106 protein-coding genes and 2 pseudogenes (2 of these 108 only partly in view) are annotated in these 115,343 nt (G+C 60.8%); 66 read left to right on the top strand and 42 right to left on the bottom strand.

Features of this window, described 5'->3' with window-relative positions; all coding sequences use genetic code 11:
• The 3 genes and pseudogenes from dnaK to C5748_RS06795 all read left to right on the top strand — a co-directional run.
• A protein-coding gene (gene dnaK, locus C5748_RS06805; RefSeq protein ID WP_105741180.1) for a molecular chaperone DnaK crosses the window boundary here: on the top strand, positions 1–1,087 show its 3' portion. The gene continues 824 nt to the left of window position 1, outside the view; the window shows 1,087 of its 1,911 coding nt (coding positions 825–1,911); the start codon falls outside the window, past its left edge; it ends in the stop codon at positions 1,085–1,087.
• A 152-nt stretch (positions 1,088–1,239) separates the two neighbouring features.
• A complete protein-coding gene (locus tag C5748_RS06800; RefSeq protein ID WP_105741179.1) occupies positions 1,240–2,337 on the top strand; it encodes an acyltransferase family protein in 1,098 nt (365 codons plus the stop codon).
• An 88-nt stretch (positions 2,338–2,425) separates the two neighbouring features.
• A pseudogene (locus C5748_RS06795) lies at positions 2,426–3,440 on the top strand (zinc-binding alcohol dehydrogenase family protein).
• Positions 3,441–3,519: 79 nt separating this feature from the next.
• Here the strand turns inward: C5748_RS06795 and C5748_RS06790 are convergent.
• The 3 genes from C5748_RS06790 to C5748_RS28155 form a co-directional block, all read right to left on the bottom strand.
• Positions 3,520–4,947 (bottom strand): alanine/glycine:cation symporter family protein, encoded by a 1,428-nt coding sequence (locus C5748_RS06790; protein ID WP_105741178.1) that lies wholly within the window; start codon positions 4,945–4,947, stop codon positions 3,520–3,522.
• 448 nt (positions 4,948–5,395) lie between these two features.
• Complete coding sequence (locus C5748_RS06780; protein WP_105741380.1) at positions 5,396–6,055, bottom strand: glutathione S-transferase family protein; 660 nt, start codon at positions 6,053–6,055, stop codon at positions 5,396–5,398.
• A gap of 10 nt (positions 6,056–6,065) precedes the next feature.
• On the bottom strand, positions 6,066–6,221 hold the full coding sequence (locus C5748_RS28155) for a dihydrofolate reductase family protein (RefSeq protein WP_158259820.1): 156 nt from the start codon (positions 6,219–6,221) through the stop codon (positions 6,066–6,068).
• 100 nt (positions 6,222–6,321) lie between these two features.
• On the opposite strand from C5748_RS28155, the gene C5748_RS06775 reads away from it, so the two are divergent.
• Positions 6,322–6,819, top strand: coding sequence for a winged helix-turn-helix transcriptional regulator (locus C5748_RS06775; protein ID WP_105741177.1), 498 nt, complete (start codon positions 6,322–6,324; stop codon positions 6,817–6,819).
• A 113-nt stretch (positions 6,820–6,932) separates the two neighbouring features.
• Here the strand turns inward: C5748_RS06775 and xylA are convergent, their stop codons facing one another.
• Entirely contained in the window at positions 6,933–8,243 is a 1,311-nt protein-coding gene (gene xylA, locus C5748_RS06770) for a xylose isomerase (protein WP_105741176.1), read from the bottom strand.
• A gap of 73 nt (positions 8,244–8,316) precedes the next feature.
• Entirely contained in the window at positions 8,317–9,561 is a 1,245-nt protein-coding gene (locus C5748_RS06765) for an ROK family transcriptional regulator (RefSeq protein ID WP_105741175.1), read from the bottom strand.
• 216 nt (positions 9,562–9,777) lie between these two features.
• Here C5748_RS06765 and xylF point away from each other — a divergent pair, with 216 nt between their 5' ends.
• The 9 genes from xylF (at position 9,778) to C5748_RS06720 (ending at position 20,134) form a co-directional block, all read left to right on the top strand.
• Positions 9,778–10,818, top strand: coding sequence for a D-xylose ABC transporter substrate-binding protein (gene xylF / locus C5748_RS06760; protein WP_105741174.1), 1,041 nt, complete (start codon positions 9,778–9,780; stop codon positions 10,816–10,818).
• Positions 10,819–10,999: 181 nt separating this feature from the next.
• Positions 11,000–12,319 (top strand): sugar ABC transporter permease, encoded by a 1,320-nt coding sequence (locus C5748_RS06755; RefSeq protein ID WP_199194727.1) that lies wholly within the window; start codon positions 11,000–11,002, stop codon positions 12,317–12,319.
• Positions 12,320–12,348: 29 nt separating this feature from the next.
• Entirely contained in the window at positions 12,349–13,125 is a 777-nt protein-coding gene (locus tag C5748_RS06750) for an ATP-binding cassette domain-containing protein (protein ID WP_105741173.1), read from the top strand.
• A 47-nt stretch (positions 13,126–13,172) separates the two neighbouring features.
• On the top strand, positions 13,173–14,228 hold the full coding sequence (locus C5748_RS06745) for a sugar phosphate isomerase/epimerase family protein (RefSeq protein ID WP_105741172.1): 1,056 nt from the start codon (positions 13,173–13,175) through the stop codon (positions 14,226–14,228).
• Positions 14,229–14,250: 22 nt separating this feature from the next.
• Positions 14,251–15,426, top strand: coding sequence for a Gfo/Idh/MocA family protein (locus tag C5748_RS06740; protein WP_105741171.1), 1,176 nt, complete (start codon positions 14,251–14,253; stop codon positions 15,424–15,426).
• Positions 15,423–16,982 carry a sugar ABC transporter ATP-binding protein gene (locus C5748_RS06735; protein WP_105741170.1) on the top strand — a complete coding sequence of 520 codons (1,560 nt, stop codon included), beginning with the start codon at positions 15,423–15,425 and terminating at the stop codon, positions 16,980–16,982. The genes C5748_RS06740 and C5748_RS06735 overlap by 4 nt, the downstream gene beginning before the upstream one ends.
• Entirely contained in the window at positions 16,979–17,977 is a 999-nt protein-coding gene (locus C5748_RS06730) for an ABC transporter permease (RefSeq protein WP_105741169.1), read from the top strand. The genes C5748_RS06735 and C5748_RS06730 overlap by 4 nt, the downstream gene beginning before the upstream one ends.
• Before the next feature lie 116 nt (positions 17,978–18,093).
• Positions 18,094–19,041, top strand: coding sequence for an ABC transporter substrate-binding protein (locus C5748_RS06725; RefSeq protein ID WP_105741168.1), 948 nt, complete (start codon positions 18,094–18,096; stop codon positions 19,039–19,041).
• 250 nt (positions 19,042–19,291) lie between these two features.
• On the top strand, positions 19,292–20,134 hold the full coding sequence (locus C5748_RS06720; RefSeq protein ID WP_105741167.1) for a DUF2189 domain-containing protein: 843 nt from the start codon (positions 19,292–19,294) through the stop codon (positions 20,132–20,134).
• A gap of 40 nt (positions 20,135–20,174) precedes the next feature.
• On the opposite strand, the gene C5748_RS06715 is transcribed toward C5748_RS06720, so the two are convergent.
• The 5 genes from C5748_RS06715 to C5748_RS06695 are packed head-to-tail and all read right to left on the bottom strand — an operon-like array spanning position 20,175 to position 24,624.
• Positions 20,175–20,525 carry a cytochrome C oxidase subunit IV family protein gene (locus C5748_RS06715; protein WP_105741166.1) on the bottom strand — a complete coding sequence of 117 codons (351 nt, stop codon included), beginning with the start codon at positions 20,523–20,525 and terminating at the stop codon, positions 20,175–20,177.
• An 11-nt stretch (positions 20,526–20,536) separates the two neighbouring features.
• Positions 20,537–21,259, bottom strand: coding sequence for a heme-copper oxidase subunit III family protein (locus C5748_RS06710; RefSeq protein ID WP_105741165.1), 723 nt, complete (start codon positions 21,257–21,259; stop codon positions 20,537–20,539).
• A gap of 11 nt (positions 21,260–21,270) precedes the next feature.
• Positions 21,271–21,978, bottom strand: a complete 708-nt coding sequence (locus C5748_RS06705) for a cytochrome c oxidase subunit 3 (RefSeq protein WP_105741164.1) — start codon at positions 21,976–21,978, stop codon at positions 21,271–21,273.
• Complete coding sequence (gene ctaD, locus C5748_RS06700) at positions 21,975–23,753, bottom strand: cytochrome c oxidase subunit I (RefSeq protein WP_105741163.1); 1,779 nt, start codon at positions 23,751–23,753, stop codon at positions 21,975–21,977. Before ctaD ends, C5748_RS06705 begins: the two co-directional genes overlap by 4 nt.
• A 55-nt stretch (positions 23,754–23,808) precedes the next feature.
• Positions 23,809–24,624, bottom strand: coding sequence for a cytochrome c oxidase subunit II (locus C5748_RS06695; protein ID WP_105741162.1), 816 nt, complete (start codon positions 24,622–24,624; stop codon positions 23,809–23,811).
• Positions 24,625–25,074: 450 nt separating this feature from the next.
• On the opposite strand from C5748_RS06695, the gene C5748_RS06690 reads away from it, so the two are divergent.
• Together C5748_RS06690 and C5748_RS06685 are read left to right on the top strand one after the other, a co-directional pair.
• Complete coding sequence (locus tag C5748_RS06690) at positions 25,075–25,326, top strand: GlsB/YeaQ/YmgE family stress response membrane protein (RefSeq protein ID WP_105741161.1); 252 nt, start codon at positions 25,075–25,077, stop codon at positions 25,324–25,326.
• Positions 25,327–25,662: 336 nt separating this feature from the next.
• Positions 25,663–29,526: an autotransporter outer membrane beta-barrel domain-containing protein gene (locus C5748_RS06685; protein ID WP_105741160.1), complete on the top strand. Its 3,864-nt coding sequence runs from the start codon at positions 25,663–25,665 to the stop codon at positions 29,524–29,526.
• Between the two features lie 95 nt (positions 29,527–29,621).
• Here the strand turns inward: C5748_RS06685 and C5748_RS06680 are convergent, their stop codons facing one another.
• Positions 29,622–29,906, bottom strand: a complete 285-nt coding sequence (locus C5748_RS06680; protein WP_105741159.1) for a hypothetical protein — start codon at positions 29,904–29,906, stop codon at positions 29,622–29,624.
• A 400-nt stretch (positions 29,907–30,306) separates the two neighbouring features.
• Positions 30,307–32,067, bottom strand: coding sequence for a gamma-glutamyltransferase (gene ggt, locus C5748_RS06675; RefSeq protein ID WP_105741378.1), 1,761 nt, complete (start codon positions 32,065–32,067; stop codon positions 30,307–30,309).
• 283 nt (positions 32,068–32,350) lie between these two features.
• Here ggt and dnaJ point away from each other — a divergent pair, with 283 nt between their 5' ends.
• The 6 genes from dnaJ to C5748_RS06645 all read left to right on the top strand — a co-directional run bounded on the left by dnaJ (position 32,351) and on the right by C5748_RS06645 (position 36,437).
• Positions 32,351–33,478 (top strand): molecular chaperone DnaJ, encoded by a 1,128-nt coding sequence (dnaJ, locus tag C5748_RS06670; RefSeq protein ID WP_105741158.1) that lies wholly within the window; start codon positions 32,351–32,353, stop codon positions 33,476–33,478.
• Positions 33,479–33,563: 85 nt separating this feature from the next.
• Positions 33,564–34,163, top strand: coding sequence for a phospholipid N-methyltransferase PmtA (gene pmtA, locus C5748_RS06665; protein WP_105741157.1), 600 nt, complete (start codon positions 33,564–33,566; stop codon positions 34,161–34,163).
• 21 nt (positions 34,164–34,184) lie between these two features.
• Positions 34,185–34,769: an NADPH-dependent FMN reductase gene (locus C5748_RS06660; protein ID WP_105741156.1), complete on the top strand. Its 585-nt coding sequence runs from the start codon at positions 34,185–34,187 to the stop codon at positions 34,767–34,769.
• Positions 34,769–35,362: a histidine phosphatase family protein gene (locus C5748_RS06655; protein WP_105741377.1), complete on the top strand. Its 594-nt coding sequence runs from the start codon at positions 34,769–34,771 to the stop codon at positions 35,360–35,362. Before C5748_RS06660 ends, C5748_RS06655 begins: the two co-directional genes overlap by 1 nt.
• Entirely contained in the window at positions 35,355–36,119 is a 765-nt protein-coding gene (pyrF, locus tag C5748_RS06650) for an orotidine-5'-phosphate decarboxylase (protein WP_105741155.1), read from the top strand. The genes C5748_RS06655 and pyrF overlap by 8 nt, the downstream gene beginning before the upstream one ends.
• Positions 36,120–36,143: 24 nt before the next feature.
• A complete protein-coding gene (locus C5748_RS06645; protein ID WP_105741154.1) occupies positions 36,144–36,437 on the top strand; it encodes a DUF1330 domain-containing protein in 294 nt (97 codons plus the stop codon).
• On the opposite strand, the gene C5748_RS06640 is transcribed toward C5748_RS06645, so the two are convergent.
• The 5 genes from C5748_RS06640 to C5748_RS06620 are packed head-to-tail and all read right to left on the bottom strand — an operon-like array spanning position 36,434 to position 40,030.
• Entirely contained in the window at positions 36,434–36,739 is a 306-nt protein-coding gene (locus C5748_RS06640; RefSeq protein ID WP_146119487.1) for a hypothetical protein, read from the bottom strand. The two genes, C5748_RS06645 and C5748_RS06640, sit on opposite strands and share 4 nt — an antisense overlap.
• 60 nt (positions 36,740–36,799) lie before the next feature.
• On the bottom strand, positions 36,800–37,675 hold the full coding sequence (locus tag C5748_RS06635; RefSeq protein WP_105741152.1) for an SMP-30/gluconolactonase/LRE family protein: 876 nt from the start codon (positions 37,673–37,675) through the stop codon (positions 36,800–36,802).
• Positions 37,675–38,322 carry a 2-dehydro-3-deoxy-6-phosphogalactonate aldolase gene (locus C5748_RS06630; protein WP_105741151.1) on the bottom strand — a complete coding sequence of 216 codons (648 nt, stop codon included), beginning with the start codon at positions 38,320–38,322 and terminating at the stop codon, positions 37,675–37,677. The genes C5748_RS06635 and C5748_RS06630 overlap by 1 nt, the downstream gene beginning before the upstream one ends.
• Positions 38,319–39,266 carry a 2-dehydro-3-deoxygalactonokinase gene (locus C5748_RS06625; protein WP_105741150.1) on the bottom strand — a complete coding sequence of 316 codons (948 nt, stop codon included), beginning with the start codon at positions 39,264–39,266 and terminating at the stop codon, positions 38,319–38,321. Before C5748_RS06625 ends, C5748_RS06630 begins: the two co-directional genes overlap by 4 nt.
• Complete coding sequence (locus C5748_RS06620) at positions 39,263–40,030, bottom strand: SDR family NAD(P)-dependent oxidoreductase (protein WP_105741149.1); 768 nt, start codon at positions 40,028–40,030, stop codon at positions 39,263–39,265. The genes C5748_RS06625 and C5748_RS06620 overlap by 4 nt, the downstream gene beginning before the upstream one ends.
• A 177-nt stretch (positions 40,031–40,207) precedes the next feature.
• Here C5748_RS06620 and gshB point away from each other — a divergent pair, with 177 nt between their 5' ends.
• Together gshB and C5748_RS06610 are read left to right on the top strand one after the other, a co-directional pair.
• Positions 40,208–41,149, top strand: a complete 942-nt coding sequence (gshB, locus tag C5748_RS06615; RefSeq protein ID WP_105741148.1) for a glutathione synthase — start codon at positions 40,208–40,210, stop codon at positions 41,147–41,149.
• Positions 41,150–41,461: 312 nt separating this feature from the next.
• Complete coding sequence (locus C5748_RS06610; protein ID WP_105741147.1) at positions 41,462–42,994, top strand: YifB family Mg chelatase-like AAA ATPase; 1,533 nt, start codon at positions 41,462–41,464, stop codon at positions 42,992–42,994.
• A 60-nt stretch (positions 42,995–43,054) separates the two neighbouring features.
• On the opposite strand, the gene C5748_RS06605 is transcribed toward C5748_RS06610, so the two are convergent.
• From C5748_RS06605 to C5748_RS06595, 3 genes are all read right to left on the bottom strand, one after another.
• On the bottom strand, positions 43,055–43,672 hold the full coding sequence (locus C5748_RS06605; protein WP_105741146.1) for a transglutaminase-like cysteine peptidase: 618 nt from the start codon (positions 43,670–43,672) through the stop codon (positions 43,055–43,057).
• 249 nt (positions 43,673–43,921) lie between these two features.
• The gene (locus C5748_RS06600; protein ID WP_105741145.1) at positions 43,922–45,199 is read right to left on the bottom strand and encodes a polyhydroxyalkanoate depolymerase; all 1,278 of its coding nucleotides are present in this window, start codon (positions 45,197–45,199) and stop codon (positions 43,922–43,924) included.
• Between the two features lie 315 nt (positions 45,200–45,514).
• Positions 45,515–45,868: a septal ring lytic transglycosylase RlpA family protein gene (locus C5748_RS06595; protein ID WP_105741144.1), complete on the bottom strand. Its 354-nt coding sequence runs from the start codon at positions 45,866–45,868 to the stop codon at positions 45,515–45,517.
• A 438-nt stretch (positions 45,869–46,306) separates the two neighbouring features.
• On the opposite strand from C5748_RS06595, the gene C5748_RS06590 reads away from it, so the two are divergent.
• Positions 46,307–46,714, top strand: a complete 408-nt coding sequence (locus C5748_RS06590; RefSeq protein ID WP_105741143.1) for a YbaN family protein — start codon at positions 46,307–46,309, stop codon at positions 46,712–46,714.
• A gap of 22 nt (positions 46,715–46,736) precedes the next feature.
• Here C5748_RS06590 and C5748_RS06585 read toward each other — a convergent pair whose 3' ends face one another.
• The 6 genes from C5748_RS06585 to speB all read right to left on the bottom strand — a co-directional run bounded on the left by C5748_RS06585 (position 46,737) and on the right by speB (position 52,697).
• Positions 46,737–47,510, bottom strand: a complete 774-nt coding sequence (locus tag C5748_RS06585; protein WP_245428868.1) for a carbon-nitrogen hydrolase family protein — start codon at positions 47,508–47,510, stop codon at positions 46,737–46,739.
• Positions 47,507–48,307, bottom strand: a complete 801-nt coding sequence (locus C5748_RS06580; protein WP_105741141.1) for an ABC transporter permease — start codon at positions 48,305–48,307, stop codon at positions 47,507–47,509. The genes C5748_RS06585 and C5748_RS06580 overlap by 4 nt, the downstream gene beginning before the upstream one ends.
• Positions 48,304–49,158, bottom strand: a complete 855-nt coding sequence (locus C5748_RS06575) for an ABC transporter permease (RefSeq protein WP_105741140.1) — start codon at positions 49,156–49,158, stop codon at positions 48,304–48,306. Before C5748_RS06575 ends, C5748_RS06580 begins: the two co-directional genes overlap by 4 nt.
• Positions 49,155–50,192, bottom strand: a complete 1,038-nt coding sequence (locus C5748_RS06570) for an ABC transporter ATP-binding protein (RefSeq protein WP_105741139.1) — start codon at positions 50,190–50,192, stop codon at positions 49,155–49,157. The genes C5748_RS06575 and C5748_RS06570 overlap by 4 nt, the downstream gene beginning before the upstream one ends.
• 289 nt (positions 50,193–50,481) lie before the next feature.
• Complete coding sequence (locus tag C5748_RS06565) at positions 50,482–51,567, bottom strand: ABC transporter substrate-binding protein (RefSeq protein ID WP_105741138.1); 1,086 nt, start codon at positions 51,565–51,567, stop codon at positions 50,482–50,484.
• A gap of 68 nt (positions 51,568–51,635) precedes the next feature.
• Positions 51,636–52,697 carry an agmatinase gene (gene speB, locus C5748_RS06560; protein ID WP_105741137.1) on the bottom strand — a complete coding sequence of 354 codons (1,062 nt, stop codon included), beginning with the start codon at positions 52,695–52,697 and terminating at the stop codon, positions 51,636–51,638.
• Positions 52,698–52,915: 218 nt separating this feature from the next.
• On the opposite strand from speB, the gene gcvA reads away from it, so the two are divergent.
• From gcvA to C5748_RS06500, 11 genes are all read left to right on the top strand, one after another.
• The gene (gene gcvA / locus C5748_RS06550; protein ID WP_105741135.1) at positions 52,916–53,923 is read left to right on the top strand and encodes a transcriptional regulator GcvA; all 1,008 of its coding nucleotides are present in this window, start codon (positions 52,916–52,918) and stop codon (positions 53,921–53,923) included.
• A gap of 33 nt (positions 53,924–53,956) precedes the next feature.
• Positions 53,957–55,132 (top strand): aminotransferase, encoded by a 1,176-nt coding sequence (locus C5748_RS06545; RefSeq protein ID WP_105741134.1) that lies wholly within the window; start codon positions 53,957–53,959, stop codon positions 55,130–55,132.
• Between the two features lie 88 nt (positions 55,133–55,220).
• Positions 55,221–56,477 (top strand): urate hydroxylase PuuD, encoded by a 1,257-nt coding sequence (locus C5748_RS06540; RefSeq protein WP_105741133.1) that lies wholly within the window; start codon positions 55,221–55,223, stop codon positions 56,475–56,477.
• Positions 56,474–57,775: a guanine deaminase gene (gene guaD, locus C5748_RS06535; RefSeq protein WP_105741132.1), complete on the top strand. Its 1,302-nt coding sequence runs from the start codon at positions 56,474–56,476 to the stop codon at positions 57,773–57,775. The genes C5748_RS06540 and guaD overlap by 4 nt, the downstream gene beginning before the upstream one ends.
• A 190-nt stretch (positions 57,776–57,965) precedes the next feature.
• A complete protein-coding gene (locus C5748_RS06530; protein WP_105741131.1) occupies positions 57,966–59,012 on the top strand; it encodes a PstS family phosphate ABC transporter substrate-binding protein in 1,047 nt (348 codons plus the stop codon).
• A gap of 78 nt (positions 59,013–59,090) precedes the next feature.
• Positions 59,091–60,557: a phosphate ABC transporter permease subunit PstC gene (gene pstC, locus C5748_RS06525; protein WP_105741130.1), complete on the top strand. Its 1,467-nt coding sequence runs from the start codon at positions 59,091–59,093 to the stop codon at positions 60,555–60,557.
• On the top strand, positions 60,554–61,873 hold the full coding sequence (gene pstA, locus C5748_RS06520) for a phosphate ABC transporter permease PstA (RefSeq protein ID WP_105741129.1): 1,320 nt from the start codon (positions 60,554–60,556) through the stop codon (positions 61,871–61,873). The genes pstC and pstA overlap by 4 nt, the downstream gene beginning before the upstream one ends.
• A 62-nt stretch (positions 61,874–61,935) precedes the next feature.
• Positions 61,936–62,709 carry a phosphate ABC transporter ATP-binding protein PstB gene (gene pstB / locus C5748_RS06515; RefSeq protein WP_199194726.1) on the top strand — a complete coding sequence of 258 codons (774 nt, stop codon included), beginning with the start codon at positions 61,936–61,938 and terminating at the stop codon, positions 62,707–62,709.
• A 35-nt stretch (positions 62,710–62,744) separates the two neighbouring features.
• Complete coding sequence (phoU, locus tag C5748_RS06510; protein WP_105741376.1) at positions 62,745–63,470, top strand: phosphate signaling complex protein PhoU; 726 nt, start codon at positions 62,745–62,747, stop codon at positions 63,468–63,470.
• 206 nt (positions 63,471–63,676) lie between these two features.
• A complete protein-coding gene (gene phoB / locus C5748_RS06505) occupies positions 63,677–64,363 on the top strand; it encodes a phosphate regulon transcriptional regulator PhoB (protein ID WP_105741127.1) in 687 nt (228 codons plus the stop codon).
• 231 nt (positions 64,364–64,594) lie between these two features.
• Entirely contained in the window at positions 64,595–65,506 is a 912-nt protein-coding gene (locus tag C5748_RS06500; protein ID WP_105741126.1) for a cell wall hydrolase, read from the top strand.
• A gap of 18 nt (positions 65,507–65,524) precedes the next feature.
• Here C5748_RS06500 and C5748_RS06495 read toward each other — a convergent pair whose 3' ends face one another.
• Positions 65,525–65,791 (bottom strand): hypothetical protein, encoded by a 267-nt coding sequence (locus C5748_RS06495; protein ID WP_105741125.1) that lies wholly within the window; start codon positions 65,789–65,791, stop codon positions 65,525–65,527.
• Between the two features lie 164 nt (positions 65,792–65,955).
• Here C5748_RS06495 and C5748_RS06490 point away from each other — a divergent pair, with 164 nt between their 5' ends.
• The 4 genes from C5748_RS06490 to C5748_RS06475 all read left to right on the top strand — a co-directional run bounded on the left by C5748_RS06490 (position 65,956) and on the right by C5748_RS06475 (position 71,379).
• Positions 65,956–67,215 carry an aminopeptidase gene (locus tag C5748_RS06490; RefSeq protein ID WP_105741124.1) on the top strand — a complete coding sequence of 420 codons (1,260 nt, stop codon included), beginning with the start codon at positions 65,956–65,958 and terminating at the stop codon, positions 67,213–67,215.
• Positions 67,216–67,754: 539 nt separating this feature from the next.
• Complete coding sequence (locus C5748_RS06485) at positions 67,755–68,681, top strand: sugar ABC transporter substrate-binding protein (RefSeq protein WP_105741123.1); 927 nt, start codon at positions 67,755–67,757, stop codon at positions 68,679–68,681.
• Between the two features lie 110 nt (positions 68,682–68,791).
• A complete protein-coding gene (locus C5748_RS06480) occupies positions 68,792–70,330 on the top strand; it encodes a sugar ABC transporter ATP-binding protein (protein ID WP_105741122.1) in 1,539 nt (512 codons plus the stop codon).
• A 26-nt stretch (positions 70,331–70,356) separates the two neighbouring features.
• Positions 70,357–71,379: an ABC transporter permease gene (locus C5748_RS06475; RefSeq protein WP_425350218.1), complete on the top strand. Its 1,023-nt coding sequence runs from the start codon at positions 70,357–70,359 to the stop codon at positions 71,377–71,379.
• A gap of 114 nt (positions 71,380–71,493) precedes the next feature.
• On the opposite strand, the gene C5748_RS06470 is transcribed toward C5748_RS06475, so the two are convergent.
• The gene (locus C5748_RS06470) at positions 71,494–71,787 is read right to left on the bottom strand and encodes a DUF982 domain-containing protein (protein WP_105741120.1); all 294 of its coding nucleotides are present in this window, start codon (positions 71,785–71,787) and stop codon (positions 71,494–71,496) included.
• A gap of 354 nt (positions 71,788–72,141) precedes the next feature.
• Between C5748_RS06470 and otsB the strand changes: the two genes are divergently transcribed.
• The 15 genes and pseudogenes from otsB to C5748_RS06395 form a co-directional block, all read left to right on the top strand.
• Complete coding sequence (gene otsB, locus C5748_RS06465; RefSeq protein ID WP_105741119.1) at positions 72,142–72,954, top strand: trehalose-phosphatase; 813 nt, start codon at positions 72,142–72,144, stop codon at positions 72,952–72,954.
• Positions 72,955–72,971: 17 nt separating this feature from the next.
• Positions 72,972–74,792: a glycoside hydrolase family 15 protein gene (locus C5748_RS06460; protein ID WP_105741375.1), complete on the top strand. Its 1,821-nt coding sequence runs from the start codon at positions 72,972–72,974 to the stop codon at positions 74,790–74,792.
• Positions 74,789–76,195, top strand: a complete 1,407-nt coding sequence (gene otsA, locus C5748_RS06455; protein ID WP_105741118.1) for an alpha,alpha-trehalose-phosphate synthase (UDP-forming) — start codon at positions 74,789–74,791, stop codon at positions 76,193–76,195. Before C5748_RS06460 ends, otsA begins: the two co-directional genes overlap by 4 nt.
• A gap of 94 nt (positions 76,196–76,289) precedes the next feature.
• Positions 76,290–76,979: a tRNA (adenosine(37)-N6)-threonylcarbamoyltransferase complex dimerization subunit type 1 TsaB gene (gene tsaB, locus C5748_RS06450; protein WP_105741117.1), complete on the top strand. Its 690-nt coding sequence runs from the start codon at positions 76,290–76,292 to the stop codon at positions 76,977–76,979.
• Positions 76,976–77,473 (top strand): ribosomal protein S18-alanine N-acetyltransferase, encoded by a 498-nt coding sequence (gene rimI / locus C5748_RS06445; protein WP_105741116.1) that lies wholly within the window; start codon positions 76,976–76,978, stop codon positions 77,471–77,473. Before tsaB ends, rimI begins: the two co-directional genes overlap by 4 nt.
• Before the next feature lie 10 nt (positions 77,474–77,483).
• Positions 77,484–78,287 carry a lyso-ornithine lipid O-acyltransferase gene (olsA, locus tag C5748_RS06440; protein WP_105741115.1) on the top strand — a complete coding sequence of 268 codons (804 nt, stop codon included), beginning with the start codon at positions 77,484–77,486 and terminating at the stop codon, positions 78,285–78,287.
• Between the two features lie 59 nt (positions 78,288–78,346).
• Positions 78,347–79,870: a tRNA (N6-isopentenyl adenosine(37)-C2)-methylthiotransferase MiaB gene (gene miaB, locus C5748_RS06435; protein ID WP_105741114.1), complete on the top strand. Its 1,524-nt coding sequence runs from the start codon at positions 78,347–78,349 to the stop codon at positions 79,868–79,870.
• A 45-nt stretch (positions 79,871–79,915) separates the two neighbouring features.
• On the top strand, positions 79,916–80,944 hold the full coding sequence (locus C5748_RS06430; RefSeq protein WP_425350213.1) for a PhoH family protein: 1,029 nt from the start codon (positions 79,916–79,918) through the stop codon (positions 80,942–80,944).
• Between the two features lie 58 nt (positions 80,945–81,002).
• A complete protein-coding gene (ybeY, locus tag C5748_RS06425; RefSeq protein ID WP_158259819.1) occupies positions 81,003–81,509 on the top strand; it encodes an rRNA maturation RNase YbeY in 507 nt (168 codons plus the stop codon).
• Between the two features lie 2 nt (positions 81,510–81,511).
• Entirely contained in the window at positions 81,512–82,636 is a 1,125-nt protein-coding gene (locus C5748_RS06420) for a hemolysin family protein (RefSeq protein WP_105741113.1), read from the top strand.
• 100 nt (positions 82,637–82,736) lie between these two features.
• Positions 82,737–84,338, top strand: a complete 1,602-nt coding sequence (gene lnt / locus C5748_RS06415; protein ID WP_105741372.1) for an apolipoprotein N-acyltransferase — start codon at positions 82,737–82,739, stop codon at positions 84,336–84,338.
• A 146-nt stretch (positions 84,339–84,484) separates the two neighbouring features.
• The gene (locus tag C5748_RS06410) at positions 84,485–84,898 is read left to right on the top strand and encodes a helix-turn-helix domain-containing protein (protein WP_105741112.1); all 414 of its coding nucleotides are present in this window, start codon (positions 84,485–84,487) and stop codon (positions 84,896–84,898) included.
• 157 nt (positions 84,899–85,055) lie between these two features.
• Complete coding sequence (gene metK / locus C5748_RS06405) at positions 85,056–86,327, top strand: methionine adenosyltransferase (protein WP_105741371.1); 1,272 nt, start codon at positions 85,056–85,058, stop codon at positions 86,325–86,327.
• An 8-nt stretch (positions 86,328–86,335) separates the two neighbouring features.
• Positions 86,336–87,037, top strand: a complete 702-nt coding sequence (gene trmB, locus C5748_RS06400) for a tRNA (guanosine(46)-N7)-methyltransferase TrmB (protein WP_105741111.1) — start codon at positions 86,336–86,338, stop codon at positions 87,035–87,037.
• A gap of 52 nt (positions 87,038–87,089) precedes the next feature.
• Positions 87,090–87,427 (top strand): annotated as a pseudogene (locus C5748_RS06395) (tripartite tricarboxylate transporter permease); the annotation flags it as partial.
• Between the two features lie 180 nt (positions 87,428–87,607).
• Here C5748_RS06395 and C5748_RS28525 read toward each other — a convergent pair.
• Positions 87,608–87,772 (bottom strand): hypothetical protein, encoded by a 165-nt coding sequence (locus tag C5748_RS28525; RefSeq protein WP_199194725.1) that lies wholly within the window; start codon positions 87,770–87,772, stop codon positions 87,608–87,610.
• A 311-nt stretch (positions 87,773–88,083) separates the two neighbouring features.
• On the opposite strand from C5748_RS28525, the gene rimP reads away from it, so the two are divergent.
• From rimP to C5748_RS06340, 9 genes are all read left to right on the top strand, one after another.
• A complete protein-coding gene (gene rimP, locus C5748_RS06385; protein WP_105741110.1) occupies positions 88,084–88,791 on the top strand; it encodes a ribosome maturation factor RimP in 708 nt (235 codons plus the stop codon).
• Between the two features lie 54 nt (positions 88,792–88,845).
• Positions 88,846–90,456 carry a transcription termination factor NusA gene (nusA, locus tag C5748_RS06380; protein ID WP_105741109.1) on the top strand — a complete coding sequence of 537 codons (1,611 nt, stop codon included), beginning with the start codon at positions 88,846–88,848 and terminating at the stop codon, positions 90,454–90,456.
• A gap of 96 nt (positions 90,457–90,552) precedes the next feature.
• Entirely contained in the window at positions 90,553–91,206 is a 654-nt protein-coding gene (locus C5748_RS06375; protein ID WP_280953473.1) for an RNA-binding protein, read from the top strand.
• Positions 91,203–93,809: a translation initiation factor IF-2 gene (gene infB, locus C5748_RS06370; RefSeq protein ID WP_105741107.1), complete on the top strand. Its 2,607-nt coding sequence runs from the start codon at positions 91,203–91,205 to the stop codon at positions 93,807–93,809. Before C5748_RS06375 ends, infB begins: the two co-directional genes overlap by 4 nt.
• A gap of 72 nt (positions 93,810–93,881) precedes the next feature.
• A complete protein-coding gene (gene rbfA, locus C5748_RS06365; protein WP_105741106.1) occupies positions 93,882–94,334 on the top strand; it encodes a 30S ribosome-binding factor RbfA in 453 nt (150 codons plus the stop codon).
• A 2-nt stretch (positions 94,335–94,336) separates the two neighbouring features.
• A complete protein-coding gene (truB, locus tag C5748_RS06360) occupies positions 94,337–95,329 on the top strand; it encodes a tRNA pseudouridine(55) synthase TruB (RefSeq protein ID WP_105741105.1) in 993 nt (330 codons plus the stop codon).
• A 242-nt stretch (positions 95,330–95,571) separates the two neighbouring features.
• Positions 95,572–95,841: a 30S ribosomal protein S15 gene (gene rpsO / locus C5748_RS06355; RefSeq protein WP_105741104.1), complete on the top strand. Its 270-nt coding sequence runs from the start codon at positions 95,572–95,574 to the stop codon at positions 95,839–95,841.
• A 313-nt stretch (positions 95,842–96,154) separates the two neighbouring features.
• On the top strand, positions 96,155–98,278 hold the full coding sequence (gene pnp / locus C5748_RS06350; RefSeq protein WP_105741103.1) for a polyribonucleotide nucleotidyltransferase: 2,124 nt from the start codon (positions 96,155–96,157) through the stop codon (positions 98,276–98,278).
• Between the two features lie 317 nt (positions 98,279–98,595).
• The gene (locus C5748_RS06340) at positions 98,596–99,618 is read left to right on the top strand and encodes a class I SAM-dependent methyltransferase (protein ID WP_105741101.1); all 1,023 of its coding nucleotides are present in this window, start codon (positions 98,596–98,598) and stop codon (positions 99,616–99,618) included.
• A gap of 13 nt (positions 99,619–99,631) precedes the next feature.
• Here C5748_RS06340 and fabI read toward each other — a convergent pair whose 3' ends face one another.
• The 3 genes from fabI to fabA all read right to left on the bottom strand — a co-directional run bounded on the left by fabI (position 99,632) and on the right by fabA (position 102,381).
• Positions 99,632–100,447, bottom strand: a complete 816-nt coding sequence (gene fabI, locus C5748_RS06335) for an enoyl-ACP reductase FabI (RefSeq protein ID WP_105741100.1) — start codon at positions 100,445–100,447, stop codon at positions 99,632–99,634.
• Between the two features lie 15 nt (positions 100,448–100,462).
• Positions 100,463–101,686 (bottom strand): beta-ketoacyl-ACP synthase I, encoded by a 1,224-nt coding sequence (fabB, locus tag C5748_RS06330; protein WP_105741370.1) that lies wholly within the window; start codon positions 101,684–101,686, stop codon positions 100,463–100,465.
• Between the two features lie 179 nt (positions 101,687–101,865).
• The gene (gene fabA / locus C5748_RS06325; protein ID WP_105741369.1) at positions 101,866–102,381 is read right to left on the bottom strand and encodes a 3-hydroxyacyl-[acyl-carrier-protein] dehydratase FabA; all 516 of its coding nucleotides are present in this window, start codon (positions 102,379–102,381) and stop codon (positions 101,866–101,868) included.
• A gap of 235 nt (positions 102,382–102,616) precedes the next feature.
• Between fabA and irrA the strand changes: the two genes are divergently transcribed.
• On the top strand, positions 102,617–103,051 hold the full coding sequence (irrA, locus tag C5748_RS06320; RefSeq protein ID WP_199194724.1) for an iron response transcriptional regulator IrrA: 435 nt from the start codon (positions 102,617–102,619) through the stop codon (positions 103,049–103,051).
• 87 nt (positions 103,052–103,138) lie between these two features.
• Here irrA and C5748_RS06315 read toward each other — a convergent pair whose 3' ends face one another.
• Positions 103,139–103,711, bottom strand: a complete 573-nt coding sequence (locus C5748_RS06315; RefSeq protein ID WP_425350217.1) for an SH3 domain-containing protein — start codon at positions 103,709–103,711, stop codon at positions 103,139–103,141.
• 203 nt (positions 103,712–103,914) lie between these two features.
• On the opposite strand from C5748_RS06315, the gene C5748_RS06310 reads away from it, so the two are divergent.
• Positions 103,915–104,916, top strand: a complete 1,002-nt coding sequence (locus C5748_RS06310) for a 2-hydroxyacid dehydrogenase (protein WP_105741099.1) — start codon at positions 103,915–103,917, stop codon at positions 104,914–104,916.
• Positions 104,917–105,181: 265 nt separating this feature from the next.
• Here C5748_RS06310 and C5748_RS06300 read toward each other — a convergent pair whose 3' ends face one another.
• From C5748_RS06300 to C5748_RS06290, 3 genes are all read right to left on the bottom strand, one after another.
• Positions 105,182–106,054 (bottom strand): C40 family peptidase, encoded by an 873-nt coding sequence (locus C5748_RS06300; protein WP_105741366.1) that lies wholly within the window; start codon positions 106,052–106,054, stop codon positions 105,182–105,184.
• Positions 106,055–106,056: 2 nt separating this feature from the next.
• Positions 106,057–106,407: a MarR family transcriptional regulator gene (locus C5748_RS06295; RefSeq protein WP_105741097.1), complete on the bottom strand. Its 351-nt coding sequence runs from the start codon at positions 106,405–106,407 to the stop codon at positions 106,057–106,059.
• Positions 106,408–106,471: 64 nt separating this feature from the next.
• Complete coding sequence (locus C5748_RS06290; RefSeq protein WP_105741096.1) at positions 106,472–107,857, bottom strand: leucyl aminopeptidase family protein; 1,386 nt, start codon at positions 107,855–107,857, stop codon at positions 106,472–106,474.
• 155 nt (positions 107,858–108,012) lie between these two features.
• On the opposite strand from C5748_RS06290, the gene C5748_RS06285 reads away from it, so the two are divergent.
• Positions 108,013–108,819 (top strand): tetratricopeptide repeat protein, encoded by an 807-nt coding sequence (locus tag C5748_RS06285; RefSeq protein ID WP_105741095.1) that lies wholly within the window; start codon positions 108,013–108,015, stop codon positions 108,817–108,819.
• Between the two features lie 42 nt (positions 108,820–108,861).
• Here the strand turns inward: C5748_RS06285 and C5748_RS06280 are convergent, their stop codons facing one another.
• The 6 genes in view from C5748_RS06280 to C5748_RS06255 are tightly spaced (at most 32 nt apart) and all read right to left on the bottom strand, a layout consistent with a single transcriptional unit that may run on beyond the window.
• Positions 108,862–109,860, bottom strand: coding sequence for a type II secretion system F family protein (locus C5748_RS06280; RefSeq protein ID WP_105741094.1), 999 nt, complete (start codon positions 109,858–109,860; stop codon positions 108,862–108,864).
• Between the two features lie 10 nt (positions 109,861–109,870).
• Entirely contained in the window at positions 109,871–110,884 is a 1,014-nt protein-coding gene (locus C5748_RS06275; protein ID WP_105741093.1) for a type II secretion system F family protein, read from the bottom strand.
• Positions 110,885–110,905: 21 nt separating this feature from the next.
• Positions 110,906–112,420 (bottom strand): TadA family conjugal transfer-associated ATPase, encoded by a 1,515-nt coding sequence (locus C5748_RS06270; RefSeq protein ID WP_105741092.1) that lies wholly within the window; start codon positions 112,418–112,420, stop codon positions 110,906–110,908.
• 23 nt (positions 112,421–112,443) lie between these two features.
• Positions 112,444–113,724 (bottom strand): CpaE/TadZ family protein, encoded by a 1,281-nt coding sequence (locus tag C5748_RS06265; protein ID WP_105741091.1) that lies wholly within the window; start codon positions 113,722–113,724, stop codon positions 112,444–112,446.
• Positions 113,725–113,756: 32 nt separating this feature from the next.
• Positions 113,757–114,458 (bottom strand): CpaD family pilus assembly protein, encoded by a 702-nt coding sequence (locus C5748_RS06260; RefSeq protein WP_105741090.1) that lies wholly within the window; start codon positions 114,456–114,458, stop codon positions 113,757–113,759.
• Between the two features lie 15 nt (positions 114,459–114,473).
• Positions 114,474–115,343, bottom strand: the 3' portion of a protein-coding gene (locus C5748_RS06255; protein ID WP_105741365.1) for a type II and III secretion system protein family protein. The gene runs 708 nt beyond the window's last position; 870 of the gene's 1,578 nt are visible here — the last part of the coding sequence; its start codon lies beyond the right edge, outside the window — the gene reads right to left on this strand; its stop codon occupies positions 114,474–114,476.

Here is a 115,343-nt window from a genome sequence, read left to right as displayed (position 1 = left end):
AATCAACCTGCCGTTCATCACGGCGGACGCTAGCGGTCCGAAGCACCTGACGATGAAGCTGTCGCGCGCCAAGTTCGAGAGCCTGGTCGATGATCTCATTCAGCGCACCATCGAGCCCTGCAAGGCCGCACTCAAGGATGCCGGCCTCAAGGCGGGCGAGATCGACGAAGTCATTCTCGTCGGCGGCATGACCCGCATGCCGAAGGTGCAGGAAGCCGTGAAGGCGTTCTTCGGCAGGGAGCCCCACAAGGGCGTCAATCCCGATGAAGTCGTCGCCATCGGTGCTGCGATCCAGGCCGGTGTGCTTCAGGGCGACGTCAAGGACGTTCTGCTGCTCGACGTGACGCCGCTGTCGCTCGGCATCGAAACGCTGGGTGGCGTGTTCACTCGCCTGATCGACCGTAACACGACGATCCCGACCAAGAAGTCGCAGACCTTCTCAACGGCGGAGGACAACCAGTCCGCCGTGACGATCCGCGTCTTCCAGGGCGAGCGTGAAATGGCGGCCGACAACAAGGTGCTCGGCCAGTTCGATCTCGTCGGCATTCCGCCCGCACCGCGTGGCGTGCCGCAGATCGAAGTGACCTTCGACATCGACGCCAATGGCATCGTCAATGTTTCGGCCAAGGACAAGGGCACCGGCAAGGAGCACCAGATCCGCATCCAGGCTTCTGGCGGTCTTTCCGATGCCGATATCGAGAATATGGTCAAGGACGCCGAGGCGAATGCCGAGGCCGACAAGGCGCGCCGCGCCACCGTCGAGGCCAGGAACCAGGGCGAAGCTCTGGTGCATTCGGCGGAGAAGTCGCTCAAGGACTATGGCGACAAGGTCTCGGCCGATGACAAGACGGCCATCGAGGACGCGATCGCTGCCTTGAAGACCTCGCTTGAAGGCGACGATGCCGAGGACATCACGGCAAAGACGCAGAGCCTTGCGGAAGTCTCGATGAAGCTCGGGCAGGCCATGTATGAGTCCGCTCAAGGCTCCGAAGACGGCGAGGAAGCCGCAGCCTCGGAACAGCCGAATGACGACGTTGTCGATGCCGACTACGAGGAGATCGACGACGACAAGAAGAAGTCCGCATAAAGCGCGGCTTCAGCAGTCACGAAAAGCCCGGCTTCAGCGCCGGGCTTTTTTGTATTCGCCATGGGATTGCGGCATTCTCCGCTTCCGCTTGTTAACCGAACGCGGATACCATCCGCCCCCGGTCGCATGAAGCAGCGAAGCGAGAGGAAGCGATGTATTTCCGGCTATTCGAGTTCTGGCGCTTATGCGCGGCGCTCCTCATCATGCTCTACCATTTTTCCTTTAATGGACCGGTCGGGACGGAGTGGATGATCGAATGGCTTCAGCGCCTGCGTCCGCTGCTTGACATGTTCTTCATCATTTCAGGTTTCCTGATCGTCGTGCACTATGGCGACAAGGTTACGGATTGGCGCAGCTACGTCACTTATATGGTCAGGCGCTTCGCCCGGCTTTATCCGCTGCATCTCATCACCTTTCTCATCTTTCTCGCCGTCGGCATCTTCTATCATTTAGGTATTCTGCGCCCGTTCGGCGGCGCAGAGCGCTATGATCTGGCGCAGATCATTCCCAATCTGCTGCTTATCCAGGCATGGGGCTTCTCGAACGAATTGACGTTCAATTTCGTTTCCTGGTCGCTGTCGGCGGAATGGTTTGCCTATCTCATGCTGCCGCTCATCCTTTTCGCCAACCGGATCGCCGGGGCAAAAGGACTTGTCGCGCTGCTGGTACTGTGGATCGCGCTTCTGGAAACGCTGCTGGCGCTGCACATCATGCCGGGCAAGCACTGGCTGGAGGCCGATACCTGGGGGGCCTATCGCGCCTTTGCCGATTTCATCACTGGCGCATTGATCGCCGTGCTCGCCTCCCGCAGCCGCCTGACATTGACGGCGCGTTGGCCCGCCTGGCTCGCCATTCTGGCATCCTGCACGCTGATGCAGCTTCAGGTCGATTATTATTACAGCGTCGCTGTCATGGCCGTTGCGGTGTTCCTCGCCGCGGTCGCCGAACGCAACGATCAAAAGACATTTGTTTATCCCAAGCCGTTGCGGCCCTTCGCCGCCGTGTCCTTCGGCATTTATCTCTGGCACCCGGTCGTCGAAGTCGTCATGTTCGGTTTTGTCTGGAAAAGGCTGCTTGCGCCGCTGGGAGCGACCGATTTCTACCTCTTCCTGCCTCTCCCGATGGCTATCACCATGGTTGTGGCGGTCCTGTCCTACCGCTGGTTCGAGAAGCCCGCCGGCGACTGGTTCCTCCGTCGCCTCGGTCTCAAGCGCCCGGCATCGACCGCGGCTGTTTCGCCGCTCATTTGAGGGGGGCGGGCGATCGGGTGGAATGTGAAGCACGCCAACGATGATTGACGGCAAAATATCTTCTGCCGATAATGAAGGAACACCGCCTATGAAAGCCATCGTCTGCCGCTCACCCGGCACCCTCCTCGTCGAGGAGCGCCCGGAACACGATACCGTGCCGCCGGGCATGGTGCTTGTCGACGTCAGTCATGTCGGCATCTGCGGCACCGATTATCATATATTCGAGGCAAGCACCCTTTCCTCGAATATCCGCGTGTGATGGGCCATGAAGTGTCGGGCCGCGTGGTGAAGGCGGGTGCGGGCGTCTCGCTTCCGGCGGGCGCACCCGTCATCATCAATCCCTATATTTCCTGCGGTCGTTGTGTCGCCTGCCGCCAGGGAAAGCCCAATTGCTGCACGTCGATCAGTGTGCTCGGCGTTCATGCCGATGGCGCCATGTGCGAGCGGATTCTCATGCCGGAGACCAACCTCTATGCGGCGGACGGCCTTTCCCTGCGCGATGCGGCGACGGTCGAATTCCTCGCATCGGCGCTCACGCGGTCCGCCGCTCGCTGGCCCGTCCGGGATCGCGAACGCTGGTCATCGGCGCCGGGCCGATCGGCATCGGAGCCGCCATCTTCGCCCGCATCGCCGGCCATGCGGTGTCATTGCTCGATGCCAGCCGCGAGAGACTGGATTTCGCGTCGGCCAGGCTCGGCTTTATCTCCACCATTGCGCTCGGTGCGGATACGGGCGAGGCCGTGGCGGGGGTAACCGATGGCGAAGGCTTCGATACGGTGTTCGACGCCACCGGAAATGCCGGCTCGATGGAAAGCGCCTTCGCCTATGTGGCGCATGGCGGCGTGCTTGTCCTGGTCGGTGTGGTGAAGGACACGATCAGCTTTTCCGATCCCGAATTCCACAAGCGCGAGATGATGCTGATCGCCAGCCGCAATGCGACGCGTCAGGATTTCGAGCATGTGACCGCTTCGATCCGTGCCGGTCTCGTTCCGCTCGATGTGCTGGTGACGCATGAAACCAGCATTGACGACGCACCGGAAAATATCGCTCGCTGGGCGCACGAGAAGAGCGGATTGATCAAGGCGGTCATCCGGATCGGCTGATCCTTTCCGTCCTGGCTTGCCTGAAATGATGAGAGCGGCTCCCCGAACGGGAGCCGCTCCAACCGATTGTCTTGCGGCTTTATTTCACGGAGGCAGCGGGAGCATCCCGTTCGCTCCAGATACCCATGTCGATCTTGCCGGCAAGCTCGGGATATTGGGCCACTTCGAAATGCGGCGTGCCGGTCTTGCGCTGCGCGATGAAGTCCGCGGTCAGTTTGGCGACCGTTCCTGAAAGAAGCACGATCGCCACCAGGTTTATCGTCGCCATCAGACCCATCACGGCGTCGGCCGTATTGAAGACGGTCGCAACCGACTGATAGGCGCCCCAGATGACCATGAGCAGAGCGCCGAGACGCAGGAGGGTCAATCCGGACCTGTTGTCGGCGCCCAGATAGGTCAGTGCATTTTCGGCATAGGCATAATTGCCGATGATCGACGTGAAGGCGAAGAAGAAGATCGCAATGGCAATGAAATAGCGGCCGAATTCGCCGATATGGACGACCAGAGCTTCCTGGGTCAGTGGCGTTCCCGTGAGTTCGGAGCCGGGTATCAGCTTGTGCGACAGGAGGATCATCACCGCTGTTGCCGTGCAGATCAGGATCGTGTCGATGAACACGCCGAGCGCCTGCACAAATCCCTGCGATGAGGGATGATGCGGGTTGGGCGTTGCAACTGCCGCGATATTGGGAGCCGAGCCCATGCCGGCTTCATTTGAGAACAGACCCCGCTTCACGCCGTTCAGCATCGCCGCGGCAATGCCGCCGCCCGCCGCTTCGAGCCCGAATGCGCTCTTGACGATCAAGCTTATCACGGCGGGGACTTCCGCGATGTTTGCGATCAGCACATAAATCGCCACCAGCAGGTAGGCGATCGCCATGAACGGCACCAGCAGTTCGGCGACACGCGCGATCTGCTTGATGCCGCCGAAGATCACGACTGCGGAGAGGAGGGCGATCGCGATACCGACATAAAGCTTGTTGAAGCCGAAGGCGCCTTGCATGGCGTCGGCGATCGAATTTGCCTGGACGGCATTGAACACCAGGCCGAAAACGAGGATCAGGCAGATCGAGAAAATGACTGCGGCCCGGGGCGCATTCAGGCCCCTGGCGATGTAGAAGGCCGGTCCTCCGCGATATTGGCCGTTTTCGTCGCGCACCTTGTAGAGCTGCGCCAGCGAGCTTTCGGAATAAGCGGTGGCCATGCCGACCAGCGCAACCATCCACATCCAGAAGATGGCGCCAGGACCGCCGAGATAAAGCGCCACGGCGACACCGGCGAGATTGCCCGTGCCGACGCGCGAGGCGAGGCTCGTGCACAGTGCCTGGAAAGGGGTGATGCCGCTCTTGTCTTCGGTAGGTGCCGCAAGGATCGAGCGGAAAAATTCCGGAAAATGCATGAACTGGATGAATTTCAGCCGCACGGTGAAAAAGATGCCGACCGCCAGAAGGCCATAGATCAGAACATAGCCCCAGAATATCTCGTTGAGAAAATTGATGATGCTATCCATGCGTGTCCCCTTTGGCCGCTTCTTGCGAAGAATGGCGACCGTCCCAGTCCCACAAGCAGCGCATCGGGCGCGCTGGAACAGTGCAATAAGCTAACTAGCCGCACTTGTGGGCAGGTGAGAAGGCCGAAAAGCTATTATGTCCACGCTTTTCTGCAATTCGCGATGGCGAGATAGAAATTGCACCAGGGCCAATCGAGATGAGGATGTCGAGACATGTGCCTGCTGGTGCTCCCAGCCGGCACAGGCCATTGCCGGCTGGATGCGAGTGACGATTTCCTGGTGATCGGCGCCTATCCGCCGGGGGCAGCATGCCGATATCTGCCGCGATCCGCCTTCAAGGCAGGATCTGGAGAGGATCGAGCACCTTCCGCTTCCGCAATCCGACCCGATCGAGGGAAAAGACGGCCCGCTTGTCGCCATCTGGCAACGCGCTGCCGGTTTGTGATGATCAGTCTCGGTCGGGAGCGCCGAGCGGGAAGAGCGGTCGATAGGGACGGGCCTCGTCCACCGCCCGTGCAAAGGACGGGCGCGCCAGGAGCCGCTGCCGATAAGCATGGACATGGGCAAATTCCTCGCCGATCGCATGGCTCCAATCGGCATAGAATAGCGCAGGTGCTGCGGCGCAATCGGCGAGACTGAAACTGTCGCCGGAAGCCCATTCGCGCCCTGCCATTCTGCCGTCGAGCCAGCGATAGGCCGCATCGAGCATGGCCCGCGCCTCTTCCACGCCATAGGCATCGCGGACCTCCGCTGGGCGGATCGCGTTGACGACGATCTTCCCCTGCGGGGTCATGACGTAATTGTCGAAGAAGCGATCCATCAGCCGTATGTCGAGCGCGGCGTCCGCATCACTGGGGATCAGCCGCACCGGCCCGGGATGATGAAGTCCGAGATATTCGATGATGATGCTCGCCTCCATGATGGTGCGATCTCCGTCGACCAGCACCGGAAAGCGTTTGAGCGGCCACAGAGCCATCCATTCGGCCACCGTGCTCTCGTCGTCGGGGCCGAGCATGCGGAATTCGAAGGGGGTGTCGTTCTCGTACAGAGCGATCAGTGCCTTCTGGCAATAGGAGGAGAAGGGATGGGCATAAAGATTAAGAGGCATCATGGTCTCCTCAGTTCGTACGGTTGCGCTGACCGGCCCGTTCGAGTGCATAACCCGACCAGTGCCGCTCCAGATCGTCCGACCAGGCCGGCGGCGCGAACTCTCCATCAGGCTTTTCGATATAGCCGTCTAGGCTCATGAACATCGATAAAACCAGCTTTGCCATCGTTTCCTCCTATATCTCCAAAACTGCTTTCATTTCGCAAGTGGTTGCGTTGTAACGCAGCTGACCCTATTTTGCAAGCAGTGATGTGGAGATTTTTAGAATGGGAAATGCGCACCGTTCGGGCTGCCCGATCAATTTGACGCTGGAAATACTGGGCGATCGCTGGAGCCTGATCATTATTCGCGACATCATGTTCGGCAATCGCCGCCATTATCGCGAACTGCTCAACCTCTCGGATGAGGGGATCGCGTCCAATATTCTCGCTGACCGCTTGAAGCGGCTGGTTGCGGAAGGACTGCTGACCAAGCGCGATGATCCCACCCACCGGCAGAAGGCGATCTACAGCCTTGCCGAACCCGCCATACAGCTTGTGCCGCTATTTGCGCAGATGGGTGCATGGGGACGTCGCCACACGCCCGTCACGGAGGAACTGTCGATCCGTGCCCAGCTTTTGGAGGAGGGCGGCCCGCCGATGTGGGAAGCCTTCATGGCGGAGCTGCGAACGCTCCACCTCGGCGCGCCCGTTTCCGGCCCGTCGGTCCTGGCCGAACTTCAGGCAGCCTACGAGGAGACGGTGGCGCGAAACAAAGCAAATTGAGCGCTCGCCGCCCAAATGCGCTTCGTGCGGCCCAAGGGCATGCCAAAGGTCTAGAAAAAGAGGGCCTGAATGTCTTCCAGGCCCTCTACTGTCAGCAAAACCGTTGCCGCGGTTCAGACGTAACGGTTGACGATATTCTCCAGATATTCCTGCCTGCCGGAGCGGGGCTTCGGCTGAAGCCCCTCGGCCTCGACGCGCGTCGAGATCTCCTCCAATGAGCGTTCGCCGGCAAGCATGGCTTTCGCCTCGGGGCTGTTCCAGCCGGCATAGCGATCCGACACGAAATCGGTCAGCGCCTTGTCCTCCATCATCTGCGCCGCCGCCTTCAGCCCGCGCGCGCATGTGTCCATCCCGCCGATATGCGCGATGATCAGATCCTGAGGGTCGAGCGATTGGCGCCTGAGCTTGGCGTCGAAATTGGTGCCGCCCGTGGTGAAGCCGCCGGCCTTCAATATCTCGTAATAGGCCAGCGCCGCCTCGGCCGCATTATTGGGGAACTGGTCCGTATCCCAGCCCGACTGATAGTCGTTGCGGTTCATATCGATCGAGCCGAGGATATCGAGGGCCGCCGCCGTCGCCAGCTCATGTTCGAAGGAATGCCCCGCCAGGATGGCATGGCCCTGCTCGAGATTGAGCTTCACTTCGTTTTCCAGCCCGAAGCGCTTGAGGAAGCCATAGACGGTCGCCGCGTCATAATCATACTGGTGCTTGGTCGGCTCCTGCGGCTTGGGCTCGATCAGGATCGTTCCCTTGAAGCCAATTTTGTGCTTGTAATCGACGACGAGGCTGAGGAAGCGCCCCATCTGGTCGAGTTCGCGCTTCATGTCGGTGTTGAGCAGGGTCTCGTATCCCTCGCGGCCACCCCACAGCACGTAATTCTCTCCGCCGAGCTTCTGCGTCACGTCCATGCAGTTCTTCACCGTGGCCGCCGCATAGGCGAAGACGTCGGGGTCCGGATTGGTCGCGGCGCCCGCCATATAGCGGCGGTTGGAGAAGAGGTTCGCCGTTCCCCAAAGGAGCTTCGTGCCGGTCGCCTGCATCTTGTCTGCGAAATAATCGGCAATTTCATGCAGCCGCCGGTTGCTTTCGGCAAGCGTTTCGCCTTCCGGGCGGACATCGGCATCGTGGAAGCAGAAATAGGGCGCGCCGAGCAGCGAGAACATTTCGAACGCCACATCCGCCTTGAGCTTCGCCGCCTCCATCGTGTCGTCGAACCACGGGCGCTCGAAGGTCTGGCCGCCGAACGGATCGCCCCCCGGCCAGACGAAGGAATGCCAATAGGCGACGGCGAAGCGCAGATGGTCCTCCAGCCGTTTGCCGAGCACGACCTCGTCGGGGTTGTAGAAGCGATAGGCCAGCGGATTCCTGCTCTCCGGCCCCTCATATTTGATCGTCTTGATATCGCCGAAAAACCCGGTGCTCATGTTTATATTCCTCCTATGGCTGATGGATTGCGGCGGGCCCGCCGTCTATGTGCCCAAGATTTCAATAATGTTCCTATGCCGCGCTGGTCTGGGAGAATCCGCGTGCCTCGCCGCCCGAAAATACATCCGCATCCAGATGCAAGAGCGATGTCATCGCGCAGCCTTGAAGGATCAGGGGATGCTCCTCCGGGTAACACCGTATCGCCAGCTCCTGCGCCCCGTCCCAGCCGGCGGAGCCGGAGATCGCGTTGCGGATTTCCGGCTCGATCAGGTCGAAGACCCTGGCGCCTGGACCAACCAGAGCGATCGGCACCGGATCGATCAGGGAGAACAGATTGTTGAGGCCGAAGCCGATGGCGCGGCCGGCCGTATGGAACGCTTCACGCTCTATCCCGGCCGTCTCCCGTGCCTGCTCCGCAAGCTCGGTGAAAACCTTGGCGTCGATGCTGAATGCCGGCGGCGCGGTATCGGGCATGCCCATGGCGTTCCGCCATATGGCGTAATCACCGGCATAGGCCTCTATGCATCCGCGCCGGCCGCAGCGGCACAGTGCGCCATAGGGAATATGCGCCATATGGCCGAATTCCGCCGCCGATGAATGGGAGCCGGAAAAGGGCTTGCCCTTCAGATAAAGGCCCATGCCGATGCCGTAGGACAGCAATATGGCGGCGAAATCGCCGCTGTAATGATCGGGATCCGTCCAGCGCAACGCCTCGGCGAGCATCGTGCAATCATTGGCCAGCGCCACCGGCACGCCGAAGGCGCGCGTCAGCGCCGGGCCGAAGCCGATGTTTCGCTCACGGATGATCGGCGCCCACAGCATCTTCTCGCCGGCGGCATCGGTGACGCCTTGCACGGACATGGAGATATGCATGAGCTTGCCGCCGCTGCCGGCGCCGGATTGCACTTGCTGGCGCAGCATTGCGCTGATCTCGGCTAGAAGGTCACGACCCGTTGCCGGCCATGTCGGCAGGTCGGCGATCTGCTCGGCGATGGTGCCGCCGGCATAATCGACCAGGGCGACCGTGATGCTGTTGAGCGAAAGATTGACGACGCCGACCTTGGCGATATCGGGGTTGGGCATGAGACTGACCTGCGGCCGGCCGCGCCGCACCGTGCTGCCATCGCTGTCACGGTTTTCCAGCAGAACCCCTTCCGAAACCAGCGCCGCCACGATGGCCGAAACGGTCGAGGCGCTCAAGCCGGTCATACCGGTGAGGTCGGTCCGGGAAAGCGCGCCTCTGCGTCTTACGGCGGTGAGAACCAGCCTGCGGTTCTGTCGGCGCACATCGTCCGAGCGTGCGATCGCTCCAGCCAAAGCGTTCCTCCCTCCCTCGTCTTTTTCGCTGCGACGCAAAATTATTGTTGCATTGCAACAGCTTAAGCTCCTCACTTTCGATGTTGACATGGAAAGGAATTTTAGTCACTATTTTTTTCGAGCCTCGAAATAAAAGGCTGGCCTGCCAATGGAGGGGCAGGGAATGATCGTACCTGATCATGTTTTATAGTGCTGGGTGCACTGGGGAGGAATGTCATGAAGAAATTTGCAGCAGCTCTCGCGGGCGCGGTGTTTGCCGTGTCTTTCGCGGGCCCCGTTTTCGCCAAGGACAAGATCATCGGCGTATCCTGGTCGAATTTCCAGGAGGAACGCTGGAAGACCGATGAAACGGCGATCAAGGCCGCGCTTGAGGCCAATGGCGATAAATACATCTCTGCCGACGCACAATCATCGGCGGCAAAACAGCTGACCGATGTCGAAAGCCTCATCGCGCAAGGCGCCAATGCGCTGATCATCCTTGCGCAGGATTCGGGCGCGATCGGTCCGGCGGTGGAAAAGGCCACAGACGAAGGCATTCCGGTCATCGGCTATGATCGTCTGATCGAAAACAAGGATGCCTTCTACATTACCTTCGACAATAAGGAAGTCGGCCGCATGCAGGCGCGCGCCGTCTTTGCGGTCAAGCCCGAGGGCAATTATGCCTTCATCAAGGGCAACGCTGCCGATCCCAATGCGGATTTCCTGTTTGCCGGACAGATGGAAGTGCTGGAAGATGCGATCGACGCCGGCAAGATCAAGAATGTCGGCGAGGCCTATACCGATGGCTGGCTGCCCGCCAACGCGCAGAAGAACATGGAGCAGATCCTGACCGCCAACAACAACGATGTGGATGCGGTCGTGGCTTCCAATGACGGCACGGCGGGCGGTGCGATCGCCGCACTTTCCGCGCAGGGGCTTGCCGGCTCCGTGCCGGTGTCCGGCCAGGATGCGGATTTTGCGGCGCTCAACCGCATCGCGCTCGGCACGCAGACCGTCTCGGTCTGGAAGGATAGCCGGGAACTCGGAAAGAATGCTGCGATGATCGCTTCCGAGCTGGCCGATGGCAAGAAGATGGATGAAATCTCCGGCGTGCAGAAATTCAGCGGCGGTCCCGAGGGAATCGAGATGAATTCCATCTTCCTCAAGCCCGTGCCGATCACCAAGGACAATCTCGATCTTGTCATTGATGCCGGCTGGGTGACGAAGGATGTCGTCTGCCAGGGCGTTGCCGCCGGTTCCGTGGCTGCGTGCAACTGAGAATGTAACTGAGGACGGCAAATGCCGCGGCTTGCAGCGCCATGCATTCATCGGGATGCATTGACGCTGTAAGTTTTTCAACCGGCGCATCGTGCGGTCCGAAAGCCGCAGCGGGTTTTCGGACCGATGCGCCAGAAGTCGCGGCGTTTCCTGATTGTCCGCAGCCCGTGGGAGGGGCAGCATGAGCGAGATTGCGAGCACTGGGTCCAACTCGACCGACGGGGCTCGATCGGCTGAACTCGGCATTGTCGCGCGATTCTTCAAGGCGACGGAACTCGATGTCCGCCTCCTTGGCATGATCTTCGCGCTCCTGATCATCTGGATCACCTTCCATGTCCTCTCCGGCGGACTGTTTCTGACACCGCGCAATCTGTGGAACCTGTCTGTCCAGACGGCGTCCATCGCGGTTATGGCGACCGGCATGGTTCTGGTCATCGTTACCCGCAACATCGATCTCTCCGTCGGATCCATTCTCGGCTTCGTCGGCATGATCATGGGCGTGGCGCAGACGGAATGGCTGCCGCCGCTCCTGGGCTTCGGCAACCCGTTCACATGGATCATCGTGCTCGCGCTTGGCATGGTCGTCGGCGCTGCCATCGGCGGCCTTCAGGGCTTCATCATCGCATTCCTCGGCGTCCCCTCCTTCATCGTCACGCTCGGCGGGCTTCTCGTCTGGCGCGGCGCCGCCTGGTGGGTCACATCAGGGCGCACCGTCGCGCCGATGGATGCCACCTTCCGCTTGATGGGCGGCGGTCCCGGCGGGTCGATCGGAGCGGTGTGGAGCTGGGTGGTTGCTGCGATCGCCTGTCTCGGCATCATCGGCCTCATCGTCAATGCGCGGCGGCAGCGCAAACGCTTCAATTTTCCCAGCCGCCCGATATGGGCTGAAATATTGCTGGCGGTGGTGGGAAGCGCGCTGGTTCTGGGCGCGGTGATGATCGCCAATTCCTATCCCTGGCCGACGGGCATCGTCAGAAGATATGCCGAGGAACACAATATCGTCGTTCCCGAAGGCGGCCTCTTTATCGCGCATGGCATCGCCATTCCCGTGCTCATTGCCATTGCTGTCGGCATCGTCATGACATTCGTGACCACGCGCACGCGGTTCGGCCGCTATATCTTCGCGCTCGGCGGCAACCCGGAAGCAGCCGAACTGGCCGGCATCAACACCAAATGGGTGATCATGAAGATCTTCATGCTGATGGGCGTTCTCTGCGCCATTTCAGCCGCCATCTCCACCGCCCGCCTCAACGCCGCCACCAACGCGCAAGGCACGCTTGACGAACTCCTGACGATCGCTGCGGCCGTCATCGGCGGCACGTCGCTTGGCGGAGGCGTCGGCACGATCGCAGGCGCCATGCTCGGCGCGGTGACGATGCAATCCCTGTCGTCGGGCATGGTGCTGCTCGGTCTCGATACACCGCTGCAGAACATCATCGTCGGCATCGTGCTGGTCATCGCCGTCTGGCTTGATACGATGTATCGTCGCCGCGTTTCATGAGCCGCGGAAATGAGAATGGGGAGGAGAACATGAGCAACACGCCTCTCGTGGAGATGGAGAATATCTCGATCGCCTTCGGCGGCATCCGCGCCGTCGACGATGCGTCAGCGGATCTTCATGCCGGCGAAGTGGTGGCGCTGCTCGGGCACAATGGCGCGGGCAAATCGACGCTGATCAAGATCCTCTCCGGCGCTTACAGGCGCGACAGCGGAACGATCCGGATGAATGGCGAAGAGGCGGTCATCAACAATCCGCGCGATGCCAAGGCCTATGGCATCGAAACGATCTACCAGACGCTGGCGCTCGCCGATAATGTCGACACGGCCGCCAATCTCTATCTCGGCCGCGAGATCATGACCCCGTGGGGCACGCTCGACGATGTGGCGATGGAGGCGAGGGCGCGCGAGGTGATGGGCCGCCTCAATCCCCGTTTTGAGCGCTTCAAGGACCCGGTGAAGGCACTGTCCGGCGGCCAGCGCCAATCGGTGGCGATCGCCCGCGCCATCCTTTTCAATGCCCGCATCCTGATCATGGACGAGCCGACGGCGGCGCTCGGACCTCAGGAAACGGCGCAGGTCGGCGAACTCATCGAGCAGTTGAAGAGCGAAGGCATCGGTATCTTCCTGATCAGTCACGACATCCATGACGTGTTCCACCTGGCCGACCGCGTGATGGTCATGAAGAATGGCCGTGTCGTCGGCACGGCCAGGGTGACGGATGTGACAGAGGACGAGATTCTCGGCATGATCATCCTCGGGAAATGTCCGCCGGGGGCCGTTCCCGGGCCCGGCGCCATGAATGTCTGACCCTACTCGCACCAGCCAGTTTGCAGATCGAGAATAAGGAGAAGATCATGAAGACCATCAAGGGACCGGCCATTTTCCTGGCGCAGTTCGCGGGCGATGCCGCACCTTTCAATTCATTCGATTCCATCTGCAAATGGGCTGCTTCGCTGGGCTATAAGGGCGTTCAGATTCCCACATGGGATGCGCGTCTCTTCGATCTGGAAAAGGCGTCGGATTCCAAGGATTACTGCGATGAGATAAAAGGCGTGGCGGCTAGCCACGGCCTGGAGATCACCGAGTTGTCCACGCATCTGCAGGGACAGCTCGTCGCGGTCCATCCGGCCTATGATATCGCCTTCGACGGTTTCGCCGCGCCCGCGGTCCGGGGTGATCCCAAGGCCCGCACCGAATGGGCCATCGACCAGGTTCGCCGCGCACTCAGGGCATCGAAACATTTCGGGCTGACGGCGCACGCTACCTTCTCCGGCGCGCTGGCCTGGCCTTATGTCTATCCCTGGCCGCAGCGCCCCGCCGGTCTTGTCGAGACCGCATTCGATGAACTGGCAAGACGCTGGCATCCCATCCTCGATTATGCCGAGGAGAACGGCGTCGATATCTGCTATGAGATCCATCCGGGAGAGGATCTGCACGACGGCATTTCCTATGAGATGTTTCTCGATCGTGTGAAGAACCACGCCAGAGCGAACCTGCTCTACGACCCCTCGCATTTCGTGCTGCAGCAGCTCGATTATCTCGATTATATCGACATCTATCACGAGCGGATCAAAGCTTTCCACGTCAAGGACGCCGAGTTCAATCCGACCGGCCGCCAGGGTGTTTATGGCGGGTTCCAGAATTGGGTGAACCGGGCCGGCCGTTTCCGTTCGCTCGGCGATGGCCAGGTCGATTTCGGCGCGATCTTTTCGAAGCTCACCGCCTATGACTTTGCCAGCTGGGCGGTGCTCGAATGGGAGTGCGCCTTGAAGCACCCGGAAGACGGCGCGCGCGAAGGCGCGGAATTCATTCAGGCTCATATCATCCGCGTCACCGAACATGCATTCGACGATTTTGCCGGTGCGGGCACCGATGATGCCGCCAACCGCAAGATGCTCGGCCTGCTGTAAAGACTTGGAAGGAATTTAACTCATGGCGATTGAAGCAAGCAGGCAGGAACAGAATGCGGAGCGGATCCGTCTCGGCATGGTCGGCGGCGGCCAGGGCGCGTTTATCGGCGCGGTGCACCGCATCGCCTCGCGTATCGATGACCAGTACGAACTCGTGGCCGGCGCCCTTTCGTCCGACCCGGCGCGCGCCCGTGCGTCCGCGCTGGAACTCGGTATCGCACCAGACCGCGCCTATGGCTCGTTCGAGGAGATGGCGAAGGCCGAGGCCGCACGGCCCGACGGCATCGAGGCGGTCGCCATCGTCACGCCCAACCACATGCATGCCCCGGCGGCAAAGGCCTTCCTCGAAGCAGGCATCCACGTCATCTGCGACAAGCCGCTGACGCTCGATGTCGAGGAGGCGAAGGAACTCGTCGATCTCGTCGACAGGACGGGCAAGGTGTTTGCCGTCACCCACAACTATACCGGCTATCCCATGATCCGCCAGGCCCGCGCCATGGTCGAGAAGGGCGAGCTCGGCGATATCCGGCTGGTCCAGGCCGAATATCCGCAGGACTGGCTCACCGAACGGGCCGAGGCATCAGGCAGCAAGCAGGCCGAATGGCGCACCGATCCCAAGCGGTCCGGCGCCGGCGGCTGCATCGGCGATATCGGCACGCATGCCTATAATCTCGCCTGCTTCGTGACCGGGCTGCAGCTTGACGAACTCCTGGCCCAGCTCACCACCTTTGTCGAAGGCAGGCTTCTCGACGACGACGTCCAGATCATGCTCCGCTTCAAGGGCGGCGCGCGGGGCTTGCTCTGGGCGAGCCAGGTGGCGGTGGGCCATGAGAACGGCCTGAAATTGCGCGTCTACGGGACCAAAGGCGGGCTTGAATGGACGCAGGCCGATCCGAACTATCTCTGGTTCACCCGTTTCGGCGAGCCGAAGCAACTTCTCACACGCGGGGGCGCGGGTGCCTGGCCGGAAGCGACGCGGGTCACCCGCGTTCCAGCTGGGCACCCGGAAGGTTACCTGGAAGGTTTCGCCAATATCTATGCGGAAGCCGCGCGTGCCATTCAGGCTGCCCGCAGCGGCAGCAAGCCGGATGATGCGGTCATCTTCCCGACGGTCCGGGACGGTCTCGCCGGCATGCAGTTCATCGAGGCGGCAGTCGCTTCTTCCAAGGCCGGCAATATCTGGACCAAAGTCGGATGAGCGAGATACCTCCCCCTTCGCCGGTCGATCCGCCGGCAGCAAAGACCTTGCTTGAGACCGAAGGCATTTCGAAATCCTTCGGACCTGTCGAGGTGTTGCGGGACATCGGCCTTCGGCTGGCGCCGGGGGAAGTCCACGCAATCATCGGCGAAAATGGCGCCGGCAAGTCGACATTGATGAAAATCCTTTCGGGCCATCTCGCGCCGTCGAAAGGCACGCTGAAGGTCAATGGGGAACAGATCACCTTCACCGGCCCGGTCGATGCCGAAGAGCGCGGCATCGTCCTCGTCCATCAGGAAATCCTGCTGGCGCCGGATCTGACGGTGGCGCAGAATATCTATCTCGGGCGCGAGCTTCGTAAAGGCATCGTGCTTGACGAGCGGGCCATGGCGGAAGGCGCGTATCGCGCCGTTCTCGATCTCGGCGCCGACATCGATCCGGCGACGGTGGTCAACCGTCTTTCGATCGCCCAGCGCCAGCTCGTCCAGATCGCCCGGGCCTTGCTGGTTCCCCACCAGATCGTCATTTTCGACGAACCGACGGCCTCGCTGACCCCTGTCGAGACCAAAGCCCTGCTCAAGGTGATCAGCGCCATAAAAGCGAAAAACGCCGCGATCCTTTATATTTCCCATCGGCTGCCCGAGGTGAAGACCATCGCCGATCGCGTCACGGTCCTCCGTGACGGGAATTTGGTCGGCACCTATGAAGCCGCCGATCTCGAGCCGATGGATATGGCCCGGTTGATGGTCGGTCGCGATGTCTCGAAACTCTATCCAGAGCGCGCCGGAGCGAAGGCGGGCGAAACCGTTCTCGAAGTCGAGAATATGAATGTGCCGGGCTTTGCCAGGAATGCCGGCTTTTCGCTCAAGCACGGAGAAATCCTCGGTTTTGCCGGCCTCATCGGTGCCGGACGGACGGAGCTCTTGGAAGGCGTTCTGGGGCTCAGGCCGGCCCAGGGAACGGTCCGCCTCAACGGCAATCCGGTACATTTCAAGGATGCCAGGCAGAGCATGCAGGCGGGCATCGTCTATCTGAGCGAGGACCGCAAGGGCAAGGGGCTTCTGCTCGGGCAAAATCTCAAGATCAATCTCACTTTGGCCGGTCTCGACAAATTCGTGCGCGGTATATTGATCGACCGCAAGCGCGAGGATCGGGCGCTTGATGAGGCGATCCGCGATTTCGATATCCGCACGGGCAACCGCGATCTTCTCGCCGGCCAGCTTTCCGGTGGAAACCAGCAGAAGCTGCTGCTTGCCAAGATGATGCTGCTCGGCCCCAAGATCGTCGTTATCGACGAGCCGACGCGCGGCATCGATATCGGCACCAAGGAGCAGATCTATAAATTCATCACCGGCCTTGCGGCTGAGGGAAAATCCGTCATCGTCATCTCGTCGGAAATGCCGGAGCTGATCGGCGTTTGCGACCGTATCATCGTGATGCGCAATGGCGAAATCGCCGGTGAGGTTTCAGGTGAACACATGACGGAAGCCGAGATCGTCGTGCTTGCAACCGGCGCGACAAAGAGGGAGGCCGCCCTGGTGGCGGAAACTGCATGAGCAACACGACGGTAGTGCAAACCCGGAGACGATCCATAAGCGATATCGATCTGCGGGCCGTTGCCCCTTTCGTTGCGCTGGCGGTGCTGTTCGGGTTCGGCGCCATGGTCAATCCGAATTTTCTCGGGCTCGACAATCTCACGAACGTCGTCACGCGCAGCGCCTTCATAGCGATCATCGCGGTAGGTGCGACCTTCGTCATTTCGGCGGGCGGGCTCGACCTTTCCGTGGGCTCCATGTCGGCTTTCGTCGCCGGCACGATGATCCTCTTCCTCAACAGCGGCGCCGTTTCCGGGGATACCGGGATGATCGCCACGGCCATGCTGCTGGCGCTTGCCACCGGCGCGCTGTGTGGGCTCGCCAACGGGCTGATCACCACATTGGGCCGCATTGAGCCGTTCATCGTGACGCTCGGCACGATGGGCATCTTCCGGGCGCTGACGATCTACCTGGCGGAGGGCGGGTCCATCGCCATCAAATCGCAGGAATTGCGCGCGGCCTACCGGCCGATCTATTTCAGTGATGTGCTGGGGGTGCCGATACCCGTCATCATGATCCTGGTGGTGGCGGCGCTCGGCGCCTTCATTCTCTACCGGACCCGCTTTGGCCGCCACGTCACGGCAGTGGGCTCCAACGAGGAAGTGGCCCGTTATTCCGGCATTTCCGTCAATCGGGTGCGCACATTGACCTATGTCATTCAGGGCGTTTGCGTCGCTATCGCCGTGTTGATCTATGTGCCGCGGCTTGGCGCTGCGACGGCGACGACGGGGCTGTTGTGGGAGTTGCAGGCGATTACGGCAGTGGTCATCGGCGGCACCGCCTTGCGCGGCGGGGTCGGGCGCATCTGGGGCACGATCTGCGGCGCGCTGATATTGGAACTGGTCGGCAATATCATGGTACTCTCCGATCTCGTCAGCGAATATCTCATCGGTGCTGTCCAGGGGTCGATCATCATCATTGCCATGCTGATACAGCGCTCGCTCGGGCGTCGATGAGGAAGATTGATTCGAGTGCGGTCGCGGGCGAGATATTGCGACCTAATTCGTGGAGGAGAGGCGGCGAGGGGGCCGGCCGCCATTCGTGAGAGAGGCCTCGTTAGGGAGAGAGTGACATGAAAAGTATGTTGATGGGTTTAGCCGCCTTCGCGCTTGCGTCGGCGGCGACCGCGGTCCAGGCACAGGAGAGGCAGGTCAACATGGCCGTTTCCATTCCGGCCGCCGACCATGGCTGGACCGGTGGTGTCGTCTATCACGCCGAACGCGCGAAAAAGACGTTGGAAGCCCGTTATCCCGGGCTGAAGATCACGGTGAAGACATCGCCCGACGGCGCCACCCAGGCAAATGCGCTGGAGGATCTGACCGCACAGGGCATCGACGCGCTGGTGACGCTGCCGCACAATTCCGATGAACTGACCGATCCGATCCGGCAGGTCAAGGAAAAGGGCGTCTTCGTCACCGTCGTCGACCGGGCCTTGTCCGATCCGACGATCCAGGATCTCTATGTGGCGGGCAACAATCCTGAGCTCGGCCGCGTCGCTGGCGAATACATCAAGAAGGAGCTTGGCGGTAAGGGCGATATCGTCGTCATCCGCGGTCTGCCCATCGTCATTGATGAGGAACGCCAGAAGGGTTTTGACGAGGGGATCAAGGGAAGCGATATCAAGGTGCTCGATCGCCAGTTCGGCAACTGGTCGCGCGACGATGCGTTCAAGGTGATGCAGGACTATCTCGCCAAATACAAGAAGATCGATGCCGTCTGGTGCCAGGATGACGACATGGCGGTCGGCGTTCTCGAGGCGATCCAGCAGGCCGACCGCACCGATATCAAATTCGTCGTCGGCGGCGCCGGCATGAAGGAAATGATCAAGCGCGTCGCCGATGGCGATAGCATGATCCCGGTCGATGTCCTGTATCCGCCGGCAATGATCGCGACCGCCATGGAGCTGACGGCTGGCAATTTTTATGATCAGGTGCCGGTGCGCGGCAGCTATATCCTCGATGCCACGCTGGTGACGAAGGAAAACGCCCAGGAATTCTATTTCCCGGATTCGCCATTCTGATCTGATTGCCATGATCTGATTACCGGAATGCGGGGCTTCGCCTGGAAGTCCCGCATTCCCCACCACGCTCTTCTACCCGGTTTTCGATCGGATGCCCGCCGGCGCAATCAGCTTTGCAAGCTCGTCTCTGGCAAAACATCGCCGATTGTCGTATGTTTATCCCACGTGCAGATTTCGGTCCCATGGCTCCGGTCTCGTGCGGTGCCGCTGGCGACCTGTTCCGCTCTGAACGAGATTGGGAGAAACAGCCATGGCCCATTTTCATGTCATCGCCGGTGCAAGTGAGACCCCTGCGTTTCCCCAGGTGCGCCGGATCGGCGTCTCGGATGTTGTTGCCGTTCTTCGCCAGGGGCTTGATGATTTTTGGGACAAGCCGTCGCATTACGTCTTTCTCTGCCTGATTTATCCCATCGCCGGTCTCGTCATTGCCCGGTGGACGTCAGGTGCCAATACCCTGCCGCTCCTCTACCCGCTGATGTCCGGTTTTGCCTTGCTCGGGCCACTCGCGGCGATCGGTCTTTATGAGATCAGCCGCCGGCGGGAACTCGGGCTCGACACCTCCTGGCGGTATGCCTTTGATGTGGTGCGCTCTCCGGCCATTCCTTCCATCATGGCTGTGGCCGCTCTGCTTTTTGCCATTTTCATCGCCTGGCTTCTCACGGCGCAAGCACTTTACGGGAATCTGTTCGGTCCCATGGCGGCCGATACGATCAGCGGATTCCTCCGTCAGGTTTTCGCCACGGAACAAGGCTTGAGGCTGATCGTGTGGGGCAATCTCATCGGCTTCGTCTTCGCCGTCGTGGTGCTTTGCACGACCGTCGTCACATTTCCCCTGCTGCTCGATCGCGATGTTGGCGCGCTGGTGGCGGTCTGGACGTCGATCAAGACCGTGCTGGTAAATCCCGTCGCCATGGCGCTTTGGGGATTGATCGTCGCAGCCCTGCTCGTGGTCGGCTTCGTGACGTTGTTCGCCGGTCTTGCGGTTGTGATACCGGTGCTCGGACATGCGACCTGGCATCTCTATCGCCGGGTCGTGGCGCCTGAAGCTTCGATGCAGGCAAGGAAGAAGGCGGGCGGCCGCGCTGCCGCCTGAACATCTCTTCGCATGAAAGTGCGGCGCTACAGCTCTCTTCTCATGGCGCCGCACTGAAGAACATCGTTCGCGTCAGGACGGTATAGTTCGATTCCGACACCATCATCGCCACGAATACCAGCACCAGCACAGGGGGAAGCAGCATGGCGTAGACGAGCGCCAGCCTCTCCCAGGCCATGTGCATGAATATCGCGACGATCAGTCCCGCCTTCAGCATCATGAAAATGAGGATCAGCGACCATCTCAGATAACCGTGGAGCCCGATATAGTCGACGAGATAGGAGAAGGCGCTGAGAATGAAGAGCAAACCCCAGACCATGAGATAGAGCTTGATCGGATGCTGCTGCTGTTCGCCCTGCGCGGCATGTGTTGTGGTTTGCGTTTGCGCCATGGCCCTGACCCTCACCAGAGATAGAAGAAAGCGAAGATGAACACCCACACCAGATCGACGAAGTGCCAGTAGAGGCCCATGATTTCGACGGTCTCGTAATGACCCTTTCTGCTGGTGAAGAAGCCGCGTCTTTCGACATCGAAATCTCCACGCAGAACCTTGCGGGCGATGATCAGGAGAAAGATGACGCCGATTGTCACATGGGTGCCGTGAAAGCCGGTGATCATGAAGAAGGTCGAACCGAACTGCGCCGCACCCCATGGGTTGCCCCAGGGCCGGACCCCTTCCATGATCAGCTTGGTCCATTCGAAGGCCTGCATGCCGACGAATGCCGCGCCGAAGGCTGCCGTCACCAGCATCAGGACAGCCGTCTTGCGGCGGTCGCGACGGTATCCGTAATTGACGGCCATGGCCATCGTTCCGCTGCTTGAGATCAGCACGAAGGTCATGATCGCAATCAGGATCAGGGGGATTTCATGCCCGCCGATCGTCAGCGCGAAGACCTCGCTGGGGATGGGCCAGGGTACGGTCGTGGACATGCGCGCCGTCATATAGGCCAGCAGGAAACAGCCGAAGACGAAGGTATCGCTCAGGAGGAAGATCCACATCATGGCCTTTCCCCAGGAGACGTTCTTGAACGTCCGCTGATCCGACGCCCAATCGGCGGCGATGCCGCGCAGCCCTCCGGGCCTTGGGAGAACTTCACCGGTATTCGTTTGTGTGGTTTCAGACATCCCCAACCCCCTCATGTGAGCAACTGACGGCAGATATCGATGAAATCATTCGCCCAGCCGGCGAAGAGGGCAAACAGGATGAGCCAGACGAACAGCATGAAATGCCAGTACATGGCGCAAAGCTCCACGCTCAAGCGCAGCTTGTCCTGCTGCACAGCACCGTTCCAGGTCCTGAGCGTTGTCCGGCTCAGCACGACGAGCCCGCCGATGATGTGCAGGCCATGCATTCCGGTGATCATGTAGAAGAAGCTGTTCGCCGGATTGTCGGCAAGGACGTAACCTGCCGCCACCAGCTCCCGCCACGCCAGGACCTGCCCGACCAGAAACAGCACGGCTGTCGCAAGCGCTGCGAGAAGCGCCATTTTCACGGCTTCGTCGTGGCCTTCCCGTATCTCGGTCTTCGCCCATTGCAGCGCGACGCTGCTCAAGCCCAGCGCGACCGTATTGACCCAGAGCAGTTTCGGCACCGGGACCGCCCACCAATCGGCCATGTCCATGCGCATGAAATAGGCGCTGATGAAAAGCGCGAACAAAGCGCCGACCACGGCGAGAAACACGCCGAGGCCGATTTTCTCGATTGCCAGGGATGATCCGTCCCTGCCGGGTGCGTCGCCGGCGCGGCCCACCTCCAGCCAGGGCTTCGACGTCAGCCTCTGCTGCGCCATCCACCAGGTGATGATTGCGGCGATCCCGGCCATGAAGATGAGGATGGCGCTCATGTCAGCGCTCCTCTGGATAGCCTGTCGGGTGCCGGCTGGTTCTGCGGGATGAAATCCTCCGCGGCACCGGGAACGCTGTAATCATAGGCCCAGCGATAGACGATCGGCAATTCCTTGCCCCAATTGCCATGGGCCGGCGGTGTCTGCGGCGTCTGCCATTCGAGCGTCGTCGCCCGCCACGGATTGCCGCCCGCCAACTTGCCTTTGAACAGGCTCCACGCCAGGTTGAACAGGAACAGCATCTGGGCGGCGCCGACAGCCAGCGCCATCGCGGTGATGAAAATGTTCAGCGTCTGCGCCGATGGTGGATTGAAGATCGTCTCGCCCATTTCATGATAGCGCCGCGGCACGCCCATCAGTCCGAGATAATGCATGGGGAAGAAGATCGCATAGGCGCCGAGAAACGTGATCCAGAAGTGGATATGGCCCATCGTCTCGTTCAGCATGCGTCCGGTGACCTTGGGGTACCAATGATAGATCGCCCCGAAGATCACCATGATCGGCGCGACGCCCATCACCATATGGAAATGCGCGACGACGAACATCGTGTCCGAAAGCGGAACGTCGACCACGACATTGCCGAGGAACAGACCCGTCAACCCGCCATTGACGAAGGTGACGATGAAGCCGAGGGCAAACAGCATCGGCAGCGTCAGGTGAATATCGCCCCGCCACAGCGTGAGCACCCAGTTGTAAACCTTGATGGCGGTGGGAACCGCGATGATCAGCGTCGTGGTGGCGAAGAAGAAGCCGAAGGTCGGGTTCATGCCGCTGACATACATATGGTGCGCCCAGACGATGAAGCTGAGCGCGCCGATGACCACGATCGCCCACACCATCATGCGATAGCCGAAGATATTCTTCCGCGCATGGGTGCTGATCAGATCGGAGACGATGCCGAAGGCCGGCAGGGCGACGATATAGACTTCCGGATGGCCGAAGAACCAGAACAGGTGTTGGAACAGGATCGGGCTGCCGCCGCCATGCTGCAGACGCTCGCCCATTTCGATGATGGCGGGCATGAAGAAGCTCGTCCCGAGCAGCCGGTCGAACAGCATCATCACCGCGGCAACGAAGAGCGCGGGAAAAGCCAATAGCGCCATGACGGTGGCGGTGAAAATCCCCCATATCGTCAGCGGCATGCGCATCAGTGTCATGCCGCGCGTCCGTCCCTGCAGGACGGTGACGACATAGTTCAATCCGCCCATGGTGAAGCCGATGATGAACAGGATCAGCGATACCAGCATCAGGATGATGCCCCAGTCCTGCCCTCCCGGAGTGCCGGACAGGACCGCTTGCGGCGGGTAGAGCGTCCAGCCGGCGCCCGTTGGTCCACCGGGTACGAAGAAGCTGGCAACCAGCACCAGCACGGCCAGCAGATAGAGCCAGTAGCTCAGCATGTTGGCGTAGGGAAACACCATGTCGCGCGCGCCGAGCATCAGCGGGATCAGATAATTGCCGAACCCGCCGAGAAACAGCGCAGTGAGGAGATAGATCACCATGATCATGCCGTGCATGGTGATGAACTGGTAATAGCTCTCCGCGTCGATGAAGGTGAACGTGCCGGGAAAGGCCAGCTGCAGGCGCATCAGCCATGACAGAACCAGCGCGACCATCCCGATCGATATGGCCGTCATGGAATATTGGATGGCGATCACTTTGGCGTCCTGGCTGAAGACGTATTTCGTCCACCAGCTCTTCGGATGGTAAAGCTCCACATCTTCGGTTTCGGCTGGCGGGATGGCTTCGTCTATGCCGGATTGGATCTCGACCATCTTTACACCTCCCTGTCGTTCTAGCCGCCTTCATCCTCCAAGCGGCCGTGCCTGCTCAATTCGCTGCCTGTGCTTCTCCGGATGCCGTCAGTTGATTGAATGTCGGCTGCTCCTGCAGCCATGCCTGGTAGTCCGCCTCACTCTCGATCACGACGGTTCCGCGCATTTGCGGATGACCGACGCCGCAAAGTTCGGCGCAGAGAATCTCGAAGGTTCCCGTCCGTGTGGGCGTGAACCAGAAATAGGTCACCATCCCCGGAACCATATCCATCTTGGCTCTGAACTCGGGCACATAGAAATTGTGCAGGACGTCGATGGAGCGCAGCAGCACCTTGACGGGCTTGCCGACCGGCAGGTGCAATTCTCCGCCTTCTATGATGATGTCGTCGAGACCATTGGCGTCGTTCTTGTTGAGGCCCAGCGAATTGTCCATGGCGACGCTGCTGATTTCCGATGTGCCCAACTGCCCGTTGCTTCCGGGAAGCCGGAAGCTCCACAGCCATTGCTGGCCGACGACTTCCACCTCGGTGGCGTCGTCGGGGACGGTGACGAACTGGTGCCATACGAAAAGGCCGGGTGTCAGCATTGCCACGACGCCTACGGCCGTCACCGTGGCCAGCCACCATTCCAGCTTGCGGTTCTCCGGTTCATAGGCTGCGCGGCTTCCGGGCCGGTGGCGAAAGCGCAGGACGCAATAGGCCATGAACAGCACGACCGCGACAAAGACGATGCCGGTGATCCAGAATGTAATGATGATCGTATTGTCGATATAGTTCCAGTTGGACGCTATCGGCGTCCACCACCACGGACTGAGCAGATGGAATAATACGGACCCGACCGCCAGGACAACCAGAACCACGACTACAGCCATTTTCTTGCCCCTCCCTGCCTTGACCGGCTGTGGACACGAACCCGCAATCTGTAGAAATTCCGCAGCTAGTATCTCATGAACGGGAAATTCAGGCAATTAGCCCGGCCATATCGGCCTGAGCACCTGTGCATAGAAGCGGGCGCCGTTGCAGGAGGCGGAGTCGAAAGGGGATGGTCTGGCGAGCGGATAAGCAGCTGATTGCGGCCAGAACCGGGTTACCAGTTCACCTTCGGCACCTATGAACTCGACGGAAGGCGTTCGACCGGGCATGGAAGCGGGAATGATCCGCGTCTCGCGCAGATGCCTGTGGGACCCGTTGATTCGGGTGTTTTCTCCGACCGCTGCCGGGGTTATGATCGTGCGTCGGCTCTCCGGCTTAACGGGGAGATAACCCGGCTAATATCTTTGCTCATAAACCATTTCGATAAATCAAGGACGGGAGACACTTAAATGGAAAATGCTGGCGTCGGCTGGATCGCAGCAATCATTATCGGCGGCATTGCCGGTTGGCTCGCTGAAATGGTCATGAAGAGCAATATGGGCCTCATCGCCAATATCCTTCTCGGTATCGTTGGAGCCATTATCGCAAATGCGCTCCTGGGGCTCGTCGGTGTCACTCTTACCGGCTGGATCGGATATCTCGTCGCGGGCTTCGTCGGCGCATGTATTCTGATCGCTCTTGGACGGGTTATCCGGCGATAGAAGCCGTCTGATCCACATATGATCGACATGGCCGCCCCGGCCGCTCCTACTATATGAGATTGGCCGGGGCCGCATCTCTATAGGGTTCGGTGACGCTTCTTGATCGCGACGCGATATTCGCGAGCGCTATCCCTGTTATCGCATTTTCGCGCCCGACTTCTTCCCTCTCTTTTCATGCAATCTGAGTTTCAGGCCGGTTTATCCAACCGTGGCTGCCCGATGGATTTGTGCACCCACAGAGTTGGAGTTGCGGACCATTCGCGCAAGAACATACAACCATCGCGAGTTTCATTTAAATTATTTTACCTCATAAATTGTTTTTAAGGATTCCAGAAAGTGACGCGTATAAACCTGTCCGATCCAATCTTTTTGAACTCCGATGCTTGCCACAACATCCCAAAGCACAAGCCATCGCGCCAGAACAGGTATTTCAAGCTCGTTTTTCTGCTTCTGGGCAGCACCGCTATTCTGCCCGCATTGTTCACGACTGGCGCGCAGGCGGCATGTGGCGGGACCGCAATCTGCGTGACGCGCACCACCGACACGGGCGATGCGAACGTTACCGGCAGCCTGAGCTGGGCGATCAGCCAGGCCAATAGAGGCGGCGATCAGACGATCGCCTTCGATCCCGATGCTTTTGCAGGGAAGGATCCGAGGCTGACCCTGACCGGTACCAATGCGCAGACGACGCGCATCGCGGCCGGCGTCACCATCGACGGCTCCGGCGTGCCCGGCCTGACGATCGATGGCAGCAATCAGCGCGAGATCTTCTTCGTGCGCCCGGACAATCCCGGTTCCGGCAGCCCGATCGACGTCAACATACGCAACCTCAACCTGGCCAATGGCCGCGCCAAAGGCGGTGATGGCGGTTCAGGCATAAACAATACTGGGTATTCGTCAGGCGGCGGCATGGGAGCCGGCGGCGCTCTCTTTGCCGGCAAGGGCAGCAATGTCACCATCGAGAATGTCAATCTGGCGGGAAACAGGGCGCAAGGCGGCAATGCAGGCACGTCGGGGCAAAATTGCTGTACCCCTACCGGGACCGGTGGCGGCGGGTTGAACGGTGGCAATGGCGAAGCCAATACGGGAGGGCACGGAGGTGGAGGCGGCGGCTTGGGCGCCGGCGCCAACGGCGCAAACCACCGTGGCGGCGGACCGGCTGGCGGCGCGCAGGGTGGCGGCAATGGCGGAAACTATTCCGGCGGCGGTGGGGGCAATAATGGGAAGGGCGGGAAGGGCGGCTTTGGCGGCGGTGGCGGTGGCGGGGATGCCGGGCTTAATCCCGCAGGCGGTGGAGATGGCGGCTTCGGCGGCGGCGGCGGCGGCGCTGGCGGTATTGACGGCGTGTATAGCAAGGGCGGAAACGGTGGTTTTGGCGGCGGCGCCGGCGGCAATGCCCGCGGCGAGGGATCGACGGCAGGATATGGCGGCGGGCACTCAGGAATCAATGCTGGCGGCGGCGGTGCCGGATTTGGCGGCGCTGTATTTACCGAGGATGGTGGCTCCCTTACATATAAGGGCAAGGGCACCTTGTCCGGCGGCTCGGTATCCGGCGGCAATGGATATTTTGGCGGTAACGGTCTCGGGCTCGGCAGCGGCGTCTTTCTCAATGGCACGAATTCGCTGACTGTCGCTGCCGACGAGGGTGAAACCATCACCATCTATGACGATATCGTCAGCGACGCCTATAACGGCCCCGGTTTTGCGAACAATGCTGATCCGGCAGGCGACGGGGTGGACCACGGCGTCATTCATAATGGCAAGGGCACGCTGGCTTTGAGGGGAAACAACACCTATGTGGGCGGCACGACGATAAACAGCGGTAAGGTCAACGTCGCCGCTGACAAGAATCTCGGCCACGCCAGCGGCGGAGTGAGAATCGACGGCGGTGTCCTGCAGTTCGCAGAGAGCTTCGATTCGAACCGCAAGATCACGCTGGGCAAGAAGACCGGCAGCGACAACGCCTCGAACCGCAGCCTCATGTCCGCCGCGAAGGACAGCACTGCCGAAAATAACAACATCATCGATACGCAAAATAACAATATCACTTTGAATGGCGTGATCGATGGTTCCGGACCTTTGACCAAGATAGGAACCGGCGCGCTGACGTTGACGGCTGTCGATACCTATACGGGCGACACCAATATCGACCAGGGCGCGCTGAAGCTTGCCGGCAGTGGCAGCATCGCGCAGTCGAACCGGGTCAAGGCGGATACGGTATTCGATATATCCGGCGTGAGTGGTCCAAGCTCGACGATCCGCAGCCTCGCCGGCGGAAAGGCAGGCCAGGTCCATCTTGGCGGCAAGGATCTCATCCTCTCCAATGCCAATGATATGTTCGAAGGTGTCATCGATGGCGCGGGCGGCCTTGATGTCGACGGCGGATGGGAGACGCTGACCGGCGCCAACACCTATGCGGGCGGTACGACGATCGGCAAGGCCGCGGTTCTCCAGCTCGGCAATGGCGGCAACTCCGGCAGCATCACCGGCGATGTCGACAATGACGGCACGTTCATCTTCAACCGCTCCGACGCCTATACGTTCGAAGGCGATATTTCCGGAACCGGCGATCTGCACCAGATCGGTTCCGGCAAGACGATCCTCACCGGCAAGAACGATTATTCCGGGATAACGACGGTCGATATCGGCACTTTGGCCGCGGGAGCGCGCGAGACTTTCAGTGCTAATTCCGACCATATCGTCAAACAGCGCACGGTTCTTGAACTGGCCGGCTATGACCAGACGGTGAAATCGCTCGCCAATGCCGGTCTGGTCGATCTGGGCGGCAAGCCGGGAACGGTCCTGACTGCGCGCGAGGCCTATACCGGCCAGGACGGATTTGTGCATTTCAACACCGTGCTGGAGGGCGATGATGCGCCGACCGACCTGCTTCGCGTCGGCGGCGGTACATCGGGAACGTCCAACGTCATCATCACCAACATCGATGGCAAGGGAGAATTGACCCAGGAGGGGATCAAGATCATAGATGTCGACGGAGCGTCCGACGGTACGTTCCAACTGGTCGGCAACTATCAGGCCAAAGGCAAGCAGGCGATCGGGTTCGGCGCCTATAGCTATAGCCTGGAGAAGAACGGGATTGCCACGCCGGCCGATGGCGATTGGTATCTGCGCGGAACCTATCAGCCCGGCGTGGCGCTCTACGAGGCTTATCCACAGCTCCTGCTGGCGATGAACACGCTGCCGACCCTGAAGCAGCGCGTCGGCAACCGCTACTGGTCGGGTGCCGGAAACCTGATGATCGAACAGGGTGACGGCCCCGGCATCGCCGACGTGCCGCCCACCCCGGATGCCGCCGTATCCGCGGTCAGCGGCCCTCTGGTGGAACGGCAGGCCGTATGGGGCCGGATGGAGGCGTCTCGTGGCACAATGCGTCCCGATACATCAACGAGCAAAGCCGACTACGATCAGACACTCTGGAAGGCGCAAGCCGGACTGGACGGCCAGCTCTACGAAAATCAAAGCGGCGTCGTGATAGCTTCGCTCACCGGCCATTACGCCACCGGCACGGCGGACGTGTCCTCGCCCTATGGTGACGGCAAGATCGACACCAAGGGTTACGGGGTCGGCGGCGCGCTGACCTGGTATGGTTATGACGGGTTCTATCTCGACGGTCAGGCACAGGCGACCTGGTACAAGACCGATCTCACCTCCTCGCGGCTCGAAAGCAGCATGGCATCGGGGCTGAAGGGCTTCGGCTATGCGGTCGGGCTCGAGACTGGACGGCGTTTTGATCTCAATGACAATTGGACGCTGACGCCGCAGGCGCAACTGGTCTATTCCAGCATCGACTTCGACGATTTCGTCGATCGTGTGCCCTTCCTTGCGAATGTATCGCTGCTCCGCGGCGACAGCCTTCTCGGCCGGACGGGCCTGCAGCTCGATTATCAGCATAGCTGGCAGGCCGGCAACGGCACCACCAGCCGCATCAGCGCCTATGGTGCCGGCAATTTCTACTACGAGTTCCTCAACGGAACGGAGGTGAGCGTCGGGAGTACCAGGAAGGTCAATTTCGCCAGCGAGAACGATCGTATCTGGGGCGGCATCGGCCTTGGCGGTTCCTATAACTGGTCTGACGATCGCTATTCGCTCTATGGCGAGGCCTTCGCCCGCACAAGCCTGGCCGATTTCGGCGACAGCTATTCCCTCGGCGGTACGCTGGGCTTGCGCATCAAGTGGTGAGGACCCGGTAAGGTAAGCATCGGTAGACAAGCGTGCATTAGAACAAGGGCGGTGAATTCATCTTCGCCGCCCTTGCGCATGCGATGACCATTGGATCAAAGATCATCCTGGATCTTTGGTGAAGCGTCGCTGAAACGGTTCGCGGCTGGATTGTCCATGGCGGCCGGCACACGGTGAGCCGAAGGCTCTGCCCATACGCCCATATCGCTGGCGCCGATATCGCTGGTCGCCGTATAGTCGATGGCGGGCTGTGCCATATGGTCGGTGCCAAGCTGGGTGGGATCCTGCAAATAGGCCGGAATTCCAAGATTCGGGTTCTCGGCGAAAGCCGCACCTGCACTGAAAGCCAAGGCAGCAATGGTAAGGGTGAAAGTTTTCATTATACGTATCCCTGCTTCTGCGACGGAACCATTTCGCGTCGTCACGGACGGAAACTGCCACGCATTTCAGCAAGGGTGAAAATAAAAATACACTAAGTGGTTGCATTTCTTCGGGGCTGGTTAAGAAAGCATTCCATGCAGACGTACAATAAATGACATATTATGCTGAGTTTATATCTTCTTTAGCGAGGAATGAGTGAAGTATTATATATGTCGTATATCCATTCCAGCCATGTTTTTTTCGTTTCAGTCGTGACATGGCATGGTCTGTATTTATCTTTATTTCCGTCATATGAAAGTTGATGGCTTTCCTTGTCGGATAAACGCCCCATGACGATATCTATATTTGAACTCCCTCATGATTGCCCGATAATTCAAGCCAGGAGAGCCGCGCCGCTTTTTAATAACCACGCGCGGCGCCCGAAGCTGCGCGGCTGTCGATCGCGCCATAGTAGCGGCCGCTGCCGGCCTCTTCGCTGTTGGCTTGCTCCATGTCGGCGAGGCTCTTCCCGCCGACCAGTATTCCGGCAGCCTTGCCCCATATCGTCCATCTCTCATCGACATCGATGTCATGCCCCATGCCGGCGAGTAGACGGCGCGTGTCGGGTGACAGCGCATAGGGTTCCATATAGACCTTGTCGGGCAGCCATTGGTGATGGATGCGTGGCGCATCGATCGCTTCCTGGATATCCATGCCATGATCGATCACATTGATGATCGCCTCGAGCGTGATGGTGATGATGCGTGCGCCGCCCGGGCTGCCGATGACCATGAACGGCTTGTCGTCTTTGGCGATGATTGTCGGGCTCATCGATGACAGTGGCGTTTTCCCTGGTGCTATGGCGTTCGCCTCGCCCTGCACAAGGCCGTAAAGATTGGGAACCCCCGGCTTCGCGGTGAAATCGTCCATCTCGTTGTTGAGGAGAATGCCGGTTCCCGGTGCGACGACGCCGGCACCGAACGAGCCATTGAGCGTATAGGTGACCGCGACGGCATTTCCTTCGTCGTCGATGATGGAATAATGCGTGGTTTCCGTGCTCTCGCCGAAACCTTTCGGCATCAGTTCCTGCGATACACCGGCCTTGAACGGGCTGATCTGCTCGCGGATTTCCTTGGCGTAGCGCTTGTCGAGCAGTTTCCCGATCGGATTTTCGACGAAGTCCGGGTCGCCCAGCGCCGTGTTGCGGTCGACATAGGCGTGGCGCATCGCCTCGATCATGACATGCACCGTGTCGGCCGAACCATAACCGAGATAGGAGATCGGATAACCCTCGAGAACGTTGAGGATTTCGCAGATGATCACCCCGCCGGAACTGGGTGGCGGTGAGGAAAAGATGTCATAGCCGCGATAATTGCATTTTATCGGCTCCAGTTCCCGAACGTCATATTGTTCGAAATCTTGGCTTGCGAGGATGCCCTTCCCATCCTGGCTCGCTTTCACGATCGCATCCGCGATCGGCCCCTTGTAGAAGGCGTCGGGTCCTTGTTGCGAAATGCTGGAGAGCGATGCGGCGAGATCCGCCTGAACCAGCGTCTCGCCAAGCGCATAGGGTTTGCCGTCCGGCTTGAAGAAAATGGCCGCGGCCGCTGGGTCCTTCGCAAGCTTTTTGGCGCCGTCGGCAAGCGAAGCGATATCGCCTTCTTCCAGGACGAAGCCGTCTCTGGCGAGCTTGATTGCCGGCTCCATCAGCTCTTCCCGCGATTTTGTGCCATATCGGGTCCGGGCTGTCTCGAAACCGAGCACCGAGCCGGGCACTCCCACGGCCAGATATCCATCGGTGCTCAGGCCTTTTACCGGATTGCCCTTGTCGTCGAGATACATCGTCCTGGTCGAGGCGCGCGGCGCACGCTCGCGAAAATCGAGGAAAGTCGTCTTTCCGTCCTTGAGACGGATGGTCATGAACCCGCCGCCGCCGATATTGCCTGCCGTGGGATAGGCGACCGCCAGCGCATAACCGACGGCAATGGCCGCATCCACGGCATTGCCGCCCTTCTTCAGGACATCGACGCCGATATCCGATGCCAGATGCTGGGCTGTGACCACCATTCCGTGTTCGGCTTCGACCGGTTCGGGAGAGGCGGCGTAAACCTCCGCAAGCGGAGACAGGCTGAGGACAAAGGCGAAGACGACGGCAACCGCTCGCTTGTAGGGATCGTGCATGTTCATTCCTCCGCAGACGATGGCGTGGGGCAGGTTCGGGTGTGAGATAGGTTCGGAGCTTGTGTGCCCGACGTCAAGTCCAGGAAAGTGGAAGCTGCTTTTCCCACGACACCCCGGCGCAAAGGCCGCGAAAGATGATGCGAATCACCGAGATAGAATTTCTGTTCTGCTATGGCATTCGCCGCGCGGAACGCCTAAATAGCGGTCTTAGCCGATTTTCACTCGGAAGAGAGGACGCCATGATTTATGGCTGCATGAATATTGCCATCGGGATGACTGGTTTATGAAGCCTGACTACTACGAAACGCTCGGCGTCACCAAGGGCGCGGACGAAAAGACCCTGAAAAGCGCCTTCCGCAAACTTGCCATGCAGTTTCATCCGGACAAGAATCCCGGAGATCACGAGGCCGAGCGCAAGTTCAAGGAAATCGGTGAGGCTTACGAGACGCTGAAGGACCCGCAAAAGCGGGCCGCCTATGATCGTTTCGGTCATGCCGCTTTCGAGAATGGCGGCGGCTTCGGCGCCCAAGGTTTCGGTGGAGCCGGCGGCTTTGCCGATATTTTCGAGGATATTTTCGGCGAGATGATGGGCGGCGGACGCCAACGCCGCGCCAATGGACGCGAGCGCGGCGCCGACCTTCGCTACAATATGGATATCTCGCTGGAGGAAGCCTTTACGGGCAAGACGGCGCAGATCAGGGTGCCGACCTCCATCGTCTGCGAGGACTGTTCGGGCACCGGCGCAAAACCGGGCACGCAGCCCGTCACCTGCTCGATGTGCGGCGGCGCTGGGCGCGTGCGCGCGGCGCAGGGCTTTTTCTCCATCGAGCGGACCTGTCCCTCGTGCAACGGGCGCGGCCAGATCATCAAGGATCCATGCACGAAATGCGCAGGCCAGGGCCGCGTCATCCAGGAGCGTTCGCTTTCGGTCAATATTCCGGCGGGCATCGAGGACGGCACGCGCATACGCCTGTCCGGCGAGGGCGAGGCGGGGCTTCGCGGCGGTCCGTCGGGTGATCTCTATATTTTTCTCTCGATCAAGCCGCATGAATTCTTCCAGCGCGACGGGGCCGATCTCTATTGCAAGGTGCCCATCTCGATGACCACGGCAGCACTTGGCGGCCAGTTCGAGGTATCGACGCTCGACGGCACGCAGACGCGCGTGAAGATCCCCGAAGGCACGCAGAACGGCAAGCAGTTCCGCCTCAAAGGCAAAGGGATGCCTATCTTGCGTCAGCCGGCGCTCGGCGATCTCTATATCCAGATCGCCATCGAGACGCCGCAAAATCTTACCCGGCGTCAGCGCGATCTCCTGGAAGAATTCGAGAAGATCTCCTCGAAGGACAACAGCCCGCAGTCCACCGGCTTCTTTGCGCGAATGAAAGAATTCTTTGAAGGTATCGGCGAATAATCGTCTAGACTAGCCGTGATGCCTTGCTTCCGTCATGCAAAGCGTCATAAATCTGCCCGATAATGACATTTGGGAGCAGTACGCCATGGCAGGACCACTCAGCAAGAAGCTTGCCGAGAAGTTCGATGAGGAAATCCGTTTCTTCAAGGGATGGATCGACGGTCCGAAGGCGGTTGGCGCTATCCTGCCGACCAGCTCGATCACGGCGCGCCGCATGGCAAGCGTCATCGACCTCCATTCCAGCCTCCCGGTGCTGGAACTCGGGCCGGGAACCGGCGTCATCACCAAGGCGATTCTGCAGCGCGGTGTGAAGCCGTCGGATCTCTATTGCGTCGAATATTCGGAGGATTTCGCCCGCCACCTGCGCGAGGATTTCCCCGACGTCAACATCATCCAGGGCGATGCCTTCGATCTCGGCACGACGCTCGGAGAGCATAAGGGTCTCGTCTTCGACAGCGTCATCTCCGCCGTGCCGCTTTTGAGCTTTCCGGTCGAAAAGCGGGTGGCGATCCTCGAGGATTTGCTGAACAGGATTCCCGAGGGACGTCCGGTGATGCAGATCACCTATGGACCGCTGTCGCCAATTCCAGCCGGGCGCGGAAATTATATCGTCCAACATTATGATTTCGTCATCCGCAATGTTCCGCCGGCGCGGCTATGGGTCTATAAACGCGGACGCACCTGATCTTTTCCCCGCAGGATAAATATGGCTCCCAGGATTCTCGTCTTTTCCGGATCGATCCGCTCGGGCGCCTATAGCGGCAGGACGGCGGATGCCGCGATGAAGGAACTGGCGCTTCAGGGTGCCGAGGTCACGCGCATCTCGTTCGCCGATTATCCCCTGCCGATCATGGATGAGGATCTGGAGAAGGAAAAGGGCATCCCGGAAAACGCCGTGCGGCTCGGGCGCATGTTCGCCGCCCATGAAGGGCTGCTGATCTGCTCGCCCGAATATAATTCCTCCATCCCGCCGCTCCTCAAGAACACCATCGACTGGGTCAGCCGCATCTCGCGTGACGGCGAGCGGGTGCTGAAGCCCTATGCCGGCAAGATCGTCGGGCTCTGTTCCTCGTCGGATGGCAATCTCGCCGGCATTCGCGGCCTTTATCATCTGCGCTCGGTGCTGATGAATGTCGGCACGCAGATCATCACCGAGCAATGCTCCGTCGCCCATGCCTCGGAGGCCTTCAACCAGGATGGCTCCTTCAGGGAGGAGCGCATGGCCAGGGCGATGGCAAAGGTCTGCCGCTCGCTGATCGAGCATGTGCACATGGCATCGTTGCGGCGATGATGCGCTTCTATTACATCACCCATCCTCAGATCGTCATGGACCCGGCGATCCCGGTCCCGCAATGGGGATTGTCGCAGACGGGAAGAGCGCGGCTCGAGGCCATTTGCGACAGGCCATGGGTGCTCTCGCTCACGCGGATATTTTCCAGCGACGAGAAGAAGGCGCTCGAGACGGCGGAGATACTGGCGCGCGGCTCCGGCTGTCCGATCGAGATCGACGCCATGATGGGCGAAAACGATCGCGCGTCGACCGGCTTCCTGCCGCCGCCTGAATTCGAAAAGGCGGCCGACCGGTTCTTCGCCGAGCCTGAACTGAGCTTCAACGGATGGGAACGGGCGGTGGACGCCCAGGCCCGCATCGTCCAGGCTGTCGAAACCGCGATTGATCACTCGTCCGGCAATGAGCCCGTGGCATTTGTCGGCCATGGCGGCGTCGGCACGCTTTTGAAGCACCATCTGGGCCGCACCCCGATTTCGCGCATTCGCGACCAGCCGCCTGGCGGTGGAAATATCTTCGCCTTCCGACTTTCCGACCGAGCTCTCTTGTGCGATTGGGAACCCCTGGAAACATTCAGCGGTGATTTTCATGAATGAGAATAGTGGGGATGAGAATGCAGTGCGCGACCGGCTCATCGTCGGCCTCGATGTCCCGACGGTAAGAGAAGCCGAAGCCGTCGTCGCGGCCTTGGGCGAAACGGTCTCCTTCTACAAGATCGGTTATCAGCTCGTCTTCGCGGGCGGCCTGGATTTTGCCGGTGATCTCGTCCGGTCGGGCAGACAAGTCTTTCTCGATATGAAGCTGCTCGATATCGACAACACGGTCGCAAAGGGCGTCGAGAATATCGTCAAGATGGGCGTCTCGATGCTGACGCTGCACGCTTATCCCAAGGCAATGCGCGCCGGTGTCGAAGCGGCGAAGGGTTCCGACCTCTGCCTTCTGGGCGTTACGGTGCTCACGTCCATGGACGGCGAGGATCTGATCGAAGCCGGCTATCATGATGATCCGCAGGCGCTGGTTCTCAGGCGTGCCGAGCAGGCGCGCGAGGCGGGTATGGGCGGCATCGTCTGCGCCGCGCCCGAGGCATCCGCCGTACGTCGCATCATCGGCCCCGACATGGCGCTGGTCACACCCGGCATCCGCCCCGCAGGCGCCGAGAAGGGCGACCAGAAGCGCGTCATGACGCCGGCCGAGGCCTTGAAGGCCGGCTCAAGCCATCTCGTCGTCGGGCGTCCCATCGTCGACGCGGCTGACAAGCAGGCCGCCGCACGCGCTATTCTCAAGGAAATGGCGATCTCTGAGCGTAAGCCTAGGAAAGTGAGGGATCTCGGCTTTCCCTCCCGCTTTGTCTAAAATGTGAACTGGAGGAGAAAGAGCATGGCCAAAGGCTATTGGATCGCACGCGTCGACGTCAGGGATGCCGAACGCTACAAGGATTATGTCTCGACAGCCAAGCCCGCCTTTGAGCGCTACGGCGCCAAGTTTCTGGCGCGCGGCGGCACGGCACATGCCGTCGAGGGGACGGGCCGCGCCCGCAACGTCGTCATCGAATTTCCGTCCCTCCAGGCCGCGCTCGATTGCTACAATTCACCGGAATATCAGGCCGCGAAGGCGATCCGTCAGACGGTTGCGGACGGCGAAATCGTCATCATGGAAGGCTACGACGCTTAGAACCCTCGCGATGCCGCGAACGTCCGGCCAGTCGACGATTGCGGTTCGCCGGTCACTGCTTTCACCGCGCGTTGCGGAGGCGGCGTCGGCGACTGCTCGCTACGGGTGATCAATTGGCAATTGCTCCCAAGCATCTTCCATGAGCTGTTGTTGAGCACTTTTTCGCAGCGTGCGAGCTGCGGTCCCGTGGATAGCTTGAGGCAGACCTGCTCGCCCTCATTGTAGCGCAGGCCATTGCCGAGGCACTGGCAGTCCGCGAAAGCGGGCTGCGCAAGCAAAGTACCGGCAATAGCCAAACGCACGCGCATCCTCATGATTGACGATATCACGCAGCGTCGAATTGCGCCACGCGGTTCGTGCGATCAAAGCCTGACGGGTCGATCGAAAATTCCCTGCACGGCGATATCGAGGAGCAAGGGCCGGCCGGCATAAGGATCGGCGTCGCGATCGCTCCGGCTCATGCCTTCCCGGGCCGTCGAGACGAGAAGCCGGTCGGCATCGGGGCCGACGAAGGCTGGACAGGATGGCTGCAGGGTCGGCACCGGAACGGAACGGATCAGCCTGCCCTCCGGCGAATAGGCGTTGACGCTTCTCCCACCCCAGCAGGCATTCCAGAGAACGCCATTCGCATCAACGACGGAGCCGTCCATGCCACCCTCTTCCACGCGATGATGAAAGACGCTTCTTTCGCTGGTCGGCAGGCCCGTTTCGGGATCCGTATCGACGCGCCACAGGATGTTTTTGTCGGTATCGGCGAAATAGGCGATGCGACCGTCTGGCGAAAAGCAGATCGAGTTGGTGATGGTGATGCCGGAGAAGAGCTGGCGGACTTCGCCCTCGCGATACCACCAGATCGAGCCGGCTCCGTCCTCGGCTCGTCTGCCCATCGTTCCCATCCAGAAGGCGCCGGATGGGTGGACCCGCGCATCATTCGAACGGGTGATCGGATTGTCGGCCTCGATCGCCTTGTGAAGCGTCAGCCTGCCGCTTTCGCGGTCGCGGATGAACAGCCCCTTCTCGGTCCACAGGAGTTGGCTTTTCGCATCGATGACGGCGAGTGCGCTCGCCATCATGCCGAGCTCCTGGACGCGCGTTTCGCCATCGGGCCAGCTTTTCTGCATCAGCTTGCCCGCCAGGATATCGAACCACCAGACCGTGTTGGTCAGCGGATCGTAGCCCGGCCCTTCGCCGAGTTCGCAGACGATTTCGGAAAAGACGATTATATCTGATTCGGTCATCACGCTGCTCCTGCATAGACCGCGTCATAGGCGCGGATCGTCAGACGGGCACGCTCCGCCACATCCGCTGCATTCATGCCCGGTCTGTAGATGCTGGAGCCGAGGCCGAAGGCACGTATGCCCACCCCGGCATAGGCGGCGAAGTCGCCCTCGGCAACGCCCCCGACCGCGCCGATCACCGTTCCTTTCGGCAGAATAGCGCTGATCGCCTTGATGCCGTCGGGCCCAAGCACATTGGCGGGGAAGAATTTCAGCCCGGAGGCGCCCGCCTTCAGCGCGGCAAGTGCCTCGCTCGGCGAGAAAACGCCTGGTAACGTCACCATGCCGGACGCCGCGGCGGCGGCGATGACCTCCGCATCGACATTGGGGCTCACCATCAGCCGTCCGCCCACGGTTTGAAGCCGTGCGACATTGGCCGGGCTTAGCACCGTGCCCGCCCCGACCAGCACATTGGGTGGCATTGCCTTTGCCACCATTTCGATGGAACGGAACGGCTCCGGCGAGTTGAGCGGTATTTCGATCGCCTCGAAGCCCGCATCGGCCAGGGCATGGCTGATATCCACGGCCTCTTGCGGCTTGATGCCGCGCAGGATGGCGATCAGGTCGCGCTTCAGCTTCGGCCAGGCGATGGAGGGAGCATGTATCATGCTGTCGTTTCCTTTCTGGAGAACCACAGGCCTGCGGCGGCGGCATGCAGGCCCTTCCTGACCGCATCGTCGGCGTCGATCGTTTCACAGTCAAATCCCGCCGCGCCGAGCGCCTTGCGATAGAGCCGTTCCATGCGTCCCGATGCGACCAGCTGCACGGTCTTGATCTCGGCAGGCGCCTTGGCGCGGGCATCGGCTGCTTCCGTGCCGATCACCATGCCGGAAAGCCGCGCTGCTGCCGCGTCTTCGCTCTGTCCGTCCAGCAGCATCGCTGCCCTGATCTCGAAAAGCGTGCCGAGCAGGCTGAAATCAGGCGCGAGCGCCAGCGCCAGGCCGGCGCTAAAGCCGGGATGATCCGCATCGATACCGTCGGCATCCTGGCCGATGGAATGACGCAGGATCGATTGGTTGCAAAGCAGCGCGTAGAGCTCGCCGGTCAGATAGGTGGCGAACCGGGATACTTTTCCGCCTTCCAGATACACCCATTTGGAATGGGTGCCGGGCATGGCGACGAGGCCGGAAAAGCCCGGCTTGCCGTGGACGAGGCCGAGAAGCTGGGTTTCCTCGCCGCGCATGACATTCGGCCGTGCGCCCTGCTGTGCCAGGCCCGGCACGATGCGGATATCGCGTCTGGTATCGATGATGCGCGCTGAAGCCGCGAGAATGGCCGCCGGATCGGCTGGAATATCCACATAGGACGCTTCCATCCAGCCTTGCCGCGACCCAGCCATGCCGCAGACGACAACAGGCAGGTCGGCCGGCGCCCCGACCGCTGCGAGATGACCTTCGAGAACCTGCGAGAATCCGTTTGTGCGCGAAGCGTCGAGCCCATCGTCGCTGCGCCTCTCGGCCAGCACATTGCCGGCTCTGTCCATCAGCCAGAGCCGGAACCGGCTCGTGCCCCAGTCGGCACCGGCGAAGGCGGGCTCTCCGTCTTTGCTCACAAATAGCCTCCGTCGACGATCATCGTCTGCGCGGTCAGCATGCGGGCGGCGTCGGAAGCGAGAAACAGGCAGGGCCCGACCATGTCGTCCGGCTGCACCTCCTCCTTGAGGCACTGCTTGCCGAGATGGGCGTTGAGGCTTTCGTCCGTCACCCAGAGCGCCTTCTGGCGCTCCGTCATCACCCAGCCGGGCGCAATCGCGTTGACGCGGATTTTATCGGGTCCGAGCGCTCCGGCAAGACCTTTGGTGAGGCCGATGACGCCGGCCTTCGCCGCCGTGTATACGGGCAGGTCGCCCTGGTTGATCATGAAGGAAATGGAGGTGAAATTGACGACGGCGCCGCCGCCGGCTTGTCTCATGCCGGGCAGCACCGCCTGCACCGCGAAGAACTGCGGGCGCAGATTGATCGACTGGTTCAGGTTCCAATATTCTTCCGTCACGTCCTCGACGGTGTGCCGGTCGTCCCATGCGGCGTTGTTGATGAGAACGGTAACAGGGCCATTTGCCGCCTCGGCTTTCGCCACTGCATTGCGCAGCGCGTCGAGATCGCGCAGATCCGCGTCGAGATAGAGCGGCCGCTGGCCATATTTCTTTTCCAGCCGGTCGACGAGCGCCGTGGAGGGCTCTGCGGCGATGTCGATGAAGGCGACCTTCGCGCCTTGCGCGACGAAGCCTTCGGTGAGAGAGGCTCCGATGCCGGAACCGCCGCCGGTAATCAGGACGGAACGGTCCTTCAGGTCGGGAAATATGGTTGATGGCAGCATGAAGGCTCCTCCCAGGCTGGGCTTGCATAAATTACCTATCGGCTTTTGGCCGGCCCGAACCGCTTAGCGGAATTCAGCCATATCGTATAGTATGATAAATAAAAATTCCTGTTATCGCAGCGCCGACCGTGACAGGTTGTGCTCCGTTTCGACTGTAGCGAATCGCCGAGGACAATCATGGCAATGAAAATCGCGGTCCAGATGGACCATATCAATTCCATCAAAATCTCAGGCGATACCACATTCGCGCTTTGCCTCGAGGCAGCGCGGCGCGGCCACACGCTTTTCCACTACACAGCGGACCGTCTTTCCATGCGTGACGGCGTGGTCTCGGCTCGTGTCGAGAGCCTCGAAGTGCGTGACGTCGAGGGTGACCATTTCACGCTGGGCGAGCCCGAACGCCGCGATCTCTCCGAAATGGATGTGGTCCTGCTCCGCCAGGACCCGCCCTTCGACATGAACTACATCACCACGACCCATCTTCTGGAGCGCATCCACCCAAAGACGCTGGTGGTCAATGATCCGGCCTGGGTGCGCAACAGCCCGGAAAAGATCTTCGTCACCGAATTCCCCGATCTGATGCCGGAAACGCTGATTACCAAGGATCCTCAGGAGGTGGCGGATTTCCGCCGCGAATTCGGCGATATCATCCTGAAGCCGCTCTACGGCAATGGCGGCGCCGGCGTGTTCCACATGGCCAATGGCGACCGCAATCTCGCCTCGCTGCTCGAGATGTTCGCCCAGATGTACCGTGAACCGTTCATCGTCCAGCGCTATCTCAAGGACGTGCGAGCCGGCGACAAGCGCATCATCCTGATCGACGGCGAACCGGTCGGCGCGATCAACCGCGTGCCCGCCGAGCATGACGCCCGCTCGAACATGCATGCGGGCGGCAAGGCCGAAGCATCCCGATTGACGAAACGCGAACATGAAATCTGCGCCCGTATCGGCCCATCGTTGCGGGAGCGCGGCTTCATCCTTGTCGGCATCGATGTCATCGGCGATTACATGACTGAGATCAATGTCACCTCGCCGACCGGCATCCGCGAAATCAAACGCTTCGGCGGGGCGGATGTAGCAGCTCTTTTCTGGGATGCTGTCGAGGTCAAGCGCCGGTAAGCGATATAGAAGCTCATCTCGAATTCACCCGGCGATGTATTACTCCCCGAGCGGTTTCCACTTTGATGGAGGCTGTTCATATTTGTTCTTGAGCATATACAAATATAAACCAGGTTCATTTTCCTGTATTCGCTTCGTCTCCCCTTTTGTTCTGCCGATGCAACTCCACACATCCGTTAAACGCCCTGTAGGTTGTTTTCGTTCTGCAAACGTTCTTGCGGCTTCGACCGATCTATGCTTATCTCGCGCAATTGAGTGATGTAGGATTTTCCGCGAAGGGCGGCGGGGAGTGTGTTTGGGGGCGGCGGCAAAATGGTATCGCGGGTCAGCACCGTAGCGTTTCAGGGGGTCGAGGCGGTCACCGTCGATGTCCAGGTGATGGTCGCGCCTGGCAAGATGGGCATGTCGATCGTTGGTCTGCCCGATAAGGCAGTGGCCGAAAGCCGTGAGAGGGTGCAGGCGGCACTTCATGCCTCCGGCCTTTCAATGCCGCCGAAAAAAGTGACGGTCAATCTCGCCCCCGCCGATCTGCCGAAGGAAGGTTCTCATTACGATCTGCCGATTGCGGTTGCCCTGATGGCGGCGCTGGGCGCCCTTCCCGGCGATGCCCTGCAATCCTATGTGGTTCTGGGCGAGCTCTCGCTTGACGGAACCATCAGCGCGGTTGCCGGCGTCCTGCCTGCCGCTATCGGCGCCAACCGCCAGGACAAGGGGCTGATCTGCCCTCATGCCTGCGGGCCGGAGGCCGCATGGGCGGGCGCCGAGATCGACATTCTGGCGCCGCGCAGCCTGATTGCGCTCGCCAATCATTTTCGCGGCACGCAAGTTTTGTCGCGTCCCGAACCGGTGATGCGCCCCAGGGCGGACGATCTGCCCGATCTTGCCGATATCAAGGGGCAGGAGACGGCGAAGCGCGCACTTGAAGTGGCCGCGGCGGGCAATCACAATCTGCTTCTGGTCGGGCCGCCGGGATCGGGCAAATCGATGCTGGCGCAGCGTCTGCCCTCCATCCTGCCGCCGCTTTCACCGCGCGAATTGCTGGACGTGTCGATGATCGCGTCCATTGCCGGCGAACTGACTGGTGGAAAACTCTCCGATCGCCGGCCATTCCGTGCACCCCATCACTCCGCCTCGATGGCGGCGATGGTCGGCGGCGGCTTCAGGGCGAGGCCGGGGGAAGTGTCGCTTGCTCATAATGGCGTGCTGTTCCTCGACGAATTTCCCGAATTCACGCCGCAGGTTCTCGATTCGCTGCGCCAGCCGCTGGAAACGGGCGATTGCATGATCGCGCGCGCCAACCACAGGGTCAGCTATCCCGCTCAGATACAGCTTGTCGCGGCGATGAACCCGTGCCGCTGCGGTATGGCGGGCGAGCCGGGCCACCGTTGCGCGCGGGGGCCGCGCTGCCAGGCGGACTATCAGGCACGGATTTCAGGCCCTCTGCTCGACCGTATCGATCTGCGCATCGATGTGCCGGCGGTGTCGGCGGCCGATCTCATCCGCCCCTCGCAGGCCGAGAACAGCAAGGTCGTGGCGGAGAGAGTGGCGCAGGCCCGGGCAATCCAGAAGAACCGCTATGAAGCGCTGGGGCTTTCCAATGTTTCGACCAATGCGCATTGTTCCGCAGCCCTGATCGAACGGATCGCCGCGCCCGATGCCGGCGGAACGGCGCTTCTGCGCGATGCCAGCGAGCAGATGAAATTCTCCGCCCGCGCCTATCACCGCATCTTGAAGGTGGCGCGCACACTGGCCGACCTCGATGGTGCGGAGACGGTCGGACGGTTGCATCTCGCCGAGGCGATTTCCTATCGCATGGGCGGTGAAAGGCTTATGTCGGCGGCATGAACCGCTGACAATTCGCACAGAAGCTCCCGCAGGCGGCGGAGCATCCAGGGATGCAGGAAACTACTGAACCGAGCCGACCAGCAGATTGCTCGGAGCCTCGATGCTGACCCAGCGGCCGCTATAGTTTGCCGCCTGGCGTTTCAGATAGGTGTAGTTCGTCTGCTGCCAGTTCTTGATCTCGTCGGTCAGATTGTCGAGGATGAAATCGCCGCGATCGGTGCGGACCGTCAAAACGGCATGGCCTTCGCCGTCACGCTTGCGGACCACGGTGATCAGGAGGGCGCCAAGGGAAATCCCTGTCTGCGCAAGTTCACGGCGCTTCAGGAGCACGTAATCCTCGCAGTCGCCGAAGAGTTTTGGATAGGCCCAATACTCTTCCTTGCCGTAGATTTCCTTGTCGGTCAGCGGCTTGATGCGCTCATTGACCGAGGCATTGACGGTGACGAGGCGCTGCCAGACGTCATGTGTCAGGCTCAGAGGCGAAGTGTCCTTGGTGCGGACGGAGCACTCCTGCGGCAGACGTTTGCAGAGTTCGTAATGGCCGATCGGCTGTGAGCTCAGGCCGCCAATACGCATAAAGTCGTCAGACGCAGCCGACGCTCCGGAGGAGCCGGAAAAAAGCGCACCGGCAAGCATTGCTGCCCCAATCGCCCCGCAAGACCATACGCCCCTGAACATACACACCACTCCGCCGCACGCTTAATCGTTAACAAAACGTTAAAGGTTGAGGAGGAGGAGAGTCAATTCATAATGCCGTCACCAAACTGCTCAATTCGGCTTATGGTTACCACGCGAGACTGCCGTAAAGGCGCAACTTAATGGGGAGAATGCGGGATCCAGGTCCGTCCGCCGCCGGATAAAAATCCGATCGTCGAGCGCTGGCGGGATGAAAGGAACAACAGAGCTTTTCGCGCTGAGGTAGAAGCCTCAGCGCTTGCGGGAGCGCTTTTGCGCCGAAGCAGCTGGCTTTGGCGATGGCTTTTCGCTTGCGTGAATGAAATCAACGATGCGCGGCGCGATCTCGTTGCGAAAGCGCGAGCCGTTGAACACGCCGTAATGGCCGACCTTGGGTTGCAGATAATGCATCCGGCGCTCCGCCGGGATATTGACGCACAGCGTCTGCGCCGCTTCGGTCTGGCCGACGCCGGAAATATCGTCGTTCTCGCCTTCCACCGTCAGCAGCGCCACATTCCTGATGGCGGAAAGATCGACACTGTTGCCGCGATGCTTCATCTGGCCCTTCGGCAGATCGTGGCGGATGAAAACCGTCTCGACGGTCTGCAGGTAGAACTCCGCCGACATATCCATCACCGCCAGATATTCATCGTAGAAATCGCGGTGCTTTTCGGCGGGTTCGCCATCTTCCTTCACCAGATGGAAGAAGAATTCCTTGTGTGCGGTAATGTGCCGGTCGAGATTCATGCTCATGAATCCCGACAATTGCAGGAAGCCGGGATAAACCGACCGCATGACGCCGGGATGCGGCCACGGCACGGGCATGACGACATTGTCGCGGAACCAGCCGATGTCCTTTTCCGCCGCTAGTCTGTTGACGGCGGTCGGATTGATGCGGGTGTCGATCGGCCCGCCCATCAGCGTCATCGACGAAGGCGCGAACCGGTCGCCGCCTTTTTCCATCATCGCCACGGCGGCCAGAACCGGCACCGACGGCTGGCAGACGGCGATGACATGGGTATTCTCGCCGAGAGCGTGGAACATCTCGATGATATAATCGATATAGTCGTCGAGATCGAACGGGCCGTCGCTCAGCGGCACCATGCGTGCATCGACCCAATCGGTGATGTAGATCTCCGCATGCGGCAAAAGGGTTTCCACCGTTCCCCGCAGAAGCGTCGCGTAATGGCCGGACAGGGGCGCGACGAGCAGGATCTTCGGGTCCGCCGCACGGCTCTTCGCCACGTCGCGCCGGAAATGCAGAAGATTGCAGAAGGGCTTCCGCCAGACGATCTCTTCCGTCACGGCCACGGTCTTTCCATCGACCCTGGTTTCCGGAAGATTGAAGGTCGGCTTGTCGTAACGCCGCGTGGTGCGCTCGAAAAGCTCCATCAGCGCGGCCATCGAGCGGCCATAGGAACTCTGTGAGATCGGGTTGAAAGGGTTTTCGAAAAACAGCTTCGTCGCGTCCGCTAAGGCCCGGTAGGGCTGCAGCGCAGCGTGATTGAGTTCATAAAGCTGATAATACATTTTCCAAACCTCTTCGGCGGTAAAAATAGAGATACCGGAAAACTTTAACCGAAACAGCGTTTCTCCTTCCTGAACATAGTGCAATATGGCGATATTGCAATGCACACATTCTTGAGCGGATTTGTTGCTGTGCACCAATCGACCGCCGTTCGCGCCGCCACAATCCCGCCAATGCCGTGATGCTTGCCTGTTCCGGAGACGATGCATCGGCCGGTGCCAATCTCGAACATGGCATAGAAGACGCTGCCGGGAAGGATGAGGTCTGGCTGAACCCGACGCGCTGGTTCATCGAACGGCTGGAGCGCGAGATATTTCCTACAGCCGGTCGAGACAGACCTTTGCATGGCCTGCGTTGATAAAGCCGAGGCGCCGTGCCGCGCCTTTTGACAGGTCGAGAATGCGTCCCTTGATGAACGGGCCGCGATCGTTGATACGCACGACGAGCGATCTGCCGTTTTTCTGGTTCGTCACCTTCACCTTGCTGCCGAGCGGCAGCGTGCGGTGCGCGGCCGTCATCGCCGCCGGGTTCATCCGTTCGCCGGACGCCGTGCGCGAGGTGAGGGCGTACCAGGAGGCCCGGCCGCATTGGGCTGACGCCTCGATGGCGGTTGCAGAAAGAATGCCGGCCGCCATCGCAGCCAGAAGAGCCATGCGCATATTGAAACTCATGTCGTCCCCGTTGGAAGCAAAGATTTGCTGCAGTGGAAATGTGGCGAGAAATGGCTTCACATAGAATTACGAAGTGATTCAGAATTGTGATGGCGCGGGAAAAATATCATGATCGTAAATATATATAGGAAGAAGTGCGGATATATTGCTTCATTGTTACATGAGGGATGCTGAATCTGTTTTTCAGAATCGATATAACGGGGTGAATTTCGAGAAGCTGAATGGTTTTAATAGCTGATTTCCAAATAATGTCCGCCTTTGCATACGGATCGCACACCTTCTCCACGGAATGTTTATTTGAACGGCAAGTTCTTCTCTGGACTGCTCAAACAGTCGGAATCCGGCATTTTTTTCGCGCATCTGCCGATTTTCCCTCTATAGAGCCCCCTTTATAGAGCATATGTTTGAGCGAAAGCGGCGAAGGGAGCTTGCATCCAGATGAAACCGGATGGTGGGAAGAGTGAGGTGGAGCGCCGGCAGCTGTCGGGCACGCTGCGCTGGGCCTATCTTTTCCTCGGCTTCCTGATGCTCGCGCTCGGCGGGATCGGGGCGTTCCTGCCCGTCATGCCGACGACGATCTTCATCATCCTTGCGGCGTGGTTCTTCGGCAGGTCATCGCCCAGGATCGAGGCATGGCTGCTCGACCATCCCACGTTCGGCCCGCTCCTGCGAAAATGGCGTGACAAGGGTGCAATTCCCCGCAGGGCCAAGATCGCGGCCTCGGCGGGAATGATTGCCGGTTACGGGCTGTTCTGGTGGAGCGCCCGCCCGGGGTGGCCGCTTGCAACAGGGGTAGCGGTGCTCATGCTATCGTGTGCCGCCTTTGTCCTGTCGAGACCGGACTGAAGGCGTTGATCGCCTGAGCTAATCAGCCAAGATCGCGCAGATAGCTGTATTCCGTCATCGTCGCCGTGCGTGCGGTGGGATCGATATCGGCAAAACGCAGATGTTCCTTCGCATCCCTGATCTCCACGATCAGGCCGCCATCCGGCGCGGCCAGACGCGACATTCCGGCGAAGGTGAATTTCTCGTCCGCCCCGGCATGGTTCACATAGGTCACGAATATCTGGTTTTCGAAGGCCCGCACCTGGATCATCTTCTGCGCGATGAACGTTCCAGACGGCCCTGCCGGCAATGCGGTCGGCACGACCACCATATCAGCGCCGGCAAGCGCCAACCGCCGGACGTTTTCGGGGAACTCCACATCGTAGCAGATCAGCATGCCGATCTTCATCCCACCATGCTCGAAAAGGCATGTCGCCGGTGGAGCGGGCTGGAACAATGCGCGCTCATAATCGCCGAAAAGATGCGATTTGCGGTAGATCGTGCGTCCGCCCTTGCCATCCACATAGGCCGCGCTGTTGTAGACGACTGCGCCGTCGCGTTCCGCGAAACCCGCGACGATGGCGATGCCATATGCCGCTGCGATCGCTTCGAGCCGTACCATTTGCGCGCCGTCGGCCGGTTCGGCAAGATCGCGAAGGGCATCGCCCGCGCCATAGCCCGTCAGCGCCAGTTCGGGCGCGACGAGCAGGCTTGCGCCATTGCCGGAAGCCTTTTGCGCCGCCTCAGCGATGCTCCCCAGATTGGCCGCGACATCGCCGCTCGCCACCTTCATCTGGAACAGGGCAGCGCGCATTATTTGTCCTCGGATGAAAGCGCGCCCAGGAGCTTCGGCAGGTCACCGAACCAGGCGACGAGGCCGAAGATCACAGCGGAGACGGCGACGAACAGAACCGACACCGACGCCATGGTCGGCGTATAGCCGTAGCGCAGGGCGTTGAAGATCTTGATCGGCAGGGTTTCGAGCGTGAAGCCGACGGTCATGTAGGCGACGATATATTCATTGAGTGACAACACGAAGGCGAAGGCATAGCCGGAAACGATATAGGGCAGGATCAAAGGCACGATGACCGTGAAGAACACCGTCCGGTCATCGGCGCCCATCGTCGAGGCCGCCTCGACCAGCGAGCGGTCGATCGAGGAGAAGCCGAGCGATAAGGTGACGAGCGGCAGCGTGACGAAGAAGATCGCATGGCTGATCACCGCCGTCCATGGCTGGCCGTAAAAGCCTGTCGTCGCCCAGAAGGTGAGAAGGCCGAGCGCGGTGATGACGGGCGGCAGGGTGAAAGGCGCGATGCCCAGCACCTGGAAGACATTGGTCCATGGCGCGAGGCGCCGCCAGGAAAACCATGCCAGCGGCAGGGCGATGGCGACCGCGAGCGCTGCGGAAAGCGCGGCAAGCGTCACGGATGCGAAAAGCGCGTTGCGCCATTCCGGATTGCTGAAGATCTCGCCATACCAGGAAACCGAAAAGCCCTGCGGTGGAAAGGTCAGGCTCTGGCGCTCATTCACCGAAACGCCGGCGACGACGATGAGCGGCGCGGCGAGAAAGATGCCGATGAGCGTGAAATAGAGCCGCTGCAATATCCGGTTCATGCGACTTCCCCCTTGCGCCCGATAAAGAGCGTCAGCGAGACCAGCGCCAGCGTCACCAGAACGAGGAACACCGCCATCGCCGCGGCGAACGGCATGTTCGACTGGTAGATCGCCTGGTCGGTGATCAGCACCGACAGCGTCCAGTGCTGCGGTCGCCCGAGGATTTGCGGTAGCAGATAGGAGCCGAGCGCGAAGATGAAGACCATGATCAGCGTCGCGACGATGGTGTTGCGCAGCGCCGGCACGACGACGTTGAAGAAGGCGCGAAGCGGCGAGGAGCCGAGCGTGCGCGCCGCTTCCGTCAATGTCGGATCGAGCCGCACCAGCGCCGGGAAGAGCACCAGCACCGTATAGGGGAAGGCTTGATAGACCATTCCGGTCAAAACCGCGCCGAAACCTGGATAAAGCGCCCGTGGCGCATCCATGATGCCGATCGCGACGAGCAGATTGGTGATGCCGGCTGTGCGCGAGAACAGCGTCGACCAGGCAAAGCCGATGATGACTTCCGAAAGCGAGAGGACCGAGAGAAGCCCGACAAGCCAGAGCACCTGCGCGCGTCGCGACATGCGGGTGAGGCAATAGGTGAAGGGCAGGGCCAGCACCACGCAGCAAATGGCAACGGTGATGGCCAGCATCAGCGAGAAGCCCAGCACATTGCCGAAGAAGACACTCAGGAAGCGTTCGTAATTGCTCCAGACGAAAGCCGGCGTATAGAAGCCGCCCTGCTGGCGCTGGAAGAAGCTGACGGCGATCATCGTGCCGAACGGCACGACGAAGAACACGGTCAGCATCGTCGCCGGGAAGAACAATGGCCCGTAATCGGCGAGTGTCCGGGGCGGTTCGCGTTTCATCGTTTGAGCACCACGCAGGCTTCATCGGGCAGGACGACGCCCACCTTCTGGCCGACGCTGACCTCGGGCCGCGCCCGCGGCGTCGAAACCGCGACGATGCTCTGGCCCGAGACATCGATGAAGGTCTCGATCGTGCCGCCGAGATCCCGGATGAAGGTGACGGTACCATCGATGGCATCCCCGCCCGGTGCCGTCAGATGCAAATCCTCCGGCCGGATGGAGACGGACGCTTTGGCAAGGCCTGTAGGAAGCTTCAGCCCCGCCATCGGTTTTCCCAGGATCGTAGCGCGGCCGGCGCTGTCGGCGGACATTTCGAGAAGATTGGTCGAGCCGATGAAGTCGGCGACGAATGTATCGGCCGGGTTGCGGTAGATATCGACGGGCGAAGCCGCCTGGCGGATTTCGCCGCCATTCATCACCACCACGGTATCGGCCATGGTCATGGCCTCACGCTGGTCGTGGGTGACGACGATGGTGGTGATCCCCAGCCGCTGCTGCAACTGGCGCAATTCCACCTGCATGGCTTCGCGCAGCTTGGCGTCGAGCGCCGACAGCGGTTCGTCGAGCAGGAACAGCTTTGGCGAAAGCGCCAGCGCACGAGCGATGGCGACACGCTGGCGCTGGCCGCCGGAGAGTTTCGAGACAGGCCTTTCGCCATAGCCCTGCAGATGGATCATCTGCAGGAGCTCATCGACGCGTTTCTTCTGGTCTTCTTTCGCCACGCCGCGGATGCGCAGGGGATAGGCGATGTTCTCTGCGACATTGAGATGCGGGAACAACGCCAGTGACTGGAACACCATGCCGAGATTACGCTTGTGCGTGGGGATAGGCGTGATATCCGCCCCATCGAGCAAGATGGCGCCTTCGCTGGGCTCGTCCAGCCCGGCGATCATGCGCAGAAGCGTGGTCTTGCCGCATCCCGATGGCCCAAGCATGCAGACGAACGTGCCGTGCGGCACGCTGATATCCACATGGCTGACGGCGGTGAAACTGCCGAACCGCTTCGATATATCTTTCAGAACCAGTCCGGACATGCGCTTCTCTTACTTGAATCATTGTTGTGGCCATTCGCCCTCTTGGTGAGCGGAGCCTCGAACCACGAGGGCGAATGGCGGACATTATTGGAGTCTGTCAGAACTATCTTGAAACAGCTTCCCCCTAGCCGTCATTCTCGGGCTTGTCCCGAGAATCTGCCATAAGAAAAAGGAAAGTGATTACCCTTCTGATAGCTCAGCAGATTCTCGGGACAAGCCCGAGAATGACGGCAGAACAAGGGGCCCTGTCCTGCCAGTGCTCCAATTAAACCATGACAACCTCTAGACCTTAACCGACGATCAATTCCGTCCATTTCTGGTTCAGCCAGTCCGACTTGGTCTGGTAGAGATCGTAGCGCGGAATGATCGGTTCGATATCGGAGGAGACCGCGGCGAATTCTTCATCCGTCAGGTCGAGCAATTCGCGCTTGACGGTGGGCGCGGTGCCGACCTTGCGCGACAGCGTCGCCTGGATCGCGGGCTGGCTCATATAGTTGATGAAGACATGCGCCTCCTCGCTCTTCTCCGAAGCACGCGACAGCGCCCAGCAGCCCGAATCCTGGATGCCGCCCTCCTTGGGGAAGGTTGAGCGCACCGGGTTACCATCGGCTGCGGCAAGGCCGGTGACGTCGTGATAATATTGCCCCATCGGGATTTCGCCCGACTTCAGCGCTTGCTCGAATTGCGCCTCGTCGCGATACCACAGCCGCACATTCGGCTTGACCTCGGCGAGTTTGTCGAAGGCCTTCAAGAGGCCCTCATCCGTGCTGAGCGCGTCGGTACCGCCGAAGAATGTCTTGGCCGTCACTTCCAGCAGGAACGAGTTGGAGACGAGCGCAAGCAGCCCGAGCTTGTCCGCATTCGCCTTGTCCCAGAAGGCGGCCCATGAATCGGGGGCTTGCCTGTAAGTATCGGTGTTGGTGACGAGCGTGATGTACCACGCCACCGCGCCGATGCCGGCAATGCGGCCATCCGGATATTTGTTGACGAAGCGGTCAATGAGATTGCCGGCATTGGGGATCTTGGCCAGATCGAGCGGGGTCCAGAGATCCGTCGTCTGCCCCTTGAGCATGGCGACCTGCGACATCATCGATACATCCGCCGGCGCCTGTCCGGCACGCGCCGCCTGTTCGAGTTGCACCAGCCATGCCTCGCCCGTAGGTTCCGCGACCGATTCCACCGCGATACCCGTCGCCTTGGTAAAATCGGGGAAGATGTTCTTGTCGAAGGAATCCTTGAAGTAGCCGCCATAGACGCCGATTTTCAGCGACTTGTCCTGTGCACGCAGCACCGACGGCATGGCAAGCATCGCCGCGCCCGCGACGCCGGCGCCAAGAACGGCGCGCCGGCTCACCCTGTTTTGAATTTCGTCCATCTTTCTTCTCCTTTGTCCCGGCTTGAAGCCGGCTGTTCCCGTCTGCTTGTTATTATATCAGTGAAAAATCAACTCCGCTTGCCCATGATAAAGGGGCTGAAGACCATCAGGCTTAGTATCTCGAACAGCACCTGCGCGCCTGCATGGGCCGTATTCGTCGTTGAATCATATTGCGGCGCGACTTCCACGACATCGCCGCCCACCAGATTGACGCCTTTGAGGCCGCGGATCAATTCCAGCACCTCGCGCGTTGTCAGCCCGCCCACTTCGGGCGTGCCCGTGCCGGGCGCGAAGCTCGGGTCGAGGCTGTCGATGTCGAAGGAAAGATAGGTCGGCCCGTCGCCGACGATCGCCCGCGCCTTCTCGATGATCGCGGGAATGCCCAACCCCGTCACCTCTTCGGCGTGGATGACGGTCATGCCGGACTCGTAGGAGAACTCCCAGAGATATTCCGCCGAGCCGCGAATGCCGATCTGGATGGTGCGCGTCGGATCGAGCACGCCGTCGAGCACCGCATTGCGGAACGGTCCGCCATGGTGGAACTTGGTCTGGTCGAAGGCGCCGCCCGTATCGCAATGCGCGTCGATATGGATCATGCCGACGGGGCGGTCCCTGCCGACAGCCCTCAGGATCGGATGGGTGATCGAATGGTCGCCGCCGACCGAAAGCGGCACCACGCCCGCAGCCACAATCTGGCCGATCCGCTTTTCGATGTCGGCATGGCACTGCTCCAGCCGGTAACGGCTGGCGAAGGGGACATCGCCGATATCGGCAACGCGCAGGTCGAACACCGGCGCCGTGCCGAGCACATGATTATAGGGGCCGATGCGCTCGATGGTGCGCATCGCGCGCGGGCCGAAGCGTGAGCCGGGACGATTGGTGACGCCAAGATCCATCGGCACGCCCGTGATCGCCACTTGGAGATTGCCGAAATCGGGCTCGTTTGCATCAACCGGGACATAAGGCGCGGAAAGGAACGTCGGGATACCGGCATAAGGCGCAAGCCGCGTTCCGTTCTTGGAGAAAATCTTGTCAGCTACCTTGCGGAATTCCGGGTCGAAAAGGTCGCCGCCATGGCTCTCACCATATTTGGCGCGTAATGCCTCGAGCTTGCTCGCATTCCAATTCATGATCGACCGTCCTGTTCCATCGTTCAAAGGCAGACGAAAATCAGGAGAAGCGGAGCCGCAGCGAATTCCGCCACGATCAAAGTCATTTTGTTCCCCTGGGCTTTCAGCCTCGTCTTTTGCCGGATTATCACTGCAAAATGCTTTGAAATGCAATTGATATTGTTATAGCGTTTTGTGTGAGGTTTTCTCACATGAAAAAACACCGTTCGGATACCCCATTGCCAAGCCGTCTTCCCCCGCTCAATCCGCTCAGGGCCTTCGAAGCAGCGGCGCGTCATGGTTCGGTTTCGCTTGCCGCGCAGGAGTTGAATGTCACCCATGGCGCGATCAGCCACCAGATCAAGGCGCTGGAGGCGTCGCTTGACGTCAAGCTGTTCGAGCGCAGCGCGCAGCGCCTGAAACTGACCGCGCAAGGCGCGCTGCTCCTGCCCTCCATCTCCAACGCCTTCGCCGAGATCGCTGCGGCGACCGCGATGGTGAAGCGTCCGTCGACCAGCGGGGAACTGAGCGTCACCTGCGTGCCGGCGCTCCTCTCTTTGTGGATCATCCCCCGCCTCAACCAGTTCATCGAGCAATATCCCGATATCCGCCTGACGCTGACTGCATCCAATGATGCGGATCATTTGCGCTCGCCCGGCATCGATATCTGCATCCTCTACGGTGATGGAAACTGGGCCGATTGCTGGACAAGGCTGTGGAGCAACCTCAGGCTTTTCCCTGTCGTCAGCCCGACGCTGCTCAACAGCCGGCCGTTGCGCTCGCTGCGTGATCTGCGCGACCATGCGATGCTGCATGCCGATGACGGGCGCGAGTGGAACACCTGGCTTGCCGCAGCCGATGCCTCAGACATACAACGCGGGCCGCAACATTTTATGAGCGATGCCCGGCTTTCGACCGAGGCGGCATTGCATGGCCAAGGTGTTGCGCTGGGCGACACCATCACCGCCAGCGACCTGATCGCCAAGGGCGAACTGATCGTGCCTTTCGACCTGACGGTTCCGGCGAACGATGCTTTCTATGTGGCTTGCCGCAATGAAGTGCGCGCCGCGCCCATCGTCAAGGTGTTCATCGACTGGCTTTTCGCGTCTCTTGCCGCAGACAGCATTGCCGAACCCCAGACAGCGGCCCGCCGCCTCATCCGCCGCCGCAACGGCAAGACCGATCCCGGCACACTCATCTCCAAGCAAGTGCCCCTTCGCGGCAGCAAGCGCCGCACCAAATCCTGAACTGATACCCAAATTCCAAGGACTTATCAAAACATGCCGGCTCCGATTTTCAATCCCCTGGTGGCCAACCTCTCCGCGCCGCCCATTCCCCTGGTGCAGGCCTGGGCCGAGGAATATTCAGGCGCGCATGGGCCGCTGATCGATCTTTCGCAGGCCGTTCCGGGCTACCCGCCGCATCGCGACATGCTGCAATGGCTGGGCGAGGCGGCGTCTTCCACGGCCTATACGGGCTATGGGCCGATCGAGGGAGAAACGGTGCTGCGCAAGGCTTATGCCGAACATGTCGCCGATCTCTACGGCGCGCCGGTCGAAGCGGCAAATGTGCACATCACCGCCGGCTGCAATCAGGCGTTCATTGCTTCCATCGTGGCGGTAGCCGGGGCGGGCGATACCGTCCTGATGGCCAATCCGTTCTATTTCAACCATGAATCGACGCTGGCAATGCTGGGCATCGAGAGCCGCTTTGTCGATGCAAGTGCGGCGCAGGGCTTCGTGCCCGACGTGCAGGCGATTGCCGGCGCGCTGACCAGCGATGTCAGGGCACTGGCCCTGGTGACGCCGAACAATCCGACCGGGGCCATCTATCCGCCACAGATGTTGCAGGCTGTCTACGATCTTTGCCGCGCCAACGGCACCTGGCTCATCCTCGATGAGACCTATCGTGATTTCCTGCCTTCCGGCAGCGAGGCGCCGCATCGGCTCCTAAGCCTTCCCGGCTGGCAGGACACGCTGATCCAGCTCTACAGCTTCTCCAAATCCTTCTGCATCCCCGGCCACCGGCTGGGCGCCATCGTTGCCGGTTCTGAGGTGGTGGAGAACGTGGCGAAAGTCATGGACAATCTGCAGATATGCGCGCCGCGCCCCCCACAGGCCGCTATCGCCCGCGCCATCGCGCCGCTTGGCTCATGGCGCGAGGCGAACCGGATGGAGATCGTCGGTCGCGCCGAGGCCCTGCACGATGTCATGAAGCGTCTTCCGGACTGGCGGCTTGAGGCCATCGGCGCTTATTTCGCCTTCATCCGCCATCCTTTTGACGGGGTGTCATCGGTCGTGGTGGCCGAGAGACTTGCCAAGGAGGCCGGCGTTCTTGCTCTTCCGGGGGCTTTTTTCGGTGAGGGCCAGGAACGCTTTCTGCGCTTTGCCTTCGCAAATGCCGATGTCGCGACCATCCGCCTGCTTGAGGGCCGGCTTGTCCTGATCGCCCCCTGAAGACAAAAGGCATATGGCCATCTCCCGGAATTCTCTTCTATAGTTCCCAACGATGCAACGCAGCCTGCGCAGTGACTAGGGGAACCGCATGTATGAATATGCCATTGCGTGGGATTGGCTGAGTTTCGCCGCCCGCTGGCTGCATGTCATCACCGCTATCGCATGGATCGGCTCGTCCTTCTATTTCGTCGCGCTCGACCTGGGGCTGACGAAACGCCCCGACCTGCCTGAAGGCGTGCAGGGCGAGGAATGGCAGGTCCATGGCGGCGGCTTCTATCATATCCAGAAATATATGGTCGCGCCGGCCCACATGCCGGAGCACCTCACCTGGTTCAAATGGGAATCCTATGCCACCTGGTTGTCGGGCTTTGCGCTTCTCTGCATCGTCTATTATGCTGGCGCCGATCTCTATTTGATCGATCCGCATGTGCTCGATGTTTCGGCGCCGGTGGCGATCGCCATCTCGCTCGCCTCGATCGCATTCGGCTGGATCGCCTATGATCTGATCTGCAAATCGCCGCTCGGCAGGAATGACACGCAGCTCATGGTGCTGCTCTATTTCGTGCTTGTCGCCATGGCCTGGGGCTACACCCATCTCTTCACCGGCCGCGCCGCCTTCCTGCATCTGGGCGCCTTCACCGCGACGATCATGTCGGCCAATGTCTTTATGATCATCATTCCCAACCAGAAGAAGGTCGTCGCCGATCTGATCGCCGGCCGCACGCCTGATCCAGCACTCGGCAAACAGGCCAAGCAGCGCTCGACCCATAATAATTATCTGACGCTGCCCGTCATCTTCCTGATGCTGTCCAACCATTATCCGCTGGCCTTCGCCACGCGCTACAGCTGGATCATCGCCTCGCTGGTCTTCCTGATGGGCGTCACCATCCGCCACTGGTTCAACACCCGCCATGCCCGCAAGGGTGATCCGACCTGGACCTGGCTCGTCACGGTGCTGCTGTTCATCGTCATCATGTGGCTCTCCACCGAACCGAAAGTGCTTCAGGAAGGCTTGGGCGAGGCGAAGGCTTCCGCCATGCAGCAGTCCTTCCTGGCATCGGACCGGTTTCCTCAGGTGCGTGACACCGTGCTTGGCCGCTGCTCCATGTGCCATGCACGCGAACCGTCCTGGGAGGGCATCATCGCGCCGCCGAAAGGCGTGATGCTGGAGACGGATGTGGAAATCGCCGCCCATGCCCGCGAGATATATTTGCAAGCCGGGCGTTCCCATGCCATGCCGCCCGCCAATGTAACCGGCGTCACTGCGCAGGAGCGCAGCCTTCTTGCCGCCTGGTACGAGACGGCTGTGCAGGCCGAGACGAAGAAAGCCGGAAAGACGAAATGACTGGATTATTGATTCGCGGGCGCATTCTGACATTCGTCGACGAGCCGCGCGATATCGCCGACACGAATTCCTATCGCTATTTTGAGGATGGCGCCCTCTTGGTCGAGGATGGCCGGATAAAAGCGGTGGGCGAATACCGCGATGTGGCGCAGACGGCAGGCGCGGATACGCCTATCGCCGATCACCGTCCGCATCTGGTCCTCGCCGGTCTCATCGATGCGCATATCCATTTTCCCCAGATGCAGGCGGTCGCATCCTATGCCGGCCAGCTCCTGGAATGGCTCAACACCTACACCTTCGTCGAAGAGCAGAAATTCGCCGACGAGCAGCATGCGCAATTCGTCGCCGAGCGCTTCATGGATGAGCTATTGCGCCATGGCACGACGACGGTCGCCGCCTATTGCTCGGTGCATCCGCAAAGCGTGGACGCCTTCTTCCGCGCCGCACGGCACCGCAACATGCGGGTGGTCGGCGGCAAGGTGATGATGGACCGAAACGCCCCGCCGGCGCTCTGCGACACGCCGCAATCGGGCTATGACGATACCAAGGCGCTGATCGCCCGCTGGCAAGGCAAGGGGCGGCTGCATTATGCCATCACGCCGCGTTTCGCCATCACCTCGACGCCGGAGCAGATGGAGATGGCCGGCGCACTGGTGCGCGAGCACCCGGATTGCTACGTCCAGACGCATCTCTCCGAAAACCACGAGGAAATCGCGCTCACCCACTCGCTCTATCCCGATGCGCCCGATTATACCGGCATTTACGAGCATTACGGCCTGCTCGGGCGCAAGACCCTGCTCGGTCATTGCATCCATCTCTCGGAGCGTGAGATGGCGGTCATGGCCGAAACCGGGTCGGTCGCGGTCTTCTGCCCCACCTCCAACCTCTTCCTGGGAAGCGGATTGTTCGACCGGGAAAAGCTTCATAATGCGGGCGTACGCATCGCGGTCGCCACCGATATCGGCGGCGGCACCAGCTTTTCGATGCTGAAGACGCTGGACGAAGCCTACAAGGTCCTCCAACTGCGAGGCCAACGCCTATCCCCGCTCCACTCCTTCTACATGATGACGCTCGGCAATGCCCGCGCCTTATCGCTTGAAGAGAGGATCGGAACGCTGCAGCCGCAAACGGATGCCGACATCACCATCCTTGACAGCCGGGCGACGCCTGCCATGCGCATGAGGATGGATACCGCCCGGACGCTTGCCGAGGAACTGTTCCTCCTCCAGACGATGGGCGACGATCGTGCGGTGGCTGAAGTCTATGTCGCCGGCAAGCCGATGAAGAAAGAGCTTTGAGAAAAGCGCCGCCAAAAATCCGGTAAATTCCAAAAAACCTAGCAAATTATTGGGAAAGCAGCAGGAATCCGGAAACGCGGGCCCAATGATACAGTTCTGTAACATTGCTGTCATATCTCTGTAATATAGAACGCGTAGAGGGCTAGCGACGTCGGAGGCGTCAATCAACATTCCAACAGGAGCTGCTCCTATGAACAAGATGATTTACACGACCGCTGCGCTGGCGATTGCCGCCGCCGTGTCGGTGTCAGCCGCTGAGGCTCGCGACCAGATTCAGGTGGCCGGTTCTTCGACCGTTCTGCCATATGCCAAGATCGTCGCCGAGACCTTCGGTGAAACCTACCCGGACTTCAAGACGCCTGTCGTCGAATCCGGTGGTTCGGGCGCTGGCATCAAGGAATTCTGCAAGGGCGTCGGCGAAAACACCATCGACATTGCCAACGCCTCGCGCGCCATGAAGGGCAGCGAACTGAAGTCTTGCGCCGACGCCGGCGTCAAGGACGTCCAGGAAGTCCGCATCGGCTATGACGGTATCGTCTTCGCCACCGATATCAACGGTCCGGATTGGAAGCTGACGCCGAAGGATCTCTATACGGCGCTTGCCGCCAAGGTCATCGTCGACGGCAAGGTGGTGGACAACCCGAACACCAAGTGGAACCAGGTCAATCCGAACCTGCCGGATTGGGACATTGCCGCCTACATTCCAGGTGAAAAGCACGGCACGCGCGAAGTTTTCGAAGAAAAGCTTCTGGCTGTGGGCTGTGAGGAAACCGGTGCCGCTGAAGCCCTCAAGGCAAGCGGCATGGACAAAAAGGCCGTCGGCAACGCCTGCATCCAGGTGCGCAAGGACGGCAAGGCCGTCGACATCGATGGTGATTACAGCGAAACGCTCGCCCGCATCGCATCGAACAAGACTGGCGTCGGCGTATTCGGCCTCGCTTTCTACGAAAACAATGCCGACAAGCTGAAGGTCGCCACCGTCGATGACGTGGTTCCGACCGTTGAAACCATCTCGAGCGGCGAATATCCGGTTTCCCGTCCGCTGTTCTTCTATGTCAAGAAGGCCCATATCGGCGTCATTCCTGGCCTGAAGGAATATGTCGAGTTCTTCCTTTCCGACCAGATGGTCGGACCTGACAGCCCGCTCGCCGAATACGGCCTTGTCGCCGCTCCGGACGCCGAGCGCGAAGCTCAACGCACAGCCTTTGCCGAAGGCAAGACGATGCAGGCCGAATAAGGTCAGTCGTACAATCGGACACAGGCGGTTTCCGCCTGTGTCCGAATGATCGAGATTTGGGGCTACCGGGGAAATCTAATGTCCGTATTGTTGGTTTTGCTTATCGTCTTCGGAATAGGTCTGGTTGGCTTCTTCATTGGACGTCGACGCGCAGGTACCCAAGATACCGGAGAGGTGAAGGTTCATTCCCGCGCCCATTATCATGGCTGGTGGGTGTTCCTCGTATCGATCCTGCCTGCTGTACTTTTCATTGCCGTATGGTCCGTAGCTTCGTCGATCTATCTCGATCGTTCCGCGGAGGCCAGCCTGCCGTCGCAGACGGAAGAGAGTGTCGTCGCCAGCCGTGGCCTCGCGCTGGGCATCGTCAAAAGCCTTGCCGCCGGACTCGATCGCCTGGATCCCACCGAAATGCAGAACCTCCCCCAGTCTTATGGGGAATTGCGCTCCCTCCTCGGTTCGAAGGGCGTCGCCCTCGCCTCAGAGGGGCAGGATTATATGATCCCGATCGCCGAGCGCTGGCACAGGGGAGCCGCCGTGGCGCGCACGGTCGGCGCGGGTATCGCCATTGCCCTTGCCATTGCCGGGCTGATCTTCGGGCTATCGGGCATCCGGCCGCGCGCCCGTGCCCGCAACAATGTCGAGCGGATCGTGCTTTGGGGCCTGCTCGCTGCATCCACCATCGCTATTTTGACGACGATCGGCATCGTCTTCTCGATGCTGTTTCAGACGATCAGTTTTTTCAGCGTCGTTTCGCCGTGGAACTTCTTCTTCGGCACGGTATGGGATCCGCGTTTTGCGGATGCGGGTTCGGGCGGTTCGGAAGGCCAGTTCGGCCTCATTCCGCTTCTGGCAGGCACCCTCTACATCGCCTTCGTCGCGATGCTCTTCGCCGTGCCGGTCGGCCTGTTCGCCGCCATCTACATGGCCGAATACGCCTCGCCGAGGGTTCGCACCACGGTCAAGCCTCTTCTCGAGATACTGGCCGGCATTCCCACGATCGTCTACGGTTTCTTCGCGCTCGTCACCGTCGGTCCGTTTCTCCGGGATCTGAGCGCCGCGATCTCCGGCGGTCCCGGCTTCATCCTGGCCCAGAGCGTGCTGACGGCGGGCCTTGTCATGGGTATCATGCTGATCCCGTTCGTTTCGTCGCTTTCCGACGATATCATCACCGCCGTTCCCAAAACCATGCGTGACGGGTCGCTGGGGCTCGGCGCCACCCGGTCGGAGACCGTCAAGCGCGTCATCCTGCCCGCTGCCCTTCCAGGTATCGTTGGCGCCCTGCTTTTGACCGCATCCCGCGCGATCGGCGAGACCATGATCGTCGTGCTCGCCGCCGGCGTGGCAGCCAGGCTGACGGCAAATCCGTTCGAGGCGATGACGACCATCACCGTCAAGATCGTCAATCAGCTGACCGGTGATCTTGAATTCAATTCGCCACAGACGCTGGTTGCCTTTGCACTCGGCCTCACCCTTTTCTTCCTTACGCTCGCGATGAACATCTTCGCCCTCTATATCGTGCGCAAGTACCGGGAGCAGTATGAATGACTGATGCAACGCTCAATTCGAACGCCGCAGCGATAGGCCATCCGGTGCGCCGGGATATCGGCATCAAGCGCCGTTACGCCGCTGAACGCCGTTTTCGTTTCTATGGCATTGTCGCCATCGCCATCGGCATCTTCTTCCTGTTCGCGCTGTTGTTCTCGGTCATCTCCAATGGCTATACCGCCTTCTGGCAGACGACCATCGAGCTTCCGGTGAAGCTGGACGAGAAGGTGATCGATCCGAGCAACCAGCGTGCATCCAATCCCAATGTGCTGCTGACGGCGAATTATCCGCTTCTGGTCCGCAATGCGCTTGCTGAAAAGCTCGGCGTTGCCACCACGAATCGTCCGGCGATGCGCGATCTGAGCAAGTTCGTCTCCGACGGCGTGCGCAATCAGCTTCGCGCCATGGTTTCCGCCGATCCATCGCTGATCGGCACCACGCAGACCATACCCGTCCTTGCCGGCGCCGATATCGACTCGGCCTTCAAGGGCCAGATCAATCTCGACGTGGATGAGGCGAACCGCAAGGTTTCCGACGAGCAGGTCGCCTGGATGAAGACGCTCTCCGATGAAGGCGTCATGAAGCAGGAGTTCAATACCGGGCTCTTCACCTACGGCGCATCGAGCCGTCCGGAAACAGCCGGCCTCGGCGTCGCGCTGATCGGCTCGTTCTACATGATGCTGATCGTGCTGGCGCTGTCGCTGCCGATCGGCGTTGCGGCCTCGATCTATCTTGAGGAATACGCCAAGAAAGGCCGCCTCACCGATATTATCGAGGTCAATATCAACAATCTGGCGGCGGTGCCGTCCATCGTCTACGGCCTTCTCGGACTGGCTATATTCATCAATCTGGCCGGTCTGCCGCGTTCGGCTTCGCTGGTCGGCGGTCTGGTGCTGACGCTCATGACGCTGCCGACGGTGATCATCGCGACCCGCGCCGCCTTGCGCGCCGTGCCGCCGTCGATCCGCGCCGCAGCGCTCGGCCTCGGTGCGTCCAAGACGCAGATGGTCTTCCACCACGTGCTGCCGCTTGCAGCACCCGGCATCCTGACCGGAACGATCATCGGCCTTGCCCAGGCTCTGGGTGAAACCGCGCCGCTGCTCCTCATCGGCATGGTGGCGTTCGTCGCCGATTATCCGACGACGCCGCTCGACCCGGCCACGGCATTGCCGGTGCAGATCTTCATGTGGGCGAACGAAGCCGAACGGGCCTTTGTCGAACGCACGTCAGGCGCTATCATCGTGCTGCTTCTGTTCCTGGCCGTCATGAACGTTGCCGCCATCATTCTGCGTCGCCGTTTCGAGCGGCGCTGGTAAACGGGAGACTGACAATGAATCTGATGACCGAACGAGCTCTCGACAAAGCGGTAGGAGATAAGATGAACACCGTTGCCAATATGATCAAGATGAAGGGCGATAAGGTATCAGTCTTCTACGGCGCGAAGCAGGCGCTTTTCGATGTCGATCTTGATGTTCCCGAAAAGATGGTGACGGCCCTGATCGGCCCCTCCGGTTGCGGAAAATCCACCTTCCTGCGTTCGCTCAACCGGATGAACGACACCATCGAGGGATGCCGGGTTGCCGGCCAGATCACGCTCGACGGCGAGGATATCTATGATCCGAAGATTGATGTCGTGGAGCTTCGCGCCCGTGTCGGCATGGTCTTCCAGAAGCCCAATCCGTTTCCCAAGTCGATCTATGAGAACGTCGCTTATGGGCCTCGCATTCATGGCCTCGCCAAGAGCCGGCAAGAGATCGACGAGATCGTCGAAAGCAGCCTGCGCCGCGCCAGCCTTTTCGAGGAGGTCAAGGACCGTCTTCATGAAGCTGGAACGGGTCTTTCCGGCGGCCAGCAGCAGCGCCTTTGCATCGCCCGCGCCATTGCGGTCAGCCCCGAGGTGATCCTCATGGATGAACCCTGCTCGGCGCTCGACCCTATCGCCACGGCCAAGGTCGAGGAACTGATCGACGAGTTGCGGGAGAACTACACCATCGTCATCGTCACCCATTCGATGCAGCAGGCGGCGCGCGTATCGCAGAAGACGGCGATGTTCCATTTGGGCAATCTTGTCGAGGTGGGCGAGACCGAGATGATGTTCACCACGCCCAAGGAAAAGCGCACCCAGGACTACATTACCGGACGCTTCGGCTGACGGCCTTTTTGGTTCGAGATACGAGGATGAACGAAATGCAGTCCCAACATACCGTCCGCTCTTATGATGACGAATTGAAGTTCCTGGCCCACAAGATCGCCGAGATGGGCGGCCATGCCGAACGCATGGTCGAGCAGTCGGTGACCGCCATCGTCAATGCCGATAATGCATTGGCGCAGCGCGTCATTTCAGACGATCTGATCCTCGATGCCGGCGAGCGTGAGATCGATGACAAGGCAATCACGATCATCGCCAAGCGCCAGCCCATGGCTGTCGATCTGCGTGAGATCATCGGCGCGATCCGTATCTCCGCCGATCTGGAACGCGTCGGTGATCTCGGCAAGAACATCGCCAAGCGCGTCGCCGCGATCTCCGATACGCGCCAGTCCATCAAGGTCTATCGCGGGCTGCAGACCCTGTCGGAACTGGCCTTGACCCAGCTGAAAGATGTGCTCGACGCCTTTGCGTCGCGTTCGGTGCAGCAGATCAATATCGTGCGCGACCGCGACGACGAGATCGACGCCATGTACACCTCGCTGTTCCGCGAACTCCTGACCTATATGATGGAGGATCCGCGCAACATCTCCGCCTGCACGCATCTTCTCTTCTGCGCCAAGAACATCGAGCGCATCGGCGACCATGCGACCAATATCGCCGAGACGGTCTATTACATCGTCACCGGCGAGCAGATGCCGCCGGATCGCCCGAAGGACGATCTGAGCCATGGCGTCGTCGTCGACGAAGCTAAGCCTAAAGCATGATCATGCGTCTAAAGCGTTTCTTATTTTGATGAAATCGTTTGTGATTTGCCCCTCACCCTTACCCTCTCCCCGTAAAGAACGGGGAGAGGGAGGCGTCAGCGTTGCCGCTTCGCCCGATTCCCCGTTCTTTACGGGGAGAAGGTGCCGGCAGGCGGATGAGGGGCATTCCAGTTATCGCAGCGTTTCTCTGACGGAGAATTGGTGAAATGGCCCATGCACCCAAAGTGGCCGTCGTCGAGGACGAGGAGGCGCTGAGCGTCCTCTTGCGTTATAATCTCGAGGCGGAGGGCTATCTGGTCGATACCATCCTGCGCGGCGACGAAGCGGAAATCGCGCTGCGCGAAAATGTGCCGGATCTCCTGATCCTCGACTGGATGCTCCCGGGCGTTTCCGGCATCGAGCTTTGCCGCCGCCTGCGCCAGCGCGTCGAGACGGAGCGCCTGCCGATCATCATGCTGACGGCACGCGGCGAGGAGAGCGAGCGCGTGCGCGGCCTCGGCGTCGGCGCCGATGATTATGTCGTCAAGCCGTTCTCGACGCCGGAGCTTCTCGCCCGCGTCAAGGCGATGCTGCGCCGCGCCAAGCCGAGCCTCTTGTCGCATGTCCTGAAAGTCGGCGATCTCGTGCTCGACCGCGAGCAGCACCGCGTCTACCGCAAGGAGCGGGAAATCCGCCTCGGACCGACCGAATTCCGGCTCCTGGAATATTTCATGATGTCGCCGGGCCGTGTCTTCTCGCGCAGCCAGCTTCTCGATGGCGTCTGGGGCCCCGACATCTATGTCGATGACCGCACCGTCGATGTGCATGTCGGCAGGCTCCGGAAGGCGATCAATACCGGCCGGGTCACCGATCCGATTCGCACCGTGCGCGGCGCCGGCTATTCCTTCGGCTAAAGCAAGTCCGGGAAAACAGGTACTGCTTTCCCGTCGAATTTGTGGCGACAAAAAGAGCAAATCCGGGAAAAACACAGCGGCTTTCCCGTTTAACTTGCGTAAACAAAGAGTTAACGCGAAGCGGATGGCATCCGCCCGGTCGGCTGATTTGACCCCTCGCCATTCTTTGGCCTAAAACATGCTCATTCCTAGCCGAAGTCCGTTGAGGGGTCCAAGCATGAGAACGAGCTTTTGAGCAGCGCCAGGAACTGGAAAATCCTGTTTTTGGCCGGCGCGATCGCAGCGCCTGTTCTGGTGACGGGGTGCACGACGTCCAAAAGCGGCGTTGCCGATCTGACCGAGGGCGTGACCAGGAAATCGGGCTCGACGAAGACCTACGCCTATACGGCCAAGGACAAGGAATGCCTCAAGCGGGCGATGTTCTTCGAAGCGAACCGCTCCAGCAAGGATGGCCTGGTGGCTGTCGGAACCGTGGTGATGAACCGTCTCGCCTCGGACAGATATCCCGACACGATCTGCGGCGTCGTCGGCCAGAAGAAGCAGTTTGCGCCGGGCGTGCTTTCGCGCAAGATGAATTCCTCGGCCCTGCCGGATGTCGAGGCGGCGGCGGATGCGGTGTTGAAGGGCAAGCGGCATTCCGCTCTCAGACACGCCATGTTCTTCCACACAGCCGGGCTGAAATTCCCCTATCGCAACATGCATTACGTGCTGGTCGCCGGCGGCAACGCTTTCTACGAAAAACGCCGCAGGGACGGCAGCCTCGAATCACCTGTTCCGGCCGCGCCGACGCTCGTCGCCCAGGCCGATATCATGCAGGCGCCCGCAATGCCCGATATGGGTCTTGATACAGCCAGATCGCAGGCTGTCCCCGTGCCGACGTCCCCGCCGGTGGATCAGGTGCAGGTCGCGAGCGTGGCGGCAGATCAGGGTTTCGGCCCGCGCGCCAAGGGCGACCGCGTCACGCCCCATCTGGCAGCAGAGCCGCAAACGGCAGCCTATCGGCCGACGCCATCGCAAGCGACGGCGCACACCACCGCCATTTCCCAGGAAACGGCGCTCGGCTACGGTGCCGAGCAGAAATCGGTCGATGCGATCGGCGAACTGCTCCTGTCGCAGGATCGCCCGGAGCCCCCTTTCCAGTAATTTGGTGACCCGGCTCCGCTATCGGCGAGGTCTCGCCCGCACCGGAACCGACTGGTAGACCACCAGCGGCGGACCGTAGAACGGCTCGTCGAAAGCCACACGCCGCGCTGCCCGCCGGTCCAGATCGAGCTGCAGGAGACAATTGGCGAAGGCGTCGGTCTGCGCACGGAAGCCATAGGATCGACAGGTCCGGCTATCGGCGGCGCGCCGCTCTTCCGGGGTCATCGTCGTGCATCCGGCGAGCGCGGCGATGAAGGCGAGACCATAGAGCGAGACATTCTTCATCGGTTTGCCTTTCCATTCGAGGGCCTGATTTCAGCGCACATATATGGCGGATATATAGCAGGTGGAGCCGAAGTCCGCTGCCGATATCGAAAGCCGGTGGCCAGTCCGGCCATGAGGCGGTATGAATGTCGTCTACTTTCGTTTTGAGAAGAATCGGGTGCGCCATGACCACACATTCCCGCGACGTTTCCGCAACCATCGATCCCGTCAAGCTCGACCGGTTGGCGGAAGTGGCCGTCAAGATCGGCCTGCAGCTCCAGGCCGGGCAGGACCTCGTCCTGACGGCGCCGCTCGCGGCGCTGCCGCTGGTGCGCCGTATCGTCGAACATGCCTATAAGGCCGGCGCCGGGCTGGTGACGCCGTTCTTCGCCGATGAGGAGCTGACGCTGACGCGTTATCGCAATGCGCCGGACGCAAGTTTCGACCGCGCCGCCGGCTGGCTCTACGAGGGCATGGCCAAGGCCTTCGAAGGTGGCGCCGCGCGCCTCGCCGTCGCCGGCGATAATCCGCTGCTCTTGTCGTCGCAGGATCCGGCGAAGGTGTCGCGCGCCAACAAGGCCAACTCCATGGCCTATCAGCCGGCGCTGACAAAGATCGCCGGCTTCGATATCAACTGGAACATCGTCTCCTATCCCAATCCGTCCTGGGCGAAGCAGGTGTTTCCCGACGATCCGCAGGACGTGGCGACGGCGAAGCTCGCCGATGCCATCTTCGCCGCCTCCCGCGTCGATGTCGATGATCCTGTCGGTGCCTGGAAGGCGCATAATGCCGCGCTTCGCCGCCGCACCGAGTGGCTGAACGCCTATGCATTCCATGCGCTGCATTTCACCGGACCGGGAACCGATCTGATCGTCGGGCTGGCCGATGGTCATGAATGGCATGGCGGCGCGTCGACCGCCAAGAACGGCATCACCTGCAATCCGAACATTCCCACCGAGGAGGTGTTCACCACGCCGCATGCGCGCCGGGTGGAGGGCCATGTGACCAGCACCAAGCCGCTGTCGCATCAAGGCACCCTGATCGAGAACATCGCCGTGCGCTTCGAGGAAGGGCGCATCGTCGAGGCCGGCGCCAGCCGGGGCGAGGAGGTTCTGGGCAAGGTGCTCGATACGGACGAGGGCGCCCGGCGCCTGGGCGAAGTGGCGCTCGTGCCCCATTCCTCGCCGATCTCGAAGAGCGGGCTTTTGTTCTACAACACCCTGTTCGATGAGAACGCCGCAAGCCATATCGCGCTCGGCCAGTGCTATTCAAAATGCTTCCTCGACGGCGCAACAATGTCGGCGGAGGAGATCGCCACATGCGGCGGCAATAAGAGCTTCATCCACATCGACTGGATGATCGGCTCCGACAAGGTCGATGTCGACGGCATCGCCAAGGACGGCAGCCGGGTGCCGGTGATGCGCGGCGGTGAATGGGCGGCATAGGCTGCCCGCCGGCCTATAGCGGATCAGTTTTAAATAGAAACGCTGGCGGGACAGCGCCCCCCTCTGCCCTCCTGAGCTTGTCGAAGGGCGGGCAGAGGGGGTATGCCTCGCGATTCCATTAAAATAGGAACCGCTTTAGCTTTGTCGATCGCGCCGGCTCTGGCGAAAAACGTTCCTGTCATCCGCACCGGGATCGGAACGCATAGACGGCAAAACCAGCCGCTACAGTTCCTTTCCAGAAAACTGTCCCAATCTTCACGACGCCAAATACTCGCGTCCGCATTTTCATCAAATCGCCCCTCTCGCCGCCAATTGCGGAATTGACGGCGCGCCAATAAAATGGAATGAATATTTCACAAAATAGAAAAACGGTTCATTCATTCTGTTTTGCCGGATCGTCAATCAGCAATTGCCGTTCGCAGGGGAAGCGCTGGAAGCGTTTTTCGCTGATGGAGGAAAGGGCGATGAATTCCCCTGGGAGGGGGAGTTTCCGGATATCGGGGTGCAGCCGGGCACCAACCAAGTGGAGGAGAAACGAAATGAAGAAATTTCTTTTGGCTGCTGCCGTCTCGGTATTGATGACGGGCTCGGCGCTCGCCGAGAATATCGGCGTGTCGATGGCGCTGTTCGACGATAATTTCCTGACCGTATTGCGCAACGGCATGCAGGACTATGCCAAGACCAAGGATGGCCTCGATCTCCAGGTCGAGGACGCGCAGAACGACGTTTCCAAGCAGTTGAGCCAGATCCAGAACTTCATTGCCCAGGGCGTGGATGCGATCGTGGTCAATCCGGTCGATACCGATGCGACGCCGAAGATGACGCAGCTTGCAACTGCCGCCGGCATTCCGCTCGTCTATGTCAATCGCATGCCGGCGGACAAGGAACTGCCGGAGAAGGTCTCCTTCGTCGGTTCCAACGAGGTCGATTCCGGTACGCTGCAGATGAAGGAAGTCTGCCGGATTCTCGGCGGAAAGGGCAAGATCGTCGTGCTCATGGGCGAACTGTCCAACCAGGCGGCGCGACAGCGCACCCAGGATGTCGACGATGTGATCGCGACCGACGAATGCAAGGGCATCGAGATCCTGGACAAGCAGACCGGCAATTGGCAGCGCACGCTCGGCACCGATCTCGTGACCAACTGGATCAGCGCCGGGCTCAAGCCCGATGCTGTCGTCTCCAACAATGATGAAATGGCGATCGGCGCGATCCAGGCGCTCAAGGCTTCGGGCGTCTCGACCAAGGATGTCCTCGTGGCCGGCATCGATGCGACGCAGGACGCGCTCGCCGCGATGAAAGCAGGCGATCTGCGCGTCACCGTTTTCCAGAACGCCGCCGCGCAGGGTTCCGGCGCGATCGACGCCGCACTCAAGCTGGCCAAGGGCGAAAAAGTGGAATCCATGGTCTGGGTGCCGTTCGAATTGGTGACCCCCGACAATATGGACCAGTACATGGCGAAGAACTGACTTCGCCGGACCTGGCGGGGCGCATTCGCCGTGCGCCCCGCGCCATCGATGTCTGTCGACATCCGCTGAATGGCGGGATTTTCCGGCAGGTGCATAAGGGAGGAAGCGGAATGGTAAGTCCTGTGACCATGCGCGCCGTGCGCACGATGGGTGCGGTTCCCAATTCGGAATTTCTTTTGGAAGTCGAAGGCGTGCGCAAGGCCTTCCCCGGCGTCGTCGCGCTGGACGGCGTATCCTTCCGGCTCAAGCGCGGCAGCGTGCATGCGCTGATGGGCGAGAACGGCGCCGGAAAATCGACGCTGATGAAGATCATCGCCGGCGTCTATACGCCTGACACCGGCTCGTTCAAGCTGCGGGGCAATGAGATCGAGCTCAATTCACCGCTCGATGCGCTTGAGAACGGCATCGCCATGATCCATCAGGAACTGAACCTGATGCCCTTTATGACGGTTGCCGAAAATATCTGGATCCGGCGCGAGCCGAAGAATGTTTTCGGCTTTGTCGATCACGGCGCGTTGCGCAAGAAGACGGCGGAACTGTTCGCCCGGCTCAATATCCGCATCGACCCCGAAATCAATGTCGGCGATTTGTCGGTGGCCAACCGGCAGATGGTCGAGATCGCCAAGGCCGTCTCCTATGAATCCGATGTGCTTATCATGGACGAGCCGACATCGGCCCTGACCGAACGCGAGGTCGAGCATCTATTCCAGATCATCCGGGCGCTCAAGGCCGAGGGCAAGGGCATCGTCTACATCACGCACAAGATGAACGAGCTGTTCGAGATCGCCGACGAGGTATCGGTGTTTCGCGACGGCCGCTATATCGGCACGCATCAGGCGGGTGATGTGACGCGCGACGACATCATCCACATGATGGTCGGCCGCGAGATCACACAGATGTTTCCCAAGGAGGAGGTGCCGATCGGCGACGTCGTCCTGTCGGTGAGGACCCTGACGCTGAAAGGCGTCTTTCACGACATTTCCTTCGACGTGCGCGCCGGCGAAATCCTCGGCATCGCCGGTCTGGTCGGCTCGGGCCGGTCCAATGTGGCCGAAGCGCTGTTCGGCGTCACATCCGCCACATCAGGCGAGATAGCGATCAACGGCAAGACCGTCGACATCAGGACCCCGGCGATCGCCATGCGCAACGGCATGGCCTTCCTCACCGAGGATCGCAAGGACACGGGCTGCTTCCTGGTGCTCGACATTCTCGAAAACATGCAGATGGCGGTGCTGCGCGACAAATATGTCAAGCGCGGTTTCGTCTCGGAAGTGGAAGTCGCGCGCGAGTGCGAGCGGATGCGGCAGGCGCTGCGCATCAAGACGCCCGATCTCAACGAGAGAATTGAAAATCTCTCGGGCGGCAATCAGCAGAAGGTGCTGATCGGCCGCTGGCTTCTGACGCGCCCGCGCATCCTGATCCTCGACGAGCCGACGCGCGGCATCGATGTCGGCGCCAAGGCGGAGATACATCGGCTGATCTCGCAACTCGCGAGCGACGGTGTCGCCGTCATCATGATCTCATCGGAAATGCCCGAGGTGCTCGGCATGAGCGATCGCATCATGGTGATGCACGAAGGGCACGTGACCGGCTTCCTCGATCGAGCCGAGGCCAGCCAGGTCAAGATCATGGAACTGGCCGCGCAATAATCCTAAACCGGGAGGGAGTCATGGCGATGGAACAGGTAACGCAACCCGTGCAACGGCTGGAAGAACCGCGGCGCTGGCGCAAGCTGCCGTCGGAAGCGAATATCTTTCTGGTGCTGATCGGCATTGCGCTGATCTTCGAGATTCTGGGATGGCTGGTGACCGGCCAGAGCTTCCTTTTCAACAGGCAGCGCCTTGTGGTGATGATCCTTCAGGTTTCGGTCATCGGCATCATCTCCGTCGGTGTCACCCAGGTCATCATCACCGGCGGCATCGATCTTTCGTCCGGCTCGGTGGTTGGCCTGACCGCGATGGTCGCGGCGAGCCTTGCGCAGACCTCCGACTTCGCGCGGGCGGTCTATCCGGCGCTGACCGATATGCCGGTGCTGGTGCCTGTGCTGGCGGGCCTTGCCGCCGGCACGGTCGCCGGCCTCATCAATGGCAGCCTGATCGCCTATACCGGGATCCCGCCCTTCATCGCCACGCTCGGCATGATGGTGGCGGCACGTGGCGTCGCCAAATGGTATACGCGCGGCCAGCCGGTCAGCATGCTCAGCGACAATTATGCCGCCATCGGCTCCGGCATATGGCCGGTGGTGATCTTCCTCGCGGTGGCGTTCATCTTCCATATCGCGCTACGCTACACGCGCTATGGCAAATTCACCTACGCCATCGGCGCCAACATGCAGGCGGCGCGGGTATCGGGCATCAATGTCGGCCGCCATCTCATCAAGGTCTATGCCATTGCCGGCCTTCTCTCGGGCCTGGCGGGTGTGGTGCTCTCGGCGCGTGCGATCTCGGGCCAGGCCGGCATGGGCGTCGCCTATGAGCTGGATGCCATCGCGGCAGCCGTCATCGGCGGAACCTCGCTATCGGGCGGCGTCGGGCGCATCACCGGGACCGTCATCGGCACGATCATCCTCGGCGTCATGACATCGGGCTTCACCTTCCTGCGCATCGACGCCTATTATCAGGAGATCGTCAAGGGAATGATCATCGTCGCCGCGGTTGTCGCCGATCAGTATCGCCAGCGCAAACGGCGCAAGGCGTAATCCCGGAAAAGCGGCCGTTTCCGGCTGTGTGAAATTGAAAAACCACCTGAAAACCCCGAAAAACCACTGTGTTTTTCGGGGTTTTTTTGAAGATAACGACGAAATTTTCTCTCTTCAGAGGCCGTTCGCCGTTCTGTCGTGATGGGTTCGGTTGTGCGCGGATGCGGAGCGCAGGATGAAGCCTGCTTCCTCTGCCGCATGGACGAAGGCCCGTCGCGCCTTGGCAACCGGCTTCAGGCCGTCCAGCGCATCGAGACATGTCTGAAGCGCATGCCGGTAGGTTCGCCCATGGTCGCGCGGCCAATAGGTTTTGAGACATTCGACGGCCTCCCAGGCACTGGCCACGACACGGCTGCGCGTCTCGCTGATGCGAATGACCACGGGAACGGGGAAACGTTTGTCGTCCATCGCTTTCTCCATTTTCGAAAACATTTTCGAGGAAGGCGGGTAGCCCTGAAATGGGGCTGGCCAAACCGGTTATGAACGCATGAACTTGCCTCTCATCCCTTCAACATATGGAGAAAATTCCGGCTTTAAAGGGCGCGCCGGAAAATTTTGTTTTCGGCCGGCGAGCAGGCAGGCCACCGCGGCACGGCAAGCAGCCGATGACCGTCTTCCGTGGCGCAGATATGGACCATAGGCAGGGAAAGCCTGAAAAATTCCAATAACTTACCGCAATGCGGTATTTTCGACAATCCAGCGGTTGTCTCCACGGATGGTCCGAACTACCTTTACGTCATGTCTTTAAAAGAGCACGACCCGATGGCCCGTCCTCCTCAGACCGTCACATCCAGGGCGGCACCACCTGAAAACCCTGCCTTTCCGCGCGGTTTGCCCGACGGCAGCGGCAACGCGCTTTCCGGCTGGGCGATTTTCTTCGATATCGATGGAACGCTGCTCGATATCGCCGAAACGCCCGATGCCGTGCGCGTGCCGGAAAGCCTCATCCATGATCTTGTCCGTCTCTCGCGCAAGCTCGACGGGGCGCTGGCCCTGGTAACCGGACGTTCCATCCCTTTCGTCGACGAGATATTCCGTGGCGTACGCTTTCCCGTGGCCGGTTTGCATGGCGCCGAATGCCGTGATGCGGCCGGTCGCACAAGCCGGATCGAACTCACGCCGGACTTCATGCGGGCAAAGGATATGCTGAAGCAGCAGGCGCGCCGCTGGCCGGATATTCTCGTCGAGGACAAGCATGCGGCGATCGCGGTACATTACCGCCAGGCGCCGCAATACCAAGGCGACATGCAGGTGTTGATGCGCGAGATCGCCGACATGGCCGGCCCGCAATGGACATTGCAGGAAGGCAAGATGGTCACGGAATTGCGGCCGGCGGCGCACGACAAGGGTTATGCGCTCAAGGCTTTCATGGCCGATCCGCCCTTTTCGGCAAGACGGCCGCTCGTCTTCGGCGACGATGTGACCGACGAGGCGATGTTCAAGGCGGCCAATGCCGCAAACGGTCTCTCGGTGAAGATCGGTGCCCCGTCAGCCGAAACCTCCGACACCGCGGCAACGATTTATATGGGATCTCCCGCAATCCTGCGGTCGTGGCTATCGGAGATAGCGCAATGAACAGTCCGGATTCTTTGATGAATAATAATGCTCCCCTCAACATTAAAATGCCCCCATCGCTGGATCTGGGCGTCATCGGCAATTCCGCCGCCGCTGCACTCATCGACCGCTACGGCAAGCTCGTCTGGATGTGCATGCCGCGTCTCGACGGCGACCCGATCTTCTGCAATCTTTTGGGACATGGAGAAGCGGACCGGGAAAGCGGCGACTGGTCGATCGAGATCGACAATCTCGTCAGCAGTCAGCAAAGCTATATGCGCAACACCGCGATCCTCGAAACGATACTGACCGACGAAAAGGGCAACAGCCTGCGCATCCGCGATTTCGCCCCGCGCTTCAAGCATCATGACCGTATCTTCAGGCCGATGGCCATCATCAGGCTGATCGAGCCGATCGTCGGCACGCCGCGCATGACGATGCGCCTGCGCCCGCGCTACAATTATGGTGCCGACATCCCCGAAAAAACGCGTGGCTCCAACCATATCCGCTTCCTGACGGGCGCGCAGGTGGTCAGGCTCACCACGGACGCGCCGATCGGCTTCATCGAGGAGCAGGTTCCCTTCATCGTCGACCGCCCCTACGCCTTTGTCCTCGGGCCGGACGAGACATTGCAGGAATCGCCGATGCATGTGGCGAAGGATTTTCTCGAGGAGACCCGGGAATACTGGATCGAGTGGGTCCGCTATCTCTCGCTACCGGTGGACTGGCAGGATGTCGTCATCCGGGCGGCGATCACGCTGAAGCTGTGCGCCAATGAGGAAACCGGCGGCATCGTCGCGGCGCTGACCACCTCCATCCCCGAATATGGCGAAAGCGGGCGCACATGGGATTATCGCTTCTGTTGGCTGCGCGATTCCTACTTCACGGTCAAGGCGCTGAACCGGCTCGGCGCCACCAGGACGATGGAGGATTACCTGCGCTATGTCACCAATATAGCCGCGGGCTCGCCCGATGGTTATCTCCAGCCGCTGTTCGGCCTCGGCCTCGAGCGCCGCTTCGACGAGGAGTTGATGACGAGCCTTCCCGGCTATCGCAATCTCGGACCGGTGCGCAGCGGCAATGCCGCCTATTTGCAGGTGCAGAATGACGGCTACGGTTCGGTCATTCTGGCCATTGCGCAATGCTTCTTCGATGAGCGGCTGCCGACCATGGGCGACGAGGCGCTGTTTCGCCGCCTCGAGCCCTTGGGCGAACAGGCTGCGGCGCGCTGGAACCAGCCGGATGCGGGACTGTGGGAATTCCGCACCCGCAACGGCATCCACACCCATTCCAGCGTCATGTGCTGGGCTGCCTGCGACCGGCTTTCGCGCATTGCCGCCAAGCTCGGCCTCGAGAACCGCGCCGCCCATTGGCGCCAAATCGCCAATACCATACGCGAGGAGACGCTTGTCAGTTCGTGGAATGCCGAAAAGGGGTTTTTCGCCTCCGCCTTCGACGGCGAGGATCTCGACGCGGGCCTGCTTCTGATGCCGGAGATCGGCATATTGGAGGCGTCCGATCCGCGTTTCCTCGCAACGCTCGATGCGGTTGAAAAACATCTCCGTTTCGGCAATCATCTTTACCGTTACCGGACGCCGGACGATTTCGGCGAGCCGGAGACTGCGTTCACGGCCTGCACGTTCTGGCTGATCGAAGCGTTGGCCCGTGTCGGACGCACGGATGACGCCCGCGCGGTCTTCGAGGACGTGCTGGCGCATCGCAATCATCTCGGCCTGCTTTCGGAGGGGCTGCATGTCGAGACCGGAGAATTGTGGGGCAATTTTCCGCAGACTTATTCCATGGTCGGCCTGATCAATGCCGCCATGCATCTTTCGCGCTCCTGGGAGGAGGTATTATGAGCCGACTTGTCGTCATATCGAACCGGGTTCCGCTCCCGGATAAAAGCGGTACCGCCCCCGCAGGTGGGCTTGCCGTCGCGCTTCAGGCAGCACTTGAGGAGCGCGGCGGCGTATGGATGGGCTGGTCGGGCAAGTCGATATCCGCCCGCGAAAAGCCCGGCGTCAACATTCAAGAGCATGGCAAGATCACCTACGCCCTGGTCGATCTCAGCCGCAAGGATGTCGATGAGTATTACGCGGGCTTTGCCAACCGCGTTCTCTGGCCGCTCTGCCACTACCGCCTCGACCTTACCGAATATGCGCGCAAGGACATGGCGGGCTATTTCCGGGTCAACCGCCTCTTCGCCCATCATCTCGCACCGCTGATCAAGCCGGACGACGTGATCTGGGTGCATGATTATCATCTCATTCCGCTTGCTTCGGAACTGCGCCAGATGGGGCTGAAGAACCGTATCGGCTTCTTCCTGCACATTCCGTGGCCGCCGGCTGACCTCCTGTTCACGCTCCCCGTTCACGAGACGATCATGCGCGGGCTCGCCTCTTATGACGTGATCGGCTTTCAGACCAGCCATGATGTCGAGAATTTCGCCGGTTGCCTCAAGCGCGAGGGCATCGGCAGGGAACTCGGAAAAGGTCTTTTCGAAGCCTATGGCCATACCTTCCGGGCAGAAGTGTTCCCGATCAGCATCGATACGGCGTCCTTCGCCCATGCCGCGCAGACTTCGCAGCGCAATACCATGGTGCAGCGGATGCAGAAGAGCCTTGGCGACCGCGATCTTATCATCGGCGTCGACCGGCTCGATTATTCCAAGGGCATCACCAACCGCATCGAAGCGTTCGAACATTTCATCATCAACAATCCCGGCAGCCAGGGCAGGGTCACCTTTCTGCAGATCACGCCCAAATCGCGCTCGGAAGTGCCCGAATATGAGGATATGCAGCGCACGGTGGCCGAACTTGCCGGCCGGGTGAATGGCGCCGTCAGCGCCGTCGATTGGGTGCCGATCCGCTATGTCAACCGCTCCATCGGGCGCAACGTTCTTGCCGGATTGTTCCGCATGGCGCGGGTCGGACTGGTGACGCCGCTTCGCGACGGCATGAATCTGGTCGCCAAGGAATATGTCGCCGCCCAGCGCGCCGAGGATCCGGGCGTTCTCATCCTGTCGCGCTTCGCCGGCGCCGCGCGTGAGCTCGATGGCGCGCTTCTGGTCAATCCCTACGATATCGAGGCCGTGTCGAACGCCATTGCGCGTGCGCTTTCCATGCCGCTCGAAGCGCGCCGCGAACGCTGGAACCAGATGATGCCGCATCTCCTGGAGCACGACGTATCGCGCTGGTGCACCAGTTTCCTCGATACGCTTGCCGACTATAGCGACACGAATGGAACCGATCAGGCTGCCTGAACGGGCACTTGGGCCGGTAAGTGCATGATTCCTGGTCCAAACCGAAAGGTCCGCTTGTTTGCGGGCCTTTTCTCCTTTAGGCGGTTGATCAGCCATGAAGATTCTCGCTGTCGATACTGCCGCCAATATCTGTGCCGCCGCTGTCTATGACACGGATGGGCAGCATGTTTTGGCGGCTGTCAGCGAAAATATCGGCAAGGGCCATGCCGAAGTGCTGATGGGCTATATCGAGCGCGCGCTCCACCAGGCGAATATGGGTTTTGCCGATATCGGCCGGATCGCGGTCAATGTCGGGCCGGGCTCGTTCACCGGCGTGCGCATCGGCGTTTCAGCGGCGCGCGGCTTTGCGCTGGCGCTGAATTGCCCCGCCATCGGCGTCACCGCCTTCGAGGCGTTGGCGCTGGAAGCGCGTGACGTTCACCCGGACAAGCCGGTTCTGGTGGCGATCGACGCGCATCGTGGTGAAATCTACGCTCAGCTTTTCAGGCCCGATGGCGAGGCAGAAGGCGAGCCGCTGGCGGCAAGCCTGGAGGATATGCTGGCGCTCTTGGCGCGAGCGCCGCAAAAGCCGGTTCTGACCGGATCGGCGGCGCCGATCATCAACGAAGCACTGGGTGAATCTGCGCTTTCCGTCGTGAGCGAAGCCGCTACCGGCAGCATCGAAACCATCGCGCGGATCGCAGCATCGCGAAAGCCGGGAGAGGCGCCCAAGCCCCTCTATCTGCGCGGGCCGGATGCCAAGCCCCAGACGGGATTTGCCCTGCTGCGGAAAACCGCGTCATGATAGGCCTGTCCTTCGGCCCGTTCGCACGCCGGAATTTCGTCGTCGAACCGCTCGATCCGGCGGATTGCCCGCATTTGCAGCAGATCCATGCCCAGACCTTCCAGCATCCCTGGAGCGAGGAGGCTTTCCACGCATTGCTCGGGCAGGATACCGTCTTCGGTTTCATCGCGCGTCTGGAGGGCAGGCCGCGGAGCGCTGCGGGTTTCGTGCTGGCGCGTCTGGTCGTGGACGAAGCGGAGATATTGACCATCGCGGTCTCGCCGGCCATGCAGCGCAAGGGCGTGGGCCACGCCTTGATGGATGCGGTCCTGCGCCATCTCCACGGCGAGCGGGCGCGCACGCTGTTCCTGGAAGTCGATCAGGCCAATAGTGCCGCGCAGGCGCTCTATCGCCGCCTCGGCTTCATCAAGGTCGGTGACCGTCCCGCCTATTACGAGACCAGGGAAGGCCGGTCGGCGGCGCTCATCCTGCGTCGCGATCTGGCCCCGCGATGAGCGTAATGCGATGATCGGTAGTTTGCGCATAGCGCTGGTGCTGATCTGTTTTGCGGCGCTCGCGTTGACGCTGGTGCCGCTCCAGTACCTGTTCCTCAAAACCGGATTGGCGCTTAAAAACCGTCTGCCGCGCCTCTTCCATCGTGTGCTGGCCCGGCTTCTCGGCTTCCGTATCCGCACCCATGGCGAGATGACCAAGGGGCGTCCGCTGCTGCTCGTCTCGAACCATGTGTCGTGGAGCGATATAACAGTTCTTTCCACCGTCGGCGATGTCTCCTTCATCGCCAAGACGGAAGTGCGCGATTGGCCGCTGTTCGGCACCTTCGCCGTTCTGCAGCGTTCCGTCTTCGTCGAGCGCGACCGGCGCGGCAAAACCGGCGAGCAGGCCTCTCAGATCGCCACCAGGCTCGTGTCAGGCGACGCGATGGTGCTTTTTGCCGAGGGAACGACATCCGACGGAAATCGCGTCCTGCCCTTCAAGACCTCGCTGTTCGGGGCGGCTTCGGCGGCGATCCGCGAGACCGGCGCCGAGGCCGTGATCGTACAGCCGGTGGCGATCGCCTATACCAGGCTTCACGGCATGCCGATGGGCCGCTACCATCGCCCCATCGCCTCCTGGCCGGGCGATGTCGAATTGCTGCCGCATCTCAAGATTATTCTTCGCGAAGGCGCGCTCGATGCGGAGATACGCTTCGGCGAGCCTGTTGTCATCACGGCGCGTACCGACCGCAAGACGCTCGCCCGTACCATGGAAGAACGGGTGCGCGCCATGCTTCAGACCTCACTGATGGGACGAGATATCGAAAGCGAATAGTGCCCCCGGATGTATGCAACCTATTCTCAACCGCGCCGAAAAGCGCTAGAAGCGCCGGAATGAAGGAAACAAACACCAATCTGATCCATGAAGCCACCGGTGCAGCGGCAGTGTCCCCGTCCGGGACTTCGGACGATCCTGTGCGCGCGGTTCCCGAACGCAAGGTTTTCGTCAAGACCTATGGCTGCCAGATGAATGTCTATGACAGCCAGCGCATGACCGACAGCCTGGCGCAGCAGGGCTATGTGACGACGCAGACGCCCGAAGACGCCGACCTGGTTTTGCTCAACACCTGCCATATCCGCGAGAAGGCATCTGAGAAGCTCTATTCCGCGCTGGGCCGCCTGCGCAAGATGAAGGATGAACGGGCCGCCGACGGCAGGGACATGCTGATCGGCGTCGCCGGCTGCGTCGCGCAGGCCGAGGGCGAGGAGATCATCCGGCGCGCGCCATCCGTCGATCTGGTCATTGGCCCGCAGACCTATCACCGCCTGCCGCAGGCGCTCACCCGCGTCGGCCGTGGCGAGAAGGTGGTCGAGACCGAATATGCCATCGAGGACAAGTTCGAGCACCTGCCCGCGCCTGGAAAAGAGCAGGTGAGGAGCCGTGGCGTCACCGCTTTCCTGACGGTCCAGGAAGGCTGCGACAAGTTCTGCACCTTCTGCGTCGTGCCCTATACGCGCGGGTCGGAAGTCTCGCGTCCGGTTTCGCAGATCGTCGCCGAGGCCGAAAGGCTTGCCGCCGCCGGTGTGCGCGAACTCACCTTGCTCGGCCAGAACGTCAATGCCTGGCATGGTCAAGGGGCGGGCGGGCGCGAATGGGGATTGGGCGAACTGCTGTTCCGCCTGGCCGAAATCCCCGGCATCGCCCGGCTGCGCTACACCACCAGCCATCCGCGCGACATGGACGATGCGCTGATCGCCGCGCATCGCGACCTGGACCAGCTGATGCCCTATCTGCACCTGCCGGTGCAGGCAGGCTCCGACCGCATTCTCAAGGCGATGAACCGCAGGCATACCGGCGCCGATTATCTCCGCCTCGTCGAGCGCATTCGTGCAGCCCGTCCCGACATCGCCCTTTCCGGCGATTTCATCGTCGGCTTCCCCGGCGAGACGGAGGAGGATTTCCAGGCGACGATGCAGCTGGTGCGCGACGTCACCTATGCCCAGGCCTATTCGTTCAAATATTCGCCGCGTCCGGGCACGCCGGGGGCCGATCTCCCCGATCATGTCGAGGAGGCGGTCAAGGATGACAGGCTGCAGCGGCTTCAGGCGCTCTTGACCGAACAGCAGCACGCGTTCCAGCGCGGCATGGTCGGGCAGAGCATGGATGTGCTGCTTGAAAAGCCGGGCCGCCTGCCCGGACAGATGGTCGGCCGCTCGCCATGGCTGCTTCCCGTAATAGTTGGTGAAAACCCCGGAGAAATCGGCGACATTATCACTGTACGAATCATCTCCACCGGAACCAACAGCCTTGTGGCCGAGGCGGTGGCGGCGAAACGGCAGGCCGACGGCGCTCCGCAGGCGCTCGATGGAGCAAGTCCAGGAAAAGTGCTCAGCGGTTTTCCGTCCGGACTTGCGTGAGAACAGATAGGTCAATGCTTGATATCCATTCATGAGGAGAACCGGTTGAACGCCACCGAAAAGCTGAAAACAGCCCCCACAGGGGCCTCGGACATGGCGCATATCGTACTGACATTCGACAACAACCGGCTGGCCAGCGCGCTCTTCGGCCAGTTTGACGAAAATCTCGCCCGCATCGAACAGAAACTCGGCGTCGACGTGCGCTCGAAAGGTAATCAGCTTTCGATCCGGGGCGAACCGGGCGCGACCGAGCAGGCGCGCAGGGCGCTCGACCAGCTTTACGACCTCGTGCAGAACGGGCACGAACTCTCGGTGTCCGACGTCGACGGGGCGATCCGCATGGCGATTGCCGCCGATGATCAGCTCACCCTGCCGACGATGGAAAACAAGAGCAAGATGGCCGCGGCCCAGATCTCGACCCGCAAGAGAACCATCTTTGCCCGGACGCCGACCCAGGACGCCTATATGCGGGCGCTGGACCGCTCGGAACTGGTGTTCGGCGTCGGTCCCGCCGGCACCGGCAAGACCTATCTCGCCGTGGCCCATGCCGCCATGCTTCTGGAGCGCGGCCTGGTGGAACGCATCATCCTTTCGCGTCCCGCGGTGGAGGCTGGCGAAAGGCTCGGCTTCCTGCCCGGCGACATGAAGGAGAAGGTCGATCCCTATCTCCGTCCCCTCTATGATGCGCTCTACGACATGATGCCGGCCGACAAGGTCGAGCGGGCGCTGACGGCCGGCGTCATCGAGATTGCGCCGCTCGCCTTCATGCGTGGCCGTACGCTGGCCCATGCAGCCGTTATTCTCGACGAGGCGCAGAACACGACATCCATGCAGATGAAGATGTTCCTCACCCGTCTTGGTGAAAATGCGCGCATGATCGTGACAGGCGATCCGAGCCAGATCGATCTTCCCTCGGGCCAGAAATCCGGCCTGGTCGATGCGCTGCGCATCCTCGATGGAGTATCAGGCGTTGTCACCGTGCGGTTTACCGAAAAGGACGTCGTGCGCCATCCCTTGGTCGCGGCGATCGTTACCGCCTATGACAGGGATGGGAAGGGGCATGCGAAAACGTGATTGGCGAAAACGTTGCCGGGCGAAGATCTGACGCCCGGCATTCGCGGGACAGGTCGATTTGATCGATATCGATATCCTGATAGAGACGGAAGGCTGGCCGGACGAAGCGACGCTGCACCGGCTTGCCGATCGCGCCGTCGCCGTTGCCTGGAAGACGCTCTTCAGCACACCGGATGCCGCAAATGTGGAGACGGAGCTGAGCATCGTCTTCACCGACGATGCCTCGATCCAAAAGCTCAATGCCGAATGGCGCGGCAAGGACAAGCCGACCAATGTGCTTTCCTTTCCGGCCTTTCCGGTGAAGGCGGGCGCGAGGCCGGGGCCGATGCTCGGCGATATTGTCATCGCGCGTGAAACAGTGGAGCGTGAGGCGGCTCTGGAAAAAAAGCCGCTCGATCACCATCTCACACATCTGGTAGTGCACGGCTTCCTGCATCTTCTTGGCTATGACCATGAGGATGACGGGGAGGCCGAGGAAATGGAGGGTTGGGAGCGCAGGATTCTCGAAGCGCTTGCTATTCCCGATCCATATGCTGTATCGCAGAAAGACGATGAAATCGATTGACCATGCCTGACCTGACAGACCAACCTCCGTCTGCCGCCGACGCCAAATCCGAGGCTTCGCAGACAAACGACGCCGACGAGCAGAGTACGCAGCGGCCGCAACCGGCCGAGAAGCGCTCCCTCCTTTCAGGCATTTTCCCCTTCCTTCGTGCCCGGCAGGCTAGTTCCCTTCGCAAGGATTTGGCCGAAGCGCTGTCGGACAAGGCGAGCACCGACGCGGCGTTCTCGCCTGAAGAACGCGCGATGCTGCACAATATCCTGCGGCTGCAGGAGATCCGCGTCGAGGACGTGATGATCCCGCGCTCCGACATCGAGGCGATCGAGATCACGACGACGCTCGGCGAAACGCTGGAGCTTTTCGAGCAATCCGGCCATTCGCGCATGCCGGTCTATTCCGATACGCTCGACGATCCGCGCGGCATGATCCATATCCGCGACGTGCTCAGCCATATCACCCGCCTGGCCCGCCAGAAGAACGGACGCCGTCCCGCCGCCCCGCGCCGGAATGGCGCGGCCGCGCCCAAATCCAGCGCCAAGGTTGCGTCCAAGGCATCGAAATTCGATCTGAGCCGCATCGATCTGGACAAGACCATCGGCGAACTCAGCCTGATGCGAAAAGTGCTGTTCGTGCCGCCTTCGATGCAGGCGAGCAACCTTATGGCGCGGATGCAGGCAAGCCGGATCCAGATGGCGCTGGTCATCGACGAATATGGCGGCACCGACGGGCTGGTGTCGCTTGAAGATATCGTCGAGATGGTGGTCGGCGATATCGAGGACGAGCATGACGACGAGGAAGTCATGATCGCCCAGGAGGCTGACGGCGTGTTCATCGTCGATGCCCGTGCCGATCTCGAAGAACTTGCCGAAAAGATCGGCCCGAGCTTCGTCGTCGGTGAACATGGCGAGGATGTCGATACCGTCGGCGGCCTGATCTTCTCGGTGCTGGGCCGTATTCCCATACGCGGTGAGGTGGTCCAGGCGGTGACGGATTATGAATTCCATGTGCTCGAAGCCGACCCCCGCCGCATCCGCAAGGTGCGCATCGTGCCGTTGCGCACGGCTGAACGCCGCCGCCGCCTGATCCGCCCGGTGAAAGCGGAGAGCGAGGACATCGTCGCCGAGGGTTGACGAGAGGCTTTGGCTTCGAGGATTTGGCGGAAGACAGCGTGCTGTTTAAGTGTTTTCATCCCGATCAGAAATGATCCAAGGGGAATTTCGGGGATATGAATTGATCGGGCGGCTGGCTGGCAGGATCATACTGTTGAGTGGATGGCGACGGGCGCTTGCAGCTTTTCTGGCTGGAGCCCTGGCGACGCTTGCCCTTCCTCCTTACGATTTTTTTGCCGTCTGCCTGGTTTCGTTTCCGGTTCTGGTATGGCTGATCGACGGCGCAGTCGATACGGCCGATGGCGGCTGGCTCAGGCGCGCGCTGCCTGCAGCCGTCGTCGGCTGGTGGTTCGGCTTCGGTTATTTCGTCGCGGGGCTCTGGTGGATCGGCAATGCGCTCCTGGTCGATGCGCAGAACTTCGCCTGGGCGCTGCCGCTGGCGATCCTGGGGCTGCCGGCCTTCCTCGCCTTCTTCTATGCGCTTGGCGTCCTCATCGCCCGCCTCCTCTGGTCCGACGGGCTTGGCCGGATTTTCGCGCTGGCCTTCGGCTTCGGCATCGCCGAATGGCTGCGTTCCTTCGTGATGACGGGTTTTCCCTGGAATGCCATCGGCTATGCGGCCATGCCCGTCCCGCTCCTGATGCAGTCCGATGCCGTCATCGGCCTTTACGCCATGAATGCGCTTGCCGTCCTCGTCTTCGCCTCGCCTGCCCTTCTGGCGGACAAGCGGCATCGCCGGATGGGCCTGGCGCTCGCGCTGCTGCTTGTCGCCGCCCATGTCGGGTTCGGCTTTTATCGCCTGCACACTGCACCCTCGACAGCCGATGAGGCTGCCGGCGGGTTGCGCGTGCGCATCGTCCAGCCTTCGATCGCGCAGAGCGCCAAATGGGACAATGCCGCCCGCCGTGCGATCTTCGACAAGCATATCGCGCTGACCGAGGCGCCGCCCAGACCGGGAGAGCCGAAACCGTCGGTCATTATCTGGCCCGAAACCTCCATCCCCTACATATTGACGGATACGCCTGAGGCGCTGTCGCGCATCGGTGAAGCCTTGTCGGATGGCCAGATGCTCCTTGCAGGCGCCGTGCGCGAGGAGACGGGCGCGGGCGGTACCGGGCCGCTCTATTACAATTCCATCGTCGCCATCAACGATAGGGGCGAGATCATCGATGCGGTCGACAAGGTGCATCTCGTGCCCTTCGGCGAGTATCTGCCCCTGGAAAAATGGCTGCGCGGACTGGGGCTTCAGGAAGTGGCCGAGATGCCCGGCGGTTTCACGATGGGGGCGAGCCGCCGTTCGCTACGGGTGAATGATGATCTGGCCTTTTTGCCGCTCATTTGTTACGAGGCGATCTTCCCCTCCGAGCTCGCCTATACCGGCCCGAAAGCTGCCGCGATCCTCAATGTGACGAACGATGCCTGGTACGGAAACACGCCCGGACCATATCAGCATTTCCGGCAGGCGCAGCTGCGTGCGGTGGAGCAGGGATTGCCTCTGATAAGGGCCGCCAACAATGGTTTGTCGGGGATCGTCGACCCCTTTGGTCGAATCACTGACGGCCTTGCGCTCAACGCGGTGGGCGACATCGATGCTTCCCTACCGTCAGGAGTTGACCCGTTTTGGGGCACACCTCCAGGGCCGCCGCAAACATGGGCGATTTTAATACTCTTGCTGGCGATTTCCGGGGGTTTTGAAGTGTTATCCCGTTGGCGTTTCGATTGACATCACATATTTGATACTATGTTATGCGCCCGCGACAAATGTTCCAAATTTCATTTGTCCGACTACCTCCCAGACAGTAGTATTTTGACCTGTTCGCCGCAGGACAGATGATGCCGAAAGCTCGCATCGGCGAGGAGCAACCATTAATGACTGAGAACAAGAAGAAACCTAATCCCATCGATGTTCATGTCGGAAGCCGCATCCGCTTACGACGGAACATGCTGGGCCTCAGTCAGGAAAAACTGGGAGAAAGCCTCGGGATCACGTTTCAGCAGATCCAGAAATACGAAAAGGGGACGAACCGCGTGGGAGCGAGCCGTCTCCAGGCGATTTCGGCAATCCTGAATGTTCCTGTGTCGTTCTTTTTCGAAGACGCGCCGGGCACCGGCCTTCCGGGGACGGGAAGTTTTGGCGAGGACAATGAGGCGACCTATGTCGTCGATTTCCTCAACAGCAATGAAGGGGTGCAACTGACCCGCTCCTTCACTAAGATTTCCGACCCCAAGGTAAGGCGCAAGATCATAGATCTCGTGAAATCGCTGGCCAGCGACAGTGAGTGATTGTGGTTTCGGGGAATGAAAATTCCTCCGATCTGCACCCCTCCAAAACGAATCTCCATTGACGGTTCCCGCCTATATTGGCAAAGACATGCTGGCCGTTCCGGTCATCATTCTATCTGCGGAATATTTTCCGCAGGACTTTCAAGAGGGGTTCCCCGTGCCACGCAGTTCTTATCTCTTCACCAGCGAATCAGTATCCGAAGGCCATCCGGACAAGGTTTGCGACCGCATCTCCGATGAAATCGTCGACATGATCTACAAGGAGGCGCGCAAGACGGGCGTCGATCCCTGGTCGGTCCGTATCGCCTGTGAAACGCTGGCGACGACCAACCGCGTCGTCATTGCCGGCGAAGTCCGCGTTCCCGATACGCTTTTGAAGAAGGACAAAGAGGGCAATATCGTGAAGGATGCCAACGGCCATCCGCTGATCAACCCTTCCCGCTTCCGTTCCGCCGCCCGCCGCGCTATCCGTGACATCGGCTATGAGCAGGACGGTTTCCATTGGAAGACGGCCAAGATCGACGTACTTCTGCATTCGCAATCCGCCGATATCGCGCAGGGCGTCGACAATGCCGCTGACCGGCAGGGCGAAGAAGGTGCGGGCGACCAGGGCATCATGTTCGGCTATGCCTGCCGCGAGACGCCGGATCTCATGCCCGCGCCGATCTATTATTCCCACAAGATCCTGGAACTGCTCGCCGATGCCCGCCATAAGGGCGAAGGCGATGCCGGCAAGCTTGGTCCCGATGCCAAGAGCCAGGTGACCGTGCACTATATCGACGGCAAGGCCGCCGAGGTTACGCAGATCGTGCTATCGACACAGCATCTCGATCCCGATTGGGATTCGAAGAAGGTACGCCAGGTCGTCGAGCCCTATATCCTCCAGGCGCTGGGCGATCTTCCCATTGCCACGAACTGCAACTGGTACATCAACCCGACGGGCAAGTTCGTCATCGGCGGACCGGACGGCGATGCAGGCCTGACCGGGCGCAAGATCATCGTGGATACCTATGGCGGCGCGGCCCCGCATGGCGGCGGCGCATTCTCGGGCAAGGATACCACCAAGGTCGATCGTTCGGCCGCTTATGCCGCGCGCTATCTCGCCAAGAATGTGGTCGCCGCCGGTCTTGCCGACCGCTGCACCATTCAGCTTGCCTATGCCATCGGCGTTGCGCAGCCGCTGTCGGTCTATGTCGATCTGCATGGTACCGGCAAGGTGCTGGAAGCGACGGTGGAGGATGCTTTGCGCCAGGTCATGGACCTCTCGCCATCCGGCATCCGCAAGCACCTCGATCTCAACAGGCCCATCTACGCAAGAACCTCGGCCTATGGCCATTTCGGCCGCAAGCCGGGGCGCGATGGTTCCTTCTCCTGGGAGAGGACCGATCTGGCCAAGGCGCTCCGGGCCACGCTCGCCATCGCGGCCTGAAACCTGTCATGACGGATGAGCCCCGCCGCAAGCGCGCGACCGAAGCTTTCTTCGGTCGCCGTCACGGCAAGCCTTTGCGGCCGCTGCAGCGCGCCACCCGTGATGATCTTCTGCCGCGCCTGCGGCTCGATCTCGCATCGCCCGCACCGGCCGATCTGCGCCAGCTTTTCGGCGTTCCGGTCGAGGGCGTGCGGCTCGAGATCGGGTTCGGCGGCGGCGAGCATCTCCTGCATGAGGCGGGGCGCTTTCCCAAGGCGGGCTTCATCGGTGTCGAACCCTTCGTCAACGGCATGGCCAAGCTCCTCGCCGCGCTGAAGGAACAACCGCTCGCCAATCTGCGCCTTTATGATGAGGATGCGACGCTGGTCCTCGATTGGCTGCCGTCAGCCTCGCTTGACGGCATCGATCTTTTCTATCCCGATCCGTGGCCGAAGAAGCGCCACTGGAAACGCCGTTTCGTCAGCAGCAAAAACCTGGACCGTTTCGCCCGTGTTCTGAAACCGGGCGGCCGTTTCCGTTTTGCCTCCGATATCGAGTCCTACGTCAACTGGACGCTTCTGCACTGCCGCAAACACGATGCCTTCGAATGGCGGGCCTCCTCGTCGGCCGATTGGCACACGCCTTATGAGGCATGGCCCGGCACGCGCTACGAGGCGAAGGCCATCCGTGAGGAACGACGCGCCGCCTATCTCACATTTCTCCGTCTTTGAGCATTCGCGGATCGGCAGGCAGCCTTTCTTCCCTTTCGTGGATGCTGTCGATCCCGCGCCATGGCTCTACGCCGGTATTCTCGTTTTCGCGACGCTCGGCACCATCGGCGCCAATCCGTCGACATTCGAACTGGGGATGCTGCTCGTCTTTGGATTGATGGGCTATCTCATAGCACCGGTGGTCGTCGGGCTCATCCTGGGGCCGATGGCGGAACAGCAATTACGGCGTGCTTTATCGATCAGCCGGGGAGGCCCGACCGTTCTGGTGCAATCGCCGATCGCCGTCATTCTGCTGTTGCTTGCTGCTCTGCGTCCGTGATCGTGCCGCTGGTCCTGCGCTCACGCGGCAAGGGCGGATTGCTAACGCAATTGGCGGCTGACGAAGACTGATCGTCTCGTCGCCGCAGCCATTAGAGCGCCGTGTGTCCAATTGGACGTACAAAGGACGCGTCTCAAGCCTTTGAATCTACGCATCGTGCTTTCCGAAAATCGATTCCGATTTTCGGGCCGATGCTGTAATGCCCTTGCGCCGGGTCGTACCGGGTATTGGCTCCGATATGAGCCTGGATTTTAGCTCTGGCGGATCTTGCGGAACTGCGAAGGCTCGATGCCGAGCACCAGTAGATCGCGCGCATGCGGCTGCCGGCCTTCACGGGTCGCGGAAGCAACAGCAATGGAGCTGGCAAAAATACTGAGGAAGCCGGTGATCCGGGCAGGCATATTCTTATATGTCATGATCTTGATCCTTTTCGCCCATTTTCATCACTATGGTGCGCTGCAATATAAATAGGCGCATTGCCCCGGAAATAGCAGGGCGCATATGGCAGGGCTGCTATGCGTGGCGCGCATTGCCCTGCTAACGAATTTTCAACCAACGATCGTTCGATTTTTCAGAAATATGCCAAGCCGCTCCCCGACGGACATGTTCTCCGGTCCGGCCCTTGAAAATCCTTGCCCAATCGGGTATATGAAGTTCAAATTCTTGGTCGTTAGAACAAGAGTGGGTCCGACCGGTCCCGCTCTTTTTTGTTACCTGACGGCCTGTCATGCAAAAAAGGGAATGGGTCCGGGTGACGGAAAAGGCTGCAAAGCTTCACGATGATGGAGCGCCCGCCGGTGACGAGCGGATCATCCGCGAAACCGGCGTAGACGCACGTGTCGCCGGCATCATCGAGCCGGTGCTGGAAGCGCTGGGCTTTCGCCTGGTGCGGGTCAGGCTTTCGGGCCTCAACGGTCTGACGTTGCAGATCATGGCCGAGCGCTTCGATGGCACGATGACGGTCGAGGATTGCGAGCTTGTCAGCCGCACGGTATCGCCGGTCCTCGATGTCGAGGATCCGATCGACCGCAAATATCATCTGGAGGTGTCGTCGCCCGGTATCGATCGGCCTCTGGTCCGCAAATCGGATTTCTCCGACTGGCAGGGCCATATCGCCAAGGTCGAAACCTCGCTCATCCACAATGGCCGCAAGAAATTCCGTGGCCGCATCGCGGCGGTCGACGACGAGAATGTCACCATCGAAAGCGATCAGGCGAGCTATGGCGACGATCCCGTCGTGCGCATTCCCTTGGACCTGCTTTCCGATGCGCGGCTGATCCTGACCGACGATCTGATCCGCGATGCGCTGCGCAAGGACAAGGCGCTGCGCGAGGGCCGCATAGCCGATGACGGCGCGGGAACGCTGCAAGATGAAGCCGTCGAAACCGGCCCGGATGAAGCCGGCGCTGGCGAAGGCGACGCGAAAGACAATTGATCTTTATGCGCCCGGCGATGAAAGAAATCGCGGCGTGATACCAAGGAGAGAGTTATGGCAGTCAGTGCAAACAGGCTAGAGCTTCTGCAGATCGCCGATGCGGTCGCACGCGAGAAGTCGATCGACCGCGAGATCGTCATCGCGGCGATGGCCGACGCCATCCAGAAGGCGGCGCGTTCGCGCTACGGCCAGGAAACCAACATTCGCGCCGACATCAACGCCAAGACCGGCGAAATCAAGCTGCAGCGCCTTCTCGAAGTCGTGGAGACCGTCGAGGATTATACGACGCAGGTGTCGCTCGATGTAGCCCGCGAGCGCAATCCCGATGCGCTGGTCGGCGATTTCATTGCCGACCAGCTTCCGCCGATGGATTTCGGCCGCATCGCAGCGCAGTCGGCCAAGCAGGTCATCGTGCAGAAGGTGCGCGAAGCCGAGCGCGATCGGCAGTATGACGAATATAAGGATCGCGTCGGCGAGATCATCAACGGCTCGGTCAAGCGCGTCGAATATGGCAATGTCATCGTCGATCTCGGGCGTGGCGAGGCCATCGTGCGCCGCGACGAGCTGATCCCGCGCGAGGCGTTCCGCTATGGCGACCGCATCCGCGCCTATGTCTATGATGTGCGCCGCGAGCAGCGCGGACCGCAGATTTTCCTGTCGCGCACCCATCCGCAGTTCATGGCGAAGCTGTTCACTATGGAAGTGCCTGAAATCTACGACGGCATCATCGAGATCAAGTCGGTTGCCCGTGATCCGGGCTCGCGCGCCAAGATCGCGGTGATTTCGCGCGATGCCTTGATCGACCCGGTCGGCGCCTGCGTCGGCATGCGCGGCTCGCGCGTTCAGGCGGTGGTCGCCGAGCTGCAGGGCGAGAAGATCGACATCATTCCATGGTCGCCCGACGCGGCATCCTTCATCGTCAATGCCCTTCAGCCCGCCGAAGTGGCCAAGGTTGTGCTCGATGAGGACGCCGAGCGTATTGAAGTTGTCGTCCCCGATGACCAATTATCACTTGCCATCGGTCGTCGCGGACAGAATGTCCGCCTCGCTTCGCAGCTCACCGGCTGGGACATCGATATTCTGACGGAGCAGGAAGAATCCGAGCGTCGCCAGAAGGAATTCCTTGAGCGTTCGAATCTCTTCATGGACGCGCTCAATGTCGACGAAATGGTCGGCCAGGTGCTGGCCTCGGAAGGTTTTGCCTCTGTCGAGGAAATCGCCTTTGTCGAATCCGATGACATTGCATCTATCGACGGTTTCGACGAAGATACGGCAAGCGAACTTCAGGAGCGCGCCAAGGAATATCTCGATCGCATCGAGGGCGAGCGCGACGAGCGCCGCAAGGAGCTTGGTGTCGAGGACGAGCTGCGCGAATTGCCCGGCATCACCTCGGCGATGCTGGTCGCTCTCGGTGAGGACGGCGTCAAGACCGTCGAGGATTTCGCCGGTTATGCGGTCGACGAACTGACCGGCTGGCGTGAGCGCAAGGAAGGCGAGACCATCAATCATCCCGGCGTGCTGACGCCGTACGATGTCTCGCGTGCCGATGCCGAGCAAATGGTTCTCGCAGCGCGTCTGAAATGCGGCTGGATCACCGAAGAGGATCTGGCAAAGGGCGAAGAAGAAGCTGCGGAAGAATTGGAAGGCGAGGCGGCTGCGGAATAAAACCGCCTCCGAGGCCGTGGATCGGACCAGGGTTGTCGGTCCAGGGCTGTAGATTGGGGCGCGGAACAATGCGCTAGGAGCGGGAGTGAGTGCCGCGTGGAACTGGATATGAACGACAGGACCTGTATCGTCACGCGCGAAAGCGGTCCCGCCGAAGACATGATCCGGTTCGTGGCCGGGCCGGATGGGGCCGTCGTCCCGGATATCAAGCGCAACCTTCCCGGTCGCGGTTGCTGGGTCAAGGCTGAGCGGCGCCATGTGGACGAAGCGGTACGGCGCAAGCTGTTCCCTCGCGCTCTGAAGGAGAGCGTGACAGCGCCCGATGATCTGGGCGCGCTGGTGGATCGGCTTCTGGCAAAATCCGCGCTCGGCAGTCTGGCGCTGGCGCGCAAATCCGGCGTCGTGGTGACGGGGTCGGCCAAGGTGGACATCGCCATACGCAGCGGCAAGGCGATCATGGTTCTGCATATCGCCGAGGCTGCCGCAGACGGCGTCAGAAAACTCGACCAGGCCCGTCGCGCGCTTGTTTATGCGGGCGGACCTGATATCCCCGCCCTGTCTCTTTTTACGGGAGACGAAATGGATTTGGCATTCGGGGGCGGAAATGTGATACATGCTGCCGTGCTTAAAGGAATGGCGGCGACCGGGTTCGTCACGCGGGCGCGCCTGCTGCATCATTTTCGCGGCGGAAGCGCAACGAATTCGGACAGATATGCGGTAGATGCCGCGAAGGAAACGGAAACGGAATGAGCGATACCAAATCGACCGACGACAAGACGCTAAGCGTCAATACGAAGAAGACGTTGACCCTGAAGCGGCCCGGCGTCGAGCAGAGCACCGTTAGGCAGAATTTCAGCCACGGGCGCACGAAGTCCGTTGTCGTTGAAACGAAGAAGCGCAAGTTCTCGCGTCCGGACGAAAAGCCCGAGACGCCGGCGCCTGCCGCTGCCGCGCCCGAAGTGGCTCAGCCGGTCACCAAGCCGCATGTGGCGCCGCACGCCGCGCCGCGCACCGAAACGCCGCCGCCGCCGCGTGCCACACCTGCTGACCGTTCCGGCATGGTGCTGAATACGCTGTCGCGCTCGGAAATCGAAGCGCGTCGCCGTGCGCTCGAAGGCGCCCAGGTGCGTGATGCGGAAGAACGTGCGCGTGCTGCCGAAGAGGCCAAGCGCCGCGCCGAAGATGATATCCGCCGTGCCAAGGAGCGCGAAGATTCCGCACAGCGTCAGGCTGAGGAAGAAGCTCGCCTGAAAGCCGAAGCGGCTGCCAAGCAGCGCGCCGAGGAAGAGGCACGCAAGCGTGCCCCCGATCAGGCCGCGGCGCAGGATGCCGCATCGGCTGCCCCGGTGCGCAAACCTCTGGTCGCCGAGGAAGAAGTGCGTCGCGGAGCCGCAGCCGTGCGCCGTGGAACCCCGGCCAAGCCGGAGGCGCGTACGCCCAAGGTTGTCAAGACCGATGACGACCGCCGCCGCGGCAAGCTGACGCTGACCAGCGCTCTCGATGACGACACCGCTCGCGGCCGTTCGCTGTCGGCCATGCGCCGGCGTCAGGAAAAAGCCAAGCGTGCGATGCAACAGGAGAGCCGCGAGAAGATCTCGCGTGAGGTGGTCCTCCCCGAGACGATCACCATCCAGGAGCTGGCGCAGCGCATGGCCGAGCGTTCGGTCGACGTCATCAAGTACCTGATGAAGCAGGGCCAGATGATGAAGCCCGGCGACGTGATCGATGCGGATATGGCGCAACTGCTCGCCGAGGAGTTTGGCCATACCGTCAGGCGCGTTGCCGAATCCGACGTCGAGGAAGGCATCTTCAACGTTCAGGACGATACCGCGGCTTTGAAGTCGCGTCCGCCTGTCGTCACCATCATGGGCCATGTCGATCACGGCAAGACCTCGCTGCTCGATGCCATCCGCCACGCCAATGTCGTTTCCGGCGAGGCCGGCGGCATCACCCAGCATATCGGCGCCTATCAGGTCGAGCAGAACGGCCAGAAGATCACCTTCATCGATACGCCGGGCCACGCCGCCTTCACCGCGATGCGTGCCCGTGGCGCGCAGGCGACCGATATCGCCATTCTGGTCGTTGCGGCGGACGACAGCGTCATGCCGCAGACGATCGAATCGATCAATCACGCCAAGGCGGCGGGGGTCCCGATCATCGTCGCCATCAACAAGGTCGACAAGCCGGAGGCCGATCCGCAGAAGGTTCGCACCGGGCTCCTGCAGCACGACGTCTTTGTTGAAACGATGGGTGGTGAGGTGCTTGATGTGGAAGTTTCGGCCAAGGCAGGCTCCGGTCTCGACAGGCTTCTGGAAGCGATCCTGCTTCAGGCTGAAGTCCTCGATTTGAAGGCCGATCCGGAGCGAACCGCCGAAGGCGTCGTCGTCGAGGCGAAGCTTGATCGCGGTCGTGGTTCCGTTGCAACCGTTCTCGTCCAGAAAGGTACGCTGCATCCGGGCGACATCATCGTCGCGGGCAGCGAATGGGGCCGCGTGCGCGCTCTGATCAATGACCGTGGCGAGAACGTCAAGGAAGCCGGACCGGCGATGCCGGTCGAAATTCTCGGTCTCCAGGGACCGCCGCAGGCCGGCGATCGCATCGCCGTCGTCGAAAACGAGGCCCGTGCCCGCGAGATTTCCGAGTATCGCCAGCGTCTGGCCCGTGACAAGGCCGTCGCAAGGCAGGCCGGTTCGCGCGGTTCGCTGGAGCAGATGATGAGCCAGTTGCAGGTGAGCGGCGTGAAGGAATTCCCGCTGGTCATCAAGGGTGACGTGCAGGGTTCGATCGAAGCCATCGCCGGCGCGCTGGACAAGCTCGGCACCGACGAAGTGCGGGCGCGCATCGTGCATTCGGGCGCAGGCGGCATCACCGAGAGCGACGTGTCGCTGGCGGAAGCCTCCAACGCGGCGATCATCGGCTTCAACGTCCGCGCCAACAAGCAGGCGCGCGATGCGGCCGAACAGCAGGGCACAGAAATCCGCTACTACAACATCATCTACGATCTGGTGGATGATGTGAAAGCGGCGATGTCGGGCCTTCTGTCGCCGGAACGCCGCGAGACCTTCCTCGGCAATGCGGAGATCCTCGAGGTCTTCAACATCACCAAGGTCGGCAAGGTCGCCGGTTGCCGTGTCACCGAAGGCAAGGTCGAGCGCGGCGCGGGCGTCCGCCTCATCCGCGACAACGTGGTCATCCACGAAGGCAAGCTCAAGACACTCAAGCGCTTCAAGGACGAAGTCGCGGAAGTGCCGGCCGGCCAGGAATGCGGCATGGCCTTCGAGAATTACGATGATATGCGCCCTGGCGATACCATCGAGGCCTTCCGCGTCGAGCACGTCACGCGCACGCTCTGATACGCGCTTCGGTAGTGATAAACACCGGTCCGGAAAGCCTTTCGCGGTTTTCGGGCCGGAAGGATTTTGCCCATGTCCCGATCTTCTTCCTCCGGCCTCTCGCAGCGCCAGCTTCGCGTCGGCGAGCAGGTTCGCCATGTCTTGAGCGACGTGCTCCAGCGCGGCGATATTACCGACCCTCTTCTGGAAACGAGCGTTCTCTCGGTCTCCGAGGTGCGTATGTCGCCCGACCTCAAGATCGCCACCTGCTTCATCGCACCGATCGGCGCCACCGATGGCGACGCTGTCATCAAGGCGTTGAGTGCGCACGCGAAATTCATCCGTGGCCGTGTCGCCTCCGGATTGCGGCAGATGAAATACATGCCGCAATTCCGTTTCCGGATCGATACCAGTTTCGACAATTTCTCCAAGATCGACGCGCTGCTCCGTTCGCCGGAAGTCGCCCGCGACCTGCCCAATCCCCCGGATGACGATGCCGATGCCGATGGTGCGCCGGATTCTGGTGATGGCGGCGGGAGCGAATAATCATGGCAAGACGCGGCAAGAAAAAAGGCCGGCCGATCTCCGGCTGGGTGGTATTCGACAAGCCGAAAGGCATGGGCTCGACCGAAGCGGTCTCCAAGATCAAATGGCTGTTCAATGCCGAGAAGGCGGGGCACGCCGGAACGCTCGATCCGCTCGCCTCCGGCATGCTGCCGATCGCGCTGGGCGAAGCGACCAAGACGGTGCCTTATGTCATGGATGGCGCCAAGATCTACCGTTTCACGGTTGCCTGGGGCGAGGAACGCGCCACCGACGATCTGGAAGGCGGTGTGACGCAAACCTCCGCCAGTCGTCCGGCGAAGGAAGATATCCTGGCGTTGCTGCCGCGTTATACCGGCATCATCCAGCAGGTCCCTCCGCAGTTTTCCGCCATCAAGATCGGCGGAGAGCGCGCTTATGATCTGGCGCGCGAGGGTGAAAGCGTCGATATTCCGGCACGCGAGGTCGAAATCTCCAGGCTCGATCTGGTGGAAATGCCTGACGATACCCATGCAGTCTTCGAGGTCGAATGCGGCAAGGGCACTTATGTGCGCTCGCTTGCCCGCGATATGGGCCGTGAACTCGGCTGTTTCGGCCATATCGCCGATCTGCGCCGCGTCGAAGTCGCCCCCTTCACCCAGGAAGATTTCGTCACTCTGGAGGAGCTCGAGGCAGCCTGGCCGCCGCTTCCTGCAAAGGAGCCGGCGGAAGATGGCGAGGAGATCGTCATATCAGCCCGTGATTTCCCCGCTCGTGATTTCAGTGGCATCGACGCGCTCGTGATCGATACCGGCGCGGCGCTCGACTGCCTGCCGCAGGTTGCTCTTTCCGATGATCAGGCTCACCGCATCCGCATGGGCAACGGCGTCATCCTGCGCGGGCGCGATGCGCCTGTCGAGGCGGACGAGGTTTGTGCCACCGTTCGCGGCCAGCTTCTCGCCATCGGCTTCATCGAACAGGGTCAGTTCAAGCCGAAACGCGTTTTCACTGCGGGATAGGGGAAATAAGGGAATAAGTGAGTAGGGAAGTATGTTCGTGAGCAACATATTCCCCTACTCCCTTTCGAGCGAAACGGTCGGTCCAACGGACCTATCATTAGAAGAATTAACTGGTGTTATCGCACTTTTTGCACTATATGCGCCGCATCGGTGGGTTTTTGCCCCTCGTATTGAACCGGCCCCCGCTGGACGACATCCCGGCCGTGGGCGACTTTTCTCCTCTCAATAGATAAGGATTTGCGATGTCGATTACTGCTGAACGCAAACAGACCCTCATTCAGGAATACGCCACGACGATGGGCGACACCGGCTCTCCGGAAGTCCAGGTTGCCGTTCTCTCCGAGCGTATTTCCAATTTGACCGAGCACTTCAAGGAACACAAGAAAGACAATCACTCACGTCGTGGTCTTTTGAAGCTCGTCTCGCAGCGCCGCCGTCTCCTTGATTATCTCAAGGGCGTGGACGAAGGCCGCTACCAGACGCTGATCGGCAAGCTGGGCCTGCGTCGCTAAGCATTTCTTTCGGCGGGCGTCATGGCGCCCGCCGAATTTCGTCCGGGCCGGATGTGCCCTGGATTTATGAAAACAAGAATTGGAGCGGTTCACATTCCGTTAACATCGGAATCGCTCTGAAGAGCCTCTGTTCTAGTGAACGGAAGCAAGCCATGGACCTGTCATGGGGCAGGATTGCAGGCAGCTTGGCCAGGATGAGCCGACATCCGTTTCTTTCAAGCTTTCTGTTGTCTTGCCCATGGCCTGTCCGATAACGAAGCAGGGTAGGCGGTGCGCATGATTGCGCGGCCTTCCCCAATGCCAAGGACTAGATATGTTCAATACCCATAAAGTCGAAATCGAATGGGGCGGTCGTCCGCTCATTCTCGAAACCGGCAAGATCGCCCGTCAGGCTGACGGCGCCGTGCTTGCCACTTACGGCGAAACCGTCGTGCTCGCCACCGTCGTCTCCGCCAAGGAGCCGAAGCCGGGCCAGGATTTCTTCCCGCTCACGGTCAACTATCAGGAAAAGACCTATGCGGCCGGCAAGATCCCCGGCGGCTATTTCAAGCGCGAGGGCCGTCCGAGCGAGAATGAAACGCTGGTCTGCCGCCTGATCGATCGTCCGATCCGCCCGCTCTTCGCCGATGGCTACAAGAACGATACCCAAGTCGTCATCACGGTCATGCAGCATGACCTCGAAAACAATCCCGATGTCGTCGCGATGATTGCCGCTTCCGCGGCGCTGACGCTTTCCGGCGTGCCTTTCATGGGCCCGATCGGCGGCGCGCGCGTCGGCTATATCAACGGTCAGTATGTGCTGAACCCGCATATCGACGAACTGCCGGAATCCAAGCTCGATCTCATCGTTGCCGGTACCTCGGAAGCCGTGCTGATGGTGGAATCGGAAGCCCAGGAGCTTCCTGAAGACGTGATGCTCGGCGCCGTCGTGTTCGGCCAGAAGGGCTTCCAGCCGGTGATCGACGCGATCATAAAGCTTGCCGAAGTGGCCGCCAAGGAGCCGCGCGATTTCCACGCGGAAGATCTCTCCGCCGTCGAGACGGCAATGCTCAAATTCATCGAGAGCGATCTGCGCGAGGCCTATAAGATCACCGACAAGCAGGCCCGTTATATCGCGGTTGACGCCGCCAAGGCGAAGGTCAAGGCGCATTTCCTGCCTGAAGGCGCTGAAAAGACCGAGTTCTCCCCCGAGCAGATCGCGACCGTGTTCAAGTCGCTCCAGGCCAAGATCGTGCGCTGGAACATCCTCGACACCGGCAACCGCATCGATGGCCGCGATCTGAAGACCGTCCGTCCGATCGTCTCGGAAGTCGGCATCTTGCCGCGCACGCACGGTTCCGCCCTGTTCACCCGCGGCGAGACCCAGGCGATCGTCGTCGCTACGCTCGGCACCGGCGAGGACGAGCAGTATGTCGACGCGCTGACCGGCATGTACAAGGAAACCTTCCTTCTGCATTACAATTTCCCGCCTTACTCCGTCGGTGAGACCGGCCGCATGGGTTCGCCCGGCCGCCGCGAGATCGGCCATGGCAAGCTCGCATGGCGCGCCATCCGTCCGATGCTGCCGGCCAAGGACCAGTTCCCCTACACGATCCGCGCCGTCTCCGAGATTACCGAGTCGAACGGCTCGTCCTCGATGGCGACCGTCTGCGGCACTTCGCTGGCGCTGATGGATGCGGGCGTACCATTGACGCGTCCGGTGGCGGGCATCGCCATGGGCCTCATCAAGGAAGACGAGCGTTTCGCCGTTCTCTCCGACATTCTCGGTGACGAGGATCATCTCGGCGACATGGACTTCAAGGTCGCAGGAACGGAAAGCGGCATCACCTCGCTGCAGATGGACATCAAGATCGCCGGTATCACCGAAGAGATCATGCAGGTCGCCTTGAGCCAGGCCAAGGGCGGCCGCATCCACATCCTCGATGAAATGTCGCAGGCGCTGAGCGGCGCGCGTGCCGAGCTCGGCGAGTTCGCCCCGCGCATCGAAGTGATGAACATTCCGACCGACAAGATCCGCGACGTGATCGGCTCCGGCGGCAAGGTCATCCGCGAGATCGTCGAGAAGACCGGCGCCAAGATCAACATCGAGGATGACGGCACCGTCAAGATCGCTTCGTCCAACGCCAAGGAAATCGAGGCGGCGCGCAAGTGGATCCATTCCATCGTTGCCGAGCCTGAAGTCGGCGAAATCTACGAAGGCACGGTCGTCAAGACAGCCGACTTCGGCGCTTTCGTCAATTTCTTCGGCCCGCGCGACGGTTTGGTCCATATCTCGCAACTCGCCCAGGATCGGGTCGCCAAGACCTCCGACGTGGTCAAGGAAGGCCAGAAGGTCTGGGTCAAGCTGATGGGCTTTGACGAACGCGGCAAGGTCCGCCTGTCGATGAAGGTCGTCGATCAGGAGACGGGTAAGGAAATTGCCGCCGTCGCGGATTGATTTCTTTCCTTTGAACCGGAAAAAGCGCGCCTTTGGGTGCGCTTTTTTATTTGCCCATTCTTTGGTTTAAAGCGGTTCTTGTTTTGATGGAATCGCCTGTGTTCTCACCCCCCCCTCTGCCTTGCCAGGCATCTCCCCCTCAAGGGGGGAGATTAGCTGACGCAACGCTCGGTGCTTATTCTGCAACGTGTGCGATTGGTGCCACGCGTTCATGAAAGCGTAATCTCCCCCCTTGAGGGGGAGATGGCTGGCAAGCCAGAGGGGGGTGAGATCGCAATGCGATTCCATCTAAAAGTGAAATACTTTAAAGGACATCCATGGTTTCCCCCGCACAACAGACGCTTTTCTTGCCTTTTGATAACGGCATATTGCTTCCGCCAGTGGGCGAAACGCGCTTTCTTGCGGCCGGCATCGAGGCGAATACGGCGCTGGGGGACGTCTGGAAAACGGCGCTCACCTGCCTTCAGCCGTTCCGCCCGGATTATCTGAAGCTTCAGAGCACCGGGTTCCACGCGGTCACCAGACTTGATGATCACGCCCGCTTCGACGGCGGGTTGCTGCTTCTCGGCAAGCATCGCGGCCGCAATGAGGAATGGTTCGCCGATCTTCTGTCGCGTGTCGCGCCCGGCGGCACCATCGTCGTCTGCGGCGGCAAGAAGCTCGGCATCGACAGTTTCCGCAAATGGGCGGGGAAGACCGTGGCGGTGGAAGACAGGCTTTCCAAGAACCATGCCGTCGTGTTCTGGCTGACGCGTCCCGCCGAACTGACGGATGAGGCCATCGCCGCGCTGCGCCCGGCGGCAAAGCACGTCAATGGACAGTTTCACACCGCTCCGGGCATGTTCTCGCATGGTGAGGTCGACAGGGCATCGGCGCTGCTCGCCGGTCATCTGGAGGGCCGGCTCAGCGGCGCGGTGGCCGATTTCGGCGCGGGCTGGGGCTATCTCTCGGCCGAATGTTTGAAATATCCGCAAAAGATCCGGAAACTCGATCTCTACGAGGCGGATTTCGAGGCGATCGAGGCCGCGCGCGGCAATCTTTCCGGCTTTGCGGGCGACGTTCCGCTCGCCTTTCACTGGCATGACCTGGTGAGTGAGCCGGTAACGGAAATCTACGATACGGTGGTGATGAACCCGCCGTTTCATGAAGGCCGCGCGACGGATGTCTCGCTCGGACAGGCGTTCATCACCGCTGCCGCCCGCCGGCTGAAAACAGGCGGCAGATTGCTTCTCGTCGCCAACCGCCAATTACCCTATGAGGCGACGCTGAAACCGCTTTTCCGCTCGGTCGAAACCTTGCAGGAGACCGATGGCTTCAAGGCGATCGAGGCAAAAAAGTGAGGCGGGATGCCAATCACTCCCCGTTCTCGTCCGTTTCTTTCAACTCGTCGAGATTGGGCATCGAAACGATATTATAGCCGGAATCGACGAAATGGATTTCGCCGGTAACCCCGCTCGAAAGATCCGAGAGCAGGTAAAGGGCGGAGTTTCCGATCTCGTCGATATCGACGGTGCGGCGCAGCGGCGCGTTGCGGCGCTGATAGCTGAAGATGGCGCGGGCGTCACCGATGCCGGCGCCGGCGAGCGTGCGCACCGGCCCTGCCGAAATCGCGTTGACGCGGATGCCTTGAGGCCCGTAATCGGCGGCGAGATAGCGCACCATCGCCTCCAGCGCCGCCTTGGCCACGCCCATGACGTTGTAATTGGGAATGACGCGGGTCGAGCCGCCATAGGTCAGCGTCAGGATCGAGCCGCCATTCTTCATCAGTCTTTCGGCGCGCTGTGCCACTTCCGTGAAGGAAAAGGCCGAGATCACCATGGTACGGCTGTAGTTTTCGCGCGTCGTCACGTCGGCATAGCGGCCCTTGAGCTGCGATTTGTCAGAAAAACCGATGGCGTGGACCAGAAAATCGAGCGTGCCCCATTCTTTTTCGAGCGTCTCGAAGACGCTGTCGACCGTGGCGATATCCTCGACATCGCAGGGTAAGAGCAGCTTTGAGCCGAGCTGCGCCGCCAGAGGCGAGACACGCTTTCCGAAGGCGTCGCCCTGATAGGTGAAAGCCAGCTCCGCCCCCTGCGCCGCGAGCTGCTTGGCAATTCCCCAGGCGATCGAGTGACTGTTCGCGACGCCCATGATGAGGCCGCGTTTCCCCTTCATCAAACCTTCCATGATATTCCCTCTCCGTCAGCCCTGATGGCGCTGGAACACCAGCGTCGCATTCGTTCCCCCGAACCCGAAGGAATTGGACAGGACTGTGTTCAGACGAGCATTGTCGATGCGCTTGCGGACAATCGGCATGTCGGCAAAGGCAGGGTCCAGTTCTTCGATATGGGCGCTCTCGCAGATGAAGTCGTTGTGCATCATCAAGAGTGAATAGATCGCTTCCTGCACGCCCGTCGCGCCAAGCGAATGACCGGTCAGCGACTTTGTCGCCGAGATTGGCGGGCAGGCGTTCTCAGCGCCGAAGACGCGGCGGATCGCCTCGATCTCGGGTGCATCGCCGGCCGGCGTCGAGGTCGCGTGCGGATTGATGTAGTCGATCTTTTCCTTGACGGTGGAAAGCGCCATCTTCATGCAGCGCTCAGCACCTTCGCCCGAGGGAGCCACCATGTCGTAGCCGTCCGACGTCAAGCCGTAACCGATGATCTCGCCGTAGATTTTCGCACCGCGCGCCTTGGCGACTTCCAGTTCCTCGAGAACCAGCACGCCCGCGCCGCCGGCGATGACGAAGCCGTCGCGGTTCTTGTCATATGGGCGCGAAGCGGTCGCCGGAGTATCGTTATATCTGCTGGACATCGCACCCATGGCGTCGAACAGGGCCGACAGCGTCCAGTCGAGATCCTCGCAGCCGCCGGCGAACATGCGGTCCTGCTTGCCGTATTGAATCATCTCATAGGCGTTGCCGATGCAATGGTTCGATGTCGCGCAGGCCGACGAGATCGAATAGTTGACGCCCTTGATCTTGAAGAAGGTGGCGAGCGTCGCCGATGCGGTCGAGCTCATCGCTTTCGGCACGGCAAAGGGGCCGATGCGTTTGGGACCCTTCTCGCGGGTGGTGTCGGCCGCCTCGACGATCGTGCGCGTCGATGGTCCGCCTGATCCCATGATAATGCCGGTGCGTTCGTTGGAAATATCGCTTTCCTCTAGCCCGGCATCGAGGATCGCCTGATCCATGGCGATGTGGTTCCACGCCGTCCCGCGCCCGTGAAAGCGCATGGCCCGGCGGTCGACGAGGGCCTCGGCATCGATCTGCGGTGCGCCATGCACCTGGCAGCGGAAGCCGAGTTCAGCGTAATCCTCCGCCCGGACAATGCCGGACTTGGCTTCATGCAGCGAGGCGAGAACCTCCTGCGTGTTGTTTCCAATCGAGGATACGATCCCCATTCCGGTGACGACCACACGCCGCATCATACTCTCCTTTGCGCCTGTGTTTTCCGGGGCTTGCCCAAGCACGGAAAATAGGTGCGCCACTTACGAGTTTTAAGCATGGCTCTCATTTAAAAAATCCCCGCCTCGAGGATACCATGCTCATCAATGATCGGACCGGCCGATCCTTATCAGGTTTCCGTCCAGCTCCAAGACTGCTCTCAGGCTGCCTTTTCCTTGAAAAGGCCTACGCGCAGGTCGCTTGCCTTGAAAACCGTCTCGCCGTCGGCTTTCACCCAGCCATCGGCAATACCGAGCACCAGCCGTCCGCGCATGACGCGTTTGAAATCGATGCCGTATTCCACCAGCTTGGTGGAAGGCGTGATCTGCCCGGTGAACTTCACCTCGCCGGTGGAAATCGCCCGGCCCTTGCCGGGCTCGCCGAGCCAGCCGAGAAAGAAGCCGGTCAACTGCCACAGGGCGTCGAGACCGAGGCAGCCCGGCATCACCGGATCGCCGATGAAGTGGCAAGGAAAGAACCACAGGTCCGGCTTTATGTCGAACTCCGCCCCTATATAGCCTTTGCCATGCTCGCCGCCGGTTTCCGATATGTCGGTGATCCGATCGAACATCAGCATCGGCGGTGCCGGCAATTGTGCATTGCCGGGACCGAACATTTCGCCGCGCGCACAGGAAAGGAGTTCTTCAAACCCGTAGCTCGATTTCTGCTCTGCCATCATGTCTCCCATCGATATGTCCGGGACGCTGACCAGCGCCCCGGATGTCTGCACATCCCTAACACGGAGTGTTTCCAACAGTAAAACCGTGCCAATAGCTTTTTCCCGGCATTTATGGCATAGGGAAACGCCTATTGATCGTTGTCTTGCGACGGCATATATCAATGGAGGTGCATCATGGGCAACTGCCTGTGATGCTTTTGAGCAAATTTGACACGAAGCTGACGGAACGACAGTGCACATACATTCTTCGCATGTAGCCAATATTGAGGACCGTTTGCGTCATGCCGGACTGCGTCCGACACGGCAGCGCATCGCGCTCGCGAGCCTGATCTTCGCCCAGGGCGATCGTCACCTTTCCGCCGAAGAACTGCACGAGGAAGCGGTGGTCGCGGATGTGCCCGTCTCGCTCGCCACCGTCTATAATACGCTGCACCAGTTCACCGAGGCCGGAATGCTGCGCATTCTCGCCATCGAGGGCGCGAAGACCTATTTCGACACCAACATATCCGACCACCAGCATTTCTTCGTCGAGGGCGACAATACGGTCATCGACATCCCCAACGGTCCGCAGGGCCAGCCGGTCGTCGGCAATCTGCCGGAACCGCCGGAGGGCATGGAGATCGTCAATGTCGATATCATCGTGCGCCTGAGGCGCAGGGATCAGTAAAGTCGGCCCAAATTGATGGGGAAACGAACAAGCGGCCTTTGCGGGCCGCTTTTGTTTTGACTGCCGTTCGAGAGAACGCGTGCCGCTTTAATCGAACACCTCGCCGGGATAAGCGCCCCAGAGCTCTGCCTGTTTCATCCAGCCGCTGATCCTGTTGATGTTGAAGTGGCACCATTCGCCATTGCACTCGTCCACCGATCCGATCACGCCGGGCTGGACGCGCGCGACGACACCTGCCGTTTCGCTCGGGCTTCCATAGAGCCCCAGCAAATTATTCGGTTCGTCTTTTTTCCAGGGAGCAACAATCGCGGTGCGCTTGCCGGAAAGCAGGGACTGGTAAACCCAGCCCTCTGTGCCGTCGGCGTCGCGGATGCGGCGCCAATTGTCATATTCCTGGATGATCTCGACCGGCAGCCCGGATTTCTGGAAAAGCCATGAGACGGCATATTGGCGCCCCGGCCCGATGCGTAGATTGACGCGGCTGGGTTTCAGGCTGACGAAGCGCGGCAGCGGCAATCCGCTCGGGCCCACCACCGTTCCGGCCGGCTCTGCGGCCGTAGCATGATGGTGATGTGGAATGCCGAGCAGTGCGCCCATCAGAAAAAGGGAAACAGCCCCCGCCAGAAGCATGGGGAAACGCAGTGAAAAATCCTTGTACAAAGTCGTCCTCGCCGGTTCTGCCGTCACGTCTTTTGGGTCATAACCCCTGACACAATGCCAGCCCGTGTTTTTCTTTGTCTTTGGCGCGCTGCCTTGGTAGACAGACAACAGGTCTAGACAGGATTGCAGTCTGCACCCTCTTGGTTAAAGAGGTCTCAACGCGGGCGCAAAAACGGGGCGGACGGCCTATAAAAGAGGTGGATATGTCGAGCAGGAAGAAGCCTTTGGTCGTCATCACGCGCAAGCTTCCCGATCCGGTCGAAACGCGCATGCGCGAGCTTTTCGATGCCCGGCTCAATATCGACGACCGCCGCATGACCCAGCCTGAGGTCGTCGCGGCGATGAAGGAAGCCGACGTCCTGGTTCCCACCATTAGCGATACGATCGATGCGGCCGTCATCGAGCAGGCCGGCCCGAACATGAAGCTCATCGCCAATTTCGGCAATGGCGTCGATAATATCGATGTCGCCGCCGCCGCCAAGCGCGGCATCACCGTCACCAACACGCCGAATGTCCTGACGGAGGATACCGCCGACATGACCATGGCGCTGATCCTGTCGGCGCCGCGCCGCCTCGTGGAAGGCGCCAATGTGCTCAGCGAATCCGGCAAATGGCCGGGCTGGTCCCCGACATGGATGCTGGGTCGCCGCATCTGGGGCAAGCGTCTCGGTATCGTTGGCATGGGCCGCATCGGCACCGCGGTCGCGCGCCGCGCCAAGGCGTTCGGCCTGTCGATCCATTATCACAACCGGCATCATGTCAGCCCGGCCATCGAAGAGGAACTGGAGGCCACCTATTGGGATAGCCTCGACCAGATGCTGGCGCGCATGGACATCATTTCGGTCAACTGCCCGTCGACGCCGGCCACCTTCCATCTGCTCTCGGCGCGCCGGATCGCGCTCATGCAGCCGACCGCCTATCTCGTCAACACGGCGCGCGGCCAGATCATCGATGAAAGCGCGCTGATCGAGCAGATCGAGCAGGGCAGGCTCGCCGGTGCCGGGCTCGATGTCTTCGAGCACGAGCCTGCCGTCAACCACCGGCTCGTCAAGCTCGCCGCCGAAGGCAAGGTGGTGATCCTGCCGCATATGGGCTCCGCCACTATCGAGGGGCGGACCGACATGGGCGACCGGGTGATCATCAACATCCGCGCCTTCGTCGATGGCCATCGTCCACCGGATCGTGTCCTGCCGGATAAGGTGTAGAGGCAAAGCCAGAGGGGGGTGAGCGCCGAGCGTCGGTCATTACTTATCGGCTCGAAAATTCCGTTTATCCGCTTTTTACCCCCTCTGGCCTGCCGGCCATCTCCCCCTCAAGGGTGGAGATTACGCCTTCACTGATGTCTATCCCAATCACGAGCGTTGAAGGGTGAGTGTCATGGTTTGTGTCAGCCAATCTCCCTCCTTGAGGGGGAGATGCCCGGCAGGGCAGAGGGGGGGGAACGTCAGTCATCACACCCACCGGAAAGCCTCACGGCCTCCTGATGACGGTCGGGTATCCATAGAGATAGGCGATGCGCTCGATGGCCTCGCGCAATGGCTCGAACGTGGTGCTCATCGTATGGCCGTTGGCATGGATCAGCGTCTTTTCATCGGCCATGATCGCGACATGGCCTTTCCAGAAGACGAGATCGCCGCGTTGCAGATTGCCGTAATCGGCATCCGGCTCGATCACGGTGCCGATCGTCGTTGCCTGCATGTCGGTATCGCGTAGCACGTTCCGGCCCGTCATCAGCATGGGCAATTGCACCAGTCCCGAGCAGTCGATGCCGAAACCGGAGGTGCCGCCCCAGAGATAGGGCGTGTGGAGCAATGTCTCGGCGACCGCGACATAGTCGGTGGCATGCTCGCCGATCGGCCGTAGGTGTCGGGCGATGATCGCCTCGCCGCTTTCGAGCAGTGCGTAACCGGTGCCACGCGTTTCCGCCTCGCCGGTGATAGCGATGCGCGAGCCGAGCGAAAGCGCGCGCGTGTGCGGGAAGCGCAGATCCGCCCCGGGATAGACGAAGGTGCGCGGAACGCAGACCATATGGGTCGGTTCGCCGCGTGGCCGGTCAAGCGAAAAATCGCTGACATAGCCGACATAGCCGTCGCGCACCGATTGCACCCAGCACCAGCCATCGACCTCCTCGAAGACCTGCACGTCGTCGCCGAGCAGAAGCTGCGTCTGCGGCCCGCTGTCGGGACGCGGCTCGCTGCGCACATCGACCACCGGTATGGCGACATGCATGGGTTTCCCCTCGGCGAAACGCCCGGCCTCCACCTTGCCGCGCAACCGCGTGTCGGCAAGATCGGGCCGGAAGGCATGAAGGCGGCGGTCTAGAGCAGAAGTTTGCTCTGGCATGGTCATATCGGCAGTTCCCTCGATTTGGCGATCACCAGATCGCCCAGCCGCTCGACATAGAGCGCACCGTTTACGGTTCTCTTTATAAGCACATTCCGGCGATCTTTCTCGTCACGATGGCGCGAAACGAGCTCCATCGCGCCCATCGTGTCAAGCGCGCGGGTGATCACCGGCTTGGTGACGTCGAGCTTCGCCGCCAGCCCGCGCACCGTATGCGGTGGCGGCTCCAGATAGATCGTCAGCAGGATGGCCATCTGGCGCCAGGTCAGGTCGGGCATCTCGTCGCGCACCTCGGCGAGAGCCACGATCTTCAGCAGCGTCAGCGCCTGCAACGGTTTCAGTTCGATCGGCATACGGATCCATATCGTTTCGGTTCCGTATCATTCAAGCGGCTTTACCCCGCTTGTGCAAGCTGGATCAGGTCACTGGGAAACGCTGCTTCATGAGATGGTAAAGAGCGCGTATCGCCTGTGCCTCGCCGCCGACGGGCGCGGCGGGCTTTTCCACCGGCGTCCAGCCGAAAATATCGAAATGGCTCCAGACGCGCGCCTTTTCGACGAAGCACTTGAGGAAAAGTGCGGCCGTCACCGATCCCGCGAAGCCGTCGCTGTTGACATTGTTGATGTCGGCGATGCGCGAGGAAAGTTTCTTGTCGTAAGGTCCCCAGAGAGGCATGCGCCAGACCGGATCGGCCACCGCGCCGGCAGCCTTGGCCACTGCGTCCGCAAAGCCGTCATCGTCAGTATAGAAGGGCGGCAGGTCGGGTCCGAGCGCCACGCGTGCCGCCCCCGTCAGCGTCGCCATGTCGATCAAGAGATCCGGCGTCTCCTCGTCGGCGAGCGCCAGTGCATCGGCCAGCACCAGCCTGCCCTCGGCGTCGGTATTGCCGATCTCCACGGTGATGCCCTTGCGGCTCGTCAGGATATCGCCGGGGCGGAAAGCATTGCCGGCAATGGCGTTCTCGACCGCCGGGATCAGCACCCGCAGCCGGACGGGCAGTTTGGCATCCATGATCATGTGGGCCAGGCCCAGCACATTGGCCGCGCCGCCCATGTCTTTCTTCATCAACAGCATGCCGCTCGCCGGCTTGATGTCGAGGCCGCCGGTATCGAAGCACACGCCCTTGCCGACAAGCGTGACCTTCGGATGGTTCTTGCCTCCCCAAATGATATCGATGAGGCGTGGCGCTTCAACGCCGGCGCGGCCGACGGCATGGATCATCGGAAAATTCTGTTTCAGGAGCTGTTGCCCTTTTGTCACCGCGATCTGCGCCTTGTGCGCTTTCGCCAAAAGGCGCGCTTGCTCCTCCAGCGCATCCGGCCCCATGTCGTTGGCGGGCGTATTGATGAGATCGCGGGCAAGCGTCACGCCGATGGAGATGCGTCTTGTCTCGGCCTCCTCGACGCCGGCAGGCAGCACGAGAACCGTCTGCGCCGCCTCCGCCTTGCCGCGATAGCGGTCGAAACTGTAGCCTCCCATAAGAAAGGCCAGTGCCAGAAGCTCTGCATCCCCGGCATCGCCTTCGATATGCCAGACGCCCTCCGGAAGCCCGCGCGCCAGCTTTCCCGCGAGAAGCCGCGACTGCCCGTCCGTACCGGGTTTTTCCGTTCCGAACAGCGCGCCCGCAATGCCGCCTGCATTATCAGGCACGATCAGGATGCGTCCCGCCTGTCCGGTAAAGCCGTTCGCCCGTGCCCATGCCGCGGCATTTTCCGGTAGGGGCAGTTTATCCAGACCATCCTTCGTCACAGGCCAGATTGGCCGGCTTGAGGATGTCTTGCGGGCAGCGATATCGACGGGCATGCGGCGGACCTTCTCCAGGAATTTGCGTGGTGGAAGCACTCAAGCACGGCAATTCTTAACCGTCCATTAGGGTTAACGGAATATTTCTTTCGAGAGAAATCATGTGGGGCAGCGGCTTTACGAATAGTGACGGAGCCGGTTTGTGGAGGCGGGACATGGCGACGATGCGGGGCGTCGATAAGAGATGCCGTTTCATTCTGGCGGCGGCGGTGATGACGCTTGCGGTTGGCATCGCGGGTTGTGCCACGACCGACCGGACCACGACCGGATCCATTGCCCGCTCTTCGGCCCGGCCAATCGACCAGATGAACAGCCTGCAACTGGCGCAGGCCGTGCAAAGCTATGGTTTGCAATATCAGAAAAACCCTAGGGACAAACCTCTGGCTCTCGCCTACGCCAATGTGCTGGGAATGACGGGACGCAATGACCAGGCACTTGCCGTGATGCGCGCGCTGGCCATCAGCTATCCGCAGGACCGCCAGGTGCTTGCCGCCTATGGCAAATCACTGGCCAGTGCCGGACAGTTCGAGGCAGCGCTCGACGCCGTGCGCCGGGCCCAGACGCCCGCATATCCCGATTGGAAGCTCCTCTCCGCCGAAGCGGCCATTCTCGACCAGATGGGCGAGACGAACGAGGCGCGCACGCTCTATCGCCGCGCCCTCGATATCCAGCCCAACGAGGCATCGATCCTGTCGAACCTCGGCATGTCCTATATGCTCACCGGCGATCTGAATACCGCCGAAACCCATATGCGCAACGCTGCCGCCGCACCTGGCGCGGATAGCCGTGTCCGGCAGAATTTGGCGCTGGTGGTCGGTCTTCAGGGCCGCTTCCAGGAAGCGGAGACGATCGCCCGCCGCGAACTCTCGCCCCAGCAGGCCGAGGCCAACATCCAATATCTGCGCGCCATGCTCGCCCAGCAGAATTCCTGGAACATGCTCAAGGACAAGCCGAAGAGCTAGTTTGTCGCGCTACATTCTCTCCGCCCGTGAGCGGCGTTGCCGTCACTGGCCGAAGATGCCGCCCTGCGCACTGATCTGGATGAAGGCCGGGCCGAGAATGACCATGAAAAGCACCGGCAGGAAGAACACGATCATCGGCACGGTAAGCTTCGGCGGCAGCGCCGCCGCCTTCTTCTCCGCCTCCATCAGCCGCATGTCGCGGCTTTCCTGCGAAAGCGTCCTGAGCGCCTGGGCTACCGGCGTGCCGTAGCGTTCCGCCTGGATCAGCGCCTGCGTCACCGATTTGACCGATTCCACGCCCGTGCGATTGGCGAGGTTCTCGTATGCCTGCCGGCGTTCCGGCAGAAACGACAATTCCGCATTGGTCAGCACGAACTCCTCCGCCAGTTCGACGGACTGGACGCCGATTTCTTCCGCCACCTTGCGGAAGGCCGCTTCCGTCGACATGCCCGATTCCACGCAGATCAGCATCAGATCGAGAGCGTCGGGCCAGGCAAGCTGAATGGACTGCTTGCGCTTGGACGCACGGTTGGAAACATAGAGATTGGGTGCGTAGAACCCGGCATAGCCGCCGAAAATGCAGACGATGACGCGCATGAACAGCGGCTGCTCGACAAGCAGCCCGAACCCGAAGATGTAGAACGCCGTCAGCGTCAGGCCGACGAAGGGCAGGATGAAGCGCATGAACAGGAAGACGTTGAGCGGATTTTGCCCGCGAAATCCTGCATTGCGCAATGCCGCGACGGTCTTTTCATCGGCCAGCGCCCGCTTGAGATCGAGCCTTTCGACGAAATCGCGGATCCCCGGCTTCTGCATGTGGCGCAGGCCGCGCCGCCTGTCACCTTCGGCGGAGAGCCGCGTCCGCTCGCGGGTGCGGATGGCGTCACGCTCCAGTGCGACGGTCTTCATGCGTGACTTGAGTTCGTTGCCGCTGAAAAGCGGCATCAGCAGGGTCATCAGCGTTGCGAAGACGGCGAGGCCGACCAGCATCGCCATCAGGAATTGCGGATCGGTCAGCTTTTGCGTGAGGAGGGAAACCATGGCGGCTGACCTACATGTTGAAATTGATCATTTTTTTCATGATCAGGATGCCGATCGTCATCAGCACGGCGGAAATGCCGAGGAGCAAATGGCCCGTCTGGCTGGTAAAAAGGATCAGGATATATTGCGGGCTGGAGAGATAGATGAGCAGCGTGACGATGAATGGCAGGGCGCCGATGATGGCGGCGGAGGCCTTCGCCTCCATCGACAATGCGTTGACCTTCGCCTTCATCTTCTTCCTGTCGCGCAGCACGCGTGAAAGATTGCCCAGCGCTTCCGACAGATTGCCGCCGGCCTGCGACTGGATCTGGATGACGATGGCGAAGAAATTCGCTTCGGGGCAGGGCATGGAATCGGGCATTTTCGCCGTCGCTTCCGGAACGGACAGCCCCATCTGCTGCGATTCGACGATACGGCGGAATTCAGCTCGCACCGGCTCGCGCGCTTCGCTGGCGATCAGCCGCAACCCGTCATTGAGCGGCAAGCCGGAGCGCACCGAGCGGATGATCACATCGAGCGCGTTGGGAAACTCGTTGAGAAAAGCCTTGATGCGGCGGTTGCGCATGTAGCCGATGAACCATCGCGGCAATCCGAACGCACCGGCAAGGAATATGCCCGGTGCAAGCAGGACAGGTGCGCCGAGAAAGATGGCGATCAGGGTGATCGCCACGGCCGCCGCCATCGAATAGATGTAGAACTGCCGGACACTGATGTTCAGCCCCGCCTGCGCCAGGAAAATGCGCAAGGGCGGCGATTTCTGGTTCTTTTCCCGCTGTTTTTGCCTGGATTCGAGATCTTGCAGATTGTCCTGAAGCGACTTGCGCCGTCGTTGCACTTCGGCGACGCGGTCGCGGTCGGCCTTTTTCCGGGAGACGGTCGTGGCCGATTGCTTGACGGTGTTCAGGCGCCGGTCCCTGGCCTTTCCCCCGGAGATGCTGTCGAACAGCAACACATAGACGAGCGCCGCCGCCGCGACGGCGGCGAGGAGAACGAACGCAAGCATCGATCCGCTGAAACCGAACATCCCGTCAGCACCTCTCATTTATCATGATGGGGCCTGCTTTTCCATCGCATCGAGAGCGGCGGCAAGGCGCTGCTCCTCGTTGTAGTAGCGCGCACGTTCCCAGAAAGCCGGTCGTCCGATCCCGGTCGAGACATGTTCGCCGATGATCCTGCCCTGGGCGTCCTCGCCTTTGATGTCATAGAGAAGCAGGTCCTGCGTGATGATCACATCGCCCTCCATGCCGATCACTTCGGTGATGTGCGTGATCCGCCGCGAGCCGTCGCGCAGACGCGCCGCCTGGATGATGATGTCGACCGAGCCGACGATGATCTCGCGCACGGTCTTCGGCGGCAGCGTGAAACCGCCCATGGCGATCATCGCCTCGATGCGGTTCAGGCACTCGCGCGGGCTGTTGGAGTGGATGGTGCCCATCGAGCCGTCATGGCCGGTGTTCATCGCCTGCAAGAGGTCGAACACCTCCGGCCCGCGCACTTCGCCGACGATGATGCGCTCGGGGCGCATGCGCAGGCAGTTCTTGACGAGATCGCGCATGGTCACCTCGCCCTCGCCTTCCAGATTGGGCGGACGGGTTTCGAGGCGCACCACATGCGGCTGCTGCAATTGCAGCTCGGCCGAATCCTCGCAGGTGATGATGCGCTCATTGGCATCGATATAGCGGGTCAGACAGTTGAGAAGCGTCGTCTTGCCCGAGCCGGTGCCGCCTGAGATGACCACATTGCAGCGCACGCGCCCGATGATCTGCAATATCTCCGCGCCATGCGGCGAGATCGCGCCGAAGCGGACGAGCTGGTCGAGCGTCAGCTTGTCCTTCTTGAACTTGCGGATCGTCAGCACCGCACCGTCGATGGCAAGCGGCGGGGCGATGACGTTGACGCGCGATCCGTCGGGAAGGCGAGCATCGCAGATCGGGCTCGATTCGTCGACGCGGCGGCCCACCTGGCTGACGATGCGCTGGCAGATATTGAGGAGCTGCTGGTTGTCGCGAAAGCGGATGCCGGTTTCCTGCACCTTGCCGTCGACCTCGATATAGGTCTTGCGCGCGCCGTTGACCATGATGTCGGCGATGTCGTCGCGCGCCAGCAACGGCTCCAGCGGTCCATAGCCCAGCACGTCGTTGCAGATATCGTCGAGCAGCTCTTCCTGCTCCGAGATCGACATCGCGAAATTCTTGATGGCGATGATGTCGTTGACGATATCGCGGATTTCCTCGCGCGCCGCATCCGCCTCCATCTTGGAAAGCTGGGAGAGATCGATCGTGTCGATCAGCGCCGAAAACACTTGGGCTTTCGTCGTGTAATAGCTGTCGCTTTTCTCGCGCATCTGTGAAGTGGCAGCTTGCGAATAAACGTCGGATCGCGAATGGGTTGCGGTTGGACTGGCCGGCTCCTGTATCGCGGTTGTGCTCGCAAGACCCGGCATTGAGCCCAGAGCCGGGGCCGACGCCGGCCCAGATACCGGTGAGGATACTGGATCGCCGAGCGGCCGGAAATTCGCTTCCACACGCTTGCCGCTATCATTGCCTCTCTTGCCAAACATCGCTTATCCAGCCATTCCGTTCGTCATTTCCTGCGCGAAAGCCTGTCGAAGAGACTGGTCAAGACGCTCTTCTTCCGGCTTTTCACCTCGATGCGCCCGGTCAGTATATGGGCGATCTCGTCGATGCTCTGCACGACCGCGCTCGACGGATCGGTTTCGCCCAGCATGCGGCCATTGTTGGCGGCATTGCCGAAAAGCTGCGGATCGAAGCCGATCAGCGCGATCGGCTCCACGCCCAGAGGCTCGATGAAATCGGCGGGCGAGATTTCGGGACGTTTCGGCACGCCGATCTGATTGAGGATGAGGCGCGGCGGCGCATCGTTGGGCCGCATCTGCTTCAGCGTGTCGATCAAATTCTTGGTATTGCGCAGATTGGCGAGCTCCGGCGCCGCCACGATCACCACCTCGTCGGCCCGCGCAAGCGTCATGCGCGTCCAGCCGCTCCAGCCATGCGGCACGTCGAGAACGAGGTGAGGCGCGGAACGCTGCGCCACGTCGATCAGATTGGCGAAGGCATCCTCGTTGAAGTCGAACGTCCGGTCGAGCATCGAGGGCGCGGCGAGCAAGGACAGATGGTCCGTGCATTGCGCCAGGAGGCGGTCCAGATAGACCTCGTCTATCCGTTCCGGCGAGAATACGGCGTCTGCTATGCCCTGCGCCGGGTCCTGATCGAAATTGATATTGGCCGTGCCATAGGGAAGGTCCATGTCGGCGATGACCACATCGTTTTCGAACCGGGTCGATATCGACCAGGCGACATTGTGGGCGATGGTCGATGATCCGACGCCGCCCTTGGCGCCGATGAAGGCCAGCGAGCGGCCAAGCGGTTCCGCCTCGGGCGCCACGAAAATCGACGAGATGATGGCAATGATATCGGCAAGCGAAACCGGCGCCACGATATATTCCGAAACGCCGCGGCGCAGCAGTTCCCGATAAAGCCAGACATCATTGGAATGGCCGATGACCAGCACCTTCGAGCCGGGGTCGCAGACCTCGGAAAGCCGCGCCAGATGATCCAGCAGCGCGCGCGGCGCAGCCGAGGATTCGATGATCATCAGGTTCGGCGTCGGCGCGGTCTGGTAGAATTCGGCCGCGGTTTCGATGCCGCCCTTATGCACCTTCAGATGGGTCTTGGCCATGCGGCGGTCTTCGCCCGCCCTTTCGATCGGCTTGGCCACCCCGTCTGTTTCACAGAAGGCCTGGATCGAAATACGCGGGATAGGCCGCAGCGACTGCATGATCTCGATTCCTTCCTGCTGGGGGAGGCCCGTGATTTCGTCGTTTTCATAGGCCAGATGGTTCATCGTTCGGTCCCGTCGCTCAATCCTTCGATCAATCAATACTCGGCTTGCCGGCTGCGCGATTCCTGCCAGACTTCGCTCGTGCTCTGCGAATGGTCCTGATAGTCGCCGATCACGTTGCCACGCCGTGTCGCGTCGATATCTCCGGGCGCACGCGGCCCGAGCAGATCGGCCGGATTGGCGATCTGGGCGGCCAGATTGTTCTGATTGGCGCATCCGAAATTCGTGTAATGCTTGTTCTCCGCGGTATTCAGCAGATCGTCGGGCCATCTGCCGCAAGGGCCGGTCGCGGCGGTCATCGCATAATAGCTGATGCGGATGGGGGCTGCCGCATCGGGCGACTGCACGGCATAGGTTTCCGTGGCGATATTGCCTTGCCGGACGCCGCCCTTGCGCAGCACATCCGCGATATCCGTGCTCAGCCGGTATGCCGCCGCCTCGTTGGGCGATCCTGACGGCAGCATGATATAGACCATGCCGGAACCATTGGCGCGATAGTTGACGAGCGCGTTCTGCACGATGCTGCGTTGGGTGGCCGACAGGCGCCGGTCGCCATGCGCAACGGGAATATCCGCCACCTGCTCGCGCTCGGCGATGCTGATCGGATGATTGGTGCGATAGTCGTCCGGGATCGAGCCGACCGTCGGGTTTTGCCGGTTCGCGCAGCCGGAAAGGAGTGCGAGCGCCAGCAGGACCAAAGCGGGCTTCATGCGGAAAACTGTATCGGGCCTGAGCATCACCGCATTCCTCGCTTATTTGTAGATGTAGCCGACGACGCCGTGATAGCGGCCGGGCGGCAGTTTGGCTTCGGCCGTGCCGTAGACGCGGTTGACCTTGCCGAGGATGTAGCCTGCCGCATCGCTTGCAGGCGTCAGATTGTCGTCGGGGCGGGCAAGCTGCGTGCGCGCCACGGGACGCACCAGATAGGGCGTGATCAGGATGACCAGCTCGGTCTCGTTGCGCACGAAATCGCGGCTGCGGAAAAGCGCACCCAGGACCGGGATCTTCGAAAGCCCGGGATAGCCTGATATCGCCTGCCGGGTTTCGTCGCGGATCAGGCCGGCGATCATCATCGAGCCGCCGGACGGCAGTTCCACGGTCGTATCGGCGAGGCGCTTGCGCAGCGACAGGATATTGCCGGCGGGGCTTGATACGCCACCGCTCATGGCGATCGAGGATTCGAGGACCGGCTCGGAAACCGAGGTGCGCACCTTCAGGCTGATGCGGCCCGGCGAAAGCACCACCGGCATGAATTCGAGGCCGATGCCGTACTCGATCTTTTCATGCGTGATGACAGGGGTTTCCTTGCCGGTGACCTCGTTGACGCTGACGTCCTGGCCGGAGATGATGTTGTATTCGCCACCGACCTTGAAGACCGCCTTTTCACCCGAAATCGCCGTCAGCGTCGGTTCCGCCAGCGTCTTCATCACGCCCGCCAGTTCCATGGCGTTGAGATAGGCGCTGAGGGTTCCGCTGCCGAACTCACCTGCAACAGCAGCACCGGAACTGGTGATGGCCTTGCCGACGACGCCGGCGACATTCTCCGAAATGCCGCCATAGCTGATGCCGTTGGCGCTTCCCGAGCCGATCATGTTGACGCCGAGCTGCTTCATGACCGAGCG

Source organism: Phyllobacterium phragmitis (assembly GCF_002980495.1).
Taxonomy (GTDB): Bacteria; Pseudomonadota; Alphaproteobacteria; order Rhizobiales; family Rhizobiaceae; genus Paramesorhizobium; species Paramesorhizobium phragmitis.
This window is presented reverse-complemented; position numbering and strand designations above follow the sequence as displayed.

Bases quoted from the DNA above. Each gene is read 5' to 3' on its own strand.
- C5748_RS06800 (WP_105741179.1), top strand. From the start codon at position 1,240: ATGTATTTCCGGCTATTCGAGTTCTGGCGCTTATGCGCGGCGCTCCTC.
- C5748_RS06790 (WP_105741178.1), bottom strand. From the start codon at position 4,947: ATGGATAGCATCATCAATTTTCTCAACGAGATATTCTGGGGCTATGTT.
- C5748_RS06780 (WP_105741380.1), bottom strand. From the start codon at position 6,055: ATGCCTCTTAATCTTTATGCCCATCCCTTCTCCTCCTATTGCCAGAAG.
- C5748_RS28155 (WP_158259820.1), bottom strand. From the start codon at position 6,221: ATGGCAAAGCTGGTTTTATCGATGTTCATGAGCCTAGACGGCTATATC.
- C5748_RS06775 (WP_105741177.1), top strand. From the start codon at position 6,322: ATGGGAAATGCGCACCGTTCGGGCTGCCCGATCAATTTGACGCTGGAA.
- xylA (WP_105741176.1), bottom strand. From the start codon at position 8,243: ATGAGCACCGGGTTTTTCGGCGATATCAAGACGATCAAATATGAGGGG.
- xylF (WP_105741174.1), top strand. From the start codon at position 9,778: ATGAAGAAATTTGCAGCAGCTCTCGCGGGCGCGGTGTTTGCCGTGTCT.
- C5748_RS06755 (WP_199194727.1), top strand. From the start codon at position 11,000: ATGAGCGAGATTGCGAGCACTGGGTCCAACTCGACCGACGGGGCTCGA.
- C5748_RS06750 (WP_105741173.1), top strand. From the start codon at position 12,349: ATGAGCAACACGCCTCTCGTGGAGATGGAGAATATCTCGATCGCCTTC.
- C5748_RS06745 (WP_105741172.1), top strand. From the start codon at position 13,173: ATGAAGACCATCAAGGGACCGGCCATTTTCCTGGCGCAGTTCGCGGGC.
- C5748_RS06740 (WP_105741171.1), top strand. From the start codon at position 14,251: ATGGCGATTGAAGCAAGCAGGCAGGAACAGAATGCGGAGCGGATCCGT.
- C5748_RS06735 (WP_105741170.1), top strand. From the start codon at position 15,423: ATGAGCGAGATACCTCCCCCTTCGCCGGTCGATCCGCCGGCAGCAAAG.
- C5748_RS06730 (WP_105741169.1), top strand. From the start codon at position 16,979: ATGAGCAACACGACGGTAGTGCAAACCCGGAGACGATCCATAAGCGAT.
- C5748_RS06725 (WP_105741168.1), top strand. From the start codon at position 18,094: ATGAAAAGTATGTTGATGGGTTTAGCCGCCTTCGCGCTTGCGTCGGCG.
- C5748_RS06720 (WP_105741167.1), top strand. From the start codon at position 19,292: ATGGCCCATTTTCATGTCATCGCCGGTGCAAGTGAGACCCCTGCGTTT.
- C5748_RS06715 (WP_105741166.1), bottom strand. From the start codon at position 20,525: ATGGCGCAAACGCAAACCACAACACATGCCGCGCAGGGCGAACAGCAG.
- C5748_RS06710 (WP_105741165.1), bottom strand. From the start codon at position 21,259: ATGTCTGAAACCACACAAACGAATACCGGTGAAGTTCTCCCAAGGCCC.
- C5748_RS06705 (WP_105741164.1), bottom strand. From the start codon at position 21,978: ATGAGCGCCATCCTCATCTTCATGGCCGGGATCGCCGCAATCATCACC.
- ctaD (WP_105741163.1), bottom strand. From the start codon at position 23,753: ATGGTCGAGATCCAATCCGGCATAGACGAAGCCATCCCGCCAGCCGAA.
- C5748_RS06695 (WP_105741162.1), bottom strand. From the start codon at position 24,624: ATGGCTGTAGTCGTGGTTCTGGTTGTCCTGGCGGTCGGGTCCGTATTA.
- C5748_RS06690 (WP_105741161.1), top strand. From the start codon at position 25,075: ATGGAAAATGCTGGCGTCGGCTGGATCGCAGCAATCATTATCGGCGGC.
- C5748_RS06680 (WP_105741159.1), bottom strand. From the start codon at position 29,906: ATGAAAACTTTCACCCTTACCATTGCTGCCTTGGCTTTCAGTGCAGGT.
- ggt (WP_105741378.1), bottom strand. From the start codon at position 32,067: ATGCACGATCCCTACAAGCGAGCGGTTGCCGTCGTCTTCGCCTTTGTC.
- dnaJ (WP_105741158.1), top strand. From the start codon at position 32,351: ATGAAGCCTGACTACTACGAAACGCTCGGCGTCACCAAGGGCGCGGAC.
- pmtA (WP_105741157.1), top strand. From the start codon at position 33,564: ATGGCAGGACCACTCAGCAAGAAGCTTGCCGAGAAGTTCGATGAGGAA.
- C5748_RS06660 (WP_105741156.1), top strand. From the start codon at position 34,185: ATGGCTCCCAGGATTCTCGTCTTTTCCGGATCGATCCGCTCGGGCGCC.
- C5748_RS06655 (WP_105741377.1), top strand. From the start codon at position 34,769: ATGCGCTTCTATTACATCACCCATCCTCAGATCGTCATGGACCCGGCG.
- pyrF (WP_105741155.1), top strand. From the start codon at position 35,355: ATGAATGAGAATAGTGGGGATGAGAATGCAGTGCGCGACCGGCTCATC.
- C5748_RS06645 (WP_105741154.1), top strand. From the start codon at position 36,144: ATGGCCAAAGGCTATTGGATCGCACGCGTCGACGTCAGGGATGCCGAA.
- C5748_RS06635 (WP_105741152.1), bottom strand. From the start codon at position 37,675: ATGACCGAATCAGATATAATCGTCTTTTCCGAAATCGTCTGCGAACTC.
- C5748_RS06630 (WP_105741151.1), bottom strand. From the start codon at position 38,322: ATGATACATGCTCCCTCCATCGCCTGGCCGAAGCTGAAGCGCGACCTG.
- C5748_RS06620 (WP_105741149.1), bottom strand. From the start codon at position 40,030: ATGCTGCCATCAACCATATTTCCCGACCTGAAGGACCGTTCCGTCCTG.
- gshB (WP_105741148.1), top strand. From the start codon at position 40,208: ATGGCAATGAAAATCGCGGTCCAGATGGACCATATCAATTCCATCAAA.
- C5748_RS06610 (WP_105741147.1), top strand. From the start codon at position 41,462: ATGGTATCGCGGGTCAGCACCGTAGCGTTTCAGGGGGTCGAGGCGGTC.
- C5748_RS06605 (WP_105741146.1), bottom strand. From the start codon at position 43,672: ATGTTCAGGGGCGTATGGTCTTGCGGGGCGATTGGGGCAGCAATGCTT.
- C5748_RS06600 (WP_105741145.1), bottom strand. From the start codon at position 45,199: ATGTATTATCAGCTTTATGAACTCAATCACGCTGCGCTGCAGCCCTAC.
- C5748_RS06595 (WP_105741144.1), bottom strand. From the start codon at position 45,868: ATGAGTTTCAATATGCGCATGGCTCTTCTGGCTGCGATGGCGGCCGGC.
- C5748_RS06590 (WP_105741143.1), top strand. From the start codon at position 46,307: ATGAAACCGGATGGTGGGAAGAGTGAGGTGGAGCGCCGGCAGCTGTCG.
- C5748_RS06580 (WP_105741141.1), bottom strand. From the start codon at position 48,307: ATGAACCGGATATTGCAGCGGCTCTATTTCACGCTCATCGGCATCTTT.
- C5748_RS06575 (WP_105741140.1), bottom strand. From the start codon at position 49,158: ATGAAACGCGAACCGCCCCGGACACTCGCCGATTACGGGCCATTGTTC.
- C5748_RS06570 (WP_105741139.1), bottom strand. From the start codon at position 50,192: ATGTCCGGACTGGTTCTGAAAGATATATCGAAGCGGTTCGGCAGTTTC.
- C5748_RS06565 (WP_105741138.1), bottom strand. From the start codon at position 51,567: ATGGACGAAATTCAAAACAGGGTGAGCCGGCGCGCCGTTCTTGGCGCC.
- speB (WP_105741137.1), bottom strand. From the start codon at position 52,697: ATGAATTGGAATGCGAGCAAGCTCGAGGCATTACGCGCCAAATATGGT.
- C5748_RS06545 (WP_105741134.1), top strand. From the start codon at position 53,957: ATGCCGGCTCCGATTTTCAATCCCCTGGTGGCCAACCTCTCCGCGCCG.
- C5748_RS06540 (WP_105741133.1), top strand. From the start codon at position 55,221: ATGTATGAATATGCCATTGCGTGGGATTGGCTGAGTTTCGCCGCCCGC.
- guaD (WP_105741132.1), top strand. From the start codon at position 56,474: ATGACTGGATTATTGATTCGCGGGCGCATTCTGACATTCGTCGACGAG.
- C5748_RS06530 (WP_105741131.1), top strand. From the start codon at position 57,966: ATGAACAAGATGATTTACACGACCGCTGCGCTGGCGATTGCCGCCGCC.
- pstC (WP_105741130.1), top strand. From the start codon at position 59,091: ATGTCCGTATTGTTGGTTTTGCTTATCGTCTTCGGAATAGGTCTGGTT.
- pstA (WP_105741129.1), top strand. From the start codon at position 60,554: ATGACTGATGCAACGCTCAATTCGAACGCCGCAGCGATAGGCCATCCG.
- pstB (WP_199194726.1), top strand. From the start codon at position 61,936: ATGAACACCGTTGCCAATATGATCAAGATGAAGGGCGATAAGGTATCA.
- phoU (WP_105741376.1), top strand. From the start codon at position 62,745: ATGCAGTCCCAACATACCGTCCGCTCTTATGATGACGAATTGAAGTTC.
- phoB (WP_105741127.1), top strand. From the start codon at position 63,677: ATGGCCCATGCACCCAAAGTGGCCGTCGTCGAGGACGAGGAGGCGCTG.
- C5748_RS06495 (WP_105741125.1), bottom strand. From the start codon at position 65,791: ATGAAGAATGTCTCGCTCTATGGTCTCGCCTTCATCGCCGCGCTCGCC.
- C5748_RS06490 (WP_105741124.1), top strand. From the start codon at position 65,956: ATGACCACACATTCCCGCGACGTTTCCGCAACCATCGATCCCGTCAAG.
- C5748_RS06485 (WP_105741123.1), top strand. From the start codon at position 67,755: ATGAAGAAATTTCTTTTGGCTGCTGCCGTCTCGGTATTGATGACGGGC.
- C5748_RS06480 (WP_105741122.1), top strand. From the start codon at position 68,792: ATGGTAAGTCCTGTGACCATGCGCGCCGTGCGCACGATGGGTGCGGTT.
- C5748_RS06475 (WP_425350218.1), top strand. From the start codon at position 70,357: ATGGAACAGGTAACGCAACCCGTGCAACGGCTGGAAGAACCGCGGCGC.
- C5748_RS06470 (WP_105741120.1), bottom strand. From the start codon at position 71,787: ATGGACGACAAACGTTTCCCCGTTCCCGTGGTCATTCGCATCAGCGAG.
- otsB (WP_105741119.1), top strand. From the start codon at position 72,142: ATGGCCCGTCCTCCTCAGACCGTCACATCCAGGGCGGCACCACCTGAA.
- C5748_RS06460 (WP_105741375.1), top strand. From the start codon at position 72,972: ATGAATAATAATGCTCCCCTCAACATTAAAATGCCCCCATCGCTGGAT.
- otsA (WP_105741118.1), top strand. From the start codon at position 74,789: ATGAGCCGACTTGTCGTCATATCGAACCGGGTTCCGCTCCCGGATAAA.
- tsaB (WP_105741117.1), top strand. From the start codon at position 76,290: ATGAAGATTCTCGCTGTCGATACTGCCGCCAATATCTGTGCCGCCGCT.
- rimI (WP_105741116.1), top strand. From the start codon at position 76,976: ATGATAGGCCTGTCCTTCGGCCCGTTCGCACGCCGGAATTTCGTCGTC.
- olsA (WP_105741115.1), top strand. From the start codon at position 77,484: ATGATCGGTAGTTTGCGCATAGCGCTGGTGCTGATCTGTTTTGCGGCG.
- miaB (WP_105741114.1), top strand. From the start codon at position 78,347: ATGAAGGAAACAAACACCAATCTGATCCATGAAGCCACCGGTGCAGCG.
- C5748_RS06420 (WP_105741113.1), top strand. From the start codon at position 81,512: ATGCCTGACCTGACAGACCAACCTCCGTCTGCCGCCGACGCCAAATCC.
- C5748_RS06410 (WP_105741112.1), top strand. From the start codon at position 84,485: ATGACTGAGAACAAGAAGAAACCTAATCCCATCGATGTTCATGTCGGA.
- trmB (WP_105741111.1), top strand. From the start codon at position 86,336: ATGACGGATGAGCCCCGCCGCAAGCGCGCGACCGAAGCTTTCTTCGGT.
- C5748_RS28525 (WP_199194725.1), bottom strand. From the start codon at position 87,772: ATGACATATAAGAATATGCCTGCCCGGATCACCGGCTTCCTCAGTATT.
- rimP (WP_105741110.1), top strand. From the start codon at position 88,084: ATGCAAAAAAGGGAATGGGTCCGGGTGACGGAAAAGGCTGCAAAGCTT.
- nusA (WP_105741109.1), top strand. From the start codon at position 88,846: ATGGCAGTCAGTGCAAACAGGCTAGAGCTTCTGCAGATCGCCGATGCG.
- infB (WP_105741107.1), top strand. From the start codon at position 91,203: ATGAGCGATACCAAATCGACCGACGACAAGACGCTAAGCGTCAATACG.
- rbfA (WP_105741106.1), top strand. From the start codon at position 93,882: ATGTCCCGATCTTCTTCCTCCGGCCTCTCGCAGCGCCAGCTTCGCGTC.
- truB (WP_105741105.1), top strand. From the start codon at position 94,337: ATGGCAAGACGCGGCAAGAAAAAAGGCCGGCCGATCTCCGGCTGGGTG.
- rpsO (WP_105741104.1), top strand. From the start codon at position 95,572: ATGTCGATTACTGCTGAACGCAAACAGACCCTCATTCAGGAATACGCC.
- pnp (WP_105741103.1), top strand. From the start codon at position 96,155: ATGTTCAATACCCATAAAGTCGAAATCGAATGGGGCGGTCGTCCGCTC.
- C5748_RS06340 (WP_105741101.1), top strand. From the start codon at position 98,596: ATGGTTTCCCCCGCACAACAGACGCTTTTCTTGCCTTTTGATAACGGC.
- fabI (WP_105741100.1), bottom strand. From the start codon at position 100,447: ATGGAAGGTTTGATGAAGGGGAAACGCGGCCTCATCATGGGCGTCGCG.
- fabB (WP_105741370.1), bottom strand. From the start codon at position 101,686: ATGCGGCGTGTGGTCGTCACCGGAATGGGGATCGTATCCTCGATTGGA.
- fabA (WP_105741369.1), bottom strand. From the start codon at position 102,381: ATGGCAGAGCAGAAATCGAGCTACGGGTTTGAAGAACTCCTTTCCTGT.
- C5748_RS06310 (WP_105741099.1), top strand. From the start codon at position 103,915: ATGTCGAGCAGGAAGAAGCCTTTGGTCGTCATCACGCGCAAGCTTCCC.
- C5748_RS06300 (WP_105741366.1), bottom strand. From the start codon at position 106,054: ATGCCAGAGCAAACTTCTGCTCTAGACCGCCGCCTTCATGCCTTCCGG.
- C5748_RS06295 (WP_105741097.1), bottom strand. From the start codon at position 106,407: ATGCCGATCGAACTGAAACCGTTGCAGGCGCTGACGCTGCTGAAGATC.
- C5748_RS06290 (WP_105741096.1), bottom strand. From the start codon at position 107,857: ATGCCCGTCGATATCGCTGCCCGCAAGACATCCTCAAGCCGGCCAATC.
- C5748_RS06285 (WP_105741095.1), top strand. From the start codon at position 108,013: ATGGCGACGATGCGGGGCGTCGATAAGAGATGCCGTTTCATTCTGGCG.
- C5748_RS06280 (WP_105741094.1), bottom strand. From the start codon at position 109,860: ATGGTTTCCCTCCTCACGCAAAAGCTGACCGATCCGCAATTCCTGATG.
- C5748_RS06275 (WP_105741093.1), bottom strand. From the start codon at position 110,884: ATGTTCGGTTTCAGCGGATCGATGCTTGCGTTCGTTCTCCTCGCCGCC.
- C5748_RS06270 (WP_105741092.1), bottom strand. From the start codon at position 112,420: ATGTTTGGCAAGAGAGGCAATGATAGCGGCAAGCGTGTGGAAGCGAAT.
- C5748_RS06265 (WP_105741091.1), bottom strand. From the start codon at position 113,724: ATGAACCATCTGGCCTATGAAAACGACGAAATCACGGGCCTCCCCCAG.
- C5748_RS06260 (WP_105741090.1), bottom strand. From the start codon at position 114,458: ATGCTCAGGCCCGATACAGTTTTCCGCATGAAGCCCGCTTTGGTCCTG.